Origin of the sequence: Pseudomonas azotoformans (assembly GCF_001579805.1) — a bacterium.
In the GTDB taxonomy this organism is placed as follows: Bacteria; Pseudomonadota; Gammaproteobacteria; order Pseudomonadales; family Pseudomonadaceae; genus Aquipseudomonas; species Aquipseudomonas azotoformans_A.
In genome coordinates, this window is the sequence record NZ_CP014546.1 from 4,683,036 (window position 1) to 4,798,378 (window position 115,343).

Annotated in this window: 91 protein-coding genes and 1 pseudogene (2 of these 92 cut by a window edge); 39 read left to right on the top strand and 53 right to left on the bottom strand. The window is 62.7% G+C overall.

Features of this window, described 5'->3' with window-relative positions:
- The 3 genes from AYR47_RS21525 to AYR47_RS21535 form a co-directional block, all read right to left on the bottom strand.
- On the bottom strand, window positions 1-250 hold the start of the coding sequence (locus AYR47_RS21525; protein WP_033901638.1) for an FMN-dependent NADH-azoreductase. Its footprint begins 344 nt before the window's first position; the window shows 250 of its 594 coding nt (coding positions 1-250); its start codon is at window positions 248-250; its stop codon lies beyond the left edge, outside the window.
- The gene (locus AYR47_RS21530) at window positions 247-687 is read right to left on the bottom strand and encodes a GNAT family N-acetyltransferase (RefSeq protein ID WP_061436764.1); all 441 of its coding nucleotides are present in this window, start codon (window positions 685-687) and stop codon (window positions 247-249) included. Before AYR47_RS21530 ends, AYR47_RS21525 begins: the two co-directional genes overlap by 4 nt.
- Window positions 688-1,486: 799 nt before the next feature.
- On the bottom strand, window positions 1,487-2,338 hold the full coding sequence (locus tag AYR47_RS21535) for a LysR substrate-binding domain-containing protein (protein ID WP_033901635.1): 852 nt from the start codon (window positions 2,336-2,338) through the stop codon (window positions 1,487-1,489).
- Window positions 2,339-2,582: 244 nt separating this feature from the next.
- Here AYR47_RS21535 and AYR47_RS21540 point away from each other — a divergent pair, with 244 nt between their 5' ends.
- The 10 genes and pseudogenes from AYR47_RS21540 (at window position 2,583) to metC (ending at window position 13,010) form a co-directional block, all read left to right on the top strand.
- Window positions 2,583-3,404 (top strand): transporter substrate-binding domain-containing protein, encoded by an 822-nt coding sequence (locus tag AYR47_RS21540; protein ID WP_061436766.1) that lies wholly within the window; start codon window positions 2,583-2,585, stop codon window positions 3,402-3,404.
- Between the two features lies 1 nt (window position 3,405).
- Window positions 3,406-4,213: pseudogene (locus AYR47_RS21545) on the top strand (transporter substrate-binding domain-containing protein).
- The gene (locus AYR47_RS21550) at window positions 4,206-5,627 is read left to right on the top strand and encodes an FAD-binding oxidoreductase (RefSeq protein ID WP_061436771.1); all 1,422 of its coding nucleotides are present in this window, start codon (window positions 4,206-4,208) and stop codon (window positions 5,625-5,627) included. The pseudogene AYR47_RS21545 and the gene AYR47_RS21550 overlap by 8 nt, the downstream one beginning before the upstream one ends.
- Window positions 5,624-6,826 carry an aminotransferase class I/II-fold pyridoxal phosphate-dependent enzyme gene (locus tag AYR47_RS21555; protein ID WP_061436773.1) on the top strand — a complete coding sequence of 401 codons (1,203 nt, stop codon included), beginning with the start codon at window positions 5,624-5,626 and terminating at the stop codon, window positions 6,824-6,826. The genes AYR47_RS21550 and AYR47_RS21555 overlap by 4 nt, the downstream gene beginning before the upstream one ends.
- Window positions 6,823-7,548 carry an amino acid ABC transporter permease gene (locus AYR47_RS21560; protein WP_016977968.1) on the top strand — a complete coding sequence of 242 codons (726 nt, stop codon included), beginning with the start codon at window positions 6,823-6,825 and terminating at the stop codon, window positions 7,546-7,548. The genes AYR47_RS21555 and AYR47_RS21560 overlap by 4 nt, the downstream gene beginning before the upstream one ends.
- Complete coding sequence (locus tag AYR47_RS21565) at window positions 7,538-8,221, top strand: amino acid ABC transporter permease (protein WP_038851189.1); 684 nt, start codon at window positions 7,538-7,540, stop codon at window positions 8,219-8,221. The genes AYR47_RS21560 and AYR47_RS21565 overlap by 11 nt, the downstream gene beginning before the upstream one ends.
- Entirely contained in the window at window positions 8,208-9,032 is an 825-nt protein-coding gene (locus AYR47_RS21570) for an amino acid ABC transporter ATP-binding protein (RefSeq protein ID WP_033901629.1), read from the top strand. Before AYR47_RS21565 ends, AYR47_RS21570 begins: the two co-directional genes overlap by 14 nt.
- 16 nt (window positions 9,033-9,048) lie before the next feature.
- Window positions 9,049-9,645: a cysteine dioxygenase gene (locus AYR47_RS21575; RefSeq protein ID WP_016977971.1), complete on the top strand. Its 597-nt coding sequence runs from the start codon at window positions 9,049-9,051 to the stop codon at window positions 9,643-9,645.
- A complete protein-coding gene (locus tag AYR47_RS21580) occupies window positions 9,642-10,289 on the top strand; it encodes a glutathione S-transferase family protein (RefSeq protein ID WP_033901627.1) in 648 nt (215 codons plus the stop codon). The genes AYR47_RS21575 and AYR47_RS21580 overlap by 4 nt, the downstream gene beginning before the upstream one ends.
- 27 nt (window positions 10,290-10,316) lie before the next feature.
- Window positions 10,317-13,010: a cystathionine beta-lyase gene (gene metC / locus AYR47_RS21585; RefSeq protein ID WP_061436775.1), complete on the top strand. Its 2,694-nt coding sequence runs from the start codon at window positions 10,317-10,319 to the stop codon at window positions 13,008-13,010.
- 42 nt (window positions 13,011-13,052) lie between these two features.
- Here metC and AYR47_RS21590 read toward each other — a convergent pair whose 3' ends face one another.
- From AYR47_RS21590 to AYR47_RS21615, 6 genes are all read right to left on the bottom strand, one after another.
- Entirely contained in the window at window positions 13,053-14,129 is a 1,077-nt protein-coding gene (locus AYR47_RS21590; protein WP_061436777.1) for a nucleoside hydrolase, read from the bottom strand.
- A 28-nt stretch (window positions 14,130-14,157) separates the two neighbouring features.
- Window positions 14,158-15,468, bottom strand: coding sequence for an MFS transporter (locus AYR47_RS21595; protein WP_061436779.1), 1,311 nt, complete (start codon window positions 15,466-15,468; stop codon window positions 14,158-14,160).
- 162 nt (window positions 15,469-15,630) lie between these two features.
- Window positions 15,631-16,263, bottom strand: coding sequence for an N-carbamoylsarcosine amidohydrolase (locus AYR47_RS21600; RefSeq protein WP_061436781.1), 633 nt, complete (start codon window positions 16,261-16,263; stop codon window positions 15,631-15,633).
- Window positions 16,264-16,275: 12 nt separating this feature from the next.
- Window positions 16,276-17,028, bottom strand: a complete 753-nt coding sequence (locus tag AYR47_RS21605) for a maleate cis-trans isomerase family protein (protein ID WP_010210656.1) — start codon at window positions 17,026-17,028, stop codon at window positions 16,276-16,278.
- Window positions 17,029-17,042: 14 nt separating this feature from the next.
- Window positions 17,043-17,840 carry an alpha/beta fold hydrolase gene (locus tag AYR47_RS21610; RefSeq protein WP_061436783.1) on the bottom strand — a complete coding sequence of 266 codons (798 nt, stop codon included), beginning with the start codon at window positions 17,838-17,840 and terminating at the stop codon, window positions 17,043-17,045.
- On the bottom strand, window positions 17,837-18,970 hold the full coding sequence (locus AYR47_RS21615) for an FAD-dependent monooxygenase (protein WP_016977979.1): 1,134 nt from the start codon (window positions 18,968-18,970) through the stop codon (window positions 17,837-17,839). The genes AYR47_RS21610 and AYR47_RS21615 overlap by 4 nt, the downstream gene beginning before the upstream one ends.
- Before the next feature lie 307 nt (window positions 18,971-19,277).
- On the opposite strand from AYR47_RS21615, the gene AYR47_RS21620 reads away from it, so the two are divergent.
- The 4 genes from AYR47_RS21620 (at window position 19,278) to AYR47_RS21635 (ending at window position 24,983) form a co-directional block, all read left to right on the top strand.
- Window positions 19,278-20,330, top strand: a complete 1,053-nt coding sequence (locus AYR47_RS21620) for a 2,5-dihydroxypyridine 5,6-dioxygenase (RefSeq protein WP_033901620.1) — start codon at window positions 19,278-19,280, stop codon at window positions 20,328-20,330.
- Between the two features lie 60 nt (window positions 20,331-20,390).
- The gene (locus AYR47_RS21625; RefSeq protein WP_082781522.1) at window positions 20,391-20,825 is read left to right on the top strand and encodes a MarR family winged helix-turn-helix transcriptional regulator; all 435 of its coding nucleotides are present in this window, start codon (window positions 20,391-20,393) and stop codon (window positions 20,823-20,825) included.
- A gap of 142 nt (window positions 20,826-20,967) precedes the next feature.
- Window positions 20,968-21,450: a (2Fe-2S)-binding protein gene (locus AYR47_RS21630; RefSeq protein ID WP_033901618.1), complete on the top strand. Its 483-nt coding sequence runs from the start codon at window positions 20,968-20,970 to the stop codon at window positions 21,448-21,450.
- A 5-nt stretch (window positions 21,451-21,455) separates the two neighbouring features.
- Window positions 21,456-24,983 carry a molybdopterin cofactor-binding domain-containing protein gene (locus AYR47_RS21635; RefSeq protein ID WP_061449466.1) on the top strand — a complete coding sequence of 1,176 codons (3,528 nt, stop codon included), beginning with the start codon at window positions 21,456-21,458 and terminating at the stop codon, window positions 24,981-24,983.
- Here AYR47_RS21635 and AYR47_RS21640 read toward each other — a convergent pair.
- Window positions 24,980-25,618 (bottom strand): TetR/AcrR family transcriptional regulator, encoded by a 639-nt coding sequence (locus AYR47_RS21640; protein WP_061436787.1) that lies wholly within the window; start codon window positions 25,616-25,618, stop codon window positions 24,980-24,982. The two genes, AYR47_RS21635 and AYR47_RS21640, sit on opposite strands and share 4 nt — an antisense overlap.
- Before the next feature lie 160 nt (window positions 25,619-25,778).
- On the opposite strand from AYR47_RS21640, the gene ggt reads away from it, so the two are divergent.
- Entirely contained in the window at window positions 25,779-27,503 is a 1,725-nt protein-coding gene (gene ggt, locus AYR47_RS21645) for a gamma-glutamyltransferase (RefSeq protein WP_061436788.1), read from the top strand.
- Here ggt and AYR47_RS21650 read toward each other — a convergent pair.
- Window positions 27,497-28,618, bottom strand: coding sequence for an FAD-dependent oxidoreductase (locus AYR47_RS21650; protein ID WP_033901186.1), 1,122 nt, complete (start codon window positions 28,616-28,618; stop codon window positions 27,497-27,499). The genes ggt and AYR47_RS21650 overlap by 7 nt on opposite strands.
- A 75-nt stretch (window positions 28,619-28,693) precedes the next feature.
- Here AYR47_RS21650 and AYR47_RS21655 point away from each other — a divergent pair, with 75 nt between their 5' ends.
- Window positions 28,694-29,134: a MarR family winged helix-turn-helix transcriptional regulator gene (locus AYR47_RS21655; protein ID WP_051422114.1), complete on the top strand. Its 441-nt coding sequence runs from the start codon at window positions 28,694-28,696 to the stop codon at window positions 29,132-29,134.
- Here AYR47_RS21655 and AYR47_RS21660 read toward each other — a convergent pair.
- From AYR47_RS21660 to AYR47_RS21670, 3 genes are read right to left on the bottom strand one after another with little or no spacing between them, the layout of a single operon-like run.
- Window positions 29,096-29,644 carry an AAA family ATPase gene (locus tag AYR47_RS21660; RefSeq protein WP_033901185.1) on the bottom strand — a complete coding sequence of 183 codons (549 nt, stop codon included), beginning with the start codon at window positions 29,642-29,644 and terminating at the stop codon, window positions 29,096-29,098. The two genes, AYR47_RS21655 and AYR47_RS21660, sit on opposite strands and share 39 nt — an antisense overlap.
- A complete protein-coding gene (pnuC, locus tag AYR47_RS21665; protein WP_033901184.1) occupies window positions 29,641-30,204 on the bottom strand; it encodes a nicotinamide riboside transporter PnuC in 564 nt (187 codons plus the stop codon). Before pnuC ends, AYR47_RS21660 begins: the two co-directional genes overlap by 4 nt.
- 60 nt (window positions 30,205-30,264) lie before the next feature.
- Window positions 30,265-31,899 (bottom strand): methyl-accepting chemotaxis protein, encoded by a 1,635-nt coding sequence (locus AYR47_RS21670; protein WP_016977989.1) that lies wholly within the window; start codon window positions 31,897-31,899, stop codon window positions 30,265-30,267.
- Window positions 31,900-32,118: 219 nt separating this feature from the next.
- Here AYR47_RS21670 and AYR47_RS21675 point away from each other — a divergent pair, with 219 nt between their 5' ends.
- A complete protein-coding gene (locus AYR47_RS21675) occupies window positions 32,119-32,949 on the top strand; it encodes an undecaprenyl-diphosphate phosphatase (protein ID WP_033901182.1) in 831 nt (276 codons plus the stop codon).
- Window positions 32,946-33,329, top strand: a complete 384-nt coding sequence (locus tag AYR47_RS21680) for a DUF1294 domain-containing protein (protein ID WP_038850426.1) — start codon at window positions 32,946-32,948, stop codon at window positions 33,327-33,329. The genes AYR47_RS21675 and AYR47_RS21680 overlap by 4 nt, the downstream gene beginning before the upstream one ends.
- Before the next feature lie 479 nt (window positions 33,330-33,808).
- Here AYR47_RS21680 and AYR47_RS21685 read toward each other — a convergent pair whose 3' ends face one another.
- The 3 genes from AYR47_RS21685 to AYR47_RS21695 are packed head-to-tail and all read right to left on the bottom strand — an operon-like array spanning window position 33,809 to window position 36,509.
- Entirely contained in the window at window positions 33,809-34,165 is a 357-nt protein-coding gene (locus AYR47_RS21685; protein ID WP_033901180.1) for an MmcQ/YjbR family DNA-binding protein, read from the bottom strand.
- Entirely contained in the window at window positions 34,162-35,070 is a 909-nt protein-coding gene (locus AYR47_RS21690; protein ID WP_033901179.1) for a LysR substrate-binding domain-containing protein, read from the bottom strand. The genes AYR47_RS21685 and AYR47_RS21690 overlap by 4 nt, the downstream gene beginning before the upstream one ends.
- 59 nt (window positions 35,071-35,129) lie before the next feature.
- Entirely contained in the window at window positions 35,130-36,509 is a 1,380-nt protein-coding gene (locus tag AYR47_RS21695) for an NAD-dependent succinate-semialdehyde dehydrogenase (RefSeq protein ID WP_061436790.1), read from the bottom strand.
- Between the two features lie 158 nt (window positions 36,510-36,667).
- On the opposite strand from AYR47_RS21695, the gene AYR47_RS21700 reads away from it, so the two are divergent.
- From AYR47_RS21700 to AYR47_RS21710, 3 genes are all read left to right on the top strand, one after another.
- Entirely contained in the window at window positions 36,668-37,594 is a 927-nt protein-coding gene (locus AYR47_RS21700; protein WP_061436792.1) for an AraC family transcriptional regulator, read from the top strand.
- Window positions 37,595-37,713: 119 nt separating this feature from the next.
- Window positions 37,714-38,325: an FMN-dependent NADH-azoreductase gene (locus AYR47_RS21705; protein ID WP_033901176.1), complete on the top strand. Its 612-nt coding sequence runs from the start codon at window positions 37,714-37,716 to the stop codon at window positions 38,323-38,325.
- Window positions 38,326-38,553: 228 nt separating this feature from the next.
- Window positions 38,554-39,591: an alpha/beta hydrolase family protein gene (locus tag AYR47_RS21710; RefSeq protein WP_033901196.1), complete on the top strand. Its 1,038-nt coding sequence runs from the start codon at window positions 38,554-38,556 to the stop codon at window positions 39,589-39,591.
- On the opposite strand, the gene AYR47_RS21715 is transcribed toward AYR47_RS21710, so the two are convergent.
- From AYR47_RS21715 to AYR47_RS21725, 3 genes are all read right to left on the bottom strand, one after another.
- Window positions 39,585-40,760, bottom strand: a complete 1,176-nt coding sequence (locus AYR47_RS21715) for an MFS transporter (RefSeq protein ID WP_061436794.1) — start codon at window positions 40,758-40,760, stop codon at window positions 39,585-39,587. The two genes, AYR47_RS21710 and AYR47_RS21715, sit on opposite strands and share 7 nt — an antisense overlap.
- Before the next feature lie 164 nt (window positions 40,761-40,924).
- On the bottom strand, window positions 40,925-42,511 hold the full coding sequence (locus AYR47_RS21720) for an ABC-F family ATPase (RefSeq protein WP_026000030.1): 1,587 nt from the start codon (window positions 42,509-42,511) through the stop codon (window positions 40,925-40,927).
- A 142-nt stretch (window positions 42,512-42,653) separates the two neighbouring features.
- Window positions 42,654-43,892, bottom strand: a complete 1,239-nt coding sequence (locus tag AYR47_RS21725) for an MFS transporter (protein ID WP_061449467.1) — start codon at window positions 43,890-43,892, stop codon at window positions 42,654-42,656.
- A 155-nt stretch (window positions 43,893-44,047) separates the two neighbouring features.
- On the opposite strand from AYR47_RS21725, the gene AYR47_RS21730 reads away from it, so the two are divergent.
- Complete coding sequence (locus AYR47_RS21730) at window positions 44,048-44,908, top strand: class I SAM-dependent methyltransferase (RefSeq protein ID WP_051422112.1); 861 nt, start codon at window positions 44,048-44,050, stop codon at window positions 44,906-44,908.
- A gap of 91 nt (window positions 44,909-44,999) precedes the next feature.
- On the opposite strand, the gene AYR47_RS21735 is transcribed toward AYR47_RS21730, so the two are convergent.
- A complete protein-coding gene (locus AYR47_RS21735) occupies window positions 45,000-45,386 on the bottom strand; it encodes a TIGR03067 domain-containing protein (RefSeq protein WP_061436796.1) in 387 nt (128 codons plus the stop codon).
- A 397-nt stretch (window positions 45,387-45,783) separates the two neighbouring features.
- On the opposite strand from AYR47_RS21735, the gene AYR47_RS21740 reads away from it, so the two are divergent.
- The gene (locus tag AYR47_RS21740) at window positions 45,784-47,100 is read left to right on the top strand and encodes a Wzz/FepE/Etk N-terminal domain-containing protein (protein ID WP_033901173.1); all 1,317 of its coding nucleotides are present in this window, start codon (window positions 45,784-45,786) and stop codon (window positions 47,098-47,100) included.
- 253 nt (window positions 47,101-47,353) lie between these two features.
- Window positions 47,354-48,253, top strand: coding sequence for a lipid A hydroxylase LpxO (gene lpxO / locus AYR47_RS21745; RefSeq protein WP_010210619.1), 900 nt, complete (start codon window positions 47,354-47,356; stop codon window positions 48,251-48,253).
- Between the two features lie 21 nt (window positions 48,254-48,274).
- Here the strand turns inward: lpxO and ligD are convergent, their stop codons facing one another.
- A complete protein-coding gene (gene ligD, locus AYR47_RS21750; protein WP_061436799.1) occupies window positions 48,275-50,734 on the bottom strand; it encodes a DNA ligase D in 2,460 nt (819 codons plus the stop codon).
- Between the two features lie 3 nt (window positions 50,735-50,737).
- On the bottom strand, window positions 50,738-51,568 hold the full coding sequence (ku, locus tag AYR47_RS21755; protein WP_061436801.1) for a non-homologous end joining protein Ku: 831 nt from the start codon (window positions 51,566-51,568) through the stop codon (window positions 50,738-50,740).
- 184 nt (window positions 51,569-51,752) lie between these two features.
- On the opposite strand from ku, the gene AYR47_RS21760 reads away from it, so the two are divergent.
- Both AYR47_RS21760 and AYR47_RS21765 read left to right on the top strand, forming a co-directional pair.
- Window positions 51,753-52,067 (top strand): hypothetical protein, encoded by a 315-nt coding sequence (locus AYR47_RS21760; RefSeq protein WP_033901170.1) that lies wholly within the window; start codon window positions 51,753-51,755, stop codon window positions 52,065-52,067.
- A gap of 12 nt (window positions 52,068-52,079) precedes the next feature.
- A complete protein-coding gene (locus AYR47_RS21765; RefSeq protein ID WP_061436803.1) occupies window positions 52,080-53,237 on the top strand; it encodes a PQQ-dependent sugar dehydrogenase in 1,158 nt (385 codons plus the stop codon).
- A 32-nt stretch (window positions 53,238-53,269) separates the two neighbouring features.
- On the opposite strand, the gene AYR47_RS21770 is transcribed toward AYR47_RS21765, so the two are convergent.
- Window positions 53,270-53,749, bottom strand: coding sequence for a nuclear transport factor 2 family protein (locus AYR47_RS21770; protein ID WP_033901169.1), 480 nt, complete (start codon window positions 53,747-53,749; stop codon window positions 53,270-53,272).
- Between the two features lie 53 nt (window positions 53,750-53,802).
- Complete coding sequence (locus AYR47_RS21775; protein ID WP_061449468.1) at window positions 53,803-54,366, bottom strand: TetR/AcrR family transcriptional regulator; 564 nt, start codon at window positions 54,364-54,366, stop codon at window positions 53,803-53,805.
- A 125-nt stretch (window positions 54,367-54,491) separates the two neighbouring features.
- Between AYR47_RS21775 and pssA the strand changes: the two genes are divergently transcribed.
- Entirely contained in the window at window positions 54,492-55,835 is a 1,344-nt protein-coding gene (pssA, locus tag AYR47_RS21780; RefSeq protein ID WP_033901167.1) for a CDP-diacylglycerol--serine O-phosphatidyltransferase, read from the top strand.
- 63 nt (window positions 55,836-55,898) lie between these two features.
- On the opposite strand, the gene efeO (AYR47_RS21785) is transcribed toward pssA, so the two are convergent.
- The 4 genes from efeO (AYR47_RS21785) to efeU are packed head-to-tail and all read right to left on the bottom strand — an operon-like array spanning window position 55,899 to window position 60,115.
- The gene (efeO, locus tag AYR47_RS21785; RefSeq protein ID WP_033901166.1) at window positions 55,899-56,717 is read right to left on the bottom strand and encodes an iron uptake system protein EfeO; all 819 of its coding nucleotides are present in this window, start codon (window positions 56,715-56,717) and stop codon (window positions 55,899-55,901) included.
- Window positions 56,718-56,743: 26 nt separating this feature from the next.
- A complete protein-coding gene (gene efeB, locus AYR47_RS21790; protein WP_033901192.1) occupies window positions 56,744-58,042 on the bottom strand; it encodes an iron uptake transporter deferrochelatase/peroxidase subunit in 1,299 nt (432 codons plus the stop codon).
- A gap of 14 nt (window positions 58,043-58,056) precedes the next feature.
- Window positions 58,057-59,259 (bottom strand): iron uptake system protein EfeO, encoded by a 1,203-nt coding sequence (efeO, locus tag AYR47_RS21795; RefSeq protein WP_033901165.1) that lies wholly within the window; start codon window positions 59,257-59,259, stop codon window positions 58,057-58,059.
- A 10-nt stretch (window positions 59,260-59,269) separates the two neighbouring features.
- Window positions 59,270-60,115: an iron uptake transporter permease EfeU gene (gene efeU / locus AYR47_RS21800; protein ID WP_033901164.1), complete on the bottom strand. Its 846-nt coding sequence runs from the start codon at window positions 60,113-60,115 to the stop codon at window positions 59,270-59,272.
- 169 nt (window positions 60,116-60,284) lie between these two features.
- Here efeU and AYR47_RS21805 point away from each other — a divergent pair, with 169 nt between their 5' ends.
- The gene (locus tag AYR47_RS21805) at window positions 60,285-61,301 is read left to right on the top strand and encodes an AraC family transcriptional regulator (protein ID WP_061436805.1); all 1,017 of its coding nucleotides are present in this window, start codon (window positions 60,285-60,287) and stop codon (window positions 61,299-61,301) included.
- An 85-nt stretch (window positions 61,302-61,386) separates the two neighbouring features.
- Here the strand turns inward: AYR47_RS21805 and AYR47_RS21810 are convergent, their stop codons facing one another.
- Genes AYR47_RS21810 through mexE form a run of 3 tightly spaced genes read right to left on the bottom strand, consistent with a single transcriptional unit; the run spans window position 61,387 to window position 67,235 of the window.
- A complete protein-coding gene (locus tag AYR47_RS21810; RefSeq protein WP_033901162.1) occupies window positions 61,387-62,802 on the bottom strand; it encodes an efflux transporter outer membrane subunit in 1,416 nt (471 codons plus the stop codon).
- Window positions 62,799-65,978, bottom strand: coding sequence for an efflux RND transporter permease subunit (locus AYR47_RS21815; protein ID WP_033901161.1), 3,180 nt, complete (start codon window positions 65,976-65,978; stop codon window positions 62,799-62,801). The genes AYR47_RS21810 and AYR47_RS21815 overlap by 4 nt, the downstream gene beginning before the upstream one ends.
- Window positions 65,979-65,993: 15 nt before the next feature.
- Window positions 65,994-67,235 (bottom strand): multidrug efflux RND transporter periplasmic adaptor subunit MexE, encoded by a 1,242-nt coding sequence (mexE, locus tag AYR47_RS21820; RefSeq protein ID WP_033901191.1) that lies wholly within the window; start codon window positions 67,233-67,235, stop codon window positions 65,994-65,996.
- Window positions 67,236-67,645: 410 nt separating this feature from the next.
- Between mexE and AYR47_RS21825 the strand changes: the two genes are divergently transcribed.
- The 7 genes from AYR47_RS21825 (at window position 67,646) to AYR47_RS21855 (ending at window position 75,051) form a co-directional block, all read left to right on the top strand.
- Window positions 67,646-68,593 carry an AraC family transcriptional regulator gene (locus AYR47_RS21825; RefSeq protein WP_033901160.1) on the top strand — a complete coding sequence of 316 codons (948 nt, stop codon included), beginning with the start codon at window positions 67,646-67,648 and terminating at the stop codon, window positions 68,591-68,593.
- Window positions 68,594-68,699: 106 nt separating this feature from the next.
- Complete coding sequence (locus AYR47_RS21830) at window positions 68,700-70,076, top strand: Rieske 2Fe-2S domain-containing protein (protein ID WP_061436807.1); 1,377 nt, start codon at window positions 68,700-68,702, stop codon at window positions 70,074-70,076.
- Window positions 70,073-70,561: a benzoate 1,2-dioxygenase small subunit gene (gene benB / locus AYR47_RS21835; RefSeq protein WP_033901158.1), complete on the top strand. Its 489-nt coding sequence runs from the start codon at window positions 70,073-70,075 to the stop codon at window positions 70,559-70,561. The genes AYR47_RS21830 and benB overlap by 4 nt, the downstream gene beginning before the upstream one ends.
- A 10-nt stretch (window positions 70,562-70,571) precedes the next feature.
- Entirely contained in the window at window positions 70,572-71,594 is a 1,023-nt protein-coding gene (gene benC / locus AYR47_RS21840; RefSeq protein WP_033901157.1) for a benzoate 1,2-dioxygenase electron transfer component BenC, read from the top strand.
- Between the two features lie 10 nt (window positions 71,595-71,604).
- A complete protein-coding gene (locus AYR47_RS21845; RefSeq protein WP_061436809.1) occupies window positions 71,605-72,366 on the top strand; it encodes a 1,6-dihydroxycyclohexa-2,4-diene-1-carboxylate dehydrogenase in 762 nt (253 codons plus the stop codon).
- 54 nt (window positions 72,367-72,420) lie between these two features.
- Window positions 72,421-73,755, top strand: a complete 1,335-nt coding sequence (locus AYR47_RS21850) for an MFS transporter (protein ID WP_033901155.1) — start codon at window positions 72,421-72,423, stop codon at window positions 73,753-73,755.
- A gap of 39 nt (window positions 73,756-73,794) precedes the next feature.
- The gene (locus AYR47_RS21855; RefSeq protein WP_061436811.1) at window positions 73,795-75,051 is read left to right on the top strand and encodes an OprD family porin; all 1,257 of its coding nucleotides are present in this window, start codon (window positions 73,795-73,797) and stop codon (window positions 75,049-75,051) included.
- Here AYR47_RS21855 and AYR47_RS21860 read toward each other — a convergent pair.
- Complete coding sequence (locus tag AYR47_RS21860; protein ID WP_033901153.1) at window positions 75,048-75,272, bottom strand: DUF2790 domain-containing protein; 225 nt, start codon at window positions 75,270-75,272, stop codon at window positions 75,048-75,050. The genes AYR47_RS21855 and AYR47_RS21860 overlap by 4 nt on opposite strands.
- Before the next feature lie 110 nt (window positions 75,273-75,382).
- Between AYR47_RS21860 and AYR47_RS21865 the strand changes: the two genes are divergently transcribed.
- Window positions 75,383-76,348 carry a LysR family transcriptional regulator gene (locus AYR47_RS21865; RefSeq protein WP_061436812.1) on the top strand — a complete coding sequence of 322 codons (966 nt, stop codon included), beginning with the start codon at window positions 75,383-75,385 and terminating at the stop codon, window positions 76,346-76,348.
- Here the strand turns inward: AYR47_RS21865 and AYR47_RS21870 are convergent.
- From AYR47_RS21870 to AYR47_RS21890, 5 genes are read right to left on the bottom strand one after another with little or no spacing between them, the layout of a single operon-like run.
- A complete protein-coding gene (locus AYR47_RS21870) occupies window positions 76,329-77,942 on the bottom strand; it encodes a dipeptide ABC transporter ATP-binding protein (RefSeq protein WP_061436814.1) in 1,614 nt (537 codons plus the stop codon). The genes AYR47_RS21865 and AYR47_RS21870 overlap by 20 nt on opposite strands.
- Window positions 77,939-78,838 carry an ABC transporter permease gene (locus tag AYR47_RS21875; RefSeq protein WP_061436816.1) on the bottom strand — a complete coding sequence of 300 codons (900 nt, stop codon included), beginning with the start codon at window positions 78,836-78,838 and terminating at the stop codon, window positions 77,939-77,941. The genes AYR47_RS21870 and AYR47_RS21875 overlap by 4 nt, the downstream gene beginning before the upstream one ends.
- A gap of 3 nt (window positions 78,839-78,841) precedes the next feature.
- Window positions 78,842-79,792, bottom strand: coding sequence for an ABC transporter permease (locus tag AYR47_RS21880; RefSeq protein WP_033901150.1), 951 nt, complete (start codon window positions 79,790-79,792; stop codon window positions 78,842-78,844).
- The gene (locus AYR47_RS21885) at window positions 79,789-81,399 is read right to left on the bottom strand and encodes an ABC transporter substrate-binding protein (protein WP_061436818.1); all 1,611 of its coding nucleotides are present in this window, start codon (window positions 81,397-81,399) and stop codon (window positions 79,789-79,791) included. Before AYR47_RS21885 ends, AYR47_RS21880 begins: the two co-directional genes overlap by 4 nt.
- Window positions 81,400-81,443: 44 nt before the next feature.
- A complete protein-coding gene (locus AYR47_RS21890; RefSeq protein ID WP_061436820.1) occupies window positions 81,444-83,864 on the bottom strand; it encodes a TonB-dependent receptor plug domain-containing protein in 2,421 nt (806 codons plus the stop codon).
- A 573-nt stretch (window positions 83,865-84,437) separates the two neighbouring features.
- On the opposite strand from AYR47_RS21890, the gene AYR47_RS21895 reads away from it, so the two are divergent.
- Window positions 84,438-85,601 carry an L-dopachrome tautomerase-related protein gene (locus tag AYR47_RS21895; RefSeq protein ID WP_061436822.1) on the top strand — a complete coding sequence of 388 codons (1,164 nt, stop codon included), beginning with the start codon at window positions 84,438-84,440 and terminating at the stop codon, window positions 85,599-85,601.
- A gap of 13 nt (window positions 85,602-85,614) precedes the next feature.
- On the opposite strand, the gene AYR47_RS33130 is transcribed toward AYR47_RS21895, so the two are convergent.
- The 15 genes from AYR47_RS33130 to AYR47_RS21965 are packed head-to-tail and all read right to left on the bottom strand — an operon-like array spanning window position 85,615 to window position 111,852.
- The gene (locus AYR47_RS33130) at window positions 85,615-85,992 is read right to left on the bottom strand and encodes a chorismate-binding protein (RefSeq protein WP_250636849.1); all 378 of its coding nucleotides are present in this window, start codon (window positions 85,990-85,992) and stop codon (window positions 85,615-85,617) included.
- 11 nt (window positions 85,993-86,003) lie between these two features.
- Complete coding sequence (locus tag AYR47_RS33135; protein ID WP_250636850.1) at window positions 86,004-86,990, bottom strand: chorismate-binding protein; 987 nt, start codon at window positions 86,988-86,990, stop codon at window positions 86,004-86,006.
- Window positions 86,987-87,295 (bottom strand): isochorismate lyase, encoded by a 309-nt coding sequence (locus AYR47_RS21905; protein WP_061436824.1) that lies wholly within the window; start codon window positions 87,293-87,295, stop codon window positions 86,987-86,989. Before AYR47_RS21905 ends, AYR47_RS33135 begins: the two co-directional genes overlap by 4 nt.
- On the bottom strand, window positions 87,292-88,050 hold the full coding sequence (locus tag AYR47_RS21910; RefSeq protein ID WP_033901145.1) for a thioesterase II family protein: 759 nt from the start codon (window positions 88,048-88,050) through the stop codon (window positions 87,292-87,294). The genes AYR47_RS21905 and AYR47_RS21910 overlap by 4 nt, the downstream gene beginning before the upstream one ends.
- Entirely contained in the window at window positions 88,047-89,645 is a 1,599-nt protein-coding gene (locus AYR47_RS21915; protein ID WP_061436826.1) for a (2,3-dihydroxybenzoyl)adenylate synthase, read from the bottom strand. The genes AYR47_RS21910 and AYR47_RS21915 overlap by 4 nt, the downstream gene beginning before the upstream one ends.
- Window positions 89,638-90,357, bottom strand: a complete 720-nt coding sequence (locus AYR47_RS21920) for a VOC family protein (RefSeq protein ID WP_033901143.1) — start codon at window positions 90,355-90,357, stop codon at window positions 89,638-89,640. The genes AYR47_RS21915 and AYR47_RS21920 overlap by 8 nt, the downstream gene beginning before the upstream one ends.
- Window positions 90,354-91,553, bottom strand: a complete 1,200-nt coding sequence (locus AYR47_RS21925) for a Gfo/Idh/MocA family oxidoreductase (protein WP_237142498.1) — start codon at window positions 91,551-91,553, stop codon at window positions 90,354-90,356. Before AYR47_RS21925 ends, AYR47_RS21920 begins: the two co-directional genes overlap by 4 nt.
- Window positions 91,496-92,674 (bottom strand): cytochrome P450, encoded by a 1,179-nt coding sequence (locus AYR47_RS21930; RefSeq protein ID WP_016979930.1) that lies wholly within the window; start codon window positions 92,672-92,674, stop codon window positions 91,496-91,498. Before AYR47_RS21930 ends, AYR47_RS21925 begins: the two co-directional genes overlap by 58 nt.
- Window positions 92,671-94,341 carry a class I SAM-dependent methyltransferase gene (locus tag AYR47_RS21935; protein ID WP_061436828.1) on the bottom strand — a complete coding sequence of 557 codons (1,671 nt, stop codon included), beginning with the start codon at window positions 94,339-94,341 and terminating at the stop codon, window positions 92,671-92,673. The genes AYR47_RS21930 and AYR47_RS21935 overlap by 4 nt, the downstream gene beginning before the upstream one ends.
- The gene (locus AYR47_RS21940; protein ID WP_061436830.1) at window positions 94,338-95,372 is read right to left on the bottom strand and encodes a class I SAM-dependent methyltransferase; all 1,035 of its coding nucleotides are present in this window, start codon (window positions 95,370-95,372) and stop codon (window positions 94,338-94,340) included. The genes AYR47_RS21935 and AYR47_RS21940 overlap by 4 nt, the downstream gene beginning before the upstream one ends.
- Window positions 95,369-96,472 carry a saccharopine dehydrogenase NADP-binding domain-containing protein gene (locus AYR47_RS21945; RefSeq protein ID WP_061436831.1) on the bottom strand — a complete coding sequence of 368 codons (1,104 nt, stop codon included), beginning with the start codon at window positions 96,470-96,472 and terminating at the stop codon, window positions 95,369-95,371. Before AYR47_RS21945 ends, AYR47_RS21940 begins: the two co-directional genes overlap by 4 nt.
- The gene (locus AYR47_RS21950; RefSeq protein WP_061436832.1) at window positions 96,466-98,211 is read right to left on the bottom strand and encodes an ABC transporter ATP-binding protein; all 1,746 of its coding nucleotides are present in this window, start codon (window positions 98,209-98,211) and stop codon (window positions 96,466-96,468) included. The genes AYR47_RS21945 and AYR47_RS21950 overlap by 7 nt, the downstream gene beginning before the upstream one ends.
- A complete protein-coding gene (locus AYR47_RS21955) occupies window positions 98,208-99,941 on the bottom strand; it encodes an ABC transporter ATP-binding protein (protein ID WP_033901136.1) in 1,734 nt (577 codons plus the stop codon). The genes AYR47_RS21950 and AYR47_RS21955 overlap by 4 nt, the downstream gene beginning before the upstream one ends.
- A complete protein-coding gene (locus tag AYR47_RS21960) occupies window positions 99,938-105,394 on the bottom strand; it encodes a non-ribosomal peptide synthetase (RefSeq protein WP_061436835.1) in 5,457 nt (1,818 codons plus the stop codon). Before AYR47_RS21960 ends, AYR47_RS21955 begins: the two co-directional genes overlap by 4 nt.
- Before the next feature lie 38 nt (window positions 105,395-105,432).
- Window positions 105,433-111,852, bottom strand: coding sequence for a non-ribosomal peptide synthetase (locus tag AYR47_RS21965; protein WP_061436836.1), 6,420 nt, complete (start codon window positions 111,850-111,852; stop codon window positions 105,433-105,435).
- A 296-nt stretch (window positions 111,853-112,148) separates the two neighbouring features.
- Here AYR47_RS21965 and AYR47_RS21970 point away from each other — a divergent pair, with 296 nt between their 5' ends.
- Both AYR47_RS21970 and AYR47_RS21975 read left to right on the top strand, forming a co-directional pair.
- Complete coding sequence (locus AYR47_RS21970; protein WP_061436838.1) at window positions 112,149-113,033, top strand: ABC transporter ATP-binding protein; 885 nt, start codon at window positions 112,149-112,151, stop codon at window positions 113,031-113,033.
- A protein-coding gene (locus AYR47_RS21975; RefSeq protein ID WP_061436845.1) for a hypothetical protein crosses the window boundary here: on the top strand, window positions 113,030-115,343 show its 5' portion. The gene runs 740 nt beyond the window's last position; the window shows 2,314 of its 3,054 coding nt (coding positions 1-2,314); the start codon lies at window positions 113,030-113,032; its stop codon lies beyond the right edge, outside the window. Before AYR47_RS21970 ends, AYR47_RS21975 begins: the two co-directional genes overlap by 4 nt.

Consider the following 115,343-nt stretch of genomic DNA (forward strand, 5'->3'; position numbering starts at 1 on the left):
TCAGCAGGTCGCAGGCTTCCAATTCCACAATCAATTGTTCCGAGAGTGCCGTGGCACTGCCGCTGAGTCCGCCGGGGGTGGTCAGTGCGTTGGCATATTCACGGGTCAGGGGCGGCAGTGCCTGGCCGCCATAGTCACGCTCGGTCACCGCGGCGTCGGGGACCAGGTCGCGCAACAAGGCGCGGGCCAGCTTGAAGGTCTGCGCGGCCTTGCCGTGGGGACTGAAACTGAGGAGCAGGGCGCGGGTCATTGGCTCAGGTCCTGGGAGAAGTGCATGCCCAGGGGCAACAGGCCCTGGCGGAAATAGAAGCGCTGGGCCAGGGCCATGTGCATGCCGGTGTCCAGTACCAGCCAGCGGTAGCCTCGGGCGCGGGTTTCTTCGCGTATGCGGTCCAGCAGGTGTTCGCCCAGGCGGCGCCTTTGTTGCGAGGCGTCTACGACCAGGTCATCTACGTAGATGAAGCGGCCATACAGGGTGTTTTCGGTCAGCCGATAGCCGGCGAGGCCGATTACCTTGCCGTACTCTTTGGCTGCCAGCAGGTGGTAGCCGTTTTGCCGTTGGCGCTGGATTTGTTCGGCGAATGCTGGGGCGTCGGTGAGGTGGGGGCGCAGTTGGTGCATGACTGGGAAGCTGGCGATGAGGTCGGCTTCGGTTTCCAGGTGGGTGAATTCGATGTGGTCATTCATGGTGAGCCTTTGTGCTTTTTAGGATGCGCCATTGTTGAGGGTGTGGCGAGAGGCGGACAGGGGCATGATTGGACATGTGGGTTGGGGCATATCCGTTATTTAGGTAACGGCTGCTTAGGGTTCCGCCCTTACGGCGGCTCACTTTGGAAAAGCCCCAAAGTAAGCAAAGGGCTCTTGCCCCAACACTCGGCACCTCGCCTAGGCTCGGTGTGCCCTCACTCCGGCTTGAATCCGTGGGCCGCCGCGATGGGCCATCCTTGGCCCAGCGCGGCTAACCCGGCGTCCTGCCGGGTTACCCACGGATTCAAGCCTGCGTTCGGCCAGCGTGTTTGACGGGGCGCCTCAGATCAAAAGCCAGAGCAAGAGCGACTCGCTTCGCATCGTAGATACGTTGGTGTGTATCCCTTTTTTTGCATCATCGTTGACGACCATCGCGGGCAAGCCCAGCTCCCACAGGAAAACGCACACGCTTCAACGTTTCGGTCGGCTATTAGGCCGCCGCGCTCTGCTTTTGATTGTGATCTTGATCTTAGGCGCCCCGTTAAACACGCTGGCCGGAATTCGGCAGGGATTTGGGGGGTAAACCGGCAGGGATGCCGGTTTAGCCGCCCCGCGCCATGGATGGCGCGTGGCGGCGGCCCCCCAAATCACTGTCGGATTACGGGCACACCGAGCGTGAGCGAGGTGCCGAGTGTTGGGGCAAGAGCCCTTTGGTTACTTTGGGGCTCTTTTCCAAAGTGACCCGCCGTAAGGGCGGAACCTATTTCAGCCATCACCCAAATAACGGATATGCCCCCAATCACAACCCCTGACTCCCCCGAATCAAATCATAAGCCTTCCTGGCAATCGGATTCGCCGTATTCGGCCGAATCCAAAGGTAATACGTCACCTCCGGCAACCGCGGCAACCCATCCGTCTCCCCCAACACCCGCATATCCGGCCCCAACATCTCCATACTCCGCGGCGTCACCCCCAACCCCGCCCGAGTCGCCGCCTTGATCCCGATCAAATTCGAAGCCAGATACGCCTGGCGCCAAGGAATATTCGCCCGCTCCAACGCCTCCAACGCATAACGCCGATAAATGCTCGGTTCATCCACCAGAATCAGCGGCAACGGCTCACTTGGCTGGTGAATATACTGGGCCGAACAAATCCACCACACCGGCGATGTGCGCAACGCAAACCCCTCAAGGTTCGGATCAGATCGCGTGGAAATCACCATATCCACCTTGCCCCGATGCAAGTCATCCATCAAAAACGGACTGCGCCCCACATCGATCTCCAACCGCAAACGCGGCGCCGAGCGAGCAATGTGGCTAAGGATCGGCGGCAAGATCGTGTCAGCAATATCGTGAGGCGACCCAATACGCAGCACACCACTCAAGCTGCTCTCACGCAGCGAATTCAACGCATCGTCATTCAGTGACAGCATCTGCCGCGCATGGCGCAGCAACTGCAAGCCCGGCTCGGTCAGTTGCTTTTGCCGGCCACGCTTCTCGAACAGACTGACCCCCACTTGCTGCTCCAGGCGTTGCATGTGCTGGGTCACGGACGATTGGGTGCGCGACAGGTGCATGCCGGCGCCGGCGAAGCTGTGGTGGTCGACCACGGCAATAAAGGTGCGCAGCAGTTCAAGGTCAAGGGTCGACATGGCCGGCTCCAGAGGCGGTTTTTATATCAAGCGTGTGAAGTTAAACATTACAGATATTTATGTATGGGTGAAGCGTATTTTTAGCGCGCCCCGTAAATAGTGGCATATGTCGTAATTGTAGGTTGTGCAGACACGGCAAGTTATAACGATATGAGATATTTGCATTTCCGTTGCCCCCACACTCTCCCTAGCATGCCCCTCCATCAGATCGGGGTACGCCGATCATTTGCCAGGGGGAAGTCCAATGAAGTTGAAAAAATGGTTGCCGGTGGCCCTCGGGTCGATCATCGCGTTGGGCAGCAGCGTGGCGGCGCAAGCCGATGCGACCCTGGACAAGATCGAGCAGCGTCATGTGCTGGTGGTCGGCGTGTTGTTGTCGGGCGGGCCATTCGGCAGCATTGACCCGGCCACGCAAAAGCCCAAGGGTCTGAACGTCGACCTGGCCAACGAGCTGGGCCGTCAACTCAAGGCTGAGGTGCAACTGGTGCCGGTACTGCCCGCCAACCGTGTGCAGTTCCTGCAGCAGGGCAAGGTCGACCTGTTGATCGCCAATATGGAATGGACCGCCGAGCGCGGTGAGATCCTCGGTTTTGTGCCGACCCCGTTCTATCGTATTGGCGGCGCGGCGGCGGTGCTCAAGGGCAGCAAGATCGCCCGCTGGGAAGACCTCAAGGATCAGCCCGTGTGCACTTCGCAGGGCAGCAGCTACGTGAAGCCGCTGACTGAGTTCGGCGCACAGCTCAAGGCATTCAAGAGTTCTTCCGAATCCCTGCTGGCCCTGCGTGGCAACAACTGCGTGGCGGCGGTGCATGACTCGACGCTGATCAACCCGTTGATCAATGACAGTCCTGAGTGGAAGGACTACCGCGTCATTACCCCGGAACTCAACCCGGCGCCTTCGGTGATCTGGACCCGTCGCGGCGAAAGCGATACCCAGGCCAAGCTCGATCCGATCGTCAAGGAACTGCACCGCAGCGGCTGGCTGATCGACGCCCAGACCCGCAACCGCATCAGCCCGGCCTCGCCGGCGCTGGTGGAATTGCAGCAACAGTTCAAGGGCGCCTGATATGCACTTCAAAACCTTCACCGCACTCGGCCTGGCGCTGTGCGCCGGCTTCGCCCAGGCCGATGCCACCCTCGATAAGATCCAGCAACGCCACGCCATCAGCGTCGGGGTGATTCTCAGCGGGCCGCCGTTCGGCACCCTGGACCCCAAGACCGGTGAGCACCTGGGCTACAACGTCGAACTGGCCAAGGGCATCGGCGAGGCGCTGGGCGTCGAGACCAAGACCGTATCGGTACTGGCGCCCAACCGCGTGCAGTTCCTGCAGCAGGGCAAGGTCGACATCCTGATCGCCAATATGCAGTTCACCGAAGAGCGTGCCGAGATCCTCGATTACGTGCCCACGCCCTACGAAGAAGTCGGCGGCGCGGCGTTGATCCGCAAAGGCGCTGGCATCCAGCAGTGGGCCGACCTCAAGGACAAGCCGGTGTGCGTGTCCCAGGGCAGCAACTTCATCAAACCGCTGCAAGAGACCTACGGCGCGCAGATCAAGGCGTTCCGCAGCCAGTCCGAGTCGCTGTTGTCGCTGCGCGGCAATGGATGTGTGGCGGCGGTGCACGTTAGCCCGACCATGCATGCCTTGCTCAGTGATGCCGAATGGGAGGGCTATGAAATTCCGTTGCCGGGCGACCTGATTCCGTCCAACTCGGTGATCTGGATCCGCAAGGGCGAACACGACACCCAGGCCCAAGCTCGATGCCATCGTGAAGGGTTGGCATAAAAGCGGTTTCCTGATCGCCCTCGGCGAGCGTACCGGCATGGCGCCGTCCCAGGCCCTGCGCGATTTGCATGAGCAATACAGCCATGAGTGATGCGTTGTTCGCCACCTTGCAACAGTTGCTCGGCGCGGCCCATGTGCAAACCAGCGAGCAAGCGGCGCACTACCTCACTGACAAACAGGGTCGTTATACCGGCCACGTGATCGCGGCGGTGCATCCGGCCAACACCGAGGAAGTGGCGGCGGTGGTGCGAGCCTGCGTGGCGCTGAAGGCGCCCATCGTGGTGCAGGGTGGCAATACGGGGTTGATGGCCGGCGCTACGCCGGATGCCAGCGGACGTTCGGTGTTGCTGTTGCTGGACCGCATGAACCGCGTGCGTTCGGTCGACACCGACAACGACACCCTGACCGTGGAAGCCGGGTGCATCCTGCAACATGTCCAGGACGCGGCCCGCGCAGCCGATCGCCTGTTTCCCCTGAGCCTCGGCGCCGAGGGCAGTTGCACCCTTGGCGGCAACCTCGGCACCAATGCCGGCGGCACCGGCGTGCTGCGTTATGGCAATACCCGTGAGCTGACCCTGGGCCTGGAAGTGGTGACCGCCGAAGGCGAGATCTGGCATGGCCTGCGCGGGTTGCGCAAGGACAACACCGGCTATGACCTGCGCGACCTGTATATCGGCAGCGAAGGCACCCTCGGCATTATCACGGCCGCCACCTTGAAGCTGTTTCCGCTGCCCAAGGCCCAGGCGACCGCGTTGCTGGCGTTTGATGAGCTGGCGCAAGCCGTCGCTTTTCTGTCCCATGCCCGTGCCGGTTTTGGTGCGAGCCTGACGGCGTTCGAATTACTCACTGCTGATTGCCTGGCGCTGTTGCGCGATCAGTTTCCGGAGGGCCCGCAGCCGTTCAAGACGGCCAATCAGCCCTGGTTCGCCCTGATTGAGCTCTCTGACAATCACGGCGAAAGCCATGCCCGCGAAGCCTTCGAGGCCGTGCTTGGCGAGGCCTTCGAAAAGCAGTTGATCAGCGACGCCCTGATCGCTGAAAGCCTGGCGCAAAGCGAAGCCCTGTGGTTGCTGCGCGAAAACATGAGCGAGGCGCAAAAGCGTGCCGGGCGCAATATGAAGCACGATATCTCGGTGCCGATCTCGCAAGTGGTCGCCTTTGTGGCGCACACCGACGCGTTGTTGCAGCAGCATTTTCCCGGCGTGCGTCACTTCACCTTCGGCCACTTGGGCGACGGCAACCTGCATTACAACGTGGCGCATCCACTGGATTCGACAGTGGACGCGCACATGGCGCACTACGCCGAACTCAGCGCCCTGGTGCACGACAGTGCCCATGCCCACGGTGGCTCGATCAGTGCCGAACACGGTATCGGCCAGCGCAAGGTCGGCCTGCTCAGCCGCTATAAAAGCCCGGTGGAGCTGGACCTGATGCGCCGCATCAAGCAGGCGCTGGATCCGCACAACCTGCTCAACCCCGGCAAAGTCCTTGAGGTACAGCCATGACCCTACGCCTGTCCCAACGCGTGCAGCGGGTCTCGCTGTCCGCCAACGCCGCCGCCAAATCCCGCGCCACTGAGTTGCGCGAGGCGGGGCGCGATATCCTCGATCTCACCACCGGCGAGCCGGATTTCGATACCCCCGAACACATCAAGCAGGCGGCCTATGCCGCGATCGCCGGCGGCGCTACCAAATACACGCCGACGCCCGGTGTAAAAGCCTTGCGCTTGGCCGTGCAACGCAAGCTGGCGGATGAAAACCGCCTGGACTATCCACTGTCGTCCATTGTGATCGCCAACGGTGCCAAGCAGATCATCTTCAACGCGTTTGCCGCGACCCTGGATGACGGTGATGAAGTGCTGGTGCCGACACCTTACTGGCCATCGTTCCCCGACAGCGTACGCTTCAATGGCGGCGAGCCGGTGTTCATCGAATGTGGGCTGGAGCAGGGCTGCAAACTGCTGCCGGCCCAGCTAGAGCAGCACATCACTGCGCGTACGCGCTGGCTGATCCTCAATGGCCCTGGCAACCCGAGTGGCGCGGTGTACAGCGAAACCGAACTGCGCGAGTTGGCCGAAGTGCTGCGTCGTCATCCCCAGGTGCTGGTCCTGCTGGATGAACTCTACGAACACATCCGTTTCGACGGCCGCCCGGCGCAGAGTCTGCTGAACGTTGCTCCGGACTTGCTCGACCGCTGTCTGCTGGTGGGCGGCGTGTCCAAGACCTACGCCATGACGGGCTGGCGCATCGGCTTTGGGGCGGGGCCGAAAACCTTGACCGATGCCATCGCAGTGGTGCAATCCCAATCCACTTCTGGGGCGTCCTCAGTGGGCCAGGCGGCTGCATTGGCGGCTTACAACGGTGGGCTGGACTTTCTTGCGGAGCACGTCGCGGCTTATCAATTGCGCCGGGATATTCTGGTGGAAACGCTTGCAGCCGTTGACGGCCTTGAAGTCCTGGAGCCCCAGGGCGGTTTCTTCGTCTTCGTGCGTTGCGCCGGGCTGCTGGGACGCGTTCGCCCGGACGGCCAGCGCATCAACAATGACGATGACCTGGTGGCCTGGCTGTTGGAGGAGGGCGTCGCCGGAGTGGCGGGCAGTGCCTATGGCCTGTCGCCGTGGTTCCGCCTGTCCATCGCCACGGCGACTGACAGCGTTGCAGAAGCCGGACGGCGTATCGCAAGCGCCTGCGGAAAGTTGCAATGATGGAGGTTTTCGTCCACTGGGCTGCGGGTATCGGCCTGAACTACAACTTTCTGTTGGATGCCTACCAGCGTGGCACGCTGGTCCAGGGCGCGCTGACCACCGGCCTGCTGTGCCTGTTCACCATTATTGGCAGCCTGTTGGCGGGCATCACGCTTGCGGCGATGCTCACCTCGGGTAACCCGTGGCTGGCCAAACCGGCGCGGGTGTTCGTCGAAGTCACGCGCAACACGCCGACCCTGGTGCAGCTGTACTGCGCGTTCCTGGTGCTGAACATGCTGCTGACCCAGGCAGTCGGTGCGGCGAACCCGCTGACGCCGTTTGCCTGGGTGGTCATTGTGATTTCCCTGCACAAAGGCGCGTTCCATGCCGAGGCCTTGCGCGCCGGCATCGAGGCGGTGCCGGCGGTGACCCTGGAAGCCGCCAGTTCCCTGGCTTTCAGCAGCCGCCAATTGCTGTGGAATGTGCAGTTGCCGTTGGCGCTGCGCTTTGCCTTGCCATCGCTGATCAACAACCTGATCGATCTGGTGAAGATGACCGCCGTGGCTTCCGCGATTGCGGTGGGCGACATCACCTACGCGGCCATCATGATCTGGACCCAGAGCGATAACGTGCTGGAACTGATGATCCTGATCCTGAGCTTTTTCGGCCTGCTGAGTTTTATCGTCAATTGTGTGGGGCGCTGGCTGGAAGCGCGCCTGAGGATGCCCGGCTATGGCCATTGATTCATTCCCGGTGTTGTCGGCGTTGCTGCAATGGTCGCCGGCACTGGTGGCCGGTTTCGGCCAGAACATCTTGATCAGCGTGGTGGCGATTGCCCTGGGCTCGGTGCTGGGGTTGTTGATCGGTGCGTTGGCCTTGTCGCCGTTGGGCTTTGTCGCGCGGCTGTGGGTGCAGGTGTTTCGCAATGCGCCGTGGCTGGTGCTGATCTATTTCACCACCTACGTGTTCCCGTTCGAGATCCACATCGGCAGCAGCTACGTGTCGTTCCCCGATTGGGTCAAGGTCACCATCGGCCTGGCGTTGCCGGCCAGCGCCAACGTGGCGGAGATCTTCCGTGGCGCCATCGGTTCGATCCCCAGCACCCAATGGGAAGCCGCGCGCTCCCTGGCGTTTACCCGTGGCCAGTTGTTTCGTTCGATCATCCTGCCGCAGTGCTTCAAGCGCATGTTGCCGCCGTGGATGAACCTGTACGCCGTGGTCACCATGGGCACCGCGCTGGCCTCGCTGGTGGGCGTGCACGACGTGATCGACACCGCGCAGATCGCCAGCAACACCGTGAACATGACTGGCTTTACCGTGCTGATCTACTTGAGCCTGCTGGTGCTGTTCTTTGCCTATTGCTACCCGATTTCCCGTCTCACCCAACACCTGGAGCGCCGTTATGCCTTCTACTGAACCCTTGGTGAGCCTGCGGGATGTGCACCTGTCGTTCGGCGCCAACCCGGTGCTCAAGGGCATCGACCTCGACGTGCTGCGCGGCCAGGCGGTGTCGATCATCGGCCCGTCGGGGTCGGGCAAGTCGACGATCCTGCGCTGCATCACCGGTTTATTGCAGCCTCAGCGCGGCAGCATCCGCGTGGGCCAGACCCAGGTCGATACCTTGGCCCAGGAAGCCCAGCGCATCGAGTTGCGTAAGCGCGTCGGGTTTGTGTTCCAACAGTACAACCTGTTCCCGCACTTGTCGGTGCTGGAAAACCTGGTGATCGCCCCGCGCAAGGTGCTCGGCCGCAACCGTGCCGACGCCGAGAAAGACGCTCGCGCCTTGCTGGCCAAGGTGCGCATGGAGCACAAGGCCGATGCCTATCCCGGCCAACTGTCCGGTGGCCAGCAGCAACGTGTGGCGATTGCCCGGGCGTTGGCGATGCGTCCGGAGCTGATCCTGTTTGACGAAGTGACGTCGGCACTGGACCCGGAGACCGTCGGCGAAGTGCTGACGGTGATCCGCGAACTTACCGAAGAGGGCATGACCTGCGTGTTGGTCACCCACGAAATGCGCTTCGCCGAAGAGATCAGCGACGTGGTGTATTTCACCGAAAACGGCGTGATTGTCGAGCATGGCAGCGCGCAGCAGATCTTCCAGAACCCGGCCAGCGAACGCACCCAGACGTTCCTGCGCCATGCCTTGGGCGACACGGGGCGCCGTGGCCCCATCGCCCACGACCCGTACCTGTTGACCAATTTGAGCCGTTACAGCCTGTCTGTCTGATAAGAGGAAATTCGTGATGAGTATCGAAAACCGTGCCGACGTGATCGAAGCGTTTTTGCAGCAGATCCGCGTCATCAACCAGCGTGGCGTAGACCGCGCGGCCTTGGATGAAATCGTTGGGCTGCTGGAAAACCTCGCCCAGCGCCGCGACCTGTTCAACTTTGATGAATTCCCCGCGCCCGTGCCGGGGCAGGGCAGCACGGCGTTCCGCTATCGCCTGAATGACGACGGTGATACGCCGACGCTCTACCTGAATTCGCTGTTACCGGGCAAAAGCACGATCCCGCATAACCACGAGACCTGGGCGATCATCAGTGCCATCGAAGGGCAGGAGATCAACTACGTATACGCGCGCAGCGATGAGGGTCGCGAGCCGGGGTTCACCACCCTGACGCTGGAGAAAGAAGTGATCGTGCAGCCGGGCACCTCGATCTCGTTCCTCGGTGAAGACCTGCATGGCATCAAGGTCGAGGGCGAGCAGGCGACGTTGCATTTCCACCTCTATGGCTTGCCGCTGGAATCGCTGAACGGCCGATATGGCGTGGAAGCGGACGGTCGCATCCTCAACTACAACGCCTCGCAGATGGCGCCGTCGATCAAGGCCTACGCATGATCGACCTTTATTACTGGCCCACGGGCAACGGCTTGAAGGTCGGCATCCTGCTCGAAGAGCTGGGTGTGGAATACCGCCTGGTGCCGGTGAACATCCGCGAAGGCCAGCAGAAACAGGCGGACTTCCAGCGCATCAGCGCCAACGGGCGCATCCCGGCGATTGTCGACTATCGCCCGGAGGTGCCGCTGAGCCTGTTCGAATCCGGCGCGATCCTCAATTACCTGGCCGACAGCGCCGGTCAGTTCTTGCCACCGGCGGGTACTGCCGAGCGGCAAAAGGTCCAGGAATGGTTGTTCTGGCAGGTGGGGCATATCACCCCGTATCTGAGCCAGTTGCAGCTGTTCAAGGAGAAGGCTCCGGAGCCGATTGCGTTTGCCCTCGACCTGCTCAACGCCGAAGCCACGCGCTTGTATCGGGTGCTGGAACAACGCCTGGCCGAGGTGCCCTATGTGGCGGGCGAATACTCGGTGGCGGACATGGCGATCTTCCCGTGGATTCAACCGCAGCGGCAGGGCCAGGCCTTGGCCGATTACCCCCGTATCCAGGCCTGGCGTGAGCGCATCAAGGCGCGGCCGGCGGTGCAGCGTGCCTATGCCAAGGGTCGCGAAGTGGCCGCGGGCGAACGTTCGTTGGCGTTGCAGTAACTCTTTTCTTCATTTGTTGGGACTTCCATGAGCCAGACCATCACCCCCAGTCAACTGCAGCAATGGCTGTTCGACGGGCAGGAAATCGCCCTGTTCGACGTGCGCGAACACGGCCAATACGGTGAAGCCCACCTGTTTCACGGGGTGAACTTGCCCTATAGCCGTCTGGAACTGGAGGTACGCCGACTGGCGCCTAACCCCCAGGTGCGCCTGGTGATTTACGACCAGGATGGCGGTGATGTGGCGGCGCGCACGGCGCAACGTTTACGGGGGCTGGGTTATAGCCGCGTGCATGTGTTGGAGGGGGGCGCCGAAGGTTGGCAGGCCGCCGGCTTGCAGCTGTTTGCGGGGGTGCACGTGCCATCCAAGGCGTTTGGCGAGTTGGTCGAAGAGGCCAGTCACACACCGCATGTGACTGCTCGGCAATTGGCGGACTGGCAAGCGCGCGGCGAACCGTTGGTGGTGCTGGACGGTCGGCCGTTCGATGAATACCGCAAGATGACCATTCCCGGCTCCATCTGCTGCCCCAATGGTGAACTGGGCTACCGCGTGCATGACCTGGTGCCGGATGACAGCACGCCCATCGTGGTCAACTGCGCCGGGCGCACCCGCAGCATCATCGGCGCGCAGACCTTGATCAACCTGGGTCTGAAGAATCCGATCTATGCCTTGGAAAACGGCACCCAGGGCTGGTACTTGGAAGATTTCCAACTGGAACACGGCAGCACCCGGCGATATGCGGATCACGTCAGCAGCGATCTTGCCCAGCAGTGCCAGGCGGCGCAGCGACTGGCCGAGCGGGCAGGGGGGGTGACGGTGTCGGCGGATCAGGTGCGCCAGTGGGCCGATGACGCCCAACGTAGTCTGTTTCTGTGCGACGTGCGCACGGGTGAAGAGTTCGCACTCGGCACATTGCCGGGTGCGCAACATACGCCGGGCGGGCAGTTGATCCAGTCCACCGACCTTTACATCGGCGTGCGCCAGGCGCGCATTGTGCTGGTGGACAGTGATGGTGTGCGTGCACCGATTGTTGCCAGTTGGCTGCGCCAGTTGGGGCATGAGGCGTATGTATTGAACGGTGGCATCGACAGCGGGCTGGCCTTGCCGGTGTTGCAGCCGGTGGCGTATGAGCCGCTGCCGTTGATCAGCCCTCGTGCTTTTGACTTGGGGGACGTCAACCTGATCGACCTGCGCCCGAGCATGGTCTTTCGAAAGGGGCATATTCCCGGTTCCCGGTGGTCGATCCGTTCGTTGCTGGAAACCGATCAGCGTCCGTTGGTACTGGTGGCGGATGATCCTGCGTTGGCCGCCTTCGCCGCCCAAGGGTTGCAGGCGCAGCTGCTCGACGGCGGTTTCGCCGCCTGGGCCGCGGCCGGTCTGCCGGTGAGTGAGGACCCGCAAAACCCGCCCGACGCGCAGTGTATCGACTTTCTGTTCTTCACCCACGACCGCCACAGCGGCAACAAGGACGCCGCGCGCCAGTACCTGGCCTGGGAAATCGGCCTGCTGGCGCAGATGAGCACGGCAGAGATCGCCAGCCTTAAACCGCTGCCGGCACCGTCGCGGGTGCGCACCCGGCTGATACATGCGGCCCGTACCGAAAAAGGCCAGGGTGGCCGCGCGGTCAACGTGCCGATTACACGCATCAGCACCGTGCTGTTCGACAACCTGGCGCAGATGCGTGACGCCCGTGCCCGCCGTGACAGTGAGCGGGTGTTGACCTATGGCGCACGCGGCAACCCGACTTCCCACGCCCTGGAAGACCTGGTCACCGAACTGGAGGGCGGCTATCGCACCCGTCTCTACGGCACCGGCCTGGCCGCAGCAGCCCAGGTGTTCCTGGCGTATCTGCGCCCCGGCGATCACGTGCTGATCACCGATGCGGTGTATTCGCCGGTGCGCAAGTTGGCTCGCGAGTTCCTGCAGCCGTTCGGCATTGAAGTCAGCTATTTTTCGCCGGACGGCAAAGGCCTGGAAGCCCAGTTGCAAGCCAATACCCAACTGGTCTACGCCGAAGTCCCGGGTTCGTTGCTCTACGAACTGTGCGACCTGCCCGCCATTGCCGCGTTGTGCAAACCGCGCAATATCCTGCTGGCCGTGGACAACACCTGGGGCTCGGGCTACCTGTATCGCCCGCTGGCGTTGGGCGCAGACATCTCCATCATGGCCCTCACCAAATACCTCGGCGGCCATAGCGACGTGATGATGGGCAGCGTGTCCACCACCCAGGCCGCGTGGCCGGCGCTGGGCCGGATGAGCGATACCTTCGGCAATGCCGTGAGTGCGGACGATGCCTATCTGATCCTGCGCGGTGCACGCACCCTGGCCTCGCGCCTGGATGTGCATGAGCGACAGGCATTGGACATCGCCCTGTGGTTGCAGGCGCAGCCGCAGGTCAAGCGCGTGTTCCATCCGGCGTTGCCCGAACATCCGGGGCATGCGCTGTGGCGGCGGGATTTCACTGGCAGCAATGGCTTGCTGTCATTTGAGTTGAACAGCGCTGACCCGGCCTATCTCGAGCGCTTCATCGACGGTCTGCAATTGTTCGGATTGGGCGCTTCGTGGGGTGGCTATGAAAGCCTGGTCACCGTGGCCGATACCCAGGACCGCGACAGCGCGGCGGACCGAGGGCTGAACCCGGTGGTACGCCTGCATATCGGACTGGAAGATGTGGCGGCGCTGATCGAGGACCTGCAGCGCGGGTTTGCGCTGGCGGGTTGAGCAAAAAAGCGCTCCCACGCAAGGTGGGAGCGCCCGGGCCGGTCAGTGCTTGACCGGCGTCGGCAGGGTCACCAAGTTGACATAGCCATCCCAGAACGCCTTTTGATCCACACCAAACACCACCTTGGCTTTCTGAGTACCCACCGGCGCACCTTTGGCGTAGCCCAGTGCGCGCCCGTAATCAGCGCCGAACGTAGCATCCACATCCACCCACAAATCGCGGGATTCAGTCACGATCTGCGGGTTGACCAGATACAGCGCCGGCAAGCTGTCCCAGGTAAAGCTGTGGTAGCTCGGATTCTTGTCGAACAAGGGACCGAACTCGTGCTTATACAGGTCGGCAATCGCGCCTTTCTGGGCAATCACACGCTGGTACACCGTTTTGTCGAAGGTGACTTTCTCGCACACATCATTGGGGAAAATCACGTGTTCGATCGGCGAGCGCAACACGATCTTCGCGGCCTCCGGGTCGAACCACCAGTTGAATTCCGCCGCCGGTGTGGTATTGCCCGGAATCTCCAGGGCGCCGCCCATGTACACGATGCGCTTGATCAGCGGCACGATATCCGGCGCCGAACGAATCGCCAGGGCGAGATTGGTCAGCGGCCCGACCGCCAGAATCGTTACCTGATGCGGGTTGGCGCGCACGCTGTCGACGATGAATTGCGCGGCGGTTTCCTTGCGCAATGGGGTGTGCGTCGCCAGGCCATCCGGCGGTGCGATCAACTGCCTGGGCGAAGTCGGGCGGGGGTTCTTGAATGCCCCCGGCCAGCCGGAGCCGAACAGCGCCTTTTCCGCCTCGTAGGTGGCGTAGTCATGCAGCAACGGGTAGGCAGCGCCGGAGTAGACGCCAACCTCTTTCTCCACGCCCATGCGCTCCACGGCCTTGAGCGCATCGACCTGCTCCTGGTCGACCCAGGCGTTGCCGCTGACCAGGGTCATGCCCAGCAACTCGATACGTTTTTGCGCATGGAGCTGGGCGAGCATGATGAAGGCCTGGCCGTCATCGTTGAGCACGTTGAAGTCGGTGTCGAAAATGACTTTCTCCGCAGCCTGGGCGGTGCCGGCACACAGGCCGACGGCAACCAGCAGCGCGCAGCTTTTCAGGAAACCTTGCATGGTGATTCATCCGAAAGAATTGTTGTTATCAACGGTTCACCAGTTTCGCCGGCAAGGCGATGACCAGGAAGCTGCTGAGGATCAGGCAGCCGGCGAAAAACCACAAGGCACCGGCGCTGCTGCCTGTGACGTCGATCGCAACGCCCATCAACGAGTTGCTCACCAAACCTGCGATATTCGCCACCGAACAGGCCAGGGCAAAACCGGTGGCCGCCGCAGTGCCTTTGAGAAAGGTCGCCGGCAGGCTGAAGAACACCGGCACCGCGCCGATGATCGCCGCCGAGGCAATCGCGAACAGCGCCACGGTGGCCGCCACGTTATGGGTAAAGAAGGTGCTGGTGGCCATGGCCGCCGCGCCGATGAAAAACGGCACGATGATGTGCCAGCGGCGTTCGCGGTGTTTGTCGGAGCTGGCGCCAATCAGCAGCATGCCGAGCAGGGCGGCCACGCTCGGCAGTGCAGTGAGCACGCCGATATGAAAGGTGTCGGTGACCCCGGCGTTGCGGATGAACGTCGGCATCCAGAAGCCCATGGCGTAGGCGCTGAGCAGGATCGAGAAGTCGATACCACCGAGCATCCACACCTTGAGGTTGAAGAAACCGTCGCGGAAGCTGTGCTTGCTGGCGGCACCATCGGCGTCGTCCTTGCGCAGTTCGCTTTCCAGCAGGGCTTTTTCCTCGTCCGACAGCCATTTGGCTTGCTGGTAGGTGTTGGGCAGGGCCCAGAAGGTCAGCACGCCCAGCAACACGCTGGGCACCGCTTCGATCAGGAACAGCCACTGCCAGCCGCGCAGGCCGCCCATGTGATCGAAGTGGCCCATGATCCAGCCGGACAGCGGGCCGCCGATCACGCTGGAGAGCGGCAGGCCGATCATGAACAACGCGATGATGCGCCCGCGTCGATGGGTGGGGAACCAGGTGGTCAGGTAGTACAACACACCCGGCAGGAAGCCCGCTTCAGCGGCGCCGAGCAGGAAACGCAGGATATAGAACTGGGTCGTGGAGGTGACCAGCATGGTGCAGGCCGAGAGCAGGCCCCAGGTGATCATGATGCGCGCGATCCAGATCTTCGCGCCGACCCGCTCCAGCACCAGGTTGCTGGGGACCTCAAAGATGATATAGCCGACAAAGAACAGCCCGGCGCCGAGGCCGAACGCGGTTTCGCTGAACTGCAACTGGTCGAGCATCTGCAACTTGGCGAAGCCGATGTTGATGCGGTCCAGGTAGGCGGCGAGGTAGCAGAAGCACAGGAAGGGGATCAGCTTCCAGGTGATCTTGTGGTAGAGCGTGTTGACGGGGTCTGCGACCGAGGTCGCGGGCGCTGCATTCGCAATGGGCATTGGGTGTCTCCTGGCGGTGACTTATGGTTTTTATACAGCCGCTTTTGTTCCAGCACTTCGGAGTGCTGTAGAAGCGACTTCCAAAGGCAGTGTCAGAAGACTGGGGCGCGGGCCCCAGTTTGATGCAAGACCGCGCTCTATGGCGCAGTTCTTGATAACGTCTTATTGCTCCCTGAACTTGCGCATTGCCTCCTGCTTGCTCACCACGTCGCCATACTTGCTGTCGATATCGAACAGGTTGGCCTCATGGGGCGCCGGGTGCCGATCGCCGACGCATTCGCGCACGACGATGGTGCGAAACCCGTGTTGCACCGCATCCACCGCCGTGGCACGGATGCAGCCGCTGGTGGAACAGCCGGCCAGCACGACGGTGTCGATGCCCTGGGCATGCAGCATTGGCGCCAGGCTGCTGCCGAAAAACGCACTGGCGTACTGTTTGGTAATGACGACTTCCTCGGCCAGTGGCAGTACCTCGGCGCAGAACGCCGCGAGTGGGTTGCCTTCGACCATGTCCTTCATCACCGGGGCTTTTTTCACCCAGATCCCGCCATCGACGAAATGGCCGGGATGGTAGCGGATATTGGTGTGCACCACCGCAATCCCGTGTTGGCGTGCGGTGGTCAGCAGCTCGACGCTTTCCGCCACGGCCGTGACCACGCCAGGCGCAAACAGCGGCGCGCCTTCGGTGGTGTAGCCCTGCATGAAGTCGATCATCAGCAGCGCGGCTTTTTCGCCAAAGCCGATGCGGTTGCCCCATACGCCCTGGTAGTTGGCGTCGGCGGATTGTTCGGTCATCTTTAAACCCCCTCAGTAAGCACCGGAAAGCAGGGCACCGGCACCCGGCACGATGGGCTCCAGGTCCAACGCCTTGAGCATCGCGTAGGTGGTGGCAATGGCGGCGGTGAGTACCGGTTTGCCGGTTTGTGCCTCGACCTTGGCCACCACCGGCAGCGATTGCATCTGCACGCAGGCAGACAGCACGATCACATCGACGCCTTCCAGGTTCATCCCGGCGACGATGGCCGGCAGGTTGGCCGGGTCGTGGCGGGCCACTTCGAGGTTGTCGGGGATTTCCAGGGCGCGCCAATCCACCACTTCAAAGCCTTCTTCACGGATGTAGTTCACCACCAGTTCAGTCAGCGGTTTCATGTACGGCGCGACGATGGCAATGCGCTTGGCGCCCATGACTTTCAGGCCTTCGATCAAGGCGCCGGCGCTGGTGATCACGGGCGCGTTGGCGTCGTTGTCAGCGGTGGCTTTGCGCAGGCGCTGTTCGGAGTTGCGGTGATAACCCAAGCCCATGGCCATGATCGCCACCAGGCAGGCGTAGCCCAGCACATCGACCTTGGCGTCGGACAACTCGACAGCGCAACGGTCGGATTCGCCGTCCATGGCCGCCAGTTCTTCCTTGCGCACTTGCTTCATGCGCATGCGGCTGGAGTGAAAGGTGAAGCGCTCGGGACGTATTGCCTGGCGCGCGGTGAGCATCGCCGGAATCTCGGTTTCCATGGTGGTGTTGGAGCTCGGCACGATCTGGCCGATGCGGTAAGGCTTCTGCATGGGGGTCTCCGTTCTTATTGTGTGAGGAAGTCGCCGAGGGCGACGAAGAAACCGTCGAGGTCGTCCCACGGAATCATGTGGCCGGCGTCTGGCACGCGGGCGACGTGGATACTCGGTTGCAGGTCCTGGATTTCGGCAATGTCCTCATCAAGGATCACGCCGCCACGCCCGGCCACCATCAACAGGGCAGGGGCCTTGAGGTGGGGCAGGTCCTGGTGGAAATCCACTTCGTGGAAGTCATTGAAGGCGCGCACGATGGCGGGCTCGTAGCAGGTGTGCAGCCATTCGGCGCGCAGTTGCAGTTGTTCCTGGGTCCAAGTGGCGCAGAAGGCGCGCATCGCCTGCGCGTCCATGCCGACCAGGGATTGGCGGATGGAGTCGACGTACCACGGCAGCTTGCTCGGGTATTCGCGTCGGCCTGGGCCTGAGACCGGTGGGTCGATCAGCACCACGCGCTTCACGCCTTGAGGGTGTTTGACGGCACTGCGCACGGCAAAGCGTGCACCCATGGAATGGCCCATCAGGTGGTAGTTGTTCAGGTTCAATGCGTCGGCAAAGGCACCGATGTCCTCGGCGCAGGTGTCCGCGCTGTAATCCAGCTCGGGACCGGTCGTAGACAGGCCGCGACCGCGCACATCCAGCACATAGGTGTCGAACTGCGCGCCGAGGCGCTCGGCAACAAAGCCCCAGGTGATGGCCGGGCTGGTGATGCCGGGGATCAGGATCAGCACCGGGCCCTTGCCGCCGTAACGCAGGTAGTGTTGGCGAATGCCGTTGGCCTGCACGTTGCCGCCGTAGAGAAAAGTGCTCACGCGGCCACCCCCGATTTCAGTTCCTGGGCGTACAGGTCATAGCCATAAACCCAGGCCGGATCTTCCTGGGTGCGCAGCCAGGTGTTGGCATTGGACACGGCCTGCACGCGGGATGCGCGTTCCTTGCGGTTGGCTTCGTAGAGCTGGAAGGCGGTGCGGTAGTCGCTGATGCCGGTTTCCTGCAGGCAGCGGGTGAGCATGGCGGCGTCTTCGATGGCCATGCCTGCGCCCTGGGCCATGTGCGGTTTCATCGGGTGGCAGGCATCGCCGAGGAGTACCAGACGGCCACGGCTCCACAACGGCAGCGGGTTGCGGTTGCGCAGCGGCCATTTGGTCACGCTTTCGGTGGATTCGATCAGGGCCTGGACGGTGGGGTGGTAGCCCTTGAAGGCGTCGAACATCTCTTCGCGACTGCTGTCGACGAACGCACCCTGGAAGTCCCATTCGGCATGGGGCACGCCGGTCACGTAGTAGTACTCGTCGCGCTTGCCGGTGGTGTAGTAGACCATCATGTGGCGGTCTTCGGTCCACCACTTGATGCAGTCTTCGAACTTCAGGTCGTACTTGGCGAGCTGGTCACCCCGGATCAGCGCACGGTGCGCGACCCAGCCGCTGTACAGCGGTTTTTCCACGCCGAGCAGTTCTTCGCGGATCTTGGAATTGATGCCGTCGGCGCCGATCACGATGTCGGCGTAGGTCACCTGGCCATCGGCGAAGGTCAGGCGTACCTGGGTGTCGGTTTCTTCAAGGGTTTCCAGGCGCTTGTTGAAGTGCAGTGTGCCGGGCTTGAGGGTGGACATCTGCAGCGCATGCAGGTCGCCACGGTGCACGGTGATGTAGGACGCGCCATAGCCGGTAAGCGGGATACGCGACAGGTAGTCGCCGCTCTCGCCGCAACGGCTGAACCAGTGCTCGGGGTGCGAGCCCATCAGGTCCAGCTGCTTTTCGATGCCCATGCGGCGGAAGATTTTCATGATGTTGGGCCCCATGTGGATCCCCGCGCCCAACCGGGAAAACTCCGGCGCCTGCTCGTAGACATCCACGTCGAAGCCGGCTTGCTGCAACAGGGTGGCCGCGGCGGCGCCGCCCAGGCCTGCGCCGACGATGGCGATTTTCTGAGTGCTTCCCATGGGGCGTGTTCCTCTCTCTTTTTTGATTTTCGGCGGCGTCTGTCCGCAAGGTTATAAAGTGTATACGCTCATTTTTTGAAATGGGAAGCCTGTCTTTGCAAATTTATTTTTTGGCCGCATTTGTCCTGTGTAACGGGTTGTGGTTAGCAATTGCTAGGTTTGTTTCGATAGGTAACGTTTTTGTGCACCGCTTGCAGTCTGACTGCAATTCGGGTCTTATCGTTATTAAATGGCGTATACGCTATAAAAATGCACTAGAGTGAAGCGCAGTGCCTGAACTTGGTGCAGGCCCACAGGAGACAGGAAAATGCCGGTAAGCGATTGCGAACTGACCCAGATGTTTGAACACGTGTTGACGCTGTCCAAGGTCGACCCGACCCAGAGCGTTGCCGTGCTCAAGAGCCATTACTCCGACGCACGCACCGTGCGTGCCGCGATGGACGCCGCGCAGCGCCTGGGGGCCAAGGTGTATGCGGTGGAGTTGCCGTCGTTCAACCATCCCAGGGCGATGGGCAATGACATGACCGCCTACTGCGGCGACACCGCGCTCACCGGCAATATCGCCGCCCAGCGTGCACTGGAAGCCGCCGACTTGATCGTCGACACCATGATGCTGCTGCACTCGCCAGAGCAGGAGCAGATCCTCAAGACCGGCACGCGCATTCTGCTGGCGGTGGAGCCGCCGGAAGTACTGGCGCGCATGCTGCCGACCGAAGAGGACAAGGTGCGTGTATTGGCGGCCGAACAGTTGCTGAAAAAAGCGCGCTCGATCCATGTGAAATCCCGTGCCGGCAGTGACTTCCGCGCCGCCTTGGGGCAGTACCCGTCGGTGACCGAATACGGTTTTGCCGATGAGCCGGGACGCTGGGACCATTGGCCGAGTGGTTTCCTGTTCTCCTGGCCCAACGAAGAAACCGCCGAAGGCGTGCTGGTGCTGGACATCGGTGACATCCTGCTGCCGTTCAAGACCTATACCCGCGAGAAGATCACCCTGGAGATCGAGAAGGGCTTCATCACCAACATCCACGGTGGTTTCGAGGCTGAATACCTGCGCGACTACATGAAGTACTTCAACGACCCCGAGGTGTACGGCATCTCCCATATCGGCTGGGGCCTGCAGCCACGGGCGCAGTGGACGGCCATGGGCTTGCACGACAAGAACGACGGCATGTGCATGGACGCGCGGGCGTTCTATGGCAATTTCCTGTTCTCCACCGGGCCGAATACCGAAGTGGGCGGGACACGCAAGACGCCGTGCCATATGGATATTCCGCTGCGCAATTGCGATGTGTACCTGGATGATGAAGCGGTTGTGATTGCCGGGGATGTGGTTGCGCCGCAAGCCTCCCGCGCCCGCTGATCATAGGTGTGGGGATGGAGTATCATGCCTCCCCACGTTAGCCACCCACCGAGCTCAGCCGTGCCAGATTCCTACGTATTTTCTGAACAAGTCGGCCACCTGTTGCGCAAGGCCTACCAGCGCCATCTGGCGATCTTTCAGCAGAATGTTGGCGATTCCCAGCTCACCGCCGTGCAGTTCGTCACCCTGTGTGCCCTGCGCGATCACGGTGCAAGCTCCCTGACCGAACTGGTCAAGGCCACCGCCGTGGACCAGGCGACTATTCGCGGCATCGTCGAGCGGCTCAAGACCAAGGAGCTGATCAGCCTGGAACCGGACCCGCAGGACAAGCGCAAAGTGGTGGTGGACCTGTCCCCGGCAGGCGCCGAACTGGTCGCCCAGACCGCGCCGCGCGCTGCGCAGATCAGCGAATTGACCCTGAGCAATCTCAACCCGGCCGAACGGATCGCGGTGTTGTTCCTGTTGCGCAAGATGATCGACGACCCGCAGGAATAATCGCAGCTGGCATCGATCTTGCTCTGAGTTCATGTAGTAGCCACTTCATCCGTCAAGTGTGTCGTGAGGCCCCAGGCCCACGACGCTTTTTTTTGACTGTTTGATGTAGTGAATACTTCACCAACTGTTACGGGCGAAGCGAATGATCAGCCAGCACATCACGGTAACGCTTGAGGTCAACGGGCAGAAAAGCGACGTCAGCGCCATGGCGGACACGCCGCTGTTGCTGGTGCTGCGCAATGACCTGGAACTCAATGGTCCCAAATACGGCTGCGGCCTGGGGGAGTGCGGTGCCTGCACCGTGATCATTGATGGAGTGGCGGCCCGTTCCTGTGTGTTTCCGTTGTCGGGGGCTGTGGGCCGCGAGATTGTCACCCTGGAAGGTCTGGGCTCACGCCAGGATCCGCACCCGGTGCAACAAGCCTTTATCGACGAGCAGGCCGCGCAATGTGGCTACTGCCTCAACGGCATGATCATGACCACCAAGGCCTTGCTCGACCGTAACCCCAACCCCAGCGAAGCCGAGGTGCGCAACGAGCTGTCGGGCAACCTCTGCCGTTGCGGCACCCATATCGAAATCCTGCGCGCCGTGCTGCGTGCGGCCCGCCTGATGACCGTGGATTGATGACCATGACCGACACCCCGCTTTCCCGTGACCAGTGGCTGGCCAAGGCCGGCGTTTTGTTGATCGTCGATGACGTGCTGCCGCCTTCGGGGCCGGTGGCAAAGGGCGGCACGCCCACCGTGAAACCCAAGGAACTGGGGCTGTTCATTGCGGTAAACGATGACGGCCTGGTGTACGCGTTCAATGGCCATGTGGACCTGGGCACCGGCATTCGCACATCGTTGGCGCAGATCGTCGCCGAAGAGCTCGACCTGACGATGGAGCAGGTGAAGATGGTGCTCGGCGACACCGAGCGTGTGCCCAACCAAGGGGCAACCATCGCCAGTGCAACTTTGCAGATATCCGCGGTGCCCCTGCGCAATGCCGCAGCCGAAGCACGGCGTTTCCTGTTGGCGCGGGCGGCGGGGCGCCTGGGTGTGAGCACGGCCAGCCTGAAGGTCGATGCTGGCGTCATCCACGCAGCTGACGGGCGCACCGCCACGTATGCCGAACTGGTCAGCGGCCAGCACGACCAACTGCGCATCAGCGGTGACGCGCCGCTCAAACCCATCGAGGACTACCGCCTGGTGGGCAAGGGCGCTGCGCGAGTGGATATCCCCGGCAAAGCCACGGGCGAGCTGACCTACGTACACGACATGCGCGTGCCGGGCATGCTCCATGGCCGAGTGATTCGCCCACCGTATGCCGGGCTCGATTGCGGCGATTTTGTCGGCAACAGCCTGTTGAGCGTGGATGAGTCGTCCATCGCGCATATCCCCGGTATCGTCGCGGTGGTGGTGATCCGCGATTTTGTCGGTGTGGTGGCGCTGCGTGAAGAGCAGGCGGTCAAGGCCGCCAGCGAATTGCAGGTGCACTGGAAACCCTGGAACCACGCGTTACCGGACATGAGTGATGTTGAACAGGCGATCCGCGACAACCCCCGCGTACGCCGTACCGTGCTTGACCAGGGCCATGTCGACGAAGCCCTGGCCGGCGCCAGCCAACGTATGCCGCGCAGTTATCTCTGGCCGTACCAGATGCACGGTTCGATCGGCCCGTCCTGCGGCGTGGCGGATTATTCGCCAGCCGGCAGCCGGGTGTGGTCGGGCAGCCAGAACCCGCACCTGCTGAGGGCCGACCTGGCATGGCTGCTGGAGTGCGATGAAGCGCTGATCGATGTGATCCGCATGGAAGCCGCCGGCTGCTACGGGCGCAATTGCGCGGATGATGTGTGCGCCGATGCCTTGCTGTTGTCCCGTACGGTGGGCAAGCCGGTGCGCGTACAACTGACCCGCGAGCAGGAACACCTGTGGGAGCCCAAGGGCACCGCGCAACTGATGGATGTCGATGGCGGCCTCAACGCCGATGGCAGCATTGCCGCCTACGATTTTGAAACCAGCTACCCCTCCAATGGCGCGCCGACCCTGGCGCTGTTGCTGACCGGCCGCGTCGAGCCGGTGGCGGCGATGTTCGAGATGGGCGACCGCACCTCGATCCCGCCTTACGACATCGAGAATATGCGCGTGACCATCAACGATATGGCGCCCATCGTGCGCGCGTCGTGGATGCGCGGCGTGTCGGCCTTGCCTAACACCTTTGCCCACGAGTCCTACATCGACGAACTGGCGTTCGCCGCCGGCGTCGACCCGGTGGAATACCGCCTGCGTTACCTCAAGGACGAGCGCGCCATCGACCTGGTGAAATCCACCGCCGAACGCGCCAACTGGGCGCCGCGCACCGCGCCGATGCAAACTACCAACGAGGACCATCTGCTGCGTGGTCGTGGCTTTGCCTACGCGCGCTACATCCACAGCAAATTCCCCGGATTCGGCGCGGCCTGGGCGGCGTGGGTGGCGGATGTGGCCATCGACAAACAGACGGGCGATGTGTCGGTGACCCGCGTGGTGATCGGGCATGACTCGGGGATGATGATCAACCCGGCCGGGGTGCAGCACCAGATCCACGGCAATGTGATCCAGTCGACCAGCCGTGTGTTGAAGGAGCGGGTGACGTTTGAAGAGTCGACGGTGGCGAGCAAGGAGTGGGGTGGTTATCCGATCCTGACCTTCCCCGAAGTGCCACAGATCGACGTGATGATGATGCCGCGCCAGGACCAGCCACCCATGGGCGCCGGAGAGTCGGCGTCGGTGCCCAGCGCCGCGGCGATTGCCAATGCGATCTATGACGCCACCGGCATTCGTTTTCGTGAGTTGCCGATCACCCCGGAGCGGGTGTTGGCAGCGTTGAATGCGGGCACCTTGGGCGAGCCGGCCAAGTCGCCGGAGAAACGCCGCAAATGGTGGTTTGGTGCGCTGTTCGCCACCTTGGGCGCGGTGCTGGCGACGGCCTGGCCGTTCCACAGTGAAATCGCGCCGATTGCACCGCCCAGCGCCGGCACTTGGTCCAAGGCCACTTTGGAGCGCGGGCGGTTGCTGGCGGCGGTGGGCGATTGCGCGGTGTGCCACACGACGCCTGGCGGCGCGACCAATGCCGGTGGGCTGGCGATGCAGACGCCGTTCGGCACGCTGTACAGCAGCAATATCACCCCGGATGTGCAGACCGGCATTGGCGCCTGGTCCTACCCGGCCTTCGAGCGGGCAATGCGTGACGGTATTGGTCGTGACGGGCGCAATCTGTATCCGGCGTTTCCTTATACGGCGTTTCGCAATATCAACGATGCGGACATGCAGGCGTTGTACGCCTATTTGATGTCTCAGGCCCCGGTGAGCCAGGCGCCGACGCCGAATGCGATGAGCTTTCCGTTCAATCTGCGGCCGTTGATGGCGGGCTGGAATGCCCTGAACCTGCGGCGCGGTGAAATTTCGGTGCAGCCTGAGCGCAGCGAGCAATGGAATCGCGGCAATTACCTGGTCAACGGCCTGGGCCACTGCGCCGCCTGCCATTCGCCGCGCAACCTGATGGGCGCGGAGAAGGGCGGCAAATCCTTTCTGGCCGGTGGCAGGGTCGATGGTTGGGAGGCGCCGGCCCTCAATGGTTTGTCCAAGGCCCCGACGCCGTGGACCCAAGACCAACTGTTTAGCTACCTGAGCACCGGCTATTCCGACGCCCATGGCGTGGCGGCTGGCCCGATGGGGCCGGTGGTCAGTGAATTGTCGAAACTGCCCAAGGCGGATATCCGCGCGATGGCGGTGTACCTGGCCTCGCTCAACGGTGATGCGGCTGCCGAGACCCAGGTGGCTGCGGCGGCCAGCGTGCCGAATCCGAACGGTCGACGGGTGTTCGAAGGCTCCTGCAAGGCCTGCCATGCGGATGGCCTGGGGCCGAAACTGTTTGGGGTGAGCCCGTCGTTGGCGACCAATACCAATGTACACAGCGATCAGCCGGATAATTTGATCAAGGTGATTTTGCAGGGCATCAGCAACCCGGCGACCAAGGATCTGGGGTACATGCCGGGGTTCAAGGACAGTTTGTCCAATAGCCAGGTGGCGGATCTGGCGGCGTACCTACGCGGCAAATTCGCACCGAACGCGCCGCAGTGGAATGGCCTGGAACAGAAGGTGGCGCATTTGCGCGCCAATCCAGGCACCCACTAAGGCGTCACGCCGCGCAGCACCAGGTCACTGATGAACCCCAGCCAATCCTGCTGCTGGCCTCTGTTTGCCAGGTCTTCACCGAGGAACGAGCTGAGGGTGTGGCGGTTGGAATTATAGAAGTAGCACAGCGAAGCAATCATCAAGTACACGTGCTTGAGGTCCACATCCAGGCGAAACACGCCTTGGGCCTGGCCCGCCTCGATGATCGGGCGCAGCACGCCGACCGCTTCCCCGGACAACCTGCGCATCTCGCCGGACTGTTGCGCGTGCTTGCCCTGGTGCAGGTTTTCGATGCTCAGGATCGCCACGAACTCCGGGTGCTTGACGTAGTAATGCCAGATGAACGCCACCAGGTCACGCAGCGCCTGCTCTGGTGCATCGAGGTTCAGCTTGAGCTTGCTTTCGGCTTTGTTGAACTGCTCGTAGGTGTGTTCCAGCACGCAGACGAACAGGTGTTCCTTGCTGCCGAAGTAGTAATAGAGCATGCGGTCGTTTGAGTCCGCCTCCTTGGAGATACTGTCGACACGCCCGCCGGAGTAACCGTCGCGGGTGAACACCTTGACTGCCGCCTGCAGGATGCGCGCACGGGTCTGGTCGGCCTGTTGGGCGCGGATGCCGGTCTTCTTGATCGCCATGTGAAAGTGCCTGGTCAGACAGTCTGGGCGCGAAATATAGCATGGGGTTTTTCGTGTCCGTTCTATGACCGACAAGTTCTGTAATAAAAACGCCATTGCGCTGGGGATTAAATTCGCGGCGGGCTATTTTGGTGCGTCTCAATAACTAGAGTAGCCATGGATGAAATACCAACCCTTCAGCCGTACCTTGATAGCCACCGCCCTGGTCTTGACAGTCAGTGGTGTGCACGCCGCGTCTCAGGCCCCGGTGGCCGGTGAAAATGGCATGGTGGTGACGGCCCAGCATTTGGCAACTCACGTGGGCGTGGATGTGCTCAAGGCCGGCGGCAATGCGGTCGACGCGGCCGTGGCCGTGGGCTACGCACTGGCGGTGGTGTACCCGGCGGCGGGTAACCTGGGTGGCGGCGGTTTCATGACCGTGCAACTGGCGGACGGGCGCAAGACCTTCCTCGACTTCCGCGAAAAAGCCCCGCTGGCGGCCACCGCCAACATGTACCTGGACAAAGACGGCAATGTCATTGAAGGCCTCAGCGCCAAGGGTCACCTGGCCGTTGGCGTGCCCGGCACCGTCTCGGGCATGGAACTGGCCCTGAGCAAATACGGCACCCTCAAGCGCGCCCAAGTCATCGCCCCGGCGATCAAGCTAGCGGAGAACGGCTTCGAGCTGGAGCAGGGCGATATCGACCTGTTGCACACCGCCACCGGTGAGTTCGAAAAAGACAAGGACCTGCGCGGGATCTTCCTGCACAACGGTCAGCCGATGCAGGTCGGCCAGAAGCTGGTGCAGAAAGACCTGGCCAAGACCCTCAAGGAAATCTCGGCCAAGGGCAGCGACGGTTTCTATAAAGGCTGGGTCGCCAAGGCCCTGGTGGATTCCAGCCAGGCCGGCAAAGGCATCATCACCCAGGCTGACCTCGACAAGTACAAGACCCGGGAACTGGCGCCCATCGAGTGCGACTACCGTGGCTACCACGTGGTCTCGGCACCGCCTCCAAGCTCGGGCGGCGTGGTGATCTGCCAGATCATGAACATCCTCGAAGGTTACCCGATGGCCGACCTCGGCTATCACTCGGCCCAGGGCCTGCACTACCAGATCGAAGCCATGCGCCACGCCTACGTGGACCGCAACAGCTACCTCGGCGACCCGGACTTCGTGAAGAACCCGATCGAGCACCTGCTGGACAAAAACTACGCGGCGAAACTGCGCGACGCCATCGAGCCGCAAAAAGCCGGTGACTCCCAGGCGATCAAGCCTGGCGTATCGCCCCATGAAGGCAATAACACCACCCACTACTCCATCGTCGACAAGTGGGGCAATGCGGTCTCGGTCACCTACACCCTCAACGACTGGTTCGGTGCGGGCGTGATGGCGAGCAAGACCGGGGTGATCCTCAACGATGAAATGGACGACTTCACCGTCAAGGTCGGCGTGCCGAACATGTACGGCCTGGTCCAGGGTGAAGCCAACGCCATCGCGCCGGGCAAGGCGCCGCTGTCGTCGATGAGCCCGACCATCGTGACCAAGGATGGCAAGGCCGTGATGGTGGTGGGTACGCCGGGTGGCAGCCGCATCATTACCGCGACCTTGCTGACGATCCTGAATGTCATCGACTACAAGATGAACATCCAGGAAGCGGTGGACGCGCCGCGTTTCCACCAGCAATGGATGCCGGAAACCACCAACCTGGAGACCTTCGCGGTGAGCCCGGATACCCAGAAGATCCTTGAAAGCTGGGGCCACAAGTTTGCCGGGCCGCAGGATGCCAACCACTTGGCGGCGATCCTGGTCGGGGCGCCGTCGCTGGGTGGCAAGCCGGTGGGCAACAACCGCTTCTATGGCGCGAATGACCCGCGGCGCAACACGGGCCTGTCCTTGGGTTACTGAGGCGTGAGGTGGTGATGCAGGTGGGCCAGGGACAGCGCCAGGCTGTCATGGGATAACTGGATGGCGGCGCCCTCGGCGCTGCCCTGGGCTGCCGGTATCACCCGTTCGAACAGGTGGTTTTCAAACCCCTGGACTGCTGTCGAGCAGTCAGGGGCCTCGAGCAAGTGCTGCGCCAACTCGGCAGCATCCAGCATCGCCGCGTTCACCCCTTCGCCGCCAAACGGCGACATCAGGTGGGCGGCATCACCGATCAACGTCAGCCCCTGGCGATGGGACCAGCGATGGCCCACGGGCAGGGCGTAGATAGGCCTCGCCAGTACCGTCTCGTTTGCCGCATCAAACAGCGCCAGCACCTGCGGATGCCAGCCTTTGAATTGGACTTTTAGCGCGTGCAGGCTGAGATGATCGGCTGCCCAGTCGGGCGGTACGCGAAAGATTGCATAGCCACGCAAATGCGCATTCGCGTTGCGTTGCACCATGATCGATTTGGCTTCCCCGGCGACTTCCAGCTTGCCTCGACCAACCAGCTTGGCCAGGTGCGGGTGCTGGTGGTCGACATCGTCGATGCCAAACTCGATGAAGGTCAACCCGCTGTATTGCGGCTGATAGGTCGACAGCAGCGGGCGTACTTTCGACCAGGCCCCGTCGGCACCGACCACCAGATCGAAGGGGCCGTAGGTGACAGGGCCTTGATGCAACGTCCAGCGCCCATCACCGACCGGCCGGACTTCGTGGATACCTGCGCCCCAGTTCACACAGCCAAGCGGCAGCGAATCCAGCAGCGCCTGGCGCAGGGCCGTGCGGTCGACTTCGGGACGGTCACCCGCGTCCGGATTGGGGTCTTCAAACAGCAACTCACCGTGATGATCCATCAGGCGTGAGCCCTGGTCTTCGTATCGGGCGATGCGCTTGAACGCGTCTTCCAGGCCTGCACGCTGCAGGGCGAGCTGGCCAGATTCGACATGCAGGTCCAGCGTGCCACCTTGCGGGCGTTCGAGCGGATCGCGTTCGCGCTCAAACACGCTGGCGGCGATGCCATGGCGAAAAAGGATTCGCGCCAAGGTCAATCCGCCGGGGCCGGCGCCGATAATGGCGATGCGTAATGGGGGCGTCATGGAGATTGTCCTTGGCGATGTTTATAGGATCCTATACATTCTGTTCATAGGATCCTATGGAAAGTCAACGCCCTGATGATCGTTCAAACGCCTGCCCCCAACCCCATGCAACAGATCGGCCTGGCCGGCCGGGGTTTCGTCCGTCTCTACGAAGGTCGTCTAAAAGAACTCGGCTTCGCTGTCGCGCAGATTCCGGTACTGGTGGCGCTCAAGCACAGCGAAGGCTTGCCCCAAGCCGAGCTGGTGCGCATCGTCCGTGTCGAGCAGTCGAGCATGGCGCAGTTGCTGGGACGCATGGAGCGTGACGGCATGATCGAGCGGGTGGCCGACCCGGCGGATAGACGCAGCCGCCTCATTACCCTGACCGACGCGGCGCGCAAACGCATGCCCGCCGCCCGCGCGGTCATGCAGCAGGGGACGGCGCAGGCGCTGGAAGGGTTCAGTGAAGAGGAGGAAGCGACCTTGCTGGCGTTGCTGCTAAGGGTGAACGCCAACCTGGAGCGTGCCGGCGAGTAGCTGTTCGACCGCCGAAAATGCGGTGGCGCGGCGCTGTATCCAGTCGCCACGAATCACCAGGGCGGGCTGCTGATGGTGCTCGATCCACTCCAGGCTGCCCTGGAAAAACGCCCGGCGATCCGCCAGTTGCGGCTGGCAGCGTTGGCCGTCGGCGGTCCATTCCACATCCTCCGGCGACAACAACAGGTGCAGGTCGTAATGGCGGGCCAGCAACTCGCTGTCGAGCCAGGCCGGGTAGTCGCCGAACAGGGTCTGGCTCCAGAGCTTGTTGGTCAGCAGGTGGGTATCGAGGATCAACAGATCAGGCTGTTGGGCGCGGGCGGCGTCTTCCCAGGCCAGTTGGCCACGGGCGATGGCCGGGATGTCGGCCAGGGTGGTGTCGCGTTGATGGTGATCGATGAAATAACGCACGTATTCACCCACCATCAACCCGCCGAAATGCGCTTGCAACTGCGCCGCCAGCCAGCTTTTACCGCTGGACTCCGGGCCGGCCAGTACCACCACCTTCATGCGTGCAACGCCGGGTCGGCGCGCCATTCACGCCAGCCTTGCACGGCAATCACGGTGAACAGCGCGTAGAGCGCGGCGGTGAGGTAGAGGCCTTTGTAGAGGAACAGCCCGACAAAGATCACATCCACGGCAATCCACAACGGCCAGCACTGCACGCGTTTCTGCGCCATCCACATCTGCGCTACCAGGCTGAAGCCGGTGAGGGCGGCATCGAGCCAAGGCTGGGCAGCATCCGTCCAGTGCGCCATGGCGGCACCGAGCAACAGACTGCCGACGGCGCCCACCGCCAGGCTGGCCATGATCGCCGGCACGCCGAGGCTGGTGACCTGACGCCCTTGCTTGATCGCGCCGGCGCGGGTCCACTGCCACCAACCGTAGACTTGCAGTGCGGCGTAGACCACCTGCAACAGCATGTCGGAATAGAGTTTCACGTCGAAAAACACCCAGGTGTAGAGCAACACCATCACCAGGCCGATGGGCCAACACCAGGGGTTTTGCTTGACGGTCAGCCACACGGCAATCACCCCGAGGGCGGCGGCGAACAGTTCAAGCCCGGACATGGAGGTTCCTTGGGAGAGTGGAAGAGGGCGGTGATTGTAAACAAATCACCGCCGTTTCGCTCAGACCTTGAATTGGCGCAGCAGGCCGTCGAGCTGTTCGCTCAGGCCGCGCAAGTGCGCACTCGCCACACTCGACTGTTCCGCCGCCAGTGCGGTGCTGTGGGACAAGCCGGCGGCCTGGGTGACATTCTGGTTGATGTCTTCCACCACGTGGGCCTGTTGCAGGGTGGCGCTGGCAATCGAGGCGTTGAGGCCATTGAGGTTGCGCAGCGCCTGGCCGATGGCAGTCAGGCTGGCACCGGCTTGGCCGGCTTGTTCAATAGTCAGTTGCGAGGCGCTGTGGCTGTCGCTGATCACCTTGACCGCCGCTTCCGAGTGGCCTTGCAGGCGTTCGATCATGCCCTGGATTTCGGCGGTGGATTTTTGCGTGCGCTGGGCCAGCAGCCGCACTTCATCGGCCACCACGGCGAAGCCACGCCCTTGTTCGCCGGCGCGGGCTGCTTCAATCGCCGCGTTAAGCGCCAACAGGTTGGTCTGGTCGGCAATCGAACGGATCACTTCAAGTACGCTGCCGATCTGGGTACTTTCCGCAGACAGGGTGCGGATCACTTCCACTGCCTGGCTGATGGTGCCGGAGAGCTGGTCAATCTGCTGCAGGCTGCCGTCGATATTCACCTGGCCTTGTTGGGCCTGGGCTTGGGCGTCGCGCATTTCGCTGGCGGCGTGTTCGGCGTTCTTGGCCACGTCCTGCACGCCGTAGGTGACTTCGTTGATGGCGGTGGCCACCAATTCCATCTGCTGGGATTGTTGCTGGCTGCGGTCATGGGCCTGGGTCGCGTTGCTGCCCAGTTCCTGTGAGGACTGGCCCAGGGCATTGGCGCACACCTGCAATTGGCCCACTACTTGGCGCAGCTTGGCGGTGAAGCTGTTGAAGTGCCGGGACAGCTGGGTGACTTCGTCCTGGCCGTGGGTGTCGAGGCTACGGGTCAGGTCGCTTTCACCGCTGGCGATGTTGCCCATGGCGTTCACTGCGTCCTGTAACGGTCGCACAATGCTGCGGGCGATCAGCGAGACCAGCAGCGCCATCACCACGGCGATACCCAGGCCGATGAACGAGGCTTTCCAGACCTGGCCGCTGAACTCAGCCTGCACATCGTCCACGTACACGCCGGAACCGATGATCCAGCCCCAGGGTTGGAACAGTTGGATATACGACGTCTTGGCCACCGGCGCTTCGGCGCCCGGTTTCGGCCAGCGATAGTTGACGATGCCGGCGCCCTTGGCCTTGGCCAGGATCACGAATTCGTTGAACACGGCAAAACCGTCGGGGTCGCGGATGGCCGAAAGGTTCTGGCCGTCGAGCTTGGGGTTGGCCGGGTGCATGATCATCACGGGCGTGAGGTCATTGATCCAGAAGTAGTCGTCATGGTCGTAGCGCAAGCCACGCACCGCGCTCAAGGCTTGCTTCTGGGCGGCTTCGCGAGTCATCACGCCGGTGGTTTCGAGGCCGTGATAAAACGTCAGGATCCCGCTGGCGGTCTGCACCACGTGTTGGGTTTGCTGGCGCTTGGCCTGGTACAGGTCGTCATGAATCTGCTTGAGCATCAGCAAACCCAAGGCCAGCAGCATCAGCACGGCGACTATCAGGATCAGCCACAGGCGCCGGCTGATCGACATATTGCGCAAACTGTTCATCGTCCTGTCACTCCGTGCTTTTTATAATTGTGGGTGCCGCATCGACTTTTCCGCCTTGTCTGATAGGCTTTCGGCCTGTATTCGGAAAACCTGAGTACTGTCTGATTTTTCACAAGATTTTTGCAGGTCGGGGTTGAAACTCAACACCGCGTCTTGTCGTCAGTGAACCATTAAAAAGATTAACGAGGCTTGCCATAGAGCAAGACCTTTGGGGGAAGCATGGATTTTTGGACCGCCATACAGGCATTGATTCTTGGCGTTGTGGAGGGGCTGACCGAGTTCCTGCCGATTTCCAGCACCGGCCACCAGATCATCGTCGCCGACTTGCTCGACTTTACCGGCGACCGCTTCAACGCGTTCAACATCATTATCCAGCTGGGCGCGATCCTGGCGGTGGTGTGGGAGTTTCGCGGCAAGATTTTCGAAGTGGTCAGCGGCCTGCCGACCCAGCGCAAGGCCCAGCGATTTACCGTCAACCTGCTGATCGCCTTCCTGCCGGCGGTGGTGCTGGGGGTGATTTTTGCCGACCTGATTCACCACTACTTGTTCAACCCGATCACCGTGGCCACGGCGCTGGTGATCGGCGGCGTGATCATGTTATGGGCCGAGCGCCGCGAGCATGAAGTGCACGCTGAAACCGTGGATGACATCACCTGGAAAGACGCGCTCAAGGTCGGCCTGGCCCAGTGCCTGGCGATGATCCCAGGGACCTCGCGTTCCGGCTCGACCATCATTGGTGGCTTGCTGTTCGGGCTGTCGCGAAAGACTGCCACCGAGTTCTCGTTCTTCCTGGCGATGCCGACCATGGTCGGTGCGGCGGTCTATTCGGGCTACAAGTACCGTGACCTGTTCCAGCCGGCGGACTTGCCGGTGTTTGCCATCGGCTTTGTGACCTCGTTCATCTTCGCGATGATCGCGGTGAAGGGCCTGCTCAGGTTCATCGCCAGCCACAGCTATGCCGTGTTTGCCTGGTATCGCATTGCGTTCGGCTTGCTGATCCTGGCGACCTGGCAGTTCGGCTGGATCGACTGGGCGGCCGCCAAGGCATGATGATCCAGCATCCCCGTCTGAAAGCGGCGATCTTCGTGCTGTTATGCGCAGCGCCGCTGCTGGGTTCGGTGCTGGTATGGCAGCGCGGCGAGACTGTGATTCCGCTGGCGGCCTATGGCGTGGTCAGCGTGATCGCGTTCTTCCTGTACTGGAGCGACAAACGCAAGGCGCGCACTGACAGCTGGCGCACTCCGGAAAACATCTTGCACGCCGTGGAACTGGCGGGCGGCTGGCCGGGGGCGTTGATTGCCCAGCAGGTGTTCCGGCACAAGACGCGCAAGGTGTCTTACCAGGTGTTGTTTTGGGTGATTGTGTTGTTGCATGAGGTGTTCTGGCTGGATCAGCTGTTCCTCGGTGGCACCTTGCTCTCAGTGCTCTAGACCTGTGGCGAGGGAGCTTGCTCCCGTGGCGGCCTGCTGGTCGACCGAGCTGTATCAGGTGTAAGCCGATCAAAATGTGGGAGCGGGCTTGCCCGCGAAGGCTATGTGTCAGGGGCTAGAGCTCTGAGACCGGAGTACATATCCATTTCTGCGATAACGGCTGATATGGGGTCCGCCCTTACGGCGGGTCACTTTTGGAAGAGTCCGAATGCGGCCCAGCCAAAAGTAACCAAAAACGCTTCGCCCCACCACTCGGCACCTCGCCTAGGCTCGGTGTGCCCGAACGAAGGCTTGAATCCGTGGGCCGCCGCGATGGGCCATCCTTGGCCCAGCGCGGCTAACCCGGCGTCCTGCCGGGTTACCCACGGATTCAAGCCTGCGTTCGGCCAGCGCGGTTTACGGGGCGCCTCAGATCAAGATCAAGATCAAGATCAAAAGCAGAGCAACCGATAGTCACTTAGATACCTAGGTGCTTTGCGTCAATCGTCCAGCAACAACCCAATCTGCGTGCGCTTGGGCAACTTGCTGACGACAAGCTGGTGCGAACGCCGCACCAACCCACGCAACTCCTCAGCACCCAGCGGGTAGGGCGTATTCATGATGATCCACTGCGCCCGCGCCAGATACGGCGCCGGGTGAATGCCTGGGCGGTCCACATGGCCGAGGAACAATTCCTTGTCGACCTTGAACGCCAACGACTCACCCCTTAGGTTCTGCAGCGCGAACATCTTGTTGCCGGCAATCGAAAACACACGTACGCCGCCCCATTTGTAATCCTCCCGCGCGCCCGGCAGGCTCAGGCAGAAGGCGGCGACTTGTTCTTCGGTCATCCTCATAGCAGGCGGTCTCCGCAACCTTTGAAACCTTCTTCCAGGTAGTCGATCCAGGCACGAATGGCCGGCAACACGCCGCGACGATGCGGGTACACCGCTTGCAACCAGCCGCCAGGCAAGGACCACTCCGGCAGCAGTTGCACCAACCGGCCGCTGGCCAATTCCTCTTCGCAATACATCATCGGCAGCACGGTAAAGCCCAGCCCCATGATGGCGCTGGCCTTGCGCACGATGAAATCGTCGATCCCCAGCCGGGCTTCCATCGCCAGGTCGTGAGTGTTGCCCTGGGGGTCGAGGATGCGTTGATGCACCAGGCGATCCGCCTCCAGTGCACCGAGGATCGGTAGCTGCTTGAGATCCTCAAGGGTCGCGACCTGACGGCCGTGCATCAGCGCGGGGCTGGCCACCAGCACGGTCTGGGCCTGACGCAGGCGCTTGGTCACCAACAGCGGATCCTCATCGCCCAGCTCGCGTACGCGCAGAGCGACATCGATACCCTCGGCGACCAGGTCGACACGGCGGTTGACCAGGGTCATCTCCAATTGCACCTGGGGATGAGCCGCCAGAAATCCAGCCACCAGTTCCGGCAGGATGTGCTGGGCCATGCCCACCGGGCAACTGACGCGCAGCCGTCCACGGGGCTCGCTGGACATGCTGGCCACCGCCTCATCGGCCATTTCCGCCTCCAGCAGCATCGCCTGACAATGCCGCAGGTAGCGCTCGCCGACGGCAGTGAGGGTGAGTTGGCGCGTAGTGCGTTGCAGCAGGCGTGCGCCGAGGCGTTCTTCCAGCTCGGCGATACGCCGCGACAGCCGCGACTTGGGAATCCCCAGCAGCCGGCCGGCGGCAGCGAAGCCACCGGCTTCCACGACTTTAGCGAAATAGTAGAGGTCGTTGAGGTCTTGCATGGGCAACCTATTGTCCTGTCAGTGGGACGAACTATCCGCGTCTGACGAGGGCAAATCCACTACAAATGTGCGCCAGCCATCAACACGTACTTCACGTGCACATACTCCTCGATCCCGTAATAGCTGCCTTCACGGCCATAACCGGACTGCTTGATGCCGCCAAACGGCACGGAAGCAGTGCCCACTGATCCGGAGTTGAGGATCACCATGCCGGCCTCCAACTGGCGCGACAGGCGCAACGACCGTCCCAGAGCGCTGGTGTAGGCGTAGGCCACCAGGCCGAATTCGGTCTGGTTGGCGCGGGCGATGACTTCGGCTTCATCCTTGAACGAATAGAGAGCGAACACCGGCCCGAAGATTTCCTCGGTCGCCAGGGGAGAATCGTCCTGCAAGCCGGTCAATACCGTCGGCTCGTAGAACAGGCCACCTTTGGCGTGGGGCTGGCCGCCCATCAATACCTTGGCCCCGGCGGCCTTGGCGTTTTCCACCAGTCGCGCCACCTTGTCGAAGCCCAGTTGATTGACCATGGGGCCGACCACAAAGCCTTCACGCAAGCCCTGGTCCACTTCGATCTCGGCCACGGCGTGCTTCAAACGCTTGATGAAGTCCTCGAGGATGCTGTGTTGCACGAAGATGCGGTTCGGCGAGATGCACACCTGGCCCGAGTTGCGCAGTTTTGCACTGACCAGTCCTTTCACCGCTTCGTCGAGGTTGGCGTCCTGGAACACGATAAACGGCGCGTTGCCGCCCAGTTCCAGGGTCATTTTCTTGATGCTCGCTGCGCACTGTGCGGCAAGCAATTTACCGACGCCGGTGGAGCCGGTGAACGAGATTTTGCGGATGCGTGGGTCGCCGGTCAGGATCTGGCCAATTTCTTTCGGGTCGCCCACCACCACTTCCAGGACGCCTGCCTCGATCCCGGCCTTGCGCGCGTATTCCAGCAACTTGAGGGCTGTGAGCGGGGTGTCTTCTGCGGGCTTGATCACCATGGTGCAGCCAGCCGCCAGCGCTGTGGCGACCTTGCGGGTGATCATCATGAACGGGAAGTTCCACGGGGTGATGGCGGCGACCGGGCCGATGGCTTCCTTGGTGACCGTCACGTTGGCATTGCGGTCGTGAGTGGGAATGGTGTCGCCGTACACGCGCTTGGCCTCCTCGGCGTACCACTCGATAAAGCCCAGGCCGTAGTCGATTTCACCGCGGGCTTCGCTCAGGCATTTGCCGTTTTCGCGGCAGAGCAGTTCGGCGAAGGTTTCCTTGTCGGCTTTTACCGCGTCGTGCCAGCGGCGCAGGATGTCGCTGCGTTCCTTGGCAAGCTTGGAAGACCAGTCAGGGAAGGCGGCGCAGGTGCGGTCGACGGCAGCCTTGACCTCGTTTGCGGTGTGCTTGGCGACACGGCCGATTTCTTCACCGGTGGCAGGGTTGTAGACGATAAGCATGGGGGAGTCTCCGAGGGCTGAAAGTGCTGTTTCAGGCTACGCAAATGCGGGATTTGAGCGAATATCCATTCCAATGTGCTGATTGCCTATTCCTATAAGTCCGTAGCCTCGTCGTGGATTGCGCGTTAACGTGGCGTTTTACGCAAAGGCCCGAAAACATGGACCGAACAGGCAGAATCATCGAGCTGATGGGCACCTTGGCGCCTGTGGAAGGCTATAACCTGAGCGCACTGGATGACGTGCGTTTCCTGCGCTCCAATCGCCCATTGCATCGGGTCCCGGTGCTGTACGACCCCGGCATCGTGATCGTCTGCCAGGGGCAGAAACGTGGTTACCTGGGGGATGAGGTGTATTTGTATGACGCCCAGCACTACCTGGTGGTGTCGGTGCCGGTGCCTTTCACCATGGAGACCGACGCCAGTGAGGCCGAGCCGATGCTGGCGGTGTACCTGCGCCTGGATTTCACCCTCGCGGCGCAGCTGATGGTGGCGCTGGACGACTTCCCCGCATTGATCGAGGCCCAGCCACGGGGCATGTATTCGTCACCCATGGATGATCGGCTCAGTGAATCATTGCTGCGCTTTCTGCAAGTGATGAGCGTGCCGATGGATGCGCAGATTCTGGGGCCGGCGCTGATGCGCGAGATCTATTATCGAATCCTGACGGGCGAGCAGGGTGGCTCGATGCGCGCAGCCCTGAATCGCCAGGGGCAGTTCGGCAAGGTGGCGAGGGCGATTCGTAAGATCCATGGCTGTTATCACCAGCATCTGGACGTGGAAGCGCTGGCGCGGGAAGCGATGATGAGTGTGCCAAGCTTTCACGCGCATTTTCGCACTGTCACCGACACCTCGCCGATGCAGTACCTCAAGTCAACGCGTTTGCATCAGGCACGCCTGTTGATGCTGCGTAGCGATATCACCGCCGCCACGGCCAGTGCTCAAGTCGGTTACGAAAGCGCCTCGCAATTCAGCCGCGAGTTCAAACGTTTCTTCGGGCGCACGCCCCAGGCAGAAATCCAGTGGATGAAGCGCACCTATGCGTTGCCCGCACCGACGTCAGCGTCGATCTATGTGTCGTCGCACTGAGCATTGTCCTGCCAGCAGGACAAACAGTCGCATTTCAGCCGTCTAATCGTTTATTCGAATCATCTGTAGGATCAACCCCACTTGATCGCCCCGTCGCGATCCTCACTTGGAGATCCCGCATGAAACTGTTGCATATCGATTCCAGCATCCTCGGCGACAACTCGGCGTCCCGTCAGCTCAGCGCTGGTGTGGTCAAGGCTTGGCAAGCGGCTGAGCCAGGCGTGGAAGTGACCTACCGTGACGTGGCTGCCGAAGGCTTCAACCACTTCTCCGGCGCGACCCTGGGCGCCCTGGGCACTCCGGCTGATCAGCGCAATGCTGCGCAACAGCACGAAGCAGAACTCAGCGCCAAGACCCTGGCAGAATTCCTCGCCGCTGACGCGGTGGTGATCGCTGCGCCGATGTACAACTTCACCATCCCGACTCAACTGAAAGCCTGGATCGACCGCATTGCCGTCGCCGGTCAGACGTTCCGCTACACCGAAGCCGGTCCGGAAGGCCTGTGCGGCAACAAGAAAGTCATCGTTGTGTCGACCTCGGGCGGCCTGCATGTCGGCCAGGCGACCGGTGTGGCCCATGAAGATTATCTGAAAGTGCTGCTGGGCTTCCTCGGCATCACCGACATCGAATTCGTCCGCGCCCATGGCCTGGCGTACGGTGATGAGTTCCGCAGCAAGTCCTTGAGCGACGCCAACGTACTCATCAACGAACAATTGTTCGCGGCTGCGTAAAGCTTAGGTAAAACCGTGCCTTTCCTCGTTTCATTCTGAAGCGGGACGTCTAAACTCTGTATTCTGATCGCCTCAAAACGACCGGACTACGGAGTTTTTTCGTTTACCCGCTGTCATTACTTTGGCCCAGGTTATGCACGCATGGGTTTATCACCCGGTCGAGCGCCTTGAACCATGGACTTTTCAACCCGACATGCCGGTTTTTATGCAGCAAAGGTGGACATCCTCATGATGCGTCTTTGTGCTGTTATGGTTCTTTCCCTGCTCGGTGGCCTGGTTTCAGTGCACGCCGCGCCTGCGCCGCACCCGCATTGGAGCGTGGGCTTCCATCGCATGACCTTCCTGGATCCGCTGGATTTGCAGCCGATGAAGGCCATCGCTTTTTATCCCTCCACTGGGCTTGAGCACAGCACGCCGCTGGGCGCCTATCGCGTTGCCGCCACGGAAGATTCCAAGATTGCCATCGGCCGCTTCCCGATGCTGATGCTGTCCCACGGCAACACCGGCACGCCGCTGGCCTTGCATGACCTGGCCACTTCGCTGGCGCGTAAAGGCTTCGTGGTGGTGGCGGTGTTGCATCCTGGCGACAACTACAAGGACCACAGCCGCCTGGGCACGGTGAGTAACCTGTATGGCCGGCCGATCCAGATTTCCGAAGCGATCACGGCCACCTTGGGCGACCCGATGCTGTCGCCCTTCGTCAATGTCGATCAAGTCGGTGTGATCGGTTATTCAGCGGGCGGTGAAACCGCGTTGATCCTGGCCGGTGCCAAGCCGGACTTCGACCGCCTGCGTCGCTACTGCCAGGAGCGTCCGGAAGACCGCGACGCCTGCACCACCAAGGGCGAATTGGTAGTGGACCGCGACGACCTGCAGCCGCAATCCGACCCGCGTATTCATGCGTTGATGTTGATGGCGCCGTTGAGCTTGATGTTTGGCCGTCACACCCTGGCCGACGTGCATGTGCCAGTTCTGCTCTACAGCGGTGACGGTGACAAGCTGGTGGCCGTGGACAAGAACGCTGCGGCGCTGGCGCGCAAGTTGCCGGAACCGCCGGACTTCAAGCTGTTGGCCGGGGCAGGGCACTTTGTGTTCATGGCGCCGTGTGACAGTGATCAGTTGGCGGCCATGCCGGCGATCTGCACCGATGCCGACGGCGTCGACCGCGAAGGGATTCACCGTGACCTGATTTCCGAGGCGGGGCGTTTTTTCAGCCACACCCTCGGCCAAGCCACCCGCGCCGGGATGCAGACGGCTGATCAGTAAGCGCGACGCTTGAGCAGAACGGTCACGCCCAAGGCAGTTACCGACAACAGCGCGGCGCAGAAGAAGATCCAGCCATAGCCGAGGTTCAGTGCCACGGCGCCCATCAACGGCCCGGCAATCGCCAGGGCCAAGTCAAAGAACACCGCATAAGCACTCAGGCCCGCGCCACGGCTGCTGTTGGGCACCTGCTTGATGGCTTCCACGCCGAGTGCCGGGTACACCAGCGACAAGCCAAAGCCGGTCAGCCCTGCGCCAATCAATGCCACGCCCGTCGACGGCGCCAGCCAGAGCAACGTCAGGCCCAGGGTCTCGATGGTCATGCAGGCAATGGCGGCACGAAAGCCGCCAAACCGACTGATCGCAGAGATAAACACCAGCCGCGACAAGATAAAACACACGCCAAACACCGTCAGGCAGTACGCCGCACCGGCCCAGCCACGATTGAGGTAGTACAGCGTAATAAAGGTGGTGAGGGTGCCGTAGCCGATGGAGGCCAGGCACAGGCTGGCGCCAAAGGGTGCGATACGCCCGAACACTGCCCAGAACGGCAAACGTTCGCCACGCACCACTGGCACCGAGGGTTTATTGCGGATCAGCACCAGGCCCAGCGCGGACAATACGGCCAGTGCAATGCCGAGGCTGTTGTAGCCGTATTCGGCCACCATCACCACGCCCAGCGGCGCACCAATGGCGATGGCGCCGTAGGACGCGATGCCGTTCCAGGAAATCGAGCGCGCCGTGTGTTCGGCACCGACGGCGCCCATGCACCAACTGATGGTGCCCACCCCGATCAGCCCTTGAGCCACGCCCAGCAACAGTCGGCCGACAATCAAAATGCCCAGGCTCAAGGTGGGCGTGCTCTGTAGCAATGTCGCAAAGAACGTCAGCACGCCGCTGACCAGAATCCCCGCCAACCCCAACACAATGGCGCGCTTGGTGCCGACGTTGTCCGACATGCGCCCGGCCATGGGGCGGCTGAGCAGAGTCGCCAGGTATTGCGAACCGATCGTGACTCCGGCGACCACGGCGCTGAAGCCCAGTTGCTCATGCACATAGCCAGGAATCACCGCAATCGGCAGGCCGATGCAGATGAACGCGATAAAGGTGTAGAAGACGATAGAGACGATCTGCAGGGTGATCGACAGGGAGCTGGGGGCGGCGGCAGACATGGGCACTCGTTCGCGGGCGGGCGGTGAGGGCATCATGGCAAGGGCTTGGGGGAAAAGAAAGCAGGCTATCTATTAATTATGGCGCGCCATAAACATGCAAAAAGCCCCGTCACACAGGACGGGGCTCAATTTTGCCGCTTGCAGCTAAAAACTAATGGCTGCTCTTAAAACACCACACCTTGGCTACGCAGGTAATCATCATAGGTGCCGCTGAAGTCGATCACGCCGGTGGCGCTCAACTCGATGATGCGGGTGGCCAGGGACGATACGAACTCACGGTCGTGGCTGACGAAGATCAGCGTGCCCGGGTAGTTCTCCAGCGCCAGGTTCAGCGCTTCGATGGATTCCATGTCCAAGTGGTTGGTCGGTTCGTCCATGAGCAGCACGTTCGGTTTTTGCAGGATCAGCTTGCCGAACAGCATGCGGCCTTGCTCACCACCGGAAATCACCTTCACCGACTTCTGTATCTCGTCGTTGGAGAACAGCATGCGACCCAGGGTGCCACGGATCATTTGCTCGCCTTGGGTCCACTGGCCCATCCAGTCGAACAGGGTCACGTCGTCTTCGAAGTCGTGAGCGTGGTCCTGGGCGTAGTAGCCCAGCTCTGCGGCGTCGGTCCACTTGATGCTGCCGGCGTCGGGGGTCAGTTCGTTGACCAGGGTGCGCAGCAGGGTGGTCTTGCCGATACCGTTCGGGCCGATGATCGCTACGCGCTCGCCAGCTTCAACCTGGAAACTGAAGTCTTTGAACAGCGGCTTGCCGTCGAAGCCTTTGGCCATTTTTTCGACCATGACGGCCTGACGGTGCAGCTTTTTGTTCTGCTCGAAACGGATGAACGGGCTTACGCGGCTCGATGGCTTGACTTCGGCCAACTGGATCTTGTCGATCGCCTTGGCACGGGAAGTGGCTTGCTTGGCTTTCGAGGCGTTGGCCGAGAAGCGGCTGACGAAGGATTGCAGTTCGGAGATCTGCGCCTTCTTCTTGGCGTTGTCCGACAGCAGTTGCTCGCGGGACTGGGTCGCCACGGTCATGTACTCATCGTAGTTGCCCGGGAACAGGCGCAGCTCGCCGTAGTCCAGGTCAGCCATGTGGGTGCACACGCTGTTCAGGAAGTGACGGTCGTGAGAGATGATGATCATCAGGCTGGAGCGCTGGGTCAGGATGTTTTCCAGCCAGCGGATGGTGTTGATGTCCAAGTGGTTGGTCGGTTCGTCGAGCAACAGCACTTCAGGATCGGAGAACAGCGCCTGGGCCAGCAATACACGCAGTTTCCAACCTGGGGACACTTCGCTCATCGGGCCAAAGTGTTGCTCCAACGGGATACCCAGGCCCAACAGCAGCTCACCGGCACGGGATTCGGCGGTGTAGCCGTCCATCTCGGCGAACTCGGTTTCCAGCTCGGCCACGGCCATGCCGTCTTCTTCGCTCATTTCCGGCAGCGAGTAGATGCGGTCGCGCTCGGCCTTGACCTTCCACAGCTCTTCGTGGCCCATGATCACGGTGTCGAGCACGGTGAATTCTTCGTAGGCGAACTGGTCCTGGCGCAGTTTACCCAGGCGTACGTTCGGCTCCAGCATGACCTGGCCGCCGGACGGGTCGAGGTCGCCGCCGAGGATTTTCATGAAGGTCGACTTGCCGCAACCGTTGGCACCGATCAAACCATAACGGTTGCCGGCGCCGAACTTGACCGAGACGTTCTCGAAGAGCGGCTTGGCGCCGAACTGCATGGTGATGTTAGCTGTGGAGATCAATTACTTTACCTATCAATGGGTTGCGAGCGTGGCGGCAGGAGCCTTCAGGCATGCGTCAACAGCGACATCAAGGCGCGAAACCCGGTCGCTGAGCAGAAGATTTTGGATGTGTGTTGGAATTTGGCGCGCATTGTCGCATATGTCAGGCGACAGTTGTATGTCCGGCGAAGGATGGTTTTGCCAAGGTCTCCGGCATCGCCAGCCACAGCAGCGCCAACGCCAGTGCCGCCACGCCGGCCAAGGTCAGGAAGGCCGCGTTGTAACCGGCCTGTTGCACGACGAAACCGGCCAGGCTGCTGCTCAATGCCGCGCCCAGACCGAAGACGGTGGACAGGGCACCCAGGCTGACGTTGAAGCGTCCGGTGCCTTGGGTCAGGTCCTTGACGATCACCGGGAACAACGCGCCGAAGATCCCGGCGCCGATGCCGTCGAGCATTTGCACGGCCACCAACCAGTACGGATCGCTAGACAGCGTGTAAAGCACACCGCGCAGCGGCAGGATCATGAAGCCGGCCATCAGCAAGGGTTTGCGTCCCCAGATATCGGCTTTGAGTCCGACCAGCCAGGCCATCGGTACCATCACCAATTGCGCGGCGACAATACACGCCGACGTCAGCGGCGTGGCCATCTGCAGGTTGATCTGCGAGAGCTTCTGGCTGACCAGCGGCAGCATCGCGGCATTCGCCAGGTGGAACAGGGCGCAGCAGATCGCAAACAACAGCAATGGACGGTTCGCCAGTAATACCCTCACGCCGGAGGGTTGTTCGTGGTCCGTGTGATGCTCCGGGTCAAAACCACGGGCGACCTCGTGATCGATCGCCTCTGCCGACACGCAACTGATCGCGACGATACTCGCCACGGCCATGAAGGCCATCAGGTAAAACACCACCACTGGCCCAAACAGGTAGGCCAAGCCGCCGGCCAACAGCGCTGCGACGGCATTGCCGGCGTGGTTGAAGGTTTCGTTGCGCCCTGTACGGCGTGTGAACGCGCGTGGCCCGGTGATGCCCAGCGAGATTGCGCTGATGGCGGGCGCGAATACGGACGCGGCGACAGCACTGGCGGCCTGGGTCAACGCCACAAGGCTGAAGGAACTGACAAAGGGCAGCAGCAGGCAGCTGCCGGTCACCACGATGGCGGCCAGCGCCACCACTGCGCGTTTGCTGCGGGTGCGGTCGATCAGTGCACCTGCCGGGCCTTGGGTGAGTAGGGCGGCGATACCTGCCAGGGTCATGACCACGCCGATGCTGGCCGGGTCCCATTTGTGCACGGCCAGCAAATAAATGGCCAGGTAAGGGCCGAGGCCGTCGCGCACATCCGCCAGGAAGAAATTCAGGCTGTCCAGGGACAAGGCATTACTCAGGTCGGAGTGTTTGGCCACGGCGAGGTCTTCGGAGGCGGCGTTCAGGGGCTGAACACGCATTGCGTTAATGACCTGTGGGCCCTGCGTTAAGTTTCGCCCGCTTCTCGGGGTTTTAATCCGAGGGCACTTGGCTTATTTTCTGGGCCTCGCTGTTATCAATATCTGGAGACGCAATGGACATGCCCTCAGCTCAACAGGCAATCGACTGCAACAAGGACGCCTGGGACCAATCCGCCAGCCTGCACAAAACCACTGACACCTGGAACGCGCTGCTCAACAGTGTCGGCGCGGCTGGCTTTTCTTGCCTGGACCCGACGCTGACCGGCTTGCTGCAAGCCGTGGGTGTGGACGGTAAGGATGTGGTGCAACTGTGCTGCAACAATGGCCGCGAAAGCCTTTCGCTGTATGGCCTGGGTGCGCGTTCGGTGGTGGGCGTGGATCAATCCCGGGCGTTTCTGCAACAGGCCCGTGAACTGGCCGACGTCTCACCGCACAGCCCTGAGTTCATCGAAAGTGATATCCACCAATTGCCGCAACGTTTGCAGGCGCGTTTCGATATCGCGCTGGTGACCATCGGCGTGCTGGGCTGGATGCCGGATGTGGCGCAGTTCATGCGCCACGTTGCCAGCACCTTGAAACCCGGCGGCACGCTGGTGATGTATGAAACCCATCCATTCCTGGAAGTGTTCGATCCGCGGGCACAAAACCCGTTCCTGCCGGCCAGTTCCTACTTTCAGCGCGAACCGTTTGTGCTGCAGGAGTCGATTGTCTATGAAGGCCAGGGTGAGGTGGCAGGACCCACATCCTATTGGTATGTGCATACCCTGGGCGACGTGGTCACTGCCGCAATCTGCGCACAGTTGCAGATCAGCCACCTGCAGGAGTATGCGCACTCCAATCGCGAAGAGCTGTACGACCAATATGAACACCAGCCTGCGCAACTGCCGATGTGTTTTACGTTGACCGCCACCAAACGCGCCGGATATGTCGATTTTCAACAGGCAAAAAGAAGCCCGCAAGAAGAGGCGGGCTAAGGGATTCACTGGAGTAGGTAGGCTTCACCCTATAGACCTGAAAGTGAAGGCCTTGTGAAAATACTGTCGCTGGTTCGGATTGATGCGCTGATCAGGCACGACGCACAAAAGTGCGCATGGTTTGACCTGGCCCAGTACTGAATAGGGTGGGCCTGGGCATATTTTCATCGGCTGCAATGAACACGAATTCATTCGCTTCCAGGCGATAGCTGGCCGGCAAATGCTTGCCTGCGTCATCGCTGATGGAGTCGATCCAGGTAATGCGTTTGGGAACGGCAGTGCTGTCCAGATAAAAACGGCCGGCGAGCAGTACCTCGCCACTGACGGTCTTCACTTCGAAGCGGTCGCCGGTAATGGTTGTGATTGCCCCAGGCGCGCTGTGAGCATCGACGGGATTGAGCACGCCACTGTCTTCGAGTGAGGTTTGCTCCCAGGCACCTTGAAGTGCTTGAACATCTGGATCTGAGATGGATGACATACAAATTCCTTTTTTTCTGGGATTCAGTCGCCGAGCACTGCAGGAAATTCGGCACTTTTTATAGCTTAATGTGTAGCGCTGCGTAGGAATGGTCCTGTTTTTTAGAGATTTAGAGGTTTTTCCTTGAACGACAGGTGATTAGCGATATTTTGCCTGCCCGTCGGGTAACGTCTCATAACGGACCGTAATACTTTGGGTGTCTATCAGTAATGACTCCCGTGTAACTGAAACGAAACCTTTTGTGGCACAGGTATGAAACCTCGGTAAGCCTGGGTGATCCCTTTGTCGAAAGAAGGCTATGTGTATTGTGTGTCCGGACGTTGCCTCCTGTTTATTCAGTCGTTATTCAGGTCTGTTTGTTGGGCGCTGGATTTCAACTCATCAGGGTGCATGAACTTTGAACAACACTCCCCAGCTTCATCGTTATTTACCTTCAGATGAAGTCGATCTCTTTGAGCTGTTCGGCGCGATCTGGAAGCACAAAAAACTTGTCATTGGTTGCACGATCCTCGCAGGCTTTCTGGGAGTAGGCTATGTGTATCTGGCCCCCAAGGTGTATCAAGTCAGCAGTGTACTGCGGCCTGCGGCAATCAATGATCTGGACGCTCTCAACCGTTCAGAAGTCTACAAGTTGCCACCGGCTGACGCATTGACCAAGGTAGGCGCGCAACTCGACTCATACGAAGCAAGGCTAGGCTTTTTCAGGGCCAACCCGAAGCTCTTCGGGCGCTTCCAACAGCCTGGGCGCAGCCTGGAGCAGAGTTTTGAGGTATTCAACAACAAGGCTATTCACTTGGTACTCATGGAGTCCAAGAATCCCGACGCGCTCAACAATTATGTCCGCTTGGAAATGCAGTACCCCGACGGGATTGACGGGGCTGCAATTCTCAACGGGTTCGTGGCTCACGCTATTTCACAACAGCGCGAACAAGTGGGGGCCGACCTCAAGGTCATGGTCAATAATCGCCTCAACGAGCTCAAAGGCAAGATCGACGCTGCCCGCGCCAACTATGAAGCAGATAAAGCGTCGCAAATCGCTAGGTTGTTGGAGGCGGATAAGGTCAAGCGTGCTCAACTGCGAGACGAGCTCAGCGCCTTGCGTCTGGAGATGGAAGCACAACGCAACAGCCGCTTGGCTGAATTAGCGGAGGCTATCTCGATAGCCAGGACGATTAGCATCAAGCATCCCACCACGCCCTCCGCAATGGGGGCTGAGGCACAGCGAGGCTCGATCCAGGTGGTGCGCACCGAAGTGACCAATCAGAAGATCCCGCTTTACTTTATGGGCACCGAGGCGCTTGAGGCCGAGCGGGCAGCGTTGGCACGACGTACCAATAACGACTTTACCAACAGCCGCATTGCAGAAATTGGCAAGGCATTGCGCATGCTGGATGTTAATCGCGAAGTGGAAGTACTCGACAGCCGCAAGAATGAAGATGTGTTCTTGCAAGACCTTGAACCGTATTGGGCAGAAGAGGCTCGACTGCACAGCCTTAATATCGATATGAGCGCCCTGAAGCTGGTGACTGTGGACCAGCAGGCGCAGCCGCCGCTGAGCCCTATCAAACCGAAAAAGGGCTTGGTTATCGCGTTGAGCCTGTTGACAGGGCTGACGCTAGGAATACTGACCGCGTTGATTTGGCACTTTGCTCAGGTGCGCCGTGAAACCGGACCTTTTTCAGTGTTCGACGAACGTCGGACTCCACGTCGCTAGGCCGGGTTGGACCTATCGCAGGCTTGTCGCGCAACAAGCCCGCCCAACACATTCACAAGACAGCTTTTCACAATTCTTAGTTAACTTTTAGTTACAACCTGTGGCTAAATAACTGCAAAGGGCCACGAGCCGGGTTGTCACTCAGCCGGTCGGGCCCATTGTGTGAATTGTGATTTCAGGTGCTGCTATCCAACCTCGGCCGTTGTGGGCACGCAGGAGCAGCCTGTTCTCTTCTGACTTGTGACGAAATCTCTTGAAACTCATCATTGTTGTTCTCTACGTTGCCTCGATTGCGTATGTACACCTGCGTGGCCGGGTGCGGCACAAGCTGGGTCGCCAGCTCAGTGATCATTCGACCTTCCTGGCACCGATCAACTGCTTTCTCTACCTCTTCTCCAAGCTGCCCAGCCGACCGTATCTGTCGCCCAGCGATTTTCCCGATTTGAGCCCGCTCCAGGAGCATTGGGAAGAAATCCGCCTGGAAGGGCAGAACCTCATGCGTGCCGGGGAGATCAAGCGTTCGGACCAGTACAACGACGTGGGTTTCAATTCGTTCTTCAAGTCGGGCTGGAAGCGTTTTTACCTGAAATGGTATGGCGACAGTCATCCTTCAGCGATGAAGCTGTGCCCGCGCACCACTGAGCTGGTGCAAAGCATCGGTTCGATCAAGGCCGCGATGTTCGCCGAGCTGCCACCGGGCTCCAAGCTGGTACGCCACCGTGATCCGTATGCCGGTTCGTACCGCTATCACCTGGGCCTGGATACTCCGAACGATCCTGGCTGCTACATCAATGTGGATGGCGAAAACTACTACTGGCGTGACGGTGAGCCGGTGATGTTTGACGAAACCTACATCCACTACGCTGAAAACACCACGCAGCAGAACCGCATCATCCTGTTCTGCGACATTGAGCGCCCGATGAAGTATCGCTGGGCCGCTGCGTTCAACCGCTGGTTCAGCCGCAACGTGATGGCGGCCGCTGGCTCGCCCAACGATGCCGGGGACAAGACCGGTGGGCTCAACCGCGCGTTCACACGCCTGTACAAGATTCGTCTGCGCGGCAAGGAATTGAAAAAGCGCAATCGCACGCGCTATTACCTGGAAAAATGGGCGATCTTTGCTGGATTGGCGGCCATCTTCCTGCTGATCTGAGGCCCGCTTCACGGGCGCTATTCACTTCGGTGGATGGGCGCTCAGTTTGTCCCACATCCTCTTGCTGATCTTCTGTCGATTGGCATATCCCGCCCAGGGATCCGTTTTCAAAGTATTCAAACGTTGCTGCAGATTGGCGACTGTCCATTGTTGAGCACCGCGCAGCCCCTTCAACTCCTCACGACTGACCGGCACCGACACCGGCAAACCCGGCCGCGCACGCACGGAATACGCGGCTACGGTGCTGGCTCCCCGTGCATTACGCAGGTAATCGATAAAGATCTTGCCGACCCGGTTCTTGGGCCCCGATGTGGCGGTAAAGCGTTCCGGCAACTGCTCGGTCATGAACTGGGCGATGGCCTTGGCGAATGCTTTGACGGTGTCCCAGCCGTCCCGACGCGCCAACGGTACGATCAGGTGCAGGCCTTTGCCACCGCTGGTCTTGACGAACGCTTGCAGCCCCAGCTCATCCAGCACCGACAGGGTCAGTTGCGCGGCCTCCAGCATGGTTTTCCAGGGCAATGCCGGGTCCGGGTCGAGATCGAGCACAAACTGGTCCGGGGTTTCGATCTTGTCCGAGGTGGCGCCCCAGGTGTGAAACTCCACTGAGCCCATTTGCACGGCACCGATCAGCGCGCCGACGTTGTCGATTTCCATCAGCCGCGCATGGCCGGGATCGAGTGCCTGGTCGAGCTGCTTGATGTTGGGTATCGCCAGGCGCTCCGAGTGTTTCTGGAAGAATTGCTCGCCCTCGATACCTTCGGGTGCTCTCAGCAGTGACACTGGCCGATGGTGCAGAAAGGGCAGAATCCACTGGCTGATGCTGTCGTAGAACTGCGCCAGTTGCTGTTTTTGCGTGCCGCTTTGTTTGTCGATCACGCGGTCTGGGTGGGTGATATTCACATCACTGCGGGTCTTCTTGGCAGGCTTCATGGATTTGGCCGTTCGCGGTTGTTCATGAACAATCTGCGCTGCCGGCTTGTCGGTGCGCAGCCCGACGAATGCGGCTTGGCGGACCACGCCCTCGCGTGTCCACTCGGCAAACTGCACCTCACCGACCAACGTGGGCGCTACCCAATGCACGCCTCGTGCTTGGGTGCTGGTCAGCGGCTTCTCAAGCGGCGATGTCTTGCGCTCCAACGATGTCAGTTGCGCATAGATAGTCTTGAGCGATGCTTGATCAAAACCCGTGCCCACGCGGCCTGCGTACACCAGGCCAGTCTCATCATTTACTGCCAGCAACAACGCGCCGAACCCCGTGCGTGAGCCTTGCGGCCGGGTATAGCCGACAATCACGAACTCCTGGCGCAACCGGCATTTGAGTTTGATCCAGTCGGCATTGCGGCTGGAGACGTACGGACTGCCCAGGCGCTTGCCGATCACGCCTTCGAGGGCCAAGTCGCAGGCGCTTTCAAAGATGTCACGGTGGTGCGCAGTGAATGCCTCGGAAAAACGTAGCAATTTGCTGCGGCTACCGGCCAGCGCGACCTTTAGAGCGGCACGGCGATCCTCGACCGGCGCCAGGCGTTGGTCCTGGCCGTTGAGAAAGGGGGCATCGAACACGTAGTAGACGATGTCGAGGCTACGGCCGATATCAAAAGCATTTTGCAGCGCCTGGAAGTCTGGCAGGCCGTCGCCATTGAGGCTGACCACCTCGCCATCCAGCCAGCTGTCCTTGAGCTTCAGAGCCTGCAAGGCCTTGACCTGGCGCGGCAGACGGTCGGTCCAGTCATGCCCGTTGCGGGTAAACAGGCGCACGTCGCCGTCCTGAATGCGTGCAAGCATGCGGTAGCCGTCGAATTTGATTTCGTATTGCCAATCGCCTTCGGGGGCGCGATCCACCAGGGTGGCCAATTGCGGGGTGAATTGCTCGGGAAACTGGGTTTTCCTGGCTTTGGCCCGAGCCTTGGATGTTCCCACTGAAGCATCGCTGAGCACGCTGTTCGGCTGGGCCTGGACGATATCGTAGTCGTCGGCCGCGCGCGCCTGCGGGTCCTTTTCCTTGATCAGCAGCCATTGTTGCTTGTCGCCGCTGCCTTTCAAGCGCGTGCGCACCAGCGCCCAGTCGCCGGAGAGTTTCTCGCCGACCAGGGTGAATTTGAGCTTGCCGGCCGCGTAGGCCTTGCGGGGATCGTCATGGGGCTGCCAGATGCCACGGTCCCACACGATGACATCACCGGCGCCGTACTGACCGGCGGGAATGCTGCCTTCAAAGCCGCCGTAGCTCAGCGGATGATCTTCTACATGCACGGCCAGGCGCTTCTGGCTGGGATCCAGGCTCGGGCCTTTGGGCACGGCCCAACTGAGCAGCACGCCATCGAGTTCCAGGCGAAAGTCATAGTGCAGGTTGCGTGCGTCGTGCTTCTGGATCACGAAGGACAGCGCCGAGGCTTTGCGTTTGGTACCAGGCGCACTGCCTGCCGGTTCGGCGGTAATCCCGAAATCGCGCTTGCGGTTGTATTCGCTGAGGGGCTTGGACATGACTCAGGAGGCCTTGGTGGATTTCTTCGTGGCAGGCTTCTTCGCGGGTTTACCGGCCAGGCTGCGCTTGAGCAGTTCCGTCAGGTCGATCACATCGGCGGACTTGCGCTCTTCGCTGTCCTTGGTCTCCACATCCTCGATCTTGCCGGCCTTGGCCTTTTTGGCCACCAGCGCCATGATTTTTTCCTGGAAGCTGTCGCGGTAGTCATCGGGCTGCCAGTCGGCGCTCATGTCGTCGACCAGGCGCTTGGCCATGTCCAGTTCGCCCTTGGCCAGGCTCGGTTTGGTCACGTCGCTGCCCAGTTCCAGTTCGTCCAGGCTGCGCACTTCGGCGGGCCAGCGCAGCATCACCAGCACCAGCGCCGAGTCCAGGGGCATCAACGCCGCCAAGTGCTGCTTGGTGTGCAGCACCACATTGGCCAGGGCGACCTTGCGGGTTTTTCTAAGGGTTTCCCTTAGCAAGGCGTAGACCTTGCCGCCACGCTTATCCGGTGCGAGGAAGTAGGGGGTGTCGATGTTCTGCAACGGGATCTGGTCGCTGGCGACAAACGCGATGATCTCGATGGTCTGGGTCGATTTGGGGTGGGCCGAGCGGATTTCTTCTTCGCTGAGCACCACGTAGCGGCCTTTCTCGTACGCAACGCCTTTAACGATGTTGTCCTTGGTCACTTCCTTGCCCGTGGTCTTATTGATGCGCTTGTAACCGACCGGGTCCATGCTGCGCTTGTCCAGCCAGTCAAAGTCAACGCCTTGAGAGGAGGTGGCCGAGACTAGTGAGACCGGGATATGCACCAGGCCAAAGCTGATGGCGCCTTTCCAGATTGCCCGTGGCATAGGTGCGATTCCTTTTGAAGAGGCTGTGTTCTGGTGACTCGAAGGCGGTGGGAAAAGTTTCCCCGAGCAGATGCGCGGACAGATCGTGTTACACCTGATGAGAAACTATTTAGTGTCGAAAGCCGAACCCAAGGCGTAGCGTGTTATCGAAAGCACGTACTCCTCGCCCCAGAGAGGCTTTGTCATGAACAGTTGTATGCGTCACGTAGCAGCGCTGTTGTTGGGTCTGGCCCTAATGCCTGTGGCCCAGGCGCAAAACCTGCCCGGCAGCAACAATGGCAACAACGGCCCGATCCACCGGGCCAATCCTAATAGCATGCAGGGCACCCAGCCAAATGCGCCGGCCGTTCGCGGTATCCAGACCGGCCCGACCACACGCACGCCGACCCTGGAAAACGGCGGCATCGGCAACAGCTACCCCAAACGTAATGCCGCCCCCAGCCGCCCGGCCACCGAAACCAAAGCCCCCACTTATGATGCCAACGGCAATCGCCGGTAAGGATCTCGCCTTATGTTTCTACGCAAAAGCCTGTTAGTCGCCCTTTGCGCCACCACGCTGCTGCCGTTGACGGCCGCTCACGCCGCTGACGCCCAGCAGTTCCCCAGCGAACAGGGCAGCATCACCGCGACGCCAATCGCCAAAGGCCTGGACCACCCATGGGCGGTGGCCTTTTTGCCGGACAAGGAAGGCTTTCTGGTGACGGAGCGCCCTGGTCACCTGCGCTTTGTCAGCCCCGACGGCAAGCTGTCCGCGCCACTCAAGGGCGTGCCGCAAGTCTGGGCCAAAGGGCAGGGCGGTTTGCTGGATGTGGTGTTGTCGCCGGACTTCAAGGAGGACCGCACGGTGTATCTTTCTTACGCGGAAGGCGGCGGCAAAGGCGGTACCGCTGGCACAGCCGTGGGCCGTGGACGCCTGGCGGCAGATCTGAGTGGCTTGACCGACTTCAAGGTGATCCTGCGCCAGGAGCCCAAGTTGTCGACCGGCAACCACTTCGGCTCGCGCCTGGCGTTCGACCGCGATGGCTACCTGTTCGTGACCCTGGGTGAAAACAACGATCGCCCGACGGCCCAGGACCTGGACAAGTTGCAAGGCAAGGTCGTGCGCATTTACCCGGATGGCCGTGTGCCGGATGACAACCCCTTTGTCGGCCAGCAAGGCGTGCGCCCGGAGATCTGGTCCTACGGCCAGCGCAACCCCCAGGGGCTGGCGCTGAATCCGTGGAGCGGTACGATCTGGGAAAACGAACACGGGCCGCGCGGAGGTGATGAGATCAACATCATCGAGCGCGGCAAGAATTTCGGTTGGCCGTTGGCCACCCACGGCATCAACTACTCCCTGACACCGATTCCCGAAGCCAAGGGCAAAACGGTGGAAGGCACAGTGCCGCCCCATCATGTGTGGGAAAAGTCGCCGGGTATCAGTGGCATGGCGTTTTACGATGCGGATCGCTTCAAGCCCTGGCAGCACAACGTGTTTATCGGTGCGCTGGTCAGCCAGGAGTTGATCCGGTTGCAGTTTGATGGCGACAAGGTGATCCACGAAGAACGTTTGCTCGGCGGCCTGAAGGCGCGGATCCGCGATGTACGGCAGGGCCCGGACGGGTTCTTGTATGTGCTGACGGATGAAGATGATGGCGTGTTGTATCGGGTTGGGTTGAATCAGGATTAAGCAGTGGGGCCGGCAAACCGGCCCCAACTGTTTTACAACCCCAAATCGGACAACCCCGGATGATCATCCGGGCGTCGGCCCAGCGGCCAGTGGAACTTGCGTTCGCTTTCCTTTATCGGCAGATCGTTGATGCAGGCAAAACGATTGGCCATCAGGCCGTTCTCGTCGAATTCCCAGTTTTCGTTGCCGTAGGAGCGGAACCAGTTGCCCGAATCGTCGTGCCACTCATAGGCATAACGCACCGCGATGCGGTTATCGGTGAATGCCCACAACTCCTTGATCAGGCGGTAGTCCAGTTCCTTGGCCCACTTGCGGGTGAGGAAACCTTTGGCTTCTTCGCGGTTATGCGCAAATTCGGCACGGTTACGCCACTGTGTGTCCAGCGTGTAGGCCAGGGACACCCGCTGCGGATCACGGGAGTTCCAGCCGTCTTCGGCCAGGCGGACTTTCTCGATGGCCGACGCGCGGGTGAACGGCGGCAGGGGCGGACGTGTTTCTACAGTCGATGACATTGGCAGTTCCTCAATGAATAAGGATTGATCGGAAGTTGCGCCTACTGGCGGGTTCAAAGTCCCAATAACGTTCGCGCCATGCATTGCGCATTATCGGCAGCCGTTGAATCGCCCATCACCAGGGCAACGGTAATGGCGCCATCGATCAGGATCAGCAGTTGCGCGGCCTGCCGTTCGGGGTCGGGGGTGCCATGTGCTTGACACAGTTCAAGTGCGTACTCGAACAGTTTCTGTTTATGCGCCTTGGCCAGCAGGCGCACCGGGTCTTGCGGATCACCGGTTTCGCCACTGGTGTTGATGAACGCGCAGCCCCGGAAGTCAGCCGTGCCGAACCAGTCCTTGAGCGCGCTGAACAGCGCCAGCAGGCGTTCTCCGGTGTCTTCGCGACGTTCCACTTCAGTGCGCAGCCACTGCATCCAGCGCTCATCGCGACGTTGCAGCGCGGCCATCACCAACTCGTCTTTATTGACAAAGTAGCGGTAGATACTTTTTCTCGAGACACCGGCGGTCTTCACCAGGAAGTCCATGCCGGTGGCGGCGATGCCATGGCGATAGATCAACTTTTCTGTGACGTCGAGGATAATGTCGCGGGTTTCATTATTGGTCATGTCGTTCATGCTGCGAACAGTAGAACGATCGTTCTTCTTGGTCAATTAAAATTTTTCCATGCGCCGCAGCGAGACCTGAGCACCCTCATGGTGTAAGCTCGGGGCCTCTTCGGATTCGACCCATTGCGAGCCTTATGCCGTCGTTCTTCAAACGCTCCCTGTTGCCCAAACTGCGCGGTTTCCCCCTCACTCCTGATGCCCTTGAGGTGCTGTCCGGCGCCGACGCTTATCGTCGCTGCCTGCTGGAGAAAATTGCCCAGGCCACCCGGCGCATCTATATCGTCGCGCTGTACTTGCAGCAGGACGAAGCGGGGCAGGAAATCTACGACGCCCTGCACGCCGCCAAGGCTGCACGCCCGGCGTTGGACATCGTGGTGGTGGTCGACTGGTTGCGCGCCCAGCGTGGTTTGATCGGCGCCGGCAAACAACCGGGCAACAGTGCCTGGTACCAGGCCATGACTCAAAGCCACAGCAGCGAAGTGCCAGTGTACGGCGTGCCGGTGCAAACCCGCGAGTTGTTCGGTGTGCTACACCTCAAGGGCTTTGTGATCGACGACACGGTGCTGTACAGCGGCGCCAGCCTGAACAACGTGTACCTGCACAAGTTCGACAAGTACCGTTTCGACCGCTACCACTTGATTCACAACAAAGCGCTTGCCGATTCCATGCAGCATCTGGTGGAGCACGGTTTGGTGGCGTCCAAGGCGGTCAATCGCCTGGACCTGCCCAACCCGCCCACCACCCGCAGCCTGCGCAATGACATCGGCGATCTGCGCAGCCGCCTGAAGCACGCGGCATACGACACCACGGCCGGGCAACTGCCCAATGGTCACCTGTCAGTCAGCCCTTTGCTCGGGGTCGGCAAGAACAACCCCCTGAACCGGGTGATTCTCGAACTGATCGCCAGCGCCCAGCATCAGTTGACCATCTGCACCCCGTACTTCAACCTGCCGCTGCCGGTGACCCGCGAAATCAACCGCGCCCTGGCGCGCGGGGTGAAGATCGACATCGTCGTCGGCGACAAGACCGCCAACGACTTCTACATCCCGCCCAGCGAGCCGTTCAAGGTCATTGCGGCGCTGCCTTACCTCTACGAAATCAGCCTGCGCCGCTTTGCCAAACGCCATCAGCCGATGATCGACAGCGGCCAGTTGAACCTGCACCTGTGGCGTGACGGCGATAACACTTACCACCTGAAGGGCATGTGGGTCGACCAGCGCTACACCTTGCTCACTGGCAACAACCTCAACCCGCGCGCGTTCCGCCTCGACCTGGAAAACGCCTTGTTGATCGATGATCCCAAAAGTGAATGGCTGGCGCCGCGACGCACTGAGTTGGCGCAGATTTTCCAGCACACCACGCGGATCGAGCGTTATCAGGACCTGCAAACGCTGCCGGACTACCCGGAGGCAGTCGGCAAGTTCCTGCGCCGTGTCAGCCGTGTGCGGATCGAACGCTTGCTGTACCGCATCCTGTAAACCGGCAGGCAAAAAAAAGACCCAGCGCCTTCAACAGGCGCTGGGTCTTTTTTTGTGTGTCGCTTAGTTCAAGCCCAGCTTGCCGCGCAAGGTGGACAGGTCTTCCGCCAGGGTGTTGACCGGGCCCACCAAGGCCTTGCGGTCGTTTTCCTTGACCTTGTCGTAGGTCTCGAAACCACCGTCCTTGGTCTTGTACTTGGCCAGGATCTTGTCCACGGTGGCGAAGTTCTTGTCGACCTTGGCCAGGAACACTTTGTCTTGTTTCTCGATCTGACCACGGAACAGGTCGACGATTTTCTTCGCGCCGTCGATGTTGCCCTGGAAGTCATACAGGTCGGTGTGGCTGTAGCGGTCTTCTTCGCCGGAGATCTTGGTGGCGGCGACTTCTTCAAGCAGGGCTGCTGCGCCGCCGACGACTTTCTCCGGCGGGAAGGTCAGGCCGTCGACGCGGGTCTTGAGGTCATTGACGTCGGTGTTGAGCTTGGCCGTCAGCGCTTCCAGGCCCTTGGTGGTGTTCTGCGAGAACAGCGCGTATTCGATACGGTGGAAACCGGTGAAGTCTTCGGCGGTCACGCCTTTTTCGTGGTCGTCGACGCGCGAATCGATGGACGCATCGAGGTCGCTGAACAGCTCGGCGATCGGCTCGATGGACTCATAGTGCACACGGGTCGGCGCGTAGAGTTTCTTGGCGGTGGCCAGGTCGCCCTTGTTGATGGCGTCGGTGAAGGCTTGGGTCTGGGTGACCAGCTCGCCGATTTCTTCGGTGACGTAGATCTTGTAGTCCGACACCGGCCCTACCAGGTCCAGCGGTGCGGTAGCGGCGAAGGCTGCCAGCGGCGAAAGGGTCAGCAACAACGACAACGCGATAGACGACTTTTTCATGGGACGATTTCCGCTCTGGGTTTGTTTTAGGTATGGGCAGTGGTGTGAGGGTGCGTTGCAGCCAGCAGCGTGCGGCCGATGAAATCCTTGGGCCCGGTGACCCCCGGCAAGGTGAAGAAGTACCCGCCGCCGACCGGCTTGAGGTATTCCTCCAGAGGCTCGCCGTTGAGCCGGGTTTGCACGCTGATAAAGCCTTTCTCCAGGTCAGCCTGGTAGCAGATGAACAACAGCCCCATGTCCAGCTGACCGTTTTTGTTGACGCCGTTGGAGTAGTTGAACGGCCGGCGCAGGATCAGGTTGGCCTGAGTCTGCGGGGTGCGCGGGTTGGCCAGGCGGATGTGGGCATCGAGCTTGGTCACTTTGCCTTCCGGGTCCTTGCTGTAGTCTGGCACTTGGGTTTCTTTGTCGCCGTCCATGGGCGCGCCGGTCGGTTTGACGCGGCCGATAATGCTTTCCTGTTCTTGCAGTGGGGTACGGTCCCAACGCTCGACGAAGTTGCGGATAATGCGCACCGCCTGATAGCTGCCGTTGGCCGCCCAGGCCGGTTCGTCGCTGCCAGGCTGCACCCACACAATCTGGTCCATGGCCTTGGCGTCGTTGGAGTTCGGGTTGGCCGAACCGTCACGGAAACCCAGGAAGTTGCGCGCACTCTGCGCAGGCTCGCCGGGTTTGCTCGGTGCCTGGGGCGGCACGCTGCCTTCCTGCTTCCAGCGCACCAGCAGCAAGTCGGGCAGGTTTTTCACGATGTCGCGCAGGGCGTGGATATTGGTGTCCGGCGTGTTGGAGCTGAATTGCAGACTCAGGTCGCCGTGGCACTGCGCCGGTTCCAGCGCATCGTTGGGGAAACCAACCATGCGGCTCAGGCGTTTGGGCTTGACGGCGCTGAGGCCGAAGCGCTCATCGAACAGGGATTCGCCGACCGAAACGGTAATGGTCAGGTTGTCCGGGGTGACCACCGGGCCGAGGATGCCGGAGTCGGTCGGCGGCAGTTTCGGGTCGACTTGCGGTACGGTGCCGCCGGTCATCAGGAAGCTGATGCGTTCGTTCAAGGTACGGAACAGCCGCTCCAAGTCCTCACGATCACTGGCCAATACATCGAATGCCACGAGCATGCCGCACGCCGGGCGCGGGGTGACGATGCCGCTCTGGTGCTTGCCGAAAAAATCGTGGTGGTCCTGGGTCTTGTCGCTGCGCGGTGCGGTGGTGACTTGCTCGGCGGCCATGGCCGGGCAGGTCAGGGTGCTCCCGGCAATGGCGGCGCCAGTGGCGGCCATGCCCAGCAGGACACGGCGGCGAGTAAGGTCAAACTGTTCTGAATCACTCATGTGTGCGGTCGTCTTCACTGCAGGCCGGAGAGGCCAAGGGCGGGGTCGATTCCATCGAGTGCAGCGGCCAGAGCCTTGGCCTTGTCGGCGATCTGCTTGCGCTGATCGGCGGTTACGCTGTCGTAGGTGGCGTAACCCTTGTCGACCTTGAAGACCTGGAGTTCGGCATCAAAGGCGGCGAGGGCGCTGTCGACCTTGGGCAGCAGGTCGGCGGCAGACTTGGTCAGCAGTGGGCGCATCAGGTCGACAACCTTGTGGGCAGCTTCCAGGTTGGCGGCGAAACCATTCAGGTCGACGTGGCTGTAGCGCTCCTCTTCACCGCTGATGGCACGTACATCGGCCAGGCTGTTGAGGTTGCGCACCACAATGCTCACCAGTTGCTCCGGCGGCAGCGACTGGGCGAGCAATTGTTGCTTGAGCGTGGTGACGTCGGTCAGCAGGCGCTGGGCAACCGGCGCCAAGCCATCGAGACTGCGTTGTTGGAACAGGCTGTATTCCAGGCGATGGAAGCCGCTGAAGGCTGGGTCCTGCTCGCGTTTTTCAAAGTAGTCGGCGCGGGCGTTGATCGCGTTGTCCAACTCGGCCAGGCGTTGCGACGCGGGGGCCAGTCGTTGGTAAGCCTCGCGCGCTGGAACATAGAGCGCTTGAGCCTGGGCCAGGTCGCCGGCGTCGACGGCCTGTTGCAAGGCGGTGACGGCCTTGACCAAGGCGTTGCCTTGGCTGCTCAGGTACACGCGGAACTCCGACAGCGGCCCGATAAACGCCACCATCGACGGCTTGGCCTTGGCTTGCGCGTCGGACTCGGCGGTCGGCGTTACGTGCAAGGTGCCGCGCGGGTTGCTCAACAGGCCGCAGGTGATCGCGTAGTCGCCGGGCAGCAGGTTGGCGTTGATCACCTGGCTCAGGCCGGGGGCGATGTTTTCACGTTCTTCAACCACCAGCACGCCGTCGAGGATTTCCCATTCCACCGCACGGTCGGACCGGTTGATGATGCGAAAGCTGGCGCGGCCGGCGGGCACCGTCAGTTCATTCGGTTCGCAGGCATGGCCATGGATGGTCACGGCGATTTCATTGTGGTTGGTCTGGCGCTTGCTGGCCGCCAGTTGCGAGGCGTAATAGAACAGGCCTCCGGCGGCGATCATCACGACCACCGAACCCGCCACGGCCCAGCGCAGGGCGCGGGGTGGCGAGGAGGGTTGAGGAGTAGGCTTGGACAAGAGGCGGTCCTTACTGGCTGGAAATGGAAGAGGGCGAGGCGGCAGGCTTGGACGGTGCGGCGGGCAGGAAGAACATCACCAGCGCCACCACCAGGTAAATCAGGTAGGCGCCGAGGGTGCTGATGGTCGGCGCTTCCTGGTAGCCGAACATGCCGGCCAATACCGAGCCCAACGGGCTGTCCATGGGCAGTGCGGCGCTGAAGTCGAACAGCACGGTTTGCAAGTGATTCCATACGCCCGCTTCGTGCAGGGCTTGCACTGAATTGGCGAGGATGCCGGCGGCCACGACGAGGATAAACAGGCCGGTCCAGCGGAAAAACGCGCCCAGGTTCAGGCGCATGCTGCCGGTGTAGATCAGGAAACCGACGATGATCGCCAGGATCAGGCCGAGCAGGGCACCAATCGGCGCGCCTGGGCCTTCACTCTGTTGGAACACGGCCAGCAGGAAGAACACGGTTTCCAGGCCTTCGCGGGCCACGGCGAAAAACACCATGAGAATCAGCGCGGTGACCTGATGCCTGGAACCAGCCAACGCGTGATCGAGGGATTCGTGCAGGGAATGCTTGATGGAGCGCGCCACCTTGCGCATCCAGAACACCATGGAACTGAGGATACCCACGGCGACCAGGCCGACGATGCCTTCGAACAGTTCCTGCTGCTTTTGCGGGAATTCGGCGCTGACCAGTTCCAGGCCGCCGCCGACCAGCAGGGCCAGTGCGGCGGCGAGAAATACACCGATCCACACGGCGGGCATCCACTGGCCACGGCCGGTCTGTTGCAGGTAGCTGGCAATAATGCCAACGATCAATGCGGCTTCAATGCCTTCGCGCAGCATGATGAGGAAAGGAACGAGCATTCGGCACCGCGTCACAACTAGATAGGGTGCTAAGTTGTAACATAATGATACTCATTGCTAAACAACAATTCTTGACGTTTGCTGAACAGTGGCTGAACGGTGGTGGCAATGCGCGTCCACCCTTATGATGCGTGCCATTCTTTGCGCAGCTCTGGATACGCGGTCCACCATGTCGGAAAAAGACACCATCTCCATTCATCTTGTGCGTGAAGCCTTGTTGCAAAGCTGCGACGGCGATGTAACCCGTGCCGACGTGCTGCATAAAGCCGGCATTGACCCGCAGTGGCTGGCCGAGCCTGCCGCGCGGGTTTCGGCCACCACCTACGCGCGGCTGTGGCGTCTTCTGGCACGGCGCACCGATGATGAGTTCTTCGGGATGGACCCGCGCAAGCTGAGGTCCGGCAGCCTGGCGTTTCTCTGCCGTGCTGCAATGGCGCAGCCGACCCTCGTCACCGCCCTGGAAACTGGGCTCGGGTTCCTGTCACTGATGCTGGAGCGATTGCCCGCTGAGTTGGTGCGTCAGCAAAGCCTGGCGGAGATCGTGCTGGTTGAGCCCGAGGCTGAACCCAATCGAGCCTTCACCTACTTCACTTACTGGATGATTGTCCACGGCGTGGCCTGTTGGCTGGCAGGACGCCGTATTCCAATCCTGGCGATTGAGTTTCGCTGCGCAAAGCCGCACTTCTGCGACGACTACCAGGTGATGTTCTCCGACAACCTGCGTTTCGACCGACCCCGCACACGCATGATCTTCTCCGCCGACTGCCTGGCCCTGCCGATCAAGCGCACCCCGGAAGAACTCAAGCGTTTCCTGGCCCACGCACCGGCCAATATCCTGGTCAAATACCGCGACCCCGACAGCCTCGCCACCCGCATCAAGCACGACCTGCGCCAATTGCCCCCCGATACCTGGCCGGAAACCGAAGGCCTCGCGGTCAGCCTGTGCATCTCGGCCTCAACCTTGCGCCGTCGCCTGGCAGAAGAAGGGCAGACCTATCAGGGCCTCAAGGACAGCGTGCGTAAGGAATTGGCGATTGTATGGTTGGCGGAACCACAGATCAGCTTTGCCGAGATTGCGGCGCGGCTGGGGTTTGCTGATACGAGTTCGTTTTATAAGGCGTTTCGTAAGTGGAGTGGGTCGAATCCGGGGCATTATCGGAGTTTGATTCTGGGTGAAGCGCGTTAATCAAGGACCAAAAAAAGCCCCGTGACCGAATGGACCACGGGGCAAAAAATTGGCTGGATGCGACCAACCAAAGGAGCTCTTTACATCACTTGGCGCTGGCGACCACCGTGTCCGGCTGCCAACCACCGCCCAACGCTTTGTAGATCGCGACGATGCCGCGGTACAAATCCACTTCGGCCTGGGCCTGGGAGTCTTCGGCGGCCAGGCGCTCACGTTGCGCGTCGAGCAGTACCAGGAAGTCCACGGTGCCTTCGCGATAGCGGATCGCGGCCAGGTCGGCGGCGGCGCGGCTGGATTCGCTTTGGCGGATCAGCGAAACCAAACGTTGCTGACGCTTGCCGTAGTCGCTGAAGGCGTTCTCGGACTCTTCCAGGGCTAACAACACTTGTTGCTCGTAGGTCGCCAGTGCGCCATCTGCCTCGGCATCGGCGCCGCGCAAACGGGCGCGCACGCTGCCCAGGTCGAAGGCTGCCCAGGTGATGCTTGGGCCCAGCGCCCAGGCATTCGCGGCGGACGAGCCGATCTGCGAGCCACGCCCGGCGGTAAAGCCAAGGAAGCCGCTGAGGCTGACCCGTGGGAACAGGTCGGCCTTGGCCACGCCGATACGCGCGGTGGCGGCAGCCAGTTTGCGTTCGGCGCTGAGGATGTCCGGGCGACGTTGCAGCAGTTGCCCTGGATCGCCAATCGGCAACGCCTTGGCAATCGCCGGCAGGTCTTTCGGGCCCAGGTCGACGGTCAGCTTGTCGGGACGCTGGCCGAGGAGGGTGGCGATGCGGTTACGCTCGCGCACTTGCTCGGCCTGCAGTTGCGGCACGCTGGCTTCGACGGCCGCGAGGCGTGCGTCAGCACGCTCCACGTCAAGTTGGTCGCCCACACCGGCATCCCGCAGGCTGACCGTGATGGTGCGCGATTCCTGCTGGTTCTTCAGGTTGTCCAGGGCAATGCGTTCACGCAGTTGCGCACCCCGCAGTTGACCGTAGGCATCCACCAGCTCGGCAATCATGGTGACTTGCAGCTGGTACAAGTCAGCCTCGGCAGCCTGCTGGTCGGCGTCGGTGGCTTCCAGGTTGCGCTGGATGCGACCGAACAGGTCAAGTTCCCAAGCCATGTCCAGACCGAGGTCGTAACGCTCGGTCTTGACGCGACTGGTGGTCTGGCCCGGAATCTGGCCTTTGCCCTGGTCACTGCTGACCCGGCTGGTGATGGTCGGCATGGCGTCATTGCTGGCGTCATCGCGAATCGCGCGGGCCGCCCGCAGACGGGCAAAAGCGACGCGCAAGTCCCGGTTGCCTTGCAGCGATTGGGTCACCAACTGGTTGAGGGTCGGGTCCTCGAACTGCTGCCACCAAATGCCTTCGAACTTGGCGTGGTCATACGTTTTGGCATCGGCAGCGGCCGTGATATTGGCCGCCTCCGGGGTCTGGGCTTTGTAGTCCGGGCCCACGGCACAGGCGCTCAGCGCCAGTACCAGCAAGCTCGGCAGGAATACTTTCACACTCATTGCTGTGTCTCCAGCTTCAAGGCCTTGGCCGCTTTGCGTGCCTCTTGGCGCTCCACATAGCGACGGATCAGTACGTAGAACACTGGCGTCAGCAACAGACCGAAGAAGGTCACACCGATCATCCCGGAGAACACCGCCACACCCATGGCATGACGCATCTCGGCACCGGCACCGCTGGACAACACCAGTGGCACCACACCCATGATGAAGGCGAACGAGGTCATCAGGATCGGCCGCAGACGCAGACGGCAGGCTTCCAGTACCGCAGCGAGCGGGTCGAGGCCTTCTGCCTGTTTGTCCTTGGCGAACTCGACGATAAGAATCGCGTTCTTACACGCCAGGCCCACCAGTACGATCAAGCCGATCTGGGTGAAGATGTTGTTGTCGCCGCCCGAGATAATCACCCCGGTAATGGCCGACAGCAGCGTCATCGGTACGATCAGGATCACCGCCAATGGCAGGCTCCAGCTTTCGTATTGGGCGGCCAGTACCAGGAACGCCAGCAGTACGCAGAGCGGGAACACGAACAGCGCGGTATTACCCGAGAGGATTTGCTGATAGGTCAGGTCAGTCCACTCGTAGGTCATGCCGTTGGGCAGTTCTTCTTTCAGCAGTTTCTCGATCGCCGCTTCAGCCTGGCCCGAGCTGTAGCCCGGTGCAGCGTTGCCGTTGATTTCTGCGGTGATGAAGCCGTTGTAGTGCATCACGCGGTCCGGACCCGAGGTGTCGCTGACCTTGATGAAGGTCGCCAGCGGGATCATCTCGCCTTTGTTGTTGCGCACTTTCAGCTGGCCGATCTGGTCTTCATCCAGGCGGAACTGCTGCTCAGCCTGCACGTTGACCTGGTAGGTCCGGCCGAAGCGGTTGAAGTCGTTGGCATACAACGAACCCAGGTAGATCTGCAGGGTGTCGAAGATGTCGCTGATCGCCACGCCGTGGGTCTTGGCCTTTTCACGGTCGATGGCGGCATCGACCTGGGGCACGTTAACCGTGTAGCTGGTGAACAGGCCGAACAGCTCCGGCGTGGTGCGGCTCTTGGTGATGATGTTCTGCACTTCTTTGTACAGCTCGTCGTAACCCAGGTTGCCCCGGTCTTCGATCTGCAGGCGGAAACCACCAATCGTACCCAGGCCCTGTACCGGCGGCGGTGGGAAGATCGCCATGTAGGCTTCCTGGATGCTGCTGTACTTGCCGTTCAGGGCACCGGCAATCGCGCCGGCGGACATGCTCGGGTCTTTACGCTCGTCGAACGGTTTCAAGGTCACGAACACGATGCCGCTGTTCGGGCTGTTGGTGAAGCCGTTGATCGACAGGCCGGGGAAGGCTACGGCGCTTTCCACGCCGGGTTGTTTCAGCGCGATGTCGGACATGCGCTTGATCACGTCTTCGGTACGGTCCAGGCTCGCGGCATCCGGCAATTGAGCGAAGGCCACCAAGTATTGCTTGTCCTGGGCCGGTACGAAACCGGTTGGTGTGTGGGCAAAGCCCAACCAGGTCAGGACCATCAGGCCGGCGTACAGAAACAGCGCGATACCACTGCCACGGATCACGCGGCGAACGGTGCCGACGTAGCCATGGCTGGCCTTGTCGAAGAAGCGGTTGAACGGTTTGAACAACCAGCCGCCCAGCAGCTTGTCGAGGAACTTGGAGAACGCATCCTTCGGCGCGTTGTGGCCTTTGAGCAACACGGCCGCAAGGGCAGGGGACAAGGTCAGCGAGTTGAAGGCCGAGATCACTGTCGAAATCGCAATGGTCAAGGCGAACTGCTTATAGAACTGCCCGGTCAAGCCACTGATGAAGGCGGCTGGAACGAACACCGCGCACAGCACCAATGCGGTGGCGATGATCGGGCCAGTCACTTCGCTCATGGCTTTTTCAGTGGCCGGGAACGGTTCCAGGCCCAGCTCGATGTTCCGCTCGACGTTCTCCACCACCACGATGGCGTCGTCCACCACGATACCGATGGCCAGTACCAGGCCGAACAGCGACAGCGCGTTGAGCGAAAAGCCGAACAGGTGCATCACCGCAAACGTACCGATCAACGATACCGGCACCGCCACCAACGGAATGATCGAGGCGCGCCAAGTCTGCAGGAACAGGATCACCACCAATACAACCAGGATCAGCGCTTCGAACAGCGTATGCACCACGGCTTCGATGGACCCACGCACAAAGATGGTCGGGTCATAGACGATGCTGTAGTCCATGCCTTGCGGGAAGCTCTTTTTCAGCTCTTCCATCTTGCCGCGTACTTCGTTGGAGATCTCGATCGCGTTGGAGCCAGGGCGCTGGAAGATCGGGATCGCCACGGCCGGCTGGTTGTTCAGCAACGAACGCAGGGCGTATTGGCTGGAGCCCAGCTCCACCCGTGCGATGTCTTTGAGGCGGGTGATTTCACCGTTAGCGCCCGAGCGAATAATGATGTTCTCGAACTCTTCCTCGGTCACCAGGCGACCCTGGGTGTTCACCGATAACTGGAACGCGGTGGCGGTCGGTGCAGGTTGCGCACCCAGGGCACCGGCGGCCACTTGACGGTTCTGCTCACGGATCGCGGTCACCACATCGGTGGCGGTCAGGTTGCGCGAAGCGGTCTTGTTCGGGTCCAGCCACACCCGCAGGGAGTAGTCGCCCATGCCGAACAGTTGCACATCACCCACACCGCCCAGCCGCGCCAGCTCATCCTTCACGTTAAGCAAGGCGTAGTTGGACAGGTAGAGCATGTCGTAGCGCTGATCCGGGGAGGTCAAGTGCACCACCATGGTCAGGTCGGGGGATGCCTTGTCCACGGTAATACCAATGCGCGTCACTTCCTCAGGCAGTTTCGGCTGAGTCCGGGTCACGCGGTTTTGCACTTGCACCTGCGCGTTGTCCAGGTCGGTGCCCAGGGCGAAGGTGATGGTCAGGGTCAGCTTGCCGTCGGCGGTCGACTGCGAGGACATGTACAGCATGTTCTCGACGCCGGTGATCGCCTGCTCCAGCGGAGCGGCCACGGTTTCACCGATGACTTTGGGGTTGGCGCCCGGGAAGTTGGCACGGACCACGACGGTCGGCGGCACCACTTCCGGGTATTCGCTGATCGGCAATTGGAACAGCGAGATCGCGCCGGCGATCAGGATCAGCAGCGAAAGCACTGCTGCGAAGATCGGCCGCGAAATGAAGAACTTGGAAAAATTCATCTTGAGTCGTATCCCTTAACCGCGTGGAGTCGCAGCGCTGGCAAGTTTCGGCGCGGCTTTATCCGGCGCCACTTGTTCCAGGTTGCTGGCTTCAAGCGCTTGTCGTTGTTGGGCCAAGGCGGCGAGGGTTTCCTTGCTGGCCATCGGAATGGTTTCCGGAGCGACCGGCGATCCTGGGCGCACGCGTTGCAGGCCCTTGACGATGATGGTGTCTTCTTTATTGAGGCCGCTGCGCACGATGCGCAAACCTTCGATTTTCGGCCCCAGTTCTACCGAGCGATACGCCGGCTTGTCGCCTTCCATCACCAGCACGAACTTCTTGCCGAGGTCGGTGCCGACGGCTTCGTCGTTGATCAGCACGGCGGAGTAGGTGCCGCTGCCGACCAGCTTCAGGCGGGCGTACAGGCCAGGGGTGTATTCGCCCTTGCTGTTATCGAACACGGCGCGACCACGGATGGTGCCGGTGGCCGGGTTGACCTGGTTGTCGACGAAGTTCATCTGGCCCAGGTGCGGGTTACCGGTTTCGTTGGACAGGCCCAGGTACACCGGGGTGGTCGCACCGCGACGGCCTTGGCGAGCCAGTTCGGTGTACTTGAGGAACACGCGCTCATCGGCATCGAAGTAGGCGTAGACCTTGTCGGTCGAGACCACGCTGGTCAGCGCGGTGACATCGGCGGTCACCAGGTTGCCGGCGGTGATTTCGGCACGGCTGACACGGCCGCTGATCGGCGACGTGACGCGGGTGAAGCTCAGGTTCAGCTTGGCCAGGTCCAGCTGCGCCTGGATCCCGGCGACAGCGGCGCGGGCTTCCTGGGCGGCGGTGGTGCGCGAGTCAGCCAGTTCGGCGGAAATCGCATTGCTCTGGCGCAGGCGTTCACCGCGTTGAGCTTCGTTATCGCTGCGGGTGGCCGCGGCGCGGGTTTGTTGCAACTGGGCTTCAAGGCGACGCACTTCAGCCTGGAACGGACGTGGGTCGATCTGGAACAGCAGGTCGCCTTTCTTGACCAAAGCGCCTTCGGTGAAAGCGACTTGGTCAATCTGGCCAGACACGCGCGGACGAATCTGCACGGTTTCCGGGGCTTCCAGGCGACCAGTGAACTCATCCCACTCGTTGACCGGTTGCTCCAGCACCTTGGCCACGCTGACTTTGGCCGCTGGCATGGCGGCCGCTTGGTCCGGGGTCTTGCCGCACGCACTCATCACCACCACGGCCAGGATCGCCAGGGGGAAGCGCAAATGTTTGAGTGACTGTTCCATGAGGTGCATCCGCCAATGTATTTGAGATGGGCGGATCATGCGCGGCGATGTGCTATGTCACGAATCGAATGAAGCAAAGGTAACTATCATTCGGAATGATATAAGCGCGGGGTTAGCCCTCTAGCATGGGGGTTTCGTTAGCAGGCTATCAATGAGATTAATGGCAAAAGTCTTTTGCTGTACCGGTAAGGAACCTGATTGCGCCGCTCAGGGTCTGGCCGGTGCAGGACACCTTAAGATTGTTTCGGAATAAATCCAACTGCTGCGCCCGCGACTTCAAATAGCGCGGTGGAACGCGCAATTGCGGGGTTTCCATACCCGCTGAGTATTCATTGAGACCTTATCCATATTGGACGCCTTGCACCGCCAAGCGTCAGCCTGAACCCTATAACTATAAAAGAGGCGCAACCATGACCGTGCTATTGAGTGAGCGCAGCCAGATTTTCCAACGTGCCGATGCCTATGCGGTCTCCGATTACGTCAACCAGCATGTCGGCAGCCACTGTATTCGCCTACCACCTCGTGGGCGGCCACAGGCGAGCATCAGCCACCGCACCTTTTCCAGCCTGGACCTGTGCCGGATCAGCTACGGTGCGCCGGTGCGAGTGACGTCGGATGCGCTGCAAACCATCTATCACCTGCAAATCCTGCTGAGCGGTCACTGTCGCTCCAATGCCCGTGGGGTAGAGCAGGTCTTCCAACCCGGTGAGATCCTGCTGATCAACCCGGATGACCCGGTGGACCTGACCTATTCCGCCGACTGCGAGAAATTCATCATCAAGTTGCCGGTGCGCCTGCTGGAGAACGCCTGCCTGGAACAGCGTTGGACGCTGCCGCAACAGGGCATCCGTTTCGCCACGGCGCGACATGCGCTGAGTGAGATGAGTGGGTTCCTGCAACTATTGGGGCTGATCTGCCATGAGGCTGAAAACGCCGCCGCGTGCGAAGTACAAGGCCTGTATGAACGCATCGTGGCGAATAAACTGTTGGCGCTGTTGGCCAGCAACGTGTTGCGCGTTGCCCCGCAAGCGGCTCAAGGCGGTGGTTTCGAAGCGGTGCGCCAGTTCATTGAGGAACACCTGACCGAAGACATCAGCGTCGAACAACTGATGGCCACCGCCAAGGTCAGTGAGCGTTCGCTCTATACCCTGTTTGAACGTCAGGTCGGCCTGTCGCCGCGCGACTACGTGCGTCAACGCAAGCTGGAGCGCGTGCACGCGCGCTTGCAATTGCCCTCGGCTCGTAGCGTGACCGAAGTGGCACTGGATCATGGCTTCGTGCATTTGGGGCGTTTTGCCGAAGCCTACCGCAAACGCTTCGGCGAATTGCCCTCGCAGACCTGGAAACGCCAGCGCTGACAGCCTGCGCCCGGCGGATAACGTTTTGCAGCCAACGGATATTGAGGAGTGGAGCGTGCCCCTACAGTGAAGGCGCCTGATACAAGAACAACCGAGGGCCTACCCCATGATCAGCACGCTCGACCGCCTCGCCCGGCAACTCGGCGAATCCGTCCAGGAAGATCCCGCCACCGGGGTGTTCCGCTGCCGCCGCGATATCTTTACCGACCCTGACCTGTTCGCCCTGGAGATCAAACACATCTTCGAAGGCGGTTGGATCTACCTGGCGCACGAAAGCCAGGTGCCCGAGATCAACGACTACTTCACCACCTGGATCGGCCGCCAACCGGTGGTCATCACTCGCGATAAACACGGCACCCTGCATGGCCTGGTCAACGCCTGCGCGCACCGTGGCGCCATGCTCTGCCGGCGCAAGCAAGGCAACAAAGGCTCGTTTACTTGTCCGTTCCACGGCTGGACGTTCAGCAATGCCGGCAAGTTGCTCAAAGTGAAGGATGCCAAGACCGGCGCTTACCCGGACAGCTTCGATTGCGACGGCTCCCACGACTTGACGCGCCTGGGTCGTTTCGAAAACTACCGTGGCTTCCTGTTTGGCAGCCTCAGCGAATCCGTACCGGAACTCAGCGATTACCTGGGTGAAACCCGCGTGATCATCGACCAGATGGTCGATCAGGCGCCCTTGGGCCTGGAAGTGCTGCGCGGCAGTTCGTCTTATGTGTACGACGGCAACTGGAAGCTGCAGATCGAAAACGGCGCCGACGGGTATCACGTCAGTTCGGTGCACTGGAACTACTCGGCGACCATGGGCCGGCGCAACTACGAAGCCGAAGGCACCCGCACCGTGGACGCCAATGGCTGGTCGAAAAGCCTGGGCGGCGTCTATGCTTTCGAACACGGGCACATCCTGCTGTGGACACGCCTGCTCAACCCCGAAGTACGCCCGGTGCATGCTCACCGCGAGGCCCTTGCAGAGCGTCTGGGCAAGGAGCGCGCCGACTTTATCGTCGATCAGACGCGCAATCTGTGCCTCTATCCCAACGTGTACCTGATGGACCAGTTCTCCACACAGATTCGCGTGGTACGGCCGATTGCCGTCGACAAGACCGAAGTCACCATCTATTGCATGGCGCCCATCGGCGAAAGCGCCGAGGAGCGCGCCACCCGTATCCGCCAGTACGAAGACTTCTTCAACGTCAGCGGCATGGGCACGCCGGATGACCTGGAAGAATTCCGCGCCTGCCAGACCGGCTACCAAGGCGCGACCACCCTGTGGAACGACCTCAGCCGTGGCGCCAAACAGTGGGTTGAGGGCGCCGATGAAAACGCCCAGGCCATGGGCATGCACCCGCAGCTCAGCGGGATCAAGACCGAAGACGAAGGCCTGTTCGTACGCCAGCACGCCCATTGGGCGCAGAGCCTGCAACGCGCCATCCAGCACGAGCAGCAGGGCCTGATTGCCAGCGACAAGGCGGTGCTGTCATGAGTACCTCCCGCGACCGCCTGCTCGACTTTCTCTACCGCGAAGCGCGCCTGCTGGATGATCGCCAGTGGGACGCGTGGCTGGAGTGCTACTCGCCCAAGGTCGAATTCTGGATGCCGGCGTGGGACGATCACGACACCCTCACCGAAGACCCGCAAAGCGAAATCTCGCTGATCTACTACCCCAGCCGTGACGGACTGGAAGACCGCGTGTTCCGCATCAAGACCGAACGCTCCAGCGCCAGTACGCCGGAGCCGCGCACCGCGCACCTGATCACCAACCTCGAAGTGCTGGCCGACGACGGCGAGCACGTGATGTTGCGCTTCAACTGGCAAACCCTCAGCCACCGCTACAAGACCACGGACACGTACTTCGGCACCTCGTTCTACAGCCTCGATATGCGCGGCGAACAGCCGCTGATCACGCGCAAGAAGGTGGTGCTGAAAAACGACTACATCCATCAGGTCATCGATATCTACCACATCTGAGGACAGCCCCATGACGTACGCCATTGCCCTGAACTTCGAGGATGGGGTCACCCGTTTCATCGACTGCAAGGTGGGTGAAAAGGTATTGGATGCGGCCTTTCGCCAACGTATCAACCTGCCCATGGATTGCTCGGACGGTGTCTGCGGCACCTGCAAATGCCGCTGTGAAACCGGCGTCTACGACTTGGGGGACGATTACATCGACGACGCCCTCAGCGAAGACGAAGCCCAGCAACGGCAGGTGCTGACTTGCCAGATGGTGCCGCAGTCCGATTGCGTGATAGCGGTGCCGGTGCCCTCCAGTGCCTGCAAGACCGGCACTGCGCAGTTTGCCGCAACGCTCTCCCGTATTACCCCGCACGCCGATGCGGCGCTGGAGGTGTGTTTCGAGCTGGACCAGGCACCGGTTTTCCTGCCGGGCCAATACGTGAATATCGGCGTGCCGGGCAGCGGGCAGACTCGTTCCTATTCGTTCAGCAACCGCCCCGGCGACACGTGCGCCTCGTTCTTGATCAAGCATGTGCCCGGCGGGTTGATGAGCGGCTGGCTTGCACAGGCAGAGGTGGGTGACGCAGTGCCGATGACCGGCCCCCTGGGCAGCTTTTATCTGCGCGAAGTGACACGGCCCTTGTTGCTGTTGGCCGGTGGCACCGGGCTGGCGCCGTTTTTGTCGATGCTCGAAGTGCTGGCGGAGCGTCAGGAGACGCGCACGATCACGCTGATCTACGGCGTGACCCGTGACGCGGACCTGGTGATGGTCGAGGCGCTGCAAGCGTTTGCCCAGCGCCTGCCGAACTTGAGCGTCGTCACCTGCGTGGCCGACCCGCAGACCCCCCATCCGCGCCAAGGCTATGTCACCCAGCACATGGCGAACGACCTGCTTAACCACGGTGACGTCGATGTGTACCTGTGCGGCCCGCCGCCGATGGTGGATGCCGTGCGACAGCACTTCAAGCAACAGGGCGTCAGCCCGGCCGGCTTCTACTACGAGAAGTTCACGCCCAACGCCATCGTCACCGGCGACGCCGCCTGAGGAAACCCACATGACACTACGTTTCAATAGCCAGGTCGCGCTGGTCACAGGCGCAGCACAGGGCATTGGCCGGCGCGTTGCCGAACGCTTGCTGGAGGAGGGCGCCTGGCTGGTGGCGGTCGATCGTTCGGAGCTTGTGCATGAATTGCAGCACACGCGGGCGCTGACTCTTACCGCCGACCTGGAGCAGCACGCCGAATGCGCACGGGTGATGGCGCAGGCCAAGGCGCGTTTCGAGCGCATCGACATCCTGATCAACAACGTCGGCGGCACCATCTGGGCCAAACCCTTCGAGCACTACGCAGAGCCGGAAATCGAAGCGGAAGTGCGCCGCTCATTGTTCCCCACGCTGTGGTGCTGCCACTGCGTGTTGCCTTACATGCTGGAGCAGGGCAGCGGCGCCATCGTCAACGTGTCGTCGATTGCCACGCGCGGCATCAATCGGGTGCCCTATGGCGCGGCCAAGGGCGGGGTGAATGCGCTGACCGCCTGCCTGGCCCTGGAAACCGCCGGCCATGGCATTCGCATCAACGCCACGGCACCCGGCGGCACCGAAGCTCCGCCACGCCGCATTCCGCGCAACAGCCAGGCGCAAAGCGAACAGGAACGCGTTTGGTATCAACAGATCGTCGATCAGACTCTCGACAGTAGCCCGATGAAACGCTACGGCAGCATTGACGAGCAAGTCGGCGCGATCCTGTTCCTGGCCTCTCACGAAGCCTCCTACATCACCGGCGTGACCTTGCCCGTAGGAGGCGGCGACCTAGGCTGAGCGCCGTTACCCCTGCAGACACTGACTCACAACAACAATAAAGAGAGCACTGCCATGCGTACCCATGACGTTCATTCGATTATCGATAATGCCCGCTTCAGCCGTTTTCACTGGAGGGTGGTGGGCCTGTGTGCCTTGCTGTTGATCTTTGACGGCTATGACTTGTTTATCTACGGCGTGGTGCTGCCGTCCATCATGAAAGAATGGAACCTGTCGCCGCTGCAGGCCGGTGCGCTGGGCAGTTATGCACTGTTCGGCATGATGTTCGGCGCGCTGGTGTTTGGCAGCCTGGCGGACCGGTTCGGGCGCAAAAAAGGCATCGCCGTGTGCTTCGCGCTGTTCAGCGTTGCCACGGTGATCAACGGCTTTGCCAGCAGTCCCACCGAATTCGGCATCTGTCGTTTTATCGCGGGCCTGGGCTGCGGTGGCCTGATGCCCAATGCGGCGGCACTGATGAACGAATATGCGCCGAAGAAACTGCGCAGCACACTGATGGCGGTGATGTTCAGCGGCTATTCCTTGGGCGGCATGCTCGCGGCCAGTGTCGGGATTTTCATGCTGCCCAATTATGGCTGGTCGTCGATGTTCTTCGCGGCGGCTATTCCGCTGTTGCTGCTGCCGTTGATCGTGTTTTGGCTGCCCGAATCCATCGGTTTTCTGGTGCGTCAGGGTCGCCAGGAGCAGGCGCGGGCGTTGCTGATGCGACTGTCGCCGGGTACGCAGATCGAGGCAGGTGATGAACTGTTGCTCAACGAAGTAAAAGCCAAGGGCGCTTCGGTGGTGGAGCTGTTTCGCCATGGCCTGGGCGTGCGCACGGCGATGGTCTGGACCGCGTTTTTCTGCTGCCTGTTGATGGTGTACGCACTGAGTTCCTGGCTGCCCAAACTGATGGCGGGCGCCGGTTACAGCCTGGGGTCCAGTCTGTCGTTCCTGGTGGCATTGAACCTGGGCGGCATGGCCGGGGCGCTTGTCGGTGGCTGGCTGGGTGACCGGTTGAACCTGATCAAGGTGATGATCGGCTTCTTCGTCACCGGTGTGGTTTCCATCAGCTTGCTGGGGATCAACAGCCCGATGCCGGTCCTGTACCTGCTGATTTTCCTCGCGGGCGCCACCACCATCGGCACGCAAATCCTGCTGTATGCCGCTGCGGCGCAGCTCTACGGTTTGTCCATGCGTGCCACCGGCCTGGGTTGGGCGTCCGGGATCGGTCGCAACGGCGCAATCGTCGGCCCGTTGCTGGGCGGCGCCTTGATGTCTGCGGAGCTGCCGTTGCAGCTCAACTTCCTGGTCTTTGCCATTCCGGGTGCGATTGCTGCGCTGGCGATGATGACCTACGCCCTGAGTCAGCGTCGGCCGCGCAGCCATCTGGAGGCTGCTGGCGTGCGTTGATCTGCCATCGTCGATAACAACAATTAAAAGAGCAACGACATGAATCAACAGACCCTACAGCGTATCTGGCTGCCCCTACTCGGCATGCCCCTGGCGGCGACCGCGTCCGAAGGCGGCTTTTTCGAAGGCTCGAGTGCCACTTTGCAAGCCCGCAACTATTACTTCAGCCGTGACTTCTCCGACATTGTCGGGGCCAACAAACAATCCAAGGCCGAAGAGTGGGGGCAGGGTTTTATCCTCACCTATAAATCCGGTTACACCCCAGGGCCTGTCGGCTTCGGCCTGGATGCGCTCGGCACCCTGGGCCTCAAGCTCGACAGCAGCCCGGACCGGGTCAACAGCGGCTTGTTACCGGTCAAGGACGATGGCCGTGCGGCAGACGACTACAGCCGCTTCGGCCTGACCTTCAAGGCACGGGTTTCCAAGACCGAGCTGAAAGTGGGTGAGTTACAGCCCAACCTGCCGGTGCTCGCCTTCAGCGATATCCGCCTGCTGCCGCCAAGTTATCAAGGGGTGAGCATCAGCTCCAGTGAGGTCGCTGGCCTTACGCTGCAGGCCGGGCACCTGACCACCACCAGCCTGCGTAATGAGGCCGGCGACGAGAAGATGATCGCCATGCTCGGCCATGTACCGCAGCGCAGTGCCGACAGCGACGCCTTCAACTATGTCGGCGGCGACTACGCCTTCAATGGCAATCGCACCAGCGTCAGCCTCTGGCGTGGCCAGTTGCAAGACATCTATGCGCAGAACTTTCTTGGCTTCAAGCACAGCCAGCCGATGGGTGATTGGGTGCTGGGGGCTAACCTGGGTTACTACGCAGCGCGAGAGGACGGCGATAAATTGCTCGGCAAGATCGACAACCAGGCGTTTTTCTCGCTGCTGTCGGTCAGGCGGGGTGGCCATACCGTCTATGTCGGCTACCAGGCGATGTACGGTGACAGCGCGTTCCCACGGGTGTTTGCCAACGTCACGCCGCTGGGCAACGAGGTGCCCACCTACGAGTTTGCCTACACCGACGAGCGCTCCTGGCAAGTGCGCTACGACTATGACTTCGGGGTACTCGGGCTCCCAGGGTTGGTCACGACAGTGCGCTACATCACCGGCGACAACGTGACCACCGGCGCGGGTTATGAGGGCAAGGACCGTGAGCGTGACCTGGATATCGGCTACGCCGTGCAGAACGGTGCCCTGCGCGGCCTGGGTATCCGGTTGCGCAATGTCATGGCGCGCTCCAACTACCGCAGCGATATCGACGAGAACCGGCTGATCCTCAGTTACACCTGGACGCTGCTTTAAACGCCGCCCTGGCACGTGCCCATCACCAGGTAGTTCACGCTATGGCTGACGCCCTGGCTGTCGACGTACACCAGGGTCGCTGGCTCGACCTGGCAACTGCCTGGCACGGGCGTCACGGAAACGATGCGCTGGATATCCGGCGCAGCGTTCTCAGGGCTGCCCTGGGCAAAGGCACCGCTGGCGCCGAAAAGCAGGATAAGGCTGGAAAATTTGATCTTCATACGGTGGCCCTCGGTCAGTTGGCTTCAGTTTAGTCAGAACCGCGCAGCGTTAAAGACAGGGCCAGGTAAATGACTCATACGGATTACGTAGCAATCGCGGGGCAACACTGATGGACATGCTCAATGGCATGCAGGTATTTGCCCGTGTCGTCGACAGTGGCAGCTTCGCCGCCGCCGCTGAGTCTCTGGCGCTGTCTGGGGCGCAGGTGTCCCGGCTGGTTTCCGAGCTTGAGAAACACCTCCAGACGCGCCTGCTGCAACGCACCACACGGCGTCTGTGCCTGACAGAGTCGGGCGAACGTTTTTTGCTGCGCTGTCGTGACATTCTGGAAGACGTCAGGGAGGCGACGGCAGAAGCCAGTGGCGCTCACCTCAACCCCCGAGGGCGTCTGCGTGTGCATTGCATGAGCGGCTTGGGCGTGCTGATCACCCCGCTGGTTGCCCGCTACAGCGAGCATTATCCGCACGTCGGCATCGAACTGACCCTCTCCCAGCACAACCCGGACCCGCTGGGGGAAGGTCACGATGTGGTGATTTCGATTGCCCGCTCGCTACCGGACTCCGCGCTGGTCAGCCAGACCATCGGCCAGTTGTTCAGCGTGCCCTGCGCTTCGCCCCGGTACCTGCAACAGCACGGCGTCCCCGAACAGCCGGAGCACCTGAGGCAGCATCAGCGCCTGCATCTGCAAGACTTCCAGGAAGATGCCTGGTTGTTCACCGGAGCATCAGGTGAAATCGCGATTGCACCCGGTGACAGCTTCAGGACCAACGTGGCCGACGCCATGGTCAAGGCGACACAGGAAGGCATGGGCATCAGCCTGTTGCCGTTTTTCAGTGTATCGCAGGCGTTGCAGGATGGCTCGCTGGTGCGCCTGCTGGCGGATTACCGACTGCGTGAACGCAGTGTCTTCGCTGTGTACCCCTCGCGACGCTTTCTGGATGCCAAGGTGCGTACCTGGGTGGCGTTTTTGCAGGTGCAGTTGCCATTGTTGCTGGACCGGCATGTCGGTGTGATTGATGACCCCGCGTATGCAGCCAAATCCGCCGTAGTCGCTGTCAGGCAGCGCTTGCGGTGAGGTGCCGACCCGGAATCGCAGCAATCAGCTCTCGCGTGTAATCACTCGCCGGCCGATTGAATATCCGCTCCACCGAACCCTGCTCAACCACCCGGCCATTGCGCAACACCAGCACTTCATGGGCAAAGTTGGCCACCACCGACAGGTCGTGGGACACCAGCACATAGGCAATGCCCATCTCCCGTTGCAGCTCTTCCAGCAGATCCAGAATGTGCGCCTGCACCGACACGTCGAGCGCGCTGACCGGCTCATCCAGCAGCAACAGGTCCGGCTTCAACGCTAGCGCCCTGGCAATGGCGACGCGTTGGCATTGGCCGCCGGACAGTTCGCGTGGCAGGCGGTCCAGGTAGCTGACTGGCAGGTGTACGCGACTGATCAATTCCCGCGCGGCCTGTTCCAACGCTGGCCCCTTGAGCAAGCCGAACGAGACCAGTGGTTCGACGATGCTGTCAAACACGGTGAAGCGCGGGTCCAGCGCGGCGAACGGGTTTTGCTGCACCAGTTGCAGGCGCTGGCGCAGCGGGCGGAAGTCGCGCCAGCTCAGGTGCGTGACGTCCTGCTGTTCGAACCAGACCTGGCCCTGGCTCGGTTTTTCCAAGCCCAGGGCGATGCGCAATGCAGTGCTTTTGCCCGAACCCGATTCGCCGACGATGGCCAGGGTCTGGCCGGGATACACCTGCAGGTTGAGATCTTCAAGCGCCACAAAAGTCGACTGCTCACCTTTTACCTTGGCCAGCGCAAACGTCTTGCCCACGTTTTGCAGGCGCAATATCGGCTGTTGTGCCGGGTCAACCCGTACCAACGGTTCACGACGTTTGGCAAACGCGGGCGCGGCGGCAATCAGCGCGCGAGTGTAGTCGTGCTGCGGGGCATCGAGAATCTGCCGTGGCGGCCCCTGTTCCACCAGTTCACCCTGCTGCATCACCAGGATCCGGTCAGCGCGGTCGGCTGCCACACCCAGGTCGTGGGTGATGATCAACAGCGAAATCCCACGCTCGCTGACCAGGCGTTGCAGGTGGTCGAGGATCTTGCGCTGCACGGTGACGTCGAGGGCGCTGGTGGGCTCGTCGGCGATGATCAGGCGCGGGTTGCCGGCCAGGGCAATGGCGATCAGCACGCGCTGGCGCATGCCGCCGGACAGTTCATGGGGATACTGACGGGCGCGCAGCACGGGTTTGTCGATGTCGACCTGTTGCAGCAGCTCGACAATGTCTGCATCGACAGCGGGGTAGCGTTTGCCCTTGGCCAGGATCAGCGCCTCGGCGATCTGCTGGCCGACACGCAACGTGGGGTTGAGGCTGACCATCGGGTCCTGGGGCACCAGGCCGATAGTGCGGCCGCGCAAGGCACGTTTTTTGCGTTCATTGGCGTGGGTCAGGTCCTGGCCGTCTACCCACAGTTGGCCGGCGCTGATCTGCGCACTCTCCGGCAGCAGACCCAGGATCGCGTTGGCCAGGGTCGATTTGCCGGAGCCGGACTCGCCGACAATCGCCACGGTCTCGCCCTGGGCAATGCTCAGGGATAGGCGATCGACCGCCGTGTTGCCGTGCCGATAACTGACACTGAGTTGGCGAACATCCACTAAAGCATTCATCGCGGGGTTTCCTCGAAGGTGCGGGCGATATGGTTGAGGCTGAACACCACGGCCACCAGGAACAGGCCCGGCAGCAGCGACACCCACGGGGCGGTGATGAGGAAGTGCCGACCATTGGCGATCAGCGTGCCCCACTCGGCGGCGGGGGGCACTGCGCCGAAACCGAGGAAGCTCAGCCCCGCGGTCGCCAGGATCGCAGCGCCAAAGTCGAGCGTCGCCAACACTGCCACCGGGCCCCAGGCATTCGGCAGGATGTGGCGCAACAACGTACGGCTCCAACTTGCACCGCCCAGGCGCGCGGCTTCCACGTAGGGCAACGTCTTGACCCGCAACACCTCGGCGCGGGTGGTGCGGGCGAACCCAGGAATAATGCCGACGCCCACCGCGATGGCCACCGGTACGGTGCCGAAGCCGATCGCCGTGACAATCGCCAGGGCCAGCAGCACGCCTGGCAAGGCCAGCAGCACATCGACGAAGCGCATGATCACCGAGTCGATACGCCCGCCGGCAAAGCCCGACAGAATGCCCAGCCCCAAGCCGCCGAGCAGGGCGATGCCGACGGCCAGCGAGGCGGCCAGCATCGATAGGCTCGAACCGTAGACCACACGGGTAAACAGGTCGCGGCCCAGTTCATCAGTGCCAAACCAATGGGTGAGGCCTGGTGCGCGCAGCTTGTCGACAGGCGAGGTGGCGTAGGGGTCAAAGCTTGTCAGTAGGTGTGGCGCCACGGCTGAAATCAGTGCGAAGAGCACCAGCAACAGTGCCAGGCTGAAACCAGGCCGTCGCAGCAAGGGCAACAACACGGCCGTCGCGCGCTGCAACCGGCTGCGGCGACGCCACAGCGGTTGGCTGACCGGGATGGCTGTGCCGCGCAGGTTCTGCTCAAGGATGGTCATGGTCTAAGACACCTTTGGCGTGTGGGAGATGCGCGGGTCGAACCAGGGGTAAAGCAGGTCGACCAACAGGTTCACCAATACAAAGGCCGCAGCCGACACCGCGACGATGGCCAGTACCACCGGAATGTCCTGGCGCAGCACCGCCTCCTGGGCCAGTCGACCAATGCCGGATCGCGCAAAAATGGTCTCCACCAGCACCGCGCCGGACACCGTATTGCCGACCTGCAAGCCGATCAGGGTGAGGATCGGCAGCGCGGCGTTCTTGAACCCATGGCGCGCCTGCACCTGACCCCGGCTGAGGCCCTTGGCGTAGGCGGTGGTGATGTAGGACTCTTTCCAGACACCCTGGAAGCTCCGTTGCAGTACCTGGGCGTACACCGCCGCGCTGGGAATGGCCAGGGTGACGGCCGGCAGCACCAGGCTTTCGAAGCCTCGGCTGCCGGTGGCGGGAAACCAACCCAGGCCAAAGGCAAACACCTGGATCAGCAATAGCCCCATCCAGAACACCGGCACCGAAAAGCCCAGGGACGGCAAGCGCGTCAACGCTTTCTTCAACGGTTGCCAGCGGATATAGGCGGTCAGGTAAGCCAGTCCAATACCGCCCAGCAACGACAAGACGATAGCCAAGCCCGCCAACGACAAAGTTTGCGGCAGGCGTTCAACCAGCAGCTCGGCGACCGGGCGGTTAAGCGAAAGCGACTGCCCGAAGTCACCTCGAACGGCGCCCCACAGCAGGTCGAAATACTGTTCGAATACGCCCTTGTCCAAACCGTAATAGGCCCGCGCCTTTGCCAGGTCTTCTACCGACAGCGCGTCGGCTTCCATGCCCGAGGCGCTGAGCATCAGTGACAGCGTGTCGCCCGGCAGCAGATAGAGAATGAAGTACGTGATGCTATAGGCACCCCACAACACCAGCAGCGCCTGGCCGACCCGACCGATCAGGTAGCGGCTCATGGCGTACCGATCTCGATATCACCCAACAGCGCAAAACCCTCGGCGGTCCAGCGGAAGTTTTTCACCTTGGGCGAGGTTGCCGCCTGCCACACGCGCTCGTAGATCGGGAATGCCGAACTCTCATCAATCAACAGGTCTTGCAGGTCGCCATAGGCGGCTGCGCGCTGCGGGCTCTGGGTGGCGGTGATGCCTGCATCAAACAACGCCTTGGCTTTGTCCAGTACCGCAGGTTCGTAGGTGTTGGTGGCCACGGTTGAGCTGTTGGCGCTGCGCGGATCGAGGATGGTTTGCAGGATGATCGGGTCGGCGCGGGTCATGTAATTAATGGTCAGGTCGTAGTTGCCGGCGGAGTTGTTGGCGACCCATTCGGCCCGGGTGACTACGCTGAGTTTCAACTCGATACCGACCTTGCGCAGTTGGTCCTGGATCAACACATCGCCGGCGGTCTCGGCCGGGCTGATGTTATAGCTCAGGCTCAGGCGCTTGCCGTTTTTCTGCCGGTAGCCATCCGTGCCCTTGGCCCAGCCGGCTTGATCCAGCAGGCGTTCGGCACCCGCGGGGTCATAGGCCAGTTTGTTGCCCTGGCTTTTGAAGTACGGCGTGGTCACATCGAAGATGCCGTCGACCACCGGGAATTCGGCGTTATAGACGGTGCTCGCGTAGCTCTTGCGGTCGAGGGACTTCTGCACTGCCAGGCGTACTTGCTGGTCAGCCAGGATGCGTTCACCACGGGTGTTGGGATACAGGTTCAGCGCCGGCCCCGGCAACGAACGGCTCTGGATCGTCGCGCCCTTGGACTGAAACAACTTCAGGTCAACTTCCGAGAACGGGTTACGCGGCCACAGGATGTCGGTCTTGCCTTGCAGGAACAGGCCGTTGCGCACGCTTTCCTCGGGGATGTAGCTGATGTCCACCGCGTCCAGGTGCGCTTCGCCCTGGTTTTTCATATTGGCCGAGGCCCAGGCGTAACCCTTGCGCTTGGTCAGGTGCGCCCCGACTTCTGGCGTGTAGCTGGCCAGCACGAACGGGCCGGTGCCGATGATCTTGCCTAGGGAGCGCTCTTTGACCGTCAGTGCGTAGGAGGCGGGCGCGAGGATCGCCAGGTTGGTGGTGGAAGTGGCTTGCAGGAAGCCCGCATTGGGCTTGGACAACACCAGCTTGACGGTGAAGTCATCGACCACTTCGGCATGGTCGTAACCTGCCAGGTAGGTGGCGCCGAAAGTGGCGGGCAGCTCGGTCGCCAGGGCCTTGTCGCTGTCAAACGCAGTTTTCACCGCCTTGGCATCGAAGCGTTCGCCGTTGCTGAAGGTGACGTCCTCACGCAGGTGAAAGGTATAGGTCAGCGCGTCGTCACTGACTTCCCAGCGTTTGGCCAGCCAGGGAATGATCTTGCCGGTCTGCGGGTCCTGGTCGGTCAGGGACTCGGCGACGTTGCGCAGCAGCACGCGGTGTTCCAGCCAATACACCTGGAACGGGTCGACGCTGACCAAGGTGGTGTTGTCGCCAAAAAACGCGATGTTCAGGGTTTTGCCCGCCTGGGTGTCAGTCCCGGGCGAGCAGGCGGCGAGGCTCAGCGCCAAGGCGCAGGGGGCCAGCAGACGGCTCATCAAGTTGGAGGTATTCAATGGAGTGCCCTCAGGTGGCGTTTGGATCAGAAGTCGTAGGCGAGCTTGGTGTACCAGTAGCCGCCGCCGGGATAGAACGGCGGGTTGCCGTAGGCGGCCAGGCCGAGGTTGCTGTACACCGCGTGTTTGTCGGGGCGCACGTCGAAGATGTTGGTACCGCCGATGCTGACGGTGAGGCTGTCGACGAAGGTGTAGCTGATGTCCAGGTCGGTGATCCATTTGGCGCCGAAGCTGCGGTCGCCGCTCGGGTTGACCGCCAGTGTCTTGACCGCGGCGTAACGGGCAGTTTGCAGATTGACCGCCAGGTCCTCGACCTTCCAGTTGGCGCCCAGGATCCACTTGGTCTTGGGTGACGCGTCGGTCAGGTCGCCTTCACGGTCACGGCCCACCAGGGTCACGCCTGAACCGGCCAGCGCACTCGGCGTGTCGCGGGTGCCTTCGATGGTGGTCTTATTCCAGTTGAACCCCAGGCTCCAGCGCACATCACCCCAGGCATCCAGTGGCGTGGTGTGGTCGGCGACCACGTCCAGGCCCTTGGTACGGGTGTCGAACGCATTGGTGTAGTAGTTGACCCAGGTGCCGGTGGGCACGCCCTGGGCGGCGAGGATGGCGTTGATCGCGCCGTTGCCACGGTCATAAATGTTGCTGGTCAGGGCGATGCGGTCGTCGATGTCAATCAGGTAGGCATCGGCGGTGATGCTGGTGCGTGGCGCCGGTTGCCAGGTCAGGCCCAGCCCCAGGTTGCGCGATTTCTCCGGCTTGAGGTCATCACCACCGAGGGCCTTGGCCAGGTTGCTGCCGGACGGCGTCAGGCGGGTTACCGCCGGCACCACGTTACCGTTCACGTCGGTCGCCACCCGGTTGTCGGCCACGGTGTAGCCGATCTGGGTCAGGGACGGTGCACGGAAGCCGGTGCCGACGGTGCCGCGCACGGCCACGGTGTCGGTCAATTCGTAGCGCGAATTCAGTTTCAGGCCGAACGTATTGCCCGAGTCATCGTCGTAATGTTCGACGCGGCCAGCGACGTCGAGAAACCAGCGCTCGGTCAGGTCGAAGCCCAGGTCCAGGTAGCCCGCATAGTTGTTGCGGATCAGGCTCACTTCGTCTTCAGGGCGAATCGTTACTGCGGCCTGCGCGCCGGAAGCGGCGGGGTAGGTGCCGGTGATATAGGCCTCGCGGTCGCCGGCGAAGGTACTGAAATGTTCCCAACGATGCTCCAGGCCCGCCGACACCTGCACTGGCGGCGTCAGGTTGAACAAACTGTCGTAGCGGCGGGTGAAATCCAGGTTGTTGACCCATTGCTCGAAGCGAAAGGTCGCCAGGTTGTCGAACTTGGTGGGGGACGCCGTGCCCAGCGACGGGTTGATATTGAGGTCGCTGGAGTGGTGCACGTTATTGCGTCCGTAGGTGGTGCTCAAGTCCCAGTTCCAGTCGGCCACCAGGCCCTTGCCGCCGAACAGCAGCTGGTAGTCTCGGTCCTTGATGTTGTTGAGCGGGAAGTAGCCGTCCGGGAATACCTCAGGGACTGCGGCGGTGCCGGTCGGCAGGCGGAAATAGTTGGCGGCCTCGGCATCGCGTTCGCCGTAGGTGGAGAACGAATACAGCGTCAGGTCTTCCAGCGGCAGTTCGGCGTTGTAGGCCAGGTTGAAGGCCTTGAGATCCGGGTCGCCATTCTTGATCGCGACACGGTCCCAAGCTGCTTCCTTGGCGGGGTCATTGAATGCCCGCACGCTGCGGTCGGCTTTGTCGTTCCAGGACGCGCTGCCGCGTTTGCGCGCGTCGGCCGAGAAGTGGAAGAAGCCGCCCTGGCCCAGTTCAAAACCCTGGTCGCCCGCCACCTTGATGGTCTCGCCCTGGCCGGAATACAGCTGGCCGTAGCTGGTTTCCAGGTGGCCGCCGCTCTTGGTGTTCTTGAGGATGATATTGATCACACCCGCCACTGCGTCGGAGCCGTACTGTGCGGCAGCGCTGTCTTTGAGCACTTCGATATGGTCCACCGCGCTGACCGGGATCAGGTCGATGTCCACCGCATTCGCACCGCTGTTATCGATCGAACCGCGTTGGCCGGTGGCGCCGTTGTGGCGGCGCTTGCCGTTGACCAGCACCAGCGTGTAGGCCGGGCCGAGGCTGCGGTTGCTCAGGGGCCGTGTCACCGAGTTATAGCCGGCGATGTTCGTGCCGAAGTTGAACGACGGCAGCAGCTTGGCAATCGCCTCGGACAGCTCGGCGCGACCGGTCTTGAGCAACTGGTCGCTGTTAATCACATCGATGGGCGCCGGGCTGTCGGCCACTGTGCGCTCCTGGCCACGCAGACCCGTGGAGATCACGGTCACGGTGTCGAGCTTGGCGTCTTCGGCGAAGGCGGGCGCCGCTGCCATCAGCATGGAGCTGGCCAAGAGTGACAGGTGAAATTTGTTAAGGGCGGTGGGGAGTGCGATGTCTGGCATGTAGGCAACCTGGGGGCTAGGGAATACGTCCTCCGCCAGGTATGGGGTCGGTCTGTGAAACGAAGATAATCCTATAAAAAACCTGAGTGAAAGTCTTTTTTGGAATAAGCTAATTATTATAAATAGGCATTATTATGGTGCATAACATCACATATTTTTATTTAGTGCGAGGCTCTCGCTGCCACTCCTGGCAATTTAGACAGAGCGGAAGTCTCTGGTGATTTTCAATTTAGTATTGAAAGTGTATCCGTTTTCACAGACTGCTATCGCGGTACGCAGTTCGTTACGCTGGTCACACCTCTAACCCCAGCAGCGGATATCTATCATGTCACTCACTACGCTTATCACGATTGCCAAGCGCGTCGACGCCGTTCTTTTCAAGCTATGGCGCCTCCACTTGAGGCCTGTCGGTATGTCCTCCCAGTTCTGTGATCAATGCCCTGATCGACTCAAGCGACCCTGATCGCATTCTCTTCATTTTGATGAAACTGTTATCGACAGTCGCTGGGTAATTCCGTCCATCCTGTCCAACCGAAGCCCACTGGCCTGACCAACAGGGCTTGGAGCACCGCCATGCACGTAAAACGTCCACTCGCCTGTTTTTTCCTCGCGACAACAATTGCCCTCGGCAGCCAGGTCGCCCATGCCGCATTGCCCAGTGAACAGCACCAGGGCGTTATCGAGCCGGTATTCGCCTTCCATGACGCCATGCCCACCGGCGTGACGGTCACTGAGACAGGGCGCCTCTTTGTCAACTTTCCGCGCTGGGGCGACAACGTGCCTTTTACCGTTGCAGAGCTGCGTAATGGCAAGGTGGTGCCTTACCCCGACCTGGCCATGAACCAGGCCAACCCCAAGGATCCGGCCAAAGGTTTTATCAGTGTTCAAAGCGTCGTGGCGGACGGACGCGGGCGGCTCTGGATTCTCGATACCGCAGCCCCTGGGTTCTCGGCGCCGCAGCCCGGTGGCGCGAAGCTGGTCGCGGTTGACCTGGCCACTAATAAGGTGGTGAAGACGCTGGTCTTCCCTGAAAACGTCATGCTGCCCAGCACCTACGTCAACGACATGCGCTTTGATTTTCGTGTGGGCGACGAAGGCGTGATCTACCTCACCGACTCGTCCCTCAGCGGCCCTGGCGCAATCATCGTCATGGACATTGCCAGCGGCACGGCGTTGCGCCGGCTCAGCGGCGCGGCATCGACCTCAGTCGATACGCGTTTCGTGCCCAAGGTCGAAGGTGAAATCCTCAAAGTCCGCAAACCCGACGGCAGCTCACAACCCTTTGCCGTGGCGTCCGATGGCATTGCACTGTCGGCGGATGGCCAGACTTTGTATTTCTGCCCATTGTCGAGCCGGCACCTATATTCAGTGCCCACCGTACAGCTGCGTGATGCATCGATCACTGAGGCGCAACTCGCCGAAGCGGTCAAGGACCTTGGCGAAGAAAAAGGCGCGTCCGATGGGCTGGAGGCCGACGCATCAGGGGCGCTTTATGCCGGTGATTATGAAAACAACAGCGTGCGCAAGCGCCTCGCGGACGGCCAGTGGCAAACTATCGTGCATGACCCTCGGGTGCTCTGGCCTGACACGTTCTCGATCGGCCCGGACGGCTATCTGTACTTCATGGCCAACCAGTTGCATCGCCAGGCGATTTTTCATGCAGGCAAGGACTTGCGGCAGAAGCCCTACAGCCTGCTGCGCGTGAAGATCGATGCAGCACCCGCGCCGACGTATTGAGCGCGCGGGACGATTATCGAAGCGCTGACTCCTGTGGAGAGAGCAACAATGCCTGCTCCATGCTGGCAAGCTTGATCTGGGTTTCCTCATACTCCCCGGCAGGCTGAGAGCCCTCGACAATCCCGCACCCCGCGAACAAATGACAGTGTCGTGGGGTCATCAGCGCCGAGCGCAGAGCGACCAGGAAATCTCCATTGCCCTGTGAGTCCAACCAACCCACCGGCGCCGCGTACCAACCCCGGTCGAAACCTTCGTGGCGGCGGATAAAATCCATGGCGGTCGCACTTGGCAATCCACCCACCGCTGGCGTTGGATGCAGCGCGTGGATGCCGTCCAGCAAACGCTTGTCCGGGTTGAGTTGCGCCATGATCGGTGTGCTCAGGTGCTGCACGTTGGCGAGCTTCAGCAGGTGGGGGATGACGCAGCCTGGAGGTCGCGTACCTTGCCATCCAGGGCTTGGGTGATGGTCTGCACTACCAGTCGGTGTTCATGTTGTTCCTTGGGGTCGGCCAGTAGCCGTTCACCGATAACGTGATCCTCGTCGGCAGTAGTGCCTCGTCGCGCGCTGCCTGCGAGGGCATGGGTGGTCAGGCGACCCTCCTGGCAACTGAGCAGTCGTTCGGGGGTAGCGCCCATGAAGCAATGCTCGCCACGGTGCAGCGCGAACAGGTGGGATGCGTTACCCCGTGCGTGCAAACGCTGCATCACCGCACCACTGTCCAGGGGCGTGTCCAGTTGGTACTCGATATGCCGCGCCAACACCACTTTGTTCAAGGCGCCGCCTGAAATGGCCTGCAACGCCGTTTCAACCTTCCTCTGCCACTGGTGTGAGGGCAGCGCGTTGCGTTCGATGACGTCCGGCGCTGTGGCCGTCGCGGCGGGCGGGTTGAGCAGTTGCGCATAGGCCGCGATGCTGTCGCGGGCCAATGCCTGCGGGTCGCTGTCGGGTTCGACCACTTGCTGGCAGCGCAGCCAGCGGCCGTCGGCGTCTTCGCTGAGCAGCCAATGCGACAGATGAAAACTGGCGTCAGCGAAGGCGGCCCAGTGCGGTGCGCACGGCCGCTGTTCATCAAAGCGCATGCCGCCCAGCAGTAAGGGTGCCTTGGGCCCGTCGATCACCGCGTCGGCGCACAGGGCGAACCATTGCCGGTCGACGTCGAGCATGCGCTGGGGGCCGCCGGCCTCGATCTGCCAGGCGCAGCCCACGCCGAACAGTGTCAGGTCTGGCGAATGCGCGCGCCAGAAGAAACCCTGCCGGTGGGCTTCGTAAAGGGCCAGGGCCTCCAGCGTCGGCGCGGGGTGTGAAGAAACGGCGATGACGGGCCGTTGATACGCCACCGCACGCTGGTGTGCGGCCTGGAATACCTTGAGCAACGCGTCCAGGTTCATACCACCTTGCTCTTTTTCTGCAACCAGAAGGCGGTCTGCTCGGCGATGTACCAGTGGATGATCTGGTTGAACAGCCCCTCGATAAACTCTGCGTCCAGCCCGGCCGTCTGCGCCCATTGCCGGCGCTGCGGCAACATCGCCGCGACACGTTCCGGGGCGGCGATGCTGGCCTGGTCGGGCTTGAACGCGGAGGCGGCCTTGACGTACTGCATGCGCAGGCCGAGGGCCTCGATGATCTGCTGGTCGAGGCTGTCGATGGCTTCACGAATGTCCGAAAGGCCAGTGCAGTGTTCCGGGGTTTTCATACCGAGTCTCCCTGTAGGTAGGCAGTGCGTTGCAACAGGTGATGGATCACCGGTCGCGGCTGATGCTTGAGGTAAAAGTGGTCGCCGTCGAACAGGCGGATATCCGGGGTGTGGTCGCTGAGGTCAGCCCAGGCACGGGCCTGCTCAAGGCTGACTTCGGCGTCATCGCGGGCCAGCAGCACGTCGAGTGGTGCCGACAAGCGGGTAAGCTGCTGGGGGCGCCAGGTTTCGATGGCCTGGTAGTCGCTGCGCAGGGTTGGCAGGAACAACGCACGCAGTTGGGGATTGGCCCACAGGCCGGCGGCGTCGGCGTCCTGGCGCAGGATGTCGGCGATCAGTGCGGCGTCGTCCTGGCGGTGCAGGTCACTGTCTGGTTGCCGGTGTGGCGGCGCGTGACCCGAGACGAACACATGGGCGGCGCCATAGCCTGCCGCTTGCAGGCACACTCCCACGGCGTAGGCGAGGGCGGCGCCCATGCTGTGGCCGAACAGCAGCAAGGGCCGGGCGGGCAACGTTTGCAGTGCTGCGGCAATGTGTTCGGCGAGCCTGTCCAGGCAGGGGATATGCGTTTCGTTGAAACGCTCTTCACGTCCCGGAGATTGCACGGCCAGCAGGTCGATATCCCCCGGCAGGTGCGCCAGCCACGGACGGAAAAAACTCGCGCTGCCCCCGGCATGGGCCAGGCACACTAGGCGTGCCCGCGCCTGTTGGCTTTCTCGCAGCACACGCAGCCATGGCGATGCAGCGCCGCTCATAGCGCCAGCACCTGTTCTGCCAAGGCCTTGCGGTTGACCTTGCCGAGGCGCGTCAACGGGAACTCGCGCAGCACCTGCAAGCGATCCGGCAACTTGTAGGCGGCCAGCCCTCGTTCGCGCAGCCAGGCGTTGATCGAGGCGAGGTCAACCCGCTCGCCATGGGCCAGCACACAGGCGCAACTGCGCTCGCCGAGCAACTCGTCGGCCAGCGCCACCAGTGCCACATCGCGAATCAGCGGGTGGCCGAGCAGCAGGTTCTCGATCTCTTCCACGGGGATTTTCTCGCCCCCGCGATTGATCACATCCTTGCTGCGACCCTCGACAATCAAATGCCCCTCGGGCAGGCGCCGCACCAGGTCGCCGCTGCGGTAAAAACCGTCGGCGGTAAACGCGCGCTGGTTCTGCTCGGCGGCGTTGTAATAGCCGCGGATGGTGTAGGGCCCACGCACCAGCAATTCACCGACGGTGCCGGGGGCGACCGGCTGGTCGTCGGCGTCGACGATGCGGATCTCGTCGTCGGCGGTCAGCGGCAGTCCCTGGGTGTCGAACACCCGCGCCTGCGGATCATCCAGTGGCGTGAAGCACAGCAAACCCTCTGCCATGCCATACACCTGTTGCAGGCCGCAGCCCAAGACCGGGCGGATGCGTGCGGCGATCTCGGCCTTGAGCCGGGCGCCGCCGACCTGCAGCCATTGCAGGCTGCCCAGGTCGTTATCGGACCATTGCGCGACTTCCAGCCACAGCAACACCAGCGGTGGGATCAGGGCGGTGTGGGTGATGCGTTCGCGTTCGATCAGCTCAAAGGCGGTGTCCGGGCTCGGTTCCGGCGCCAGAACCAGGGTGGCGCCGATACTGAACACGCCCAAAGCACCGGGAGAGGCGAGGGGGAAGTTGTGCGCCACCGGCAGTGCGGCGAGGTATCGGGTATCGGCATCGAACCCACACGCCTGGGCCGCCAGGCGCGCATTGCACGCGTAGTCGTCATGGGTGCGCGGGATCAGTTTGGGCAGGCCGGTGGTGCCGCCAGACAACAGCAGCACTGCCACCTCCCGCGAATCTGGCGCAGGCCATTCACGCGGGCTGGCCACGCACTGCGCCAGCGGCACGAATTCCTCGGCGGCACCGACCACCCACACCTGTTGCAGGCTCGGTACTTGCTCAAGCAACGTGCGCGCCAACGGGCGATAGTCGAAGCCCAGATGCTGATCGACAATTACATAGGCGACTGCCTGGCTGAGGTGCGCCAGGTGTGCCAGTTCATGTTCGCGATGGGCCGGCAGCGCAAACACCGGGATCACGCCCAGGCGCAGCAGCGCGAAGGTCAGGCTGAAGAAATCGGCGATATTCGGCAACTGCACCAACACCCGCTGGCCCGCCACCAGCCCGCGTTCGGCAAGGCCGGCGGCCAGGCGGTCAGCCTCATAGTCGAGCTCGGCGTAGCTCCAGCGCCGCGAGCCGTCTACCAGCGCCTCCTTGTTTGGTGTGCGCCGGGCCTGCGAGCGCAGCAGTTCGCCAAGAGGCGCGCCGCGCCAGTAGCCTTGCTCGCGGTAGCGGCGAATAAAGTCGTCGGGCCAATCAGTGCATCCATCAAGCATGGCAATCTCCTTGGGCAGTCGGGCAGCCCAGCAACTGGGCCCCGTGCAGATTCAGCGGGTGCGCAAGGCCGGTGATTTGTACCGCCTGTACGCCGGTGTGCGTGGCCGGTTGCAGGCGCAGCAGCGGGTCATCGCCGGCCAGCAGGTGAAGGGCGGTGTGATCGTCGGGGTGTACGCCCAAGTGAATCGCGGCCAACCCGGTAGCGCCATTCGGGTGGACCCTGTGCGCCGGGTGCTGGGACGGTGAGTAGGGCGTGACCAGGAAGGGCAAGCGATCATGGCGCGGGTACACGAAACGAAAGCGCGTCTGGCTGCCATCGGCGCAGGTGCGCCGCCAGTTCACCGTACGTCCCATGCTCACGCCGCAAGCCGCCAGGCCCTTGAGGCGAGGCGCCAGGGCCGGGTCTTCGCACAGCAGGGCCAGGTCGCAGAAACCTTCGCCCTGCGCGGCCCAACGCAACATGCGTCGCCCGGCCCCCCGGCCGGCCAGGCAGTCGATGGGCCACTTGAACAGCCAGGCATGACGCGGCGTGGTCAACAGTTCGATGATCGGCCCCTGGCTGAACCAGATGTGTGCGTGTTGCGCGCTGGCTTCGGCGGTGGCGTAAGTGACCTCGAAGCCGGCGGCACGAAAATTCGCCACGGCCTGGTGCAAGTCACGCACCCACAGCAGCACATGGCTGCAGGCTGAAGAGGGTTGAGCAGTGTTCAAAACGGCAGGGCTCCCAGCAGTCGGGCGGTGTCGTCACCGCAAGGGGGTTGCACGGCGTCGGCACGCGCGTGGAGTTCGGCCTGTGGCAGCGAACGCGGCACCGGTGGCTCGATCAGTTCAGGCATGCCGATCAGGCCGTTCATTTCGCGCCAGGCCATGGACACCTCGGTCGCCCACACGCCGCTGCGCAGGCGGCGTGTGGGGTCGTCGATGTCGCGGCACAGTTCACCCAGCGCAAGGCTGACCGCGTCGGGCCAGAGCTGGTTGAACACCTGGTGGTAGCTCGCGGGGAGCTGCGGGTCGAGCACCACCATCGTCGGCCCGGCCAGGCGTTCGCTGCCGGGGCCGGCCATGATCAGGCGGTCGGTGTTATCCCGTGGGGCATGCAGGCGCGGGTTCCACAGCACCGGGCCATGGGTGTCGCCCAGGCTCAGCACGCCGGCTTCGCAGCCCACTTCGAGGCGATGCAACAGGAAGGAATGGTTGTCCGGGTCCTGGGGGTGCACCTGGTTCTGGATGCGCAGGCTGATTGGCACACCGTTGAAACTCGCGTTGAGCCGCGTGAAAGGCTGCGCCCCGACCCCGGCGGCTGGCGCCGCGAACACCCAGGGCCGCAGGCCACCGGCCAGGCGCCCGAGAATGTCCAGCAGCGGGTAAGCCACCTGGCTGTTGCAGGCCGCGTCGATGTACGCCAGCCCTTGCTGCTCGCGCAGGTACCCGGCCACCGCCAGAAAACGCCGGATCGCGAGGATGTTCGGGTACAGCGTGTTCACCGCGTAGGCTGCCTGGCCTTGACGCGCGGCCTGCATGCACGCCGCGATTTCGCGGTGGTGCACCGGGTGTTCCTGCAGCACGTGGATGCCGCGTCGCAGCAGGTGCTGGGCCAGCTCGCTGCCGGCGCCGCCGGTGGCGCCGGAGCGCACCACCACGCAGGCGATGTCGACGTCGTCCGGCACTTGCTCGACAGCCTCGTACAACGGCACGCCATAGTGCGCGGCGCAGGCGCGCGAGTAAGCATTGCCGCGTGACAGGATGCCCACCAGTTCATAGTCGGCCTGGGCGCGTGCCACCGCTTGCAGGTAGATACGGCCAAATGCAGTGCCGGCGACGATCACGCGTTTACGTGCAGTCGGGCGGCTCATGACCAGGTCACCGGCAGGCAGTGGGCGCCGCGAAAGAATGTGGCGGTTTTCCATTGCACGTCGCCGCAGCGCTGCAGGCTGGGCAGGCGCACCACCAGGGCGTGCAGCGCCTCCTGCAATTCGACCCGCGCCAGGGCTGAGCCGATGCAGTGATGCAGGCCGTGGCCAAAGCCGAAATGGCCGCTGGCATCCCGTTGCAGGTCCAGCGCCTGTGGGTTTTCAAAGCGGGCCGGGTCATGGTTGGCGGCGCCGATCGAGGCGAACACCGCGTCGCCCTGGCGCACCAGGGTTTCACCGACCTGAATGTCTTCCAGCGCGTAGTGCACAAACATCGCCGCCGAGGCCAGCGGGATGTAGCGCAGCAGCTCTTCGACCGCCTGCGGTATCTGCTCGGGATCGGCCTTGAGCTGTTGCCACTGCGCGGGGTTGTCCAACAGCACCTGGATAAAGTTGGGGATCTGCGAGGCACTGCCTTCGTAACCGGCGACCAGGATCGCAATGCACAACAGCAGCAATTGCTCCTCGTTGAGGGACTCGCCTTTTTCGTCGGCTTGGGTCAGGGCGGTCATGAAGTCATCGCGTGGTTCGCGTCGACGTTCGGCCACCAGGTTTTTGATGTATGCGGCCAGCTCGCCCAGATGACGCTGAGTCTGATCCGCGTCTTCAGGGCGGGTCGACAGCAGGGAGTCGTTCCACACCTTGAAACGGTCACGGTCCTGCACCGGCACACCCAGCAGTTCGCAGATCAGCGCCAGGGGCAACGGCAGGGCGTAGTCGTTGACCAGATCAGCCGGCGGGCCGGCGGCGAGCATGCGGTCGATCAACTGATGGGCGTAGTCGCGGGCGTGGGGGCGCAGGGCTTCGACGCGGCGACGGGTGAAAGCCTGGGCGGCGCGCGAGCGAATCCGCGTGAGTTGCGGCGGGTCCATCATCACGATGCCGCCGGCGATGCGTGGGAAGGCACGCGGGCTATCGTCGCGACGAAACGCCTCGCTGCGGCTGAAGCGCCGGTCGCCGAGTACCAGGCGCACATCGTCATAGCGAGTGGCAAGCCAGGCCGGGGCGCCGATGGGCATTTGGATGCGCAACAGCCCCGGTGCCTGCTGGGCATGGCGATAGGGTTCCGCCAGCTTGAGGTCGGTGAAGCGGTTGAACGGGTAGGCCAGCGGGGTCATGGCAAGTCCTTGGCAGTGCTGAGGTCGGGCAAATGGTCGAGCAGCTCAAGCTGCAATTCGGGGTCTTCCAGGTGGGCCACCAGTGCGGTGCGGCTCAGGCGTTCCGCCGGGACCTGGGCCACGAATACGCGATGGCCCAGGCGCGCCAGCGGGTGTGTGGCGACGGGCAGGCTGCGGTTGCCGTGGAATCCGGCTCGCGCCAATGCGCTTTGCCACTGCGACAGGTCGAGGAAGGTGGCGCTGCTGAGCTGGCGTTCGTCGCTGGCCTGGTTGAGCATGAAAGCCTGGGAAGCCATCACCCAGAACTCCTCCTGGGTCGGTTCGCTGAACACCAGCCAGCCACCCGGCTTGAGCAAAGCGAGCAGGGTGGCCAGGGAGCGCTCGGTGTCGCGGGCGGCATTCAGCACGCCCCCGGCGACGATCAAGTCCCAGCTCTGGCTGGGATAACCCTGGGCCAGGGCCGGGCGATCGATATCGAACACGCCGTGACGCACCCATGGCCAGTCCTTGAGCCGCTCGGCAGTTTGCTCGCTGAAGTAGCGCGACACGTCGGTGCACAGATAGTCCACGCTGGCATTCGCCAAGACGGGCAACACCGCTTGGGTGGTGGACCCGGTGCCGGCGCCGACTTCCAGCACGCGCAGCGGCACATCGGCCGGCTGGCGTGCGGCCCAGGCGCCGATCCAGTGCGCGACGGCGCGGTGTTGGTATTGCGCTGCGAGGCTCTCGCGATACAGCGCCGCCGCGCGTTCGGTGCGGCCTTCGGGAAACAACAGGTGCACTGCCGCAGACTCGCCACGCATCAACGACGGCAACTGCCGCGCATTCTCCCGCGCGTAGTCGAGGGTGCCGTTGCCGCCGGTATTGCGCGCCCAGTCCACGCTCAACTGCGCCCAAATACCTTCCAGGGCGATATCGCTCCAGGCATTCGCGTCGAGGGTGGGTAGCAATCGATCGGCGACGCGTCGCAACAGGCCTTGGGCTTGCAGCACATCCAGCCAGCGCGCGATCAACGGCCGGTGGCCAGGGGCAATACCCGCCCGTGCCAAGCTGTGGGCCACGTCATTGAGCGGTGCCGGCAGCAACCCACACTGCTCAAGCCCATTGAGCATGGAGAGGAGCGCGGCGTGACCCAGTCGATCATTGAGTCGCACCGACTCCACCAGTTGCGCGGGTTCGAAGGCTTGGTCGAGGGCGGCCTCGGTTGCGGCCAGCTGATCGTCCACCGGCCTGCTCGGGCAAGGATGCGGCACCACGAACAGCGTCTGGCCGTGCAGCGCAACGGCACTGACTTGAGGATGGCCCAAAGCGCGCTCACGCCAGCGTTGATGCGCCAGCTTGACGCTGGCCAAGTCGAGCCATTGCTCCGTGAAACCTTGCACGCGGCAATCGAGTTGCGCCGCTGCACGCTCCGCGAGCTGCCAGTCACCCGGGCGGTGGCTGACGAACAGCACCTGTTGCAGGTGGCTCAGATCACTCAAGGCCAGTGCGGGAAAATCCAGCAGGCGCTCCAACTGCTCGGCGCTCATCATCACCACAGCGGGGCACTGGCGCTCAAGCAAGGCCAGCAGCCGCGCGGGCGCCAACTGATGAACGCCCAGGTCGGTAAACGCAGGCAGTTGCCAAGGCGCAGTGGGCAGGTCGATCAACAGGGTGTCGACGTTCATCGGGAAACTCCGGTGGCATGGAACAGGCGTTGTCCGGCGGCGGCCAGCGGGTCGGTCGCGGCGGGCCATACGTCGAGCAACTCAAAGCCTGCGACGTACAAGGCCTGGCGCCAGGCGTCGGGGGGCATGAACACCTCATCGATGACCCGCAGCGGCGCGCCGGCTGGGGGTGAGAGCAACAGGTGCATGAAGGTCAGCATCGCCGGGTTGTCGGCGATGGATTCGCTGAACAGCAAGGTGCCGCCGTCGCGCAGGCAGGCGCGGATTCGCGACAGGCTGCGCGGCAGGTCGCAGGCGTTGTGCAGCACGTTGCCGGCGATCACCAAGTGCTGGCTGCGGGGCGCGATGCCTTGCTCGCTGAAGTCGCGGTCCAGGTCGAGCAGGTCGAATTGCATACCGGGCTCCAGGCGCAATTCGCGCCGAGCCACGCCGGTGAACAGTGAGCTGATATCAGTGAAGCGATAAGCTTTTTCACGGTCCTCCAAGGCTGCCAGTACGGCACGCGTGGTACAGCCGGCACCGCCGCCGAGCTCCAGCACCTGCAACACGTCGTCGGCGGCGCGGGTTTCCCGCGCACGGGCCGCGAGCACCTGGTTGATCGCGGCGGTAAAGTGGTTGTGCTGATACGCACCGAGTACCGCCACCGGGTCCCCGGCGAGCACCAGCAACGGCGCCAGGGCGATGCGGTCGCGCAGCAACTCGGGCAGGCACTCGATGACCTGGGCATGGAGTTGCGCCATGCTCGGCGGGAAACCCAGCTCGGCATACAACCCTGGCAAATCGCCGAGGGCGGCTTGAGGCGGCGTGCCATTCCAGGCCAACCGCTCGCCGCCTACCTGCACGGCTGCGGTACGCGACAACGCTGCCAGCCAACGCCGCACAATCCAGGCGTGGCGCGGTGCGGTGCCGAGCGATTGGTTAAGCTGTTCGGCGGTTCGCCACACCTGCATCGGCAAGGCCTGGGTACGCAGGAGGACGTCGGCCATGACGCCCAGGCTCAGTTGTTCCAGTGCGTTAAGGGCGGTGTTCATAGGCAACCTTCTTCGGCGTGTTGCAGGTGTTCGAGCGGGTGGTCCAGCAGGGTCAGCGCGCGGATCGCCTGAGCACGTTGCAGGCGCTCAAGGCTGGCGGCGGGCGGCAACGCGTACGCGGCGTCATGGCAGCCGGGGCGGATTTCGCCTTCGAGCACACTCACCACCGTGACTGCCGCCATGGCGCCGGTCAGAGGCGCGTTGCCCGCGCCGTTGACGACCAGGCTGCGGGTGCACGTCTGGCCGTCGCGCAGTCCATCGAGTTGCAGCAACAACGTGACAAAGGGCGGCTGGCCACTGAGGTCCAACTGGCTGGCCGCGCATAAGCGTTGCACCGCTTCGGCACGCGGCAGGCTGTGCGCCTGGTCGAGCGCCTTGAGTACATGGCCGTCGGTCATCACGTTGAACCACTGGCCTGTTTCCAGGCGCAGGTCCCTGGCCAAGCGTTCGCCTTCCCGGTTCAAGTAGGGCAGCACATGCACCGGCCCGGGGAAACACGGCAACAGCACGTCGCGCCTGCGTCGCAGTGCGCGGCTGCAACGGCCGTTGTGCCAGGCCGCCAAGGGCTCGCTGGAGCCGTCTACCGCCCCTTGCAGGAAGTCGTCGGCGGCGACGGCCGTGAAGTGGTCACGCAGGCCAAAATAGCTGCTCAGCCCCAGCACGTGTGTGAACCCCTGCATCGCCAGCCAGCGTGGCAGCAGGCCGGTAAGGCCCGGTTGCAGGCCCGCACCAAGCACCGCGCTGCGCCCGCGCCATAAAGCCGGGTCGAGCTGGATATCGCCCGCGGCGTCGACGTAATGCGCATCGGCGTTCAAAGCGGCCTGCGCGACACGGTCCGCCACGCGCCAGGCGGGGCCGGCGCAGTTGAGCAAGACGTCGCAGCCACGGGCGAACCTGGCCAGGGCTGGCGTGTCGTTGAAATCCACGGCCGTCCATTGCAGGCGTGCTTCGGGCCATTGTTGCTGGAGCAGCGCCAGGCAGCGCGCGCCGTTGTGCGCGTCACGCCCGCCCAGGCGCAGGTCCTGCAGGCCCAGGCTTAACAAGGCCTGTGCGCTGGCCAGGCCGACGTCGCCACTGGCGCCCAGCACCCCGATCAGCATGGCTTGGCCTGCGCATTCAGGCGCCAGCCACCGGCGCGCTGACGGTCATGCCAGAACCCGGCGTAACGACCGTTGAGGCTGAGCAGGTGCGCGTGGGTGCCTGACTCCACCAGGCGACCTTCGTCCAGGACCAGGATCTGGTCGGCGGCCATGATGGTCGGCAAACGATGGGCGATCACCAGCACGGTCGAGTGTTGCATCAGGCGTTGAATCGCGGCCTGTACGAAGGCTTCGTTGTGCGGGTCGAGCGCGGCGGTCGCTTCGTCTAGCAGCACGATGGGCGCACGCTTGAGCAAGGCGCGCGCCAGGGACACGCGCTGGCGCTCACCGCCGGACAACGATGCGCCACCTTCGCCCACCGGTGTGTTCCAGCCTTGGGGCAGGCGGGCGACGATTTCATCGACACCGGCCAGCCGTGCCGCTTCGGCGACGTCGCGGGCACTGGCGTCCGGGCTGCCTACGCGGATGTTCGCTTCGAGGCTGTCGTCGAACAGGTACACGTCCTGCATTACCAGCGACAGTTGCGCCATCAGCGCCGCGTTGGACAGCTCGCGCACGTCCACGCCGCCGACCTTGACGCTGCCCGCCGTCGTATCGAAAAAGCGCATCAACAGGCGGGTGACGGTGGTCTTGCCCGAGCCCGACGCGCCGACAATCGCGGTCATCGAATGCGCCGGGGCGCTGAAGGTCAGGTCGCGCAGTACCGTCGGGCCACTCGGGTAGGCGAAGCTCACGTGTTCGAAAGCCAGGCTGCCGGGCGCTGACAGGGGCAGGCTGACGGCGGGTTCGGGCAACGGCGGCTCACGCAGGATACTCACCAATTGATCCAGGTCGTTGCCGGCCATGCGCAACAGGCCGCTGCGTGCTGCCGCTTCGGCCAATGGCCCCACGAACCGCGCTGCCAGGGCGAGCAGGGCCACCAACTGGATCGCATCAATTTCACCATGAGCCGCCATGGCAATGCCCACGCCGACCAGCAGCGCAAAGGCCAGTTGCACGGTCAAACCACCGGCGAGCAGCTTGGGAAAGGTCTGCGACAGCATCGAACCACCGGCCAGCTTTTGCGCCTGATTGGCGGCCTGCAAGGGCGCGTAGCCGTCCTGGGTGCGGCCAAATGCGCGCAGCACCTGCTGGTAGCGAGCGAACTCCACCACCCGGTTGCCGGCCAGGGTCGCGGCGGCTTCCACCCGCGCATCGTTGCTGCCGATGGCGGCGGCTGACCAGTGATGGGTGAAGTAGATCAGCGGCGCACACAACACAGCCGTCAGGCCCAGGCGCCAGTCGAACACGAACAGCGTCAGCGCCACGGTGGCCGGCACCACCACCCCGGACACTACCGGCCCCAGGTAATGGGCGAACAAACCGGTGACCATCAACGTGCCGCTGGTAGCGCTGCGTGACAGGCGCCCGACCTTTTCCGAGTTGAACCAGCCCAACGGCAGGCTGACCAGGTGCTGGCCGAGGCGATCATGCAAGGTTGTCAGCACCAGCAAGGCCAGGGCAAAGCCCTTCATGGCCTGCTGGTAGTGGGCGATGCAGGTCAGCACCACCATGGCCGCCAGGCCTGCCAGCCAGGCGCTGGCCGTGGGCAGGTCGCCGGCGAACAACGCGTGCAGGATCGGCACCAGCAGCGCCACGGCCAGGCCTTGCAGCACGGCGCTGGTCACCAGCCACGCCAGGTAACGGTAGAGGCGCGGGGCATGGGCCGGGCCCAGTAAGGTCACAAGGCTGTGAATCATAGGGACATCTCCACGGCAGGGGTTTCGGTGCTGGCTCGCCACAGTCGGGCATAGGCGCCGTTGGCGTTCAGCAGGTGTTCATGGCGGCCGCTTTCCAGGACGCGGCCCTGGTCGAGAACGACGATCTGGTCGACGCCACTGATGCTCGACAGACGATGGGCAATCACCAGCACCGTGCGGCCCCGTGCCAAGGCCGACAGCGCATCCTGGATCAATGCTTCGGACTCGGGATCGGCGTGGGAGGTGGCTTCATCGAGGATTAGCACCGGCGTGTCGGCCAGCAGGGTGCGGGCGATGGACACGCGCTGCGCCTCGCCCCCGGATAAGATCGCGTCTTCGCCAATCACCGATTGATAACCCCGAGGCAGCGCCTGGATACGCGCATGGATTTGCGCCGAGCGTGCTGCCGCCTCGACCTCTGCATCGCTGGCATCCGGGCGGCCCAGGCGCAGGTTGTCGGCGACCGTGCCGTGCACCAGTTGTGCGTCCTGCAACACGAAACCCACGTGTTGATACAACTGGCGCGGGTCGATCTCGCGCACATCGGCGCCGCCCACGCAGATGCGGCCGGCGTTGACGTCATGAAAGCGCGGCACCAGCTTGGCCAGGGTCGACTTGCCCGCGCCGGACGCGCCGACCAATGCGGTCACGCTGCCGGCCGGGCAGTGCAGGTCGACGCCCTTGAGGATCAGGTGCTCGGCGTCGTAGCCGAACTGCACCTGTTCAAAGCGGATATCGCTGCCCTGGGGTTGGACGCAGGCCTTGGGCGTAGGCAATTCCTCAACGTCCAGCAGCGCTTCGATGCGACCGGCTGCCGCCAGGGCCGTACGCTGGGCTGTGAGGCTCTGGTTGATCACCAGCAGCGATTGCGGGATGACCACCGCCACCAGGGTTTCGGCGAACAGCTCCAGCGGTGTGATCCAACCGTGCGCCAGTAACAGGCAACCCACCCCCAGGCTCACCAGCAGGATCACCGGTACACTCAAGGCCATCGAGGAAAAGGCTTCCAGGCGCAGCAGCGGCTTGACCCAGCCGGCGTACTGCTCGCTGAACTGGTTGACCGCCTGCTGATAGCTGCGATGCGCCTGCCCGACCTGGCCGAACGCCTTGACCACGGCAATGCCGTGCACGAACTCGACAATCGCCGCGCTGACCCGGGTCATGCTCTTGTCCAGCAACTGCATCTTGGCGCCAAAACCGCGCATCATCAGGGCGTAGGCCACCGCGTAGATGGGCAGTGTCAGCACCGCGAGCAGCGCCAGCCGCCAGTTCAACGTCGCCAGCCACAGCAGGCCCGCCAGCGGCGTGACGATGGCTGCGGTGAGCTCCACCGCATGGTGGGCGACCAAGTGGTGCAGGTCTTCGAGGTCGTCCTGCACCACCTTGCGCACGGCGCCGGAGGTGGTGTCGGTGTACCAGCCCAACGGCACGCGCCCGAGCTTGCGTACCATGGCTTCGCGCAAGCTCGATTGCAGCCGGTGGTCAGCCACATGGGTCAACCACAGCGCCACGCCACTGGCCATCCACCCCACACTCAGGGCGATCACCACCAGCGCGGCCCACAGCCATAGGGTCTTGCTGTCGGCGCTGCCGGCCAACAGTAATCGGCCCAGTTCGGTGAGGCCGATAAAGGGCACCAGGTTGACCAATGCGCCGAGGGCGGCGAACGCCACACCGAGGCGAATCAAGCGGTTGACCGGGCGTTTCAGGGTATCCAAGGCGGTGGTCATGAGTTTTTCCGAAGGGCCTCAAGCAGGTGCGCAGTGACGGTGTGGACGTGAGGCGGTTCGATCACGCTGAAGTGGTTGCCAGGCACGTCGATCAGCTCGAAGTGGCCCAGGCACGCGTCTTCCCAGAACGGCGCGGCCAAATGCCCGACGCCGCCGGTGATGCCGAACGATTGCTGCTCCAGGCAGCGCAGGTAGGTCATGTTGCCGAGGAACGGCAGCGGGTCGAACCGCGCCGCTCGCATGCTGTGGCGGCACACACGGAACAGCGTCGGTACCAGTTCGGGACCGATCGGCACCCCGGCCTGGCCCGAGGCCAGGCGTGCGTATTCGGCCAGGCGTTCCTCCTGGCTGCGCGCCGATTGCTGTTGGACCGCCAGCGCCAGCGCGTCCAGCCCCGGATCGCCGCTCAGCGCCGCCATGGCCCCGGCGGGTACGCGGCGGTTGTCGCGGGCCATCAACAGGTCGATGGCGCGGTACACGTCGTAGTCTTCGATGTGCGCGCCGAACACGGTTTTCACTGGGTCCAGGTTCAGGTTGGGCACGAAGATCGCCTCGTACGCCAGCTCTTCGTCGGTGTCGATGAACATCGGGATGCTGTCGATCAGGCTCAGGTCGACCACCTCCATGCCGCGTTCGAGCAAGCGCCGGGCAACCTCAGTGGCCAGCAGCCCGCCGAGGCAGTAGCCGATCAGTTGGAAGCGTTGATGGCCATCGGCAATCAAGCGTTCGGCGTAGTCCTCGGCCACACTTTCGATCAGGCGCTTGGGCTCCAGCGCCAGGTACTGTTCGGTGTCAGCCACGGCAAAGCCAATCACCGGACCGGCCTGCTGGTCGGCAAGGGCGCGGCCCAGGTGCTGGAAATAATCGAGGGTGCCGAGGGCGGCATGGAACATCACCCGGACCGGGCCGACGTCACCCCCGCCAAACGGCACCACCAGCGCGTTGCTGCTGGACGAGCGTTGCGCTTCACCGCTGACGGCAACCATGGCCGGCGTGGCTTCGCCCTGATTGAGCAGGCGCGCGAGGGCGGCGACATTCGGCTCGTTGAGCATCTGGCGCAGCAAGGTGTCGTAGCTCAGGCGTTGGGCCTGGGGCAGTTGCTCACGCAGTTGGCCGGCGACGCGGGCGAGGATCAGCGAGTCGGCGCCTTTTTCATAGAAGCTGTCCTCGACGCCGATCTGCGCCAGCCCCAGGGCGTCGGCCCATACGCGGCACAACTCGGCGCTGAGCGGATCGCTCGGCGCTTCCTGGCTGCTGGAGGCCTGGGCGTCGGCGGCAGGGCGCCAGCCGGCCAGGGTCTTGCGATCGACCTTGCCATTGGCGGTCAGCGGCAAGCGGTCGAGTACCTGCAGGTGCGCTGGCAGCATGTAGTCCGGCAGGCGCTCGGCCAGGGCGCGGCGCAGGCTGTCGACATTCAGGCGCTGCACGCCGGCCTTGAAGCGCGCAGCGAATACCTGCATGCCGAGGGCGGCCAGCGGGTGGTCGGCCTGGGGCAGGGCAGGCAGGCATTCGCCACCGAAGGCCTTGACCCGCGCCTGCCAGATATCGGCGTCGCGCAGGCCACTGCGGCCCTGGTCGTGGTCGCCATTCGCCGGTGTCATCATGAAGCCCTGGGTCAGCAGGATCGGCGGCCATTCGCCGGACGGCTCGCTGAATACCAGCCAGCCACCAGGGCTAAGCAACTCGGTGATCTGGCCGAGGGCGTTGTCGATGTCCTTGACGCTGTTGAGCATGCCCGCACACAGCACGATATCCACGCTGTTGCTGGCCAAACCCTGGGGGCGGATGTCCTGGTCGATGTCCAATACGCCATAGCGTACCCAGGCGTGCTCGGCAAAGCGCTGCTTGGCCGCCGGCAGGAAAAACGCGGTCATGTCGGTAAACAGGTAGTCGACTTCCAGCCCATCGAGCAAGCCGATAACCGGCGCGCTGGTGGCGCCGGTACCGGCGCCGATTTCGAGGATGCGCAGCGGGCCGTCGCCTTGATGGTGGGTGGCCAGGCGGTTGATCAGCGCCGCGATGCTGTGGTTGTTGTAGCGCGACACGGCATCCCCGCCGTACAACTGCAAGGCCACGTCCAGTTGGCCTTGGGGGAACAGCAAGTCGAACGGGTTGACCTCGCCCTTGAGCAGTTGCGGCAGTTGCCACACATGGTTGAGCTGGTAGTCGAGCAGCGCCTGGCTGCACAGCCCCGAGGCGACCGCTTGTTCCACCCGGCCCCACGCCAGCGCCGGGTTGGGCGCGGGTTGCGCGAGGCGGTAGTGCGAGTGGGTGTAGTGCAGCAGACCAGCCTCGCACAGCGCGCCCAACCAGCGACGAACCAGCCAATGGTGGCGCGGCTCGGCCTGCAAGGCGTGCAGGATTGTGGCGGCGTCCGGTTCGGCCCGCTCGCCGCTGAACAGTCCGGCCTTGAGCAACACCTCCAGCATCGAACTCAATGCAGCGGCACTCAGGTCAGCCTGGTACTCGCGCACCTGTTGCGCATCGAAACTGCCCACCTGGCTGTCGGCATAACGTTTGACCGCCGTAAGCAACGGCGCGCCTGGCAGCGGCTCGGGTTCGGCGCGTGCGGCCGTGACAAACGCCAACAGGTCGCCACTGACCAGGCTGACCGCACTGTCCACGCCAGGGGTGGCGAGCAGTGCGGCCTCGACCTCACCCAGTTCCACCCGATGCCCGCGAATCTTCACCTGGCCGTCTTCACGGCCCAGGAATTCCAGCTCACCCCCCGGCAAATAGCGGCCACGGTCACCGGTGCGGTACAGGCGCTGGCCGTCGACCGGGTGAGCAAAGAAGCGTGAGTCGCTCAATGCTGGATCGCCCAGGTAGCCCTGGGCCAGGCCGACACCGGTGATATAAAGGTCGCCCGGCACCCAGGTCGGCGCATCACGCCAGTGGCTGTCGAGTACCCGAAAGCCTTGATTGGCCAGCGGCAGGCCGTAGGGAATGCTGCGCCACGCCGGGTCGATGGCGCCGATGGGGTGCAGGTTCGACCAGATCGAGGCTTCGGTGGCGCCGCCCAGGCCCACCAGTTTCAAGTCGGGCAACAATGCCTGGAGTTGCGGTGGCAGGTTCAGCGGGATCCAGTCACCGGACAGCAAGGCCAGGCGCAGGCTGTCCAGTGGCCGGGGTTCGGCGTGCAGGTAGTCGGTGAGCATGTGCAGTTGTGCCGGCACTGAGTTCCACAGCGTAACCTGATGACGCTGCACCAGTTCGGCCCAGTGCGACGGGTCGGCGCCACGTGCCGGGTCCGGCAGCACCAGGGTTGCGCCCACGGCGAGGGGGCCGAACAGGTCATACACCGACAGGTCGAAACTCAACTGCGCCAGGCCCAGTACGCGGTCATCGGCGTTGACATCGAAGCGTCGGTTGATGTCTTGCACGGTATTGAGCGCGGCGCGATGGCTGATCATCACACCCTTGGGTTCACCGGTGGAACCGGAGGTGTAGATCACGTAGGCGAGGTCATCGGGGCCGCCCTCGATCAGCTCGAAATCCGCGCCCGCCGAGGGCAACCGATCTACGGCGTGCCATTGCAATGTCTCGGGCAACGGCGTGTTTGGCTGCGCCAGGTAATGCCCCAGCACATGCCGCACCTTGGCGCTTAGCAGGACGCGGTCGCGGCGTGCGGCCGGAGCGTTGCTGTCCAGGGGCAGATAGGCCGCGCCGGCGAGCAACACGCCGTAGGCCGCCACCACTTGGTCGAGACCCTTGGGCATCAGGATCGCCACCGGTTCCTGCGCGTCGCACCCGGCCTCACGCAGGGTGGCGGCCACAGCCAGTGCGCGTTCGGCAAGGGCGGCGTAGGTCAGGCTGCCGCTGGCATCGATCACCGCCAGTGCGTGAGGATGTTCCCAAGCCATGGCCAGCAGGCCGTCGTGCAGGCGACCGGTGGGCAACGGGACGGCGGTGGCATTCGCCGCCAGGCGTTCACGCTGTTGCCAGGCCGGCAGCGGCACTTGCACCGGATGTTCCCAGGCGGCCGGGTCGAGGGCGAGCAACTGCAACTCGGCGACAAAGGCCTGTTGCATGTCGTCCACCAGGCCGTCGGGGAATACGCCTTGGCGCACGTCCCAATGGATGTGCAGGCCGTTTGCGTCATCCATCACCTGGCAATCGAGGGTGACCTGCGGCGTCTGGGTGATGCCGTGGCCCACCCGGCGTTGACTGGCCGGCGGTGCCTCGATCCCCAGGCCGATGGCGCTGGTGAAGACCACCGGCATGGCCGCCGCTTCACGCCCGCGGCGCCGACCGATTTCGCGCATGACCTGGATGCCGGAGAACAACCGGTGCTCCAGGTCGGCAAACAATTGGCTGCCCAACTGGCGTGCCTGGGCGGTGAAGTCCAGCCCTTCGGGATCGTTGACCTGCAACAGGCTGACCGAGGTGAAGTCGCCCACCAGGCGATCCACCTGCGGGTGCAGTGGCAGACGGTTGAGCAATGTCAGGTTGAGGCTGAAGGCGGGCTGCTGGCTCCAGCGTTGCAACGTGGCGACGTAGGCCGCCAGCACCACGATGGATGGGGTAAGGCCGCGTTCGCTGGCAGCGTTTTTCAGGGCGGCCCATGGCTGCGGTTCAAGCTGCGCCGAGTGCCGTTGGAAACGGGGTATGCGGGTGTCTTCGCCGCTCAGCGGCGCCGGCAGTTGTGGGGCGGCGGGCAATGCGTCGATGCGGGCCAGCCAGTAGTCACGGTCACGTTGGTGGCGGCTGCCTTCGAGCAAACTGCGCTCGGCCAGCAAGTAGTCGCGGAAGGTGATGTCCAGGGCAGGCAAAGCTGCCAGGGGATCCTGCAGCAACAGTTCCAGCTCATTGAACAGCAGCTGCGCGCTGGCCCAGTCGGCGATCAGGGAGTCCATGGAGAAGTGCAGCGTGTCGCCGTTGTCGCTGCGGCTCATACGCAGTTCGAACAGCGGCCAGACCTCGGTGGGGTAGAGCTTCTGTTCCATGGCCTGGCGAATCTGTTGCAATGCGTGCTGGTGCTGCTCGCGGGTGGCGCCACGCAGATCGGCGATGGCCAGCGGGTAGTGGGCGACGTCGGGCAGCACACGCTGCGAACCTTCGCTGGCGATCACCGCGCGCAGCATGTCGTGGCGGGCGATCAGGCGGTTCCAGGCCTGTTCCACCTGCTGCGGGTCCAGGGTTGGCCAGCTCAGTTCCAGGTAGCCATGGCAGGCGACATTGCCGTAGCCGAAGGACGATTGGCGGCCCATCAGGTAGGCAGTCTGCACATCGGTGAGGGGGAAGGGCGTGTGGTGCTGCGCCGGATCGGCCTGCACGAGCGGGCGTTCCTGTGTTTCCAGCAGGTGCAGGATCTGTTGCTTGTGTTCGCGCAGTTGCGCCAGGCGTTCCGTGTCGAGCAGGCCCTGGGGCGCGCGGAATTTCAGTTGGCCATCCTGAGGCCAGAGTTCGACGCCCAGGGACTTGAGTTCGCTTAGCAGTTTGGCGGCGGGCATGGGGACAGCTCCTGGAAAAAAGGTGGGTTGCGCAGGCATCAGATAACGCCTTCTTCAACGGTGTGCGGGGTGGGTAGGCGTTCGAGGGTCTGCGCCACTTCCAACAGGCTGGCGGCGCCGAACAACTGGCCCATGGGCAGTTCCACACCCAGACGGCTGCGCAGCATTTCGAGAAAACGCGTGGCCAGCAGGCTGTCGCCGCCCAGGCGGAAAAAGTTGTCGTGGCGCGAGACGCTCGGCACCTTGAGCAAGTGCTGCCAGAGCTCGGCGATCACCTGTTCGCCGGCGCTCAGTGGTTGCTCATCTATCGCGTCCCGTGGCTGGGCAGCGGCGCTCATAGGGGCGAGCAGCGCACGGCGGTCGACCTTGCCATTGCTGCTCAACGGCAGGCGTTCCAGCACCAGGATCTGTTCCGGGCGCATGTACGCAGGCAGGCACTGTTCCAGATGCTGTGCGAGCACCTCGGCGCAGGTGCTGGCCGTAACGGCGGCCATCAGTCGGTGGTCGGCGACCAGCGCCACGGCGCTGTTCACACAGGGATGGCGAGCCAAGGCAGCTTCTATTTCACCCAGCTCGATACGATGGCCACGGATCTTCACCTGGCTGTCGGCGCGCCCGAGAAACTCCAACAGGCCATCGGGGTGGTAGCGGCCGAGGTCACCGGTGCGGTACCAACCGTCGACAAAGCGCTCGGCATTCAACTGCGGCGCGTGGCGATAACCGCGCGCGACGCCGGCACCGCCGATCCACAATTCCCCCGTGACCCAGTCCGGGCAGTCACGGCCCAGGGCATCGACTACCCGATAGGCCTGGTTGGCCAGCGGCACGCCGTAAGGGATCGAACGCCAGCCCGGCATTGCCTGGCGTGCTTCAAAGTGATTCGACCAGATCGCCGCTTCGGTCGCGCCGCCGAGGGCGATAAAACGGCAACCGGGGGCCTGCTCTTGCAGGCGCTGCGGCAGGTCGAGGCCGATCCAGTCGCCGGACAGCAGTGCGACCCTCAGGTCCAAGGACTGGCGGTCCTGGGCGTTGGCTTCCAGCAGCATGTCGAGCAGCGCCGGCACGCTGTTCCACAGGGTCACGCGGTGCTGTTGCAATGCCTTGAGCCAGGCGCGGGCATCGCGGCGCTGGTCTTCGTCGATCAGCACCAGGGCGCCGCCCACCGAAAGCAGGCCGAACAGGTCGTACACCGACAAGTCGAAGTCCAGCGCCGACAGGGCCAGGCCCCGGTCGCTGGCTTGGACGCCATAACAGCGGTTGATCTCGGCCACGGTATTCATCGCCGCGCGGTGGGTGATTTCTACGCCCTTGGGCTGGCCGGTGGAGCCGGAGGTGTAGATCACATAGGCCAGTTCACTCGCTGCGAGAGGCCGTGGCGCCGCCAGCGGTTCGGCCTTCAACGCGGTGGAGGGCTTGAGGTGTTTGACGCCGGGCAGTCGTGGGTCGTGCTCCGCGAGCATCAGGGTCACACCGGCCTGTTGCAGGATGCGCTGGCAGCGCTGCAACGGCTGATCGACACCCACCGGCAAGTAGGCGGCGCCGGCCGCCAGAATGCCCAGCACACAGGCTACCTGCTGCGGCCCTTTGGCCAGGGACACGGCCACCAGGTCGCCGGGTGCGACACCTGCGTCCATCAGACTGTGGGCGATACGCAGCGCGCGGTCGGCCAGTTCGCCGTACTTCAGCGTGCCGCGTTCACCCCATAACAAGGCCGGGCGCTGCGGGTTCTGGCGCGCCTGATCGAAGAAGCCCTGGTGCAGCGTCGGATCCCCCTGCACGCAGCCGACCGGAGCGTTGAGCTGGGCACGCCGTTGCGCTTGGACCTGGGGCAGCAGGTCGGGTGGCGCGCTGTCCCAGGCGTGCTCGGCCAACCAGTTGAGGCTCTGCAGGTAAGCGTCGAACATCGCTTCAACCAGGCCTTCGGGAAACAGGCCGACCACACGGTCCCAGTTAAGGGCAATGCCACCGTTGGCTTCGACGACCTGGTGGTCGAGCCACACTTGCGGGGTTTGTGTCAGGCCGAACACTTGGTGGGCAAACGGGCCGTCCACCGGCGCCGCCGTGCCATCCGGGACGCCCAGGGCGCTGGTGAACACCACCGGCATGCTCACCTGTTGCTCACCATTGCCCCGGGCCAGTTGGCGCAGCAGGCTGACCGAACCCAGGCAGCGATGCTCCAACGCCTCGCCCAGGGATTGTTGCGTACGTCGTGCACGGTCAACCCAGCGCTCACCCGCCACGGGCACATACCCGAGCAGGGTCAGCGATGTGAAGTCGCCCATGACCTGGTCGATCTGAGGGTGTACGGGGCGGCGATCGAACAGTGTGAGGTTTAGGCTCAGGCCCGGGCGTGCACTCCAGCGGCCGAGGGTTTCGGCAAAAGCGCAGAGCAATACCGCCGAGGCGGTGAGCCCCTGTTGCTGGGCCTTGGACAGGATCGCTTGCCAGGCGCTGGCATCGATCTGCCCTTGCAGGCGTTCAAAGCGTGGTCGGCCCAGGCTGGCGGGGTCGGCGGCCAGCGGCAACTGCGGATGGGGCGGCAATTCGGGCAGGCGTTCCTGCCAGAAGCGCTGCGCGGCGTGCAGCTCTTCAGGTGCCGGGGCGCTCTGCAATTGGTAATCGCGAAACGACAGACCCAACGGGGCCAGCGCTATGTCGGGCTCGCGGTACAACGCATCGAGTTCGGCGTAGAAACGCAGGATGCTCAGGGCGTCGAGGATCAAATTGTCCAGGCTGATCGCCAGGCGTGTGTGCCGGCCGTGGGTCACTGTTTGCACATCGAACAGCGGCCATTGGTGAGGGGCGAACACGCGATGAGCGCAGTGTTCACGCAGGTCCTCCAGGCTGGCGTGGCCCTGGCCGATCACGAAGGCCGGCACTTGTTGCAGAATGCGCGCCTGGCCATTCTGGTCGAACACAGCGCGCAGCATTTCGTGGCGTTCGATCAAGCGCTGCAAGGCGTGTTGCAGGCGCGGCAGGTCGAGGTCCTCGACGTCGTATTCACGGTAGAAGTGGCAACTCACGCCCCCCAGCACGAGGCTGGGGTCGCGGCCCAGCCAATAGGCCTGCTGCACCTCAGTCATCGGGAAGGGCGCGTGGCGTTGCGCCAGGTCTGCAACAACGGTGTGTGCGGGTTCGGCCTGTGCCTGTTGATGCAGGTCGGCACAAAACTGCGCCAGCACCGGCTTGGCAAACACCTGGGCGATGCGTGCACCGCCCAGCCCTTGTTCGGCGAGCAGGCGCACCAGGCGGGTGGCACTAAGGGAGTCGCCACCCAGGGCAAAGAAGCTGTGTTCGCGGCACACCTCACCACAGCCAAGCAACTGCTGCCAGGCGCGGGCCACCTGTTGTTCGATAACGCCGCAGGGCGCCGTCAGGTTGGCCTGCTGCACCGGGCTGTGCTGGGCAAGCCACGCGTGCAAGGCCTTGCGGTCGACCTTGCCATTGCCGGTCAAGGGCAACTGCGCGCAGCCGAGGATCAGCGAGGGAATCATGTACGCCGGCAGGCGCTCGGCCAGGCCCGGCAGGTCGATCTGCACAGGTTGCACGGCGCCGTGCGCCAGACGGACCACCGCTGCCAGTTGCTGGCCGGCCAGCAACACGACGGCATGCTCCACGCCAGGGCAGGCCAGCAGTGCCTGTTCGACTTCGCCGGCCTCGATGCGGTAGCCATGCAGCTTGAGCTGAAAGTCGCTACGCCCGAGGAACTCCACAGTGCCGTCGGGGTGGTAGCGCGCCCGGTCGCCGGTGCGGTACCAGCGCAGGCCTTGATAGTCGACGAAACGCTCGGCGCTGCGCACACGGTCGCCGCGGTAACCCTGGGCCACCCCGGCGCCGCCGATCCACAGCTCCCCGGCCACCCAGTCCGGGCAGTCATGGCCCTGGTGATCGACAATGCGCAGGCTGACGTTGTCCAGCGGTTTGCCGTAAGGCAGGCAGTGCCAAGCCAATGGCTGGCCGGGGAGGGCTTCGAACAGCGTCGAGTGGATCGCCGCTTCGGTGGCGCCGCCCAAGGCCATGAAGCGACAGCCCGGCGCCTGGGCCCACAACCGTGGCGCCAGGTCCGGGGCGACTTTGTCACCGCCGAGCAACACTGCACGCAGTGGCAGGCGGGCGTCGGCCGGGGCGCAACCGAGCAACATGTCCAGCAACGCCGGAACGCAGTTGAGCACACTGGCGCGGTGCAGCAAGGCCAGTTCACGCCAGCGCTCGGCATCGCGCTGCGCTTCGGGCTCGATGCCAATCACCGCCGCGCCGGTGGACAGCGCAGCAAACAGGTCGAACACCGACAGGTCGAACTCCAGCGCAGAGAGCGCGAGGATGCGGTCATCGGCGGTCAGTTGGAGCCGCCGTTGCAGGTCTTCCACGGTGTTGGCGGCGGCCAGGTGGCTGATTTCCACGCCCTTGGGTTCGCCAGTGGAACCAGAGGTGTAGAGGATGTAGACGAGGTCGCTGACCGCGCCGGGCCGGGGCGCGTCCAGCGCGGGGCCCACAGGTGGCAGGGCCTTCAGCAGCAACCGCGCACCTGAGCTTTCGCAGATTTTCTGGCAGCGGGCGTCGGGCTGATCGATGCCGATGGGCAGGTACGTGGCGCTGCAGGAGAGGATCCCCAGTACCGCGATGACTTGCTCGGGGCCCTTGGGCAGTTGCAGCGCCACGACATCGCCGCGCTGGATGCCTTGGTCTTCCAGGTACGCTGCAACTTGCAGGGCGCGCTCGGCCAGCTCGCCATAACTGATGACGGGAGGGTGGCCCTGCAGCAGCGCGGGCAAGGTGGGCGTCAGGCGTGCCTGGGCAAAAAACGCTTCATGCAGGCGCTTGACGGGCAGGGGAGCAGGCTGGCCTTGCACGGTTTGGCGCAGGGCCAGTTGCTCGGCGGGGATCAGCGCAGACGGCGCCTGATGCCACGCGACGGGATCAAAACACAGGCGTTGCAACAGGTCGGTATAGGCCTTGAACATGCCATCCAGCACACCGTCGGCGAACAGCCCTTCACGTGCATCGAGGTTGACCAGGATACCGCCGTCCAGCTCGGTGACTTGCGCATCGAGCCACACCTGCGGGCCTTGGGAAATGATCCACGTCGGTTGGCCGAAACTCGCCTGTACACCCTCGGCGCACAGCTCACCCAGGCCCAGTGCGCTGGTGTATACAACGGGAGCCAACACTTGTTCACCGCGTTGGCGGGACAGTTCGCGCAACACCTCCAGGCCGGAAAATGCGCTGTGTGCGACATCGCTGTGGAAGCGGCGTTGCAGGGCGGTGGCGCGTGCGGCAAAGGTGCCGGCGACCCGGCCGTCCCAGGCCAGCAGGATCGACGAAGTGAAATCCCCCACCAGGCGTTCGACATCGGCGTGCAGCGGTGCGCGATTGAACAGTGGCAGGTTGAGCAGCAACTCGGGGGTATCGCACCAGGCGCCGAGGGCTTCACTGAACACCGCCGCCAACGCCATGGCCGGCGTGAGCCCGTGCTCCCGCGCCCGGCGCTCGAAGGCCTGGCGTTCTGACGGCGGTAGCCAATGGTGACGACGGCGGACCTGGCGGTCATCGCCCTGGGGCTTGATCGGCAGGCTCGGAGCACCGGGTAATTGGTCGAGGCGCTGCAACCAATAGTCGCGCGCCTGTTGGTGGCGATCCCGCTGCTCGACGCTGGCCTGTTCCTGGCGTTGGTCGGCCAGGTAGCGGGCAAAGGTGTAGTCCAGCGCGGGCAGGGGCTGCTGGCGGTACAGCTGCACCAGATCGCCGAGCAGGGTGCGCAGGCTCAGGGCGTCGGCGGCGAGCATATCCAGGTTCAGGTGCAGGCGGGTGCCGTCGGGCAACAACGACAGCTGGATATCCAGCACCTGGCCTTGTTCCACGGCTAACTTTCGATGGGACAGCTCGGCGCGCAAGGCTGCCAGCCGGTGTTGCACCTGTTCGGCGCTGTCCTGGCGCAGGTCATGCACCGTGAGCCCCGGCCACGGGCTGTGCGCGAGGACCTGCTGGCGGCCGTCATCGAGAAATTGCGCCCGCAACATCGGGTGCCGCGCGAGCAGGGCACGCACGGCGGCTTCCAACCGTATTGGGTCAACGTCGTGGCCATCGAACTCGTTATAGAAGTGCGCGGCCACGCCACCCAGCGCTTGGCCAGGGGCGCGACCGATCCAATAGGCGTGCTGCATCGGCGCCAGCTCGAATGGCAAGCCGTCATCGGTAAAGGTGCTGACCAGCGCGGCGGCCGTGGGTGCCGTATCAAGCAGGGCCAACCAGGCACACAGGCGCGGGTCCGCCACCAGATCGGCGAAACGCGCGGCCAGGCCCTGGCGCCGCCACTGGCCGGCGAGGCGGATCAGGGTGACGGAATCCAGCCCCCATTCGATCAGGTTGGCCTCCTGGGGCACCTGGTCGGCGGGCAGTCCAAGGGCGTCGGACAGGGATTGGCGCAGCAGTGTTGCGGTTGAGGTGCTGGGAGTGGCCATGGCTCAACGTCTTCTCATCGCTAGGGCCCGGGCCGGGGTTGGCCCAGGCGCTGGGGGCAGGCAAATGCATGGGGCAAGATGCTAGTCATTCTCATTTTGCTAACTACCCGGATCGAATCGTTTTTGCCCCGTATCCGTTTGGTCGGTGCGGATTGCACGGGCGCAGCTGCGGGGGATGACGCCGATACGCCGCGCGATGCGGTTGGAAAATGACTTGAATCGGGTAGAGCCCGGCCCACGGCCTTGACTACCGTCGCTCGCCGCCCTTTTTGCAGGGCTTCTTCATGGAGTTGCGGATGTCAGTCGATTCGGGTTTACAAGTGCGCGGCCTGCGCAAGCGCTACAACAACGGCGTTGAAGCGCTGCGCGGCGTTGACCTGAGTGTTGGCCCCGGCATGTATGGCTTGCTCGGCCCCAACGGCGCCGGCAAGAGCAGCCTGATGCGCACCCTGGCGACCTTGCAGCAGCCGGACGCCGGCAGCATTCACCTGGACGGCGTGGACGTTCTGCGCGGCCCCGACCATCTGCGTCGCCGCCTGGGTTACCTGCCGCAGCAACTGGGCGCGTACCCCGGCGTGAGTGCGCGGGATTTGCTCGACCGGTTCGCCTGGCTCAAGGGCCGTACCGACAACCGCCAGCGCCGCGAGGAAATCGAGGCCCTGCTGGATAAGGTCAACTTGCAGCAGGCGGCCCACCGTGCGCTGGCGACCTATTCGGGCGGCATGTTGCGCCGGTTCGGTATCGCCATGGCGCTGGTGGGCTCGCCGCGCTTACTGATCGTCGATGAGCCCACGGCGGGCCTCGACCCGGCCGAACGCAACCGTTTTCATCGGGTGCTGGCGGATGTTGCCGCGGAATCCATCGTGCTGCTCTCGACCCATATCGTCGAAGACGTCGAGAACCTGTGCAGCCGCTTGGCGGTGTTGGCCGGCGGGCAGATTATTGTCGAAGGTCGCCCGGCCGACTTGCTCGCTGCCGAACAGGGCCGCTTATGGGAAGCCCCGTTCAGCCGTGGCGAAACGTTGCCCGAAGCGTTGCATGTGGCTGCCAGTCCGCAAGGCAGTCGGGTGATCGTGCACGGTGAGCGTCCGGCAGACCCGCGTTTCAGCCCCCACGTGCCGCGCCTGGAGGATATCTATTACCTGGCGCTGGCCCAGGCCGGCGAGGCGGTGGACGCATGAGTACCTTCGTCTTGCTGTTGCGTGAAGCCTGGGCGGAAGTCCGCGCCGGGCTGCGCAGTGGCATTCCCTTGTTGGTGTTTCTTGGCCTCACCGGCTACCTGCTGATGTCCCTGACGAATGCCGACTACGTGCAGAAAATGGGCGCCAGCGACATCGCCCGCAATGCGCCGAGCCTGATTTACCTGATGTCGTGCGGTTGCATGTTCTTCCTGTTTTTTGCCTGGGCCTGGGTGTTTGCGCAGCCGGCCCTGCGCGACCGTAAGGCGCAGTTGGAGGAGGTGCTGCTGGCCTTGCCGCTGTCGCTGCCGGCGCTGCTGTGGGGACGTTTTATCGGCGCGGCGCTGGTGGGTGGATTGCTCGCCAGTGCGTTGATTGTCGGCTTCCTGGTCAGCCCGGTATTGGGCTGGCTCGGCTGGGTACCAGCGGCCGGTATCGGTGCGCCGGTCTGGTCGGCGTTGGCCTTTGCCTGGGTCGCCTTGCTGTTGCCGGTGAGTACGGGGATCGGTGCGTTGTATTACCTGCTGGCGTTGCGCAGCCGTGGCCTAGCTGCGCCCTTTGCCCTGGCGACGGTATTGATGCTGCTGTGGATGTTTGCGGTGGTCGTACTCAAGGGCGGGCATATCAACCCGCTGTTGGCGGCCAGCCTGGACCCGTCGCTATTTACCTTTGCCCAGGCCCAGGTCGAAACCTGGAGCGCCGCGCAGAAGTCGCAGTCGCTGCTGGCGCTGACGCCGGGGTTCTGGCTCAACCGCGCGTTGTGGTGTGTGTTGCCGCTGCTGGTGCTGGCCGTGGTGTTGGCGCGCACCACGCGCCAGGGCCTGATGGGCCGGCGCAGCGGTGCGGTGCTGGCGGAACCGCCGATGCTGCGCAGCCGTGACGTGCAATTGCCGGGGCCTTTGACGGCCAGTCGTTGGACGCACGCCTTGTGGCATGAAGCGCGCTGGCAGGTACGCCAGTTGTTTGCACGGCGGATCTGGTGGGTGGCGCTCGGCTTGCTGCTGGCGATGGGCGTGCTCAGTGGTTTTGTCCACGGTGTGTGGCATGCGCGCGGGCCGATGGTGCCACGGGCGGATCTGACCCTGCCGCTGTTGTCGAGCGCGTTGTTCCTGGTGATCGCCTTTATTATCGCGGCGCTGGTGGGCTTGGTGTGTCGGCGTGATGACGTTGAAGGCCTCGGGGCGATGTTGCAGGCGACCCCCGCACCGACCTGGCTGCGATTGTTCGGACGCACGGCTTGTGTGCTGTTGGCGACCCTGACCTTGGCACTGGTGCCAGGCATTGCCAGCCTGCTGATCAGCGCCATCGCTGCGCCCGACAGCCTGGCGCCGGGCTTTGTACTGGTCTACCAAACGCTGGTGTTCGCGCCGCCGCTGCTGGAGATGGCCGCGCTGACAGTGCTGGTGCACGCGTTGATACGCCGCTCGGGGCTCGCGTACGCCACGTCGATGCTGCTGACGTTTTTCCTGGTGCTCAACCACGAATTGGGGCTGGTCAGCTACCCCGCCTATGCGATGGGGATACCGGCGCATGTGGCGTTGTCGCAACTCGCCGGCTGGGCGCCCTGGTTACCCTATCTCGGCATCCTGGCAGGCTGGAAACTCGCGGGTTGCGCGGTGATGGTCGGCGTGGCGGCACTGGTGTTGTCTCGCGGTCCCGAGCGCCGCCGTTTCGCTGACGTACGCCAGCCGTTGCCGCTTGCCGTGTTGGCCCTGGGCGCCTTGGGTCTGCTGGGCAGTGGCGGGTCTTTGCACCATCACCTGGTGGAGCAGGGCGACTACCAATCGGTGGCCGAGGAGCGTATTGAACGCGCCGCCTGGGAACAGCGCTGGCTGCCCGGCGCAACGGCTTGGCAGGTGGCGGGCGGGCGCGTGCAACTGCGCGTGGATTCCGCTGCGCGTCAGGTTGAGGGCCAGTGGACTCTGGACGCCGTGGTGGCCAGCCAATTGGACGCCGAGTTGCCGCCAGGTTTGCAGGTGACGGCAGTCAGCGTGATGGGGCAACCGGTCACGTTCGAACAGGCGACCGAGCACCTGCGCGTGCCCCTGGCACCGTGTGCGACGAACGCCTGCAATGTGGAGTTGAACTGGACGGTCAGCGCCAACGGCTGGCCGTCGGAAGGCGCAGCGTTCTGGTTGGGGCCGCACGGTGTGTGGCTGCAAGCGCGCCGCGTAATACCGCGTCTCGGGCTGGACAGCGAGCGGCTGCTGCGTGCGCCGCTGCAACGCAGCGAGGTTGGTTTGGCAGCCGAAGTGCCTACTTTGGCGGCAGGTTCCGCCGTCGCCGTGGAGGCCATCGCGCCGGCGGGCAACT

Coding starts and splice junctions, on each gene's coding strand:
- AYR47_RS21530 (WP_061436764.1), bottom strand. CDS start 687: ATGAATGACCACATCGAATTCACCCACCTGGAAACCGAAGCCGACCTC.
- AYR47_RS21535 (WP_033901635.1), bottom strand. CDS start 2,338: ATGTCGACCCTTGACCTTGAACTGCTGCGCACCTTTATTGCCGTGGTC.
- AYR47_RS21540 (WP_061436766.1), top strand. CDS start 2,583: ATGAAGTTGAAAAAATGGTTGCCGGTGGCCCTCGGGTCGATCATCGCG.
- AYR47_RS21550 (WP_061436771.1), top strand. CDS start 4,206: ATGAGTGATGCGTTGTTCGCCACCTTGCAACAGTTGCTCGGCGCGGCC.
- AYR47_RS21555 (WP_061436773.1), top strand. CDS start 5,624: ATGACCCTACGCCTGTCCCAACGCGTGCAGCGGGTCTCGCTGTCCGCC.
- AYR47_RS21560 (WP_016977968.1), top strand. CDS start 6,823: ATGATGGAGGTTTTCGTCCACTGGGCTGCGGGTATCGGCCTGAACTAC.
- AYR47_RS21565 (WP_038851189.1), top strand. CDS start 7,538: ATGGCCATTGATTCATTCCCGGTGTTGTCGGCGTTGCTGCAATGGTCG.
- AYR47_RS21570 (WP_033901629.1), top strand. CDS start 8,208: ATGCCTTCTACTGAACCCTTGGTGAGCCTGCGGGATGTGCACCTGTCG.
- AYR47_RS21575 (WP_016977971.1), top strand. CDS start 9,049: ATGAGTATCGAAAACCGTGCCGACGTGATCGAAGCGTTTTTGCAGCAG.
- AYR47_RS21580 (WP_033901627.1), top strand. CDS start 9,642: ATGATCGACCTTTATTACTGGCCCACGGGCAACGGCTTGAAGGTCGGC.
- metC (WP_061436775.1), top strand. CDS start 10,317: ATGAGCCAGACCATCACCCCCAGTCAACTGCAGCAATGGCTGTTCGAC.
- AYR47_RS21590 (WP_061436777.1), bottom strand. CDS start 14,129: ATGCAAGGTTTCCTGAAAAGCTGCGCGCTGCTGGTTGCCGTCGGCCTG.
- AYR47_RS21595 (WP_061436779.1), bottom strand. CDS start 15,468: ATGCCCATTGCGAATGCAGCGCCCGCGACCTCGGTCGCAGACCCCGTC.
- AYR47_RS21600 (WP_061436781.1), bottom strand. CDS start 16,263: ATGACCGAACAATCCGCCGACGCCAACTACCAGGGCGTATGGGGCAAC.
- AYR47_RS21605 (WP_010210656.1), bottom strand. CDS start 17,028: ATGCAGAAGCCTTACCGCATCGGCCAGATCGTGCCGAGCTCCAACACC.
- AYR47_RS21615 (WP_016977979.1), bottom strand. CDS start 18,970: ATGGGAAGCACTCAGAAAATCGCCATCGTCGGCGCAGGCCTGGGCGGC.
- AYR47_RS21620 (WP_033901620.1), top strand. CDS start 19,278: ATGCCGGTAAGCGATTGCGAACTGACCCAGATGTTTGAACACGTGTTG.
- AYR47_RS21630 (WP_033901618.1), top strand. CDS start 20,968: ATGATCAGCCAGCACATCACGGTAACGCTTGAGGTCAACGGGCAGAAA.
- AYR47_RS21635 (WP_061449466.1), top strand. CDS start 21,456: ATGACCGACACCCCGCTTTCCCGTGACCAGTGGCTGGCCAAGGCCGGC.
- AYR47_RS21640 (WP_061436787.1), bottom strand. CDS start 25,618: ATGGCGATCAAGAAGACCGGCATCCGCGCCCAACAGGCCGACCAGACC.
- ggt (WP_061436788.1), top strand. CDS start 25,779: ATGAAATACCAACCCTTCAGCCGTACCTTGATAGCCACCGCCCTGGTC.
- AYR47_RS21650 (WP_033901186.1), bottom strand. CDS start 28,618: ATGACGCCCCCATTACGCATCGCCATTATCGGCGCCGGCCCCGGCGGA.
- AYR47_RS21655 (WP_051422114.1), top strand. CDS start 28,694: ATGATCGTTCAAACGCCTGCCCCCAACCCCATGCAACAGATCGGCCTG.
- AYR47_RS21660 (WP_033901185.1), bottom strand. CDS start 29,644: ATGAAGGTGGTGGTACTGGCCGGCCCGGAGTCCAGCGGTAAAAGCTGG.
- pnuC (WP_033901184.1), bottom strand. CDS start 30,204: ATGTCCGGGCTTGAACTGTTCGCCGCCGCCCTCGGGGTGATTGCCGTG.
- AYR47_RS21670 (WP_016977989.1), bottom strand. CDS start 31,899: ATGAACAGTTTGCGCAATATGTCGATCAGCCGGCGCCTGTGGCTGATC.
- AYR47_RS21675 (WP_033901182.1), top strand. CDS start 32,119: ATGGATTTTTGGACCGCCATACAGGCATTGATTCTTGGCGTTGTGGAG.
- AYR47_RS21680 (WP_038850426.1), top strand. CDS start 32,946: ATGATGATCCAGCATCCCCGTCTGAAAGCGGCGATCTTCGTGCTGTTA.
- AYR47_RS21685 (WP_033901180.1), bottom strand. CDS start 34,165: ATGAGGATGACCGAAGAACAAGTCGCCGCCTTCTGCCTGAGCCTGCCG.
- AYR47_RS21690 (WP_033901179.1), bottom strand. CDS start 35,070: ATGCAAGACCTCAACGACCTCTACTATTTCGCTAAAGTCGTGGAAGCC.
- AYR47_RS21695 (WP_061436790.1), bottom strand. CDS start 36,509: ATGCTTATCGTCTACAACCCTGCCACCGGTGAAGAAATCGGCCGTGTC.
- AYR47_RS21700 (WP_061436792.1), top strand. CDS start 36,668: ATGGACCGAACAGGCAGAATCATCGAGCTGATGGGCACCTTGGCGCCT.
- AYR47_RS21705 (WP_033901176.1), top strand. CDS start 37,714: ATGAAACTGTTGCATATCGATTCCAGCATCCTCGGCGACAACTCGGCG.
- AYR47_RS21710 (WP_033901196.1), top strand. CDS start 38,554: ATGATGCGTCTTTGTGCTGTTATGGTTCTTTCCCTGCTCGGTGGCCTG.
- AYR47_RS21715 (WP_061436794.1), bottom strand. CDS start 40,760: ATGTCTGCCGCCGCCCCCAGCTCCCTGTCGATCACCCTGCAGATCGTC.
- AYR47_RS21730 (WP_051422112.1), top strand. CDS start 44,048: ATGGACATGCCCTCAGCTCAACAGGCAATCGACTGCAACAAGGACGCC.
- AYR47_RS21735 (WP_061436796.1), bottom strand. CDS start 45,386: ATGTCATCCATCTCAGATCCAGATGTTCAAGCACTTCAAGGTGCCTGG.
- ligD (WP_061436799.1), bottom strand. CDS start 50,734: ATGTCCAAGCCCCTCAGCGAATACAACCGCAAGCGCGATTTCGGGATT.
- ku (WP_061436801.1), bottom strand. CDS start 51,568: ATGCCACGGGCAATCTGGAAAGGCGCCATCAGCTTTGGCCTGGTGCAT.
- AYR47_RS21760 (WP_033901170.1), top strand. CDS start 51,753: ATGAACAGTTGTATGCGTCACGTAGCAGCGCTGTTGTTGGGTCTGGCC.
- AYR47_RS21765 (WP_061436803.1), top strand. CDS start 52,080: ATGTTTCTACGCAAAAGCCTGTTAGTCGCCCTTTGCGCCACCACGCTG.
- AYR47_RS21770 (WP_033901169.1), bottom strand. CDS start 53,749: ATGTCATCGACTGTAGAAACACGTCCGCCCCTGCCGCCGTTCACCCGC.
- AYR47_RS21775 (WP_061449468.1), bottom strand. CDS start 54,366: ATGAACGACATGACCAATAATGAAACCCGCGACATTATCCTCGACGTC.
- pssA (WP_033901167.1), top strand. CDS start 54,492: ATGCCGTCGTTCTTCAAACGCTCCCTGTTGCCCAAACTGCGCGGTTTC.
- efeO (WP_033901166.1), bottom strand. CDS start 56,717: ATGAAAAAGTCGTCTATCGCGTTGTCGTTGTTGCTGACCCTTTCGCCG.
- efeB (WP_033901192.1), bottom strand. CDS start 58,042: ATGAGTGATTCAGAACAGTTTGACCTTACTCGCCGCCGTGTCCTGCTG.
- efeU (WP_033901164.1), bottom strand. CDS start 60,115: ATGCTCGTTCCTTTCCTCATCATGCTGCGCGAAGGCATTGAAGCCGCA.
- AYR47_RS21805 (WP_061436805.1), top strand. CDS start 60,285: ATGTCGGAAAAAGACACCATCTCCATTCATCTTGTGCGTGAAGCCTTG.
- AYR47_RS21810 (WP_033901162.1), bottom strand. CDS start 62,802: ATGAGTGTGAAAGTATTCCTGCCGAGCTTGCTGGTACTGGCGCTGAGC.
- AYR47_RS21815 (WP_033901161.1), bottom strand. CDS start 65,978: ATGAATTTTTCCAAGTTCTTCATTTCGCGGCCGATCTTCGCAGCAGTG.
- mexE (WP_033901191.1), bottom strand. CDS start 67,235: ATGGAACAGTCACTCAAACATTTGCGCTTCCCCCTGGCGATCCTGGCC.
- AYR47_RS21825 (WP_033901160.1), top strand. CDS start 67,646: ATGACCGTGCTATTGAGTGAGCGCAGCCAGATTTTCCAACGTGCCGAT.
- AYR47_RS21830 (WP_061436807.1), top strand. CDS start 68,700: ATGATCAGCACGCTCGACCGCCTCGCCCGGCAACTCGGCGAATCCGTC.
- benB (WP_033901158.1), top strand. CDS start 70,073: ATGAGTACCTCCCGCGACCGCCTGCTCGACTTTCTCTACCGCGAAGCG.
- benC (WP_033901157.1), top strand. CDS start 70,572: ATGACGTACGCCATTGCCCTGAACTTCGAGGATGGGGTCACCCGTTTC.
- AYR47_RS21845 (WP_061436809.1), top strand. CDS start 71,605: ATGACACTACGTTTCAATAGCCAGGTCGCGCTGGTCACAGGCGCAGCA.
- AYR47_RS21850 (WP_033901155.1), top strand. CDS start 72,421: ATGCGTACCCATGACGTTCATTCGATTATCGATAATGCCCGCTTCAGC.
- AYR47_RS21855 (WP_061436811.1), top strand. CDS start 73,795: ATGAATCAACAGACCCTACAGCGTATCTGGCTGCCCCTACTCGGCATG.
- AYR47_RS21860 (WP_033901153.1), bottom strand. CDS start 75,272: ATGAAGATCAAATTTTCCAGCCTTATCCTGCTTTTCGGCGCCAGCGGT.
- AYR47_RS21865 (WP_061436812.1), top strand. CDS start 75,383: ATGGACATGCTCAATGGCATGCAGGTATTTGCCCGTGTCGTCGACAGT.
- AYR47_RS21870 (WP_061436814.1), bottom strand. CDS start 77,942: ATGAATGCTTTAGTGGATGTTCGCCAACTCAGTGTCAGTTATCGGCAC.
- AYR47_RS21875 (WP_061436816.1), bottom strand. CDS start 78,838: ATGACCATCCTTGAGCAGAACCTGCGCGGCACAGCCATCCCGGTCAGC.
- AYR47_RS21880 (WP_033901150.1), bottom strand. CDS start 79,792: ATGAGCCGCTACCTGATCGGTCGGGTCGGCCAGGCGCTGCTGGTGTTG.
- AYR47_RS21885 (WP_061436818.1), bottom strand. CDS start 81,399: ATGAGCCGTCTGCTGGCCCCCTGCGCCTTGGCGCTGAGCCTCGCCGCC.
- AYR47_RS21890 (WP_061436820.1), bottom strand. CDS start 83,864: ATGCCAGACATCGCACTCCCCACCGCCCTTAACAAATTTCACCTGTCA.
- AYR47_RS21895 (WP_061436822.1), top strand. CDS start 84,438: ATGCACGTAAAACGTCCACTCGCCTGTTTTTTCCTCGCGACAACAATT.
- AYR47_RS33135 (WP_250636850.1), bottom strand. CDS start 86,990: ATGAACCTGGACGCGTTGCTCAAGGTATTCCAGGCCGCACACCAGCGT.
- AYR47_RS21905 (WP_061436824.1), bottom strand. CDS start 87,295: ATGAAAACCCCGGAACACTGCACTGGCCTTTCGGACATTCGTGAAGCC.
- AYR47_RS21910 (WP_033901145.1), bottom strand. CDS start 88,050: ATGAGCGGCGCTGCATCGCCATGGCTGCGTGTGCTGCGAGAAAGCCAA.
- AYR47_RS21915 (WP_061436826.1), bottom strand. CDS start 89,645: ATGCTTGATGGATGCACTGATTGGCCCGACGACTTTATTCGCCGCTAC.
- AYR47_RS21925 (WP_237142498.1), bottom strand. CDS start 91,553: ATGGAAAACCGCCACATTCTTTCGCGGCGCCCACTGCCTGCCGGTGAC.
- AYR47_RS21930 (WP_016979930.1), bottom strand. CDS start 92,674: ATGACCCCGCTGGCCTACCCGTTCAACCGCTTCACCGACCTCAAGCTG.
- AYR47_RS21935 (WP_061436828.1), bottom strand. CDS start 94,341: ATGAACGTCGACACCCTGTTGATCGACCTGCCCACTGCGCCTTGGCAA.
- AYR47_RS21940 (WP_061436830.1), bottom strand. CDS start 95,372: ATGAACACCGCCCTTAACGCACTGGAACAACTGAGCCTGGGCGTCATG.
- AYR47_RS21945 (WP_061436831.1), bottom strand. CDS start 96,472: ATGCTGATCGGGGTGCTGGGCGCCAGTGGCGACGTCGGCCTGGCCAGC.
- AYR47_RS21950 (WP_061436832.1), bottom strand. CDS start 98,211: ATGATTCACAGCCTTGTGACCTTACTGGGCCCGGCCCATGCCCCGCGC.
- AYR47_RS21955 (WP_033901136.1), bottom strand. CDS start 99,941: ATGACCACCGCCTTGGATACCCTGAAACGCCCGGTCAACCGCTTGATT.
- AYR47_RS21960 (WP_061436835.1), bottom strand. CDS start 105,394: ATGCCCGCCGCCAAACTGCTAAGCGAACTCAAGTCCCTGGGCGTCGAA.
- AYR47_RS21965 (WP_061436836.1), bottom strand. CDS start 111,852: ATGGCCACTCCCAGCACCTCAACCGCAACACTGCTGCGCCAATCCCTG.
- AYR47_RS21970 (WP_061436838.1), top strand. CDS start 112,149: ATGTCAGTCGATTCGGGTTTACAAGTGCGCGGCCTGCGCAAGCGCTAC.